96 protein-coding genes and 2 pseudogenes (1 of these 98 only partly in view) are annotated in these 104,736 nt (G+C 60.5%); 48 read left to right on the top strand and 50 right to left on the bottom strand.

The window, feature by feature from the left end:
• The 10 genes in view from JQ624_RS23475 to pseF are tightly spaced (at most 54 nt apart) and all read left to right on the top strand, a layout consistent with a single transcriptional unit that may run on beyond the window.
• Positions 1-35, top strand: partial view of a CBS domain-containing protein gene (locus JQ624_RS23475; protein WP_212421282.1) — the end only. 1,381 nt of this gene lie to the left of the window's left edge; 35 of the gene's 1,416 nt are visible here — the last part of the coding sequence; its start codon lies beyond the left edge, outside the window; its stop codon occupies positions 33-35.
• Positions 32-1,951 (top strand): N-acetylneuraminate synthase family protein, encoded by a 1,920-nt coding sequence (locus JQ624_RS23480; RefSeq protein WP_212421283.1) that lies wholly within the window; start codon positions 32-34, stop codon positions 1,949-1,951. Before JQ624_RS23475 ends, JQ624_RS23480 begins: the two co-directional genes overlap by 4 nt.
• The gene (locus JQ624_RS23485) at positions 1,948-2,649 is read left to right on the top strand and encodes an acylneuraminate cytidylyltransferase family protein (protein ID WP_212421284.1); all 702 of its coding nucleotides are present in this window, start codon (positions 1,948-1,950) and stop codon (positions 2,647-2,649) included. The genes JQ624_RS23480 and JQ624_RS23485 overlap by 4 nt, the downstream gene beginning before the upstream one ends.
• On the top strand, positions 2,642-3,406 hold the full coding sequence (locus JQ624_RS23490) for an SDR family oxidoreductase (RefSeq protein WP_212421285.1): 765 nt from the start codon (positions 2,642-2,644) through the stop codon (positions 3,404-3,406). The genes JQ624_RS23485 and JQ624_RS23490 overlap by 8 nt, the downstream gene beginning before the upstream one ends.
• Positions 3,403-4,248, top strand: a complete 846-nt coding sequence (locus JQ624_RS23495; protein ID WP_312014481.1) for a TIM barrel protein — start codon at positions 3,403-3,405, stop codon at positions 4,246-4,248. Before JQ624_RS23490 ends, JQ624_RS23495 begins: the two co-directional genes overlap by 4 nt.
• Entirely contained in the window at positions 4,245-5,006 is a 762-nt protein-coding gene (locus tag JQ624_RS23500; protein WP_212421286.1) for an SDR family NAD(P)-dependent oxidoreductase, read from the top strand. Before JQ624_RS23495 ends, JQ624_RS23500 begins: the two co-directional genes overlap by 4 nt.
• A gap of 13 nt (positions 5,007-5,019) precedes the next feature.
• Positions 5,020-5,859, top strand: coding sequence for an SDR family oxidoreductase (locus JQ624_RS23505; RefSeq protein ID WP_212421287.1), 840 nt, complete (start codon positions 5,020-5,022; stop codon positions 5,857-5,859).
• A gap of 54 nt (positions 5,860-5,913) precedes the next feature.
• Positions 5,914-6,915 carry a UDP-N-acetylglucosamine 4,6-dehydratase (inverting) gene (gene pseB, locus JQ624_RS23510; RefSeq protein WP_212421288.1) on the top strand — a complete coding sequence of 334 codons (1,002 nt, stop codon included), beginning with the start codon at positions 5,914-5,916 and terminating at the stop codon, positions 6,913-6,915.
• Positions 6,912-8,111: a UDP-4-amino-4,6-dideoxy-N-acetyl-beta-L-altrosamine transaminase gene (gene pseC / locus JQ624_RS23515; protein ID WP_212421289.1), complete on the top strand. Its 1,200-nt coding sequence runs from the start codon at positions 6,912-6,914 to the stop codon at positions 8,109-8,111. The genes pseB and pseC overlap by 4 nt, the downstream gene beginning before the upstream one ends.
• Positions 8,108-8,797, top strand: a complete 690-nt coding sequence (gene pseF / locus JQ624_RS23520; protein WP_212421290.1) for a pseudaminic acid cytidylyltransferase — start codon at positions 8,108-8,110, stop codon at positions 8,795-8,797. Before pseC ends, pseF begins: the two co-directional genes overlap by 4 nt.
• On the opposite strand, the gene JQ624_RS23525 is transcribed toward pseF, so the two are convergent.
• The 11 genes from JQ624_RS23525 to pseG all read right to left on the bottom strand — a co-directional run bounded on the left by JQ624_RS23525 (position 8,784) and on the right by pseG (position 21,204).
• Positions 8,784-10,004: an HAD-IIIA family hydrolase gene (locus JQ624_RS23525; protein WP_212421291.1), complete on the bottom strand. Its 1,221-nt coding sequence runs from the start codon at positions 10,002-10,004 to the stop codon at positions 8,784-8,786. The genes pseF and JQ624_RS23525 overlap by 14 nt on opposite strands.
• Before the next feature lie 19 nt (positions 10,005-10,023).
• Entirely contained in the window at positions 10,024-10,776 is a 753-nt protein-coding gene (locus JQ624_RS23530; RefSeq protein WP_212421292.1) for a class I SAM-dependent methyltransferase, read from the bottom strand.
• A gap of 131 nt (positions 10,777-10,907) precedes the next feature.
• Positions 10,908-11,756 carry a hypothetical protein gene (locus JQ624_RS23535; protein WP_212421293.1) on the bottom strand — a complete coding sequence of 283 codons (849 nt, stop codon included), beginning with the start codon at positions 11,754-11,756 and terminating at the stop codon, positions 10,908-10,910.
• On the bottom strand, positions 11,753-13,174 hold the full coding sequence (locus JQ624_RS39545; protein WP_212421294.1) for a DUF6418 domain-containing protein: 1,422 nt from the start codon (positions 13,172-13,174) through the stop codon (positions 11,753-11,755). The genes JQ624_RS23535 and JQ624_RS39545 overlap by 4 nt, the downstream gene beginning before the upstream one ends.
• 67 nt (positions 13,175-13,241) lie before the next feature.
• The gene (locus JQ624_RS23545) at positions 13,242-14,108 is read right to left on the bottom strand and encodes a class I SAM-dependent methyltransferase (RefSeq protein WP_212421295.1); all 867 of its coding nucleotides are present in this window, start codon (positions 14,106-14,108) and stop codon (positions 13,242-13,244) included.
• Positions 14,109-14,186: 78 nt separating this feature from the next.
• On the bottom strand, positions 14,187-15,062 hold the full coding sequence (locus JQ624_RS23550; RefSeq protein ID WP_249130016.1) for a hypothetical protein: 876 nt from the start codon (positions 15,060-15,062) through the stop codon (positions 14,187-14,189).
• A gap of 177 nt (positions 15,063-15,239) precedes the next feature.
• Positions 15,240-16,751, bottom strand: a complete 1,512-nt coding sequence (locus tag JQ624_RS23555) for a lipopolysaccharide biosynthesis protein (protein ID WP_212421297.1) — start codon at positions 16,749-16,751, stop codon at positions 15,240-15,242.
• Positions 16,752-16,753: 2 nt separating this feature from the next.
• Positions 16,754-18,160, bottom strand: a complete 1,407-nt coding sequence (locus tag JQ624_RS23560) for a surface carbohydrate biosynthesis protein (protein ID WP_212421298.1) — start codon at positions 18,158-18,160, stop codon at positions 16,754-16,756.
• On the bottom strand, positions 18,153-19,262 hold the full coding sequence (pseI, locus tag JQ624_RS23565; RefSeq protein WP_212421299.1) for a pseudaminic acid synthase: 1,110 nt from the start codon (positions 19,260-19,262) through the stop codon (positions 18,153-18,155). Before pseI ends, JQ624_RS23560 begins: the two co-directional genes overlap by 8 nt.
• Positions 19,255-19,905 carry a formyltransferase family protein gene (locus JQ624_RS23570; RefSeq protein WP_212421300.1) on the bottom strand — a complete coding sequence of 217 codons (651 nt, stop codon included), beginning with the start codon at positions 19,903-19,905 and terminating at the stop codon, positions 19,255-19,257. Before JQ624_RS23570 ends, pseI begins: the two co-directional genes overlap by 8 nt.
• Before the next feature lie 186 nt (positions 19,906-20,091).
• Positions 20,092-21,204 carry a UDP-2,4-diacetamido-2,4,6-trideoxy-beta-L-altropyranose hydrolase gene (gene pseG / locus JQ624_RS23575; RefSeq protein WP_212421301.1) on the bottom strand — a complete coding sequence of 371 codons (1,113 nt, stop codon included), beginning with the start codon at positions 21,202-21,204 and terminating at the stop codon, positions 20,092-20,094.
• A gap of 186 nt (positions 21,205-21,390) precedes the next feature.
• Here pseG and JQ624_RS23580 point away from each other — a divergent pair, with 186 nt between their 5' ends.
• From JQ624_RS23580 to JQ624_RS23610, 7 genes are all read left to right on the top strand, one after another.
• Complete coding sequence (locus JQ624_RS23580; RefSeq protein WP_212421302.1) at positions 21,391-22,797, top strand: capsule biosynthesis protein; 1,407 nt, start codon at positions 21,391-21,393, stop codon at positions 22,795-22,797.
• 11 nt (positions 22,798-22,808) lie between these two features.
• A complete protein-coding gene (locus tag JQ624_RS23585) occupies positions 22,809-23,558 on the top strand; it encodes a glycosyltransferase family 2 protein (RefSeq protein WP_212421303.1) in 750 nt (249 codons plus the stop codon).
• Between the two features lie 402 nt (positions 23,559-23,960).
• A complete protein-coding gene (locus tag JQ624_RS23590) occupies positions 23,961-24,926 on the top strand; it encodes a UDP-glucuronic acid decarboxylase family protein (protein ID WP_212421304.1) in 966 nt (321 codons plus the stop codon).
• A 205-nt stretch (positions 24,927-25,131) separates the two neighbouring features.
• The gene (locus JQ624_RS23595; protein ID WP_249130017.1) at positions 25,132-26,307 is read left to right on the top strand and encodes a hypothetical protein; all 1,176 of its coding nucleotides are present in this window, start codon (positions 25,132-25,134) and stop codon (positions 26,305-26,307) included.
• A 13-nt stretch (positions 26,308-26,320) separates the two neighbouring features.
• Positions 26,321-27,433 (top strand): dTDP-glucose 4,6-dehydratase, encoded by a 1,113-nt coding sequence (rfbB, locus tag JQ624_RS23600; protein ID WP_212421306.1) that lies wholly within the window; start codon positions 26,321-26,323, stop codon positions 27,431-27,433.
• Positions 27,434-27,439: 6 nt separating this feature from the next.
• Positions 27,440-28,633, top strand: a complete 1,194-nt coding sequence (locus JQ624_RS23605; protein WP_212421307.1) for a glycosyltransferase — start codon at positions 27,440-27,442, stop codon at positions 28,631-28,633.
• Positions 28,630-29,421, top strand: coding sequence for a class I SAM-dependent methyltransferase (locus JQ624_RS23610; protein ID WP_212421308.1), 792 nt, complete (start codon positions 28,630-28,632; stop codon positions 29,419-29,421). Before JQ624_RS23605 ends, JQ624_RS23610 begins: the two co-directional genes overlap by 4 nt.
• Before the next feature lie 23 nt (positions 29,422-29,444).
• Here the strand turns inward: JQ624_RS23610 and JQ624_RS23615 are convergent, their stop codons facing one another.
• From JQ624_RS23615 to JQ624_RS23630, 4 genes are read right to left on the bottom strand one after another with little or no spacing between them, the layout of a single operon-like run.
• Positions 29,445-30,143 (bottom strand): NDP-hexose 2,3-dehydratase family protein, encoded by a 699-nt coding sequence (locus JQ624_RS23615; RefSeq protein WP_212421309.1) that lies wholly within the window; start codon positions 30,141-30,143, stop codon positions 29,445-29,447.
• Entirely contained in the window at positions 30,143-31,243 is a 1,101-nt protein-coding gene (locus JQ624_RS23620; RefSeq protein WP_212421310.1) for a DegT/DnrJ/EryC1/StrS aminotransferase family protein, read from the bottom strand. Before JQ624_RS23620 ends, JQ624_RS23615 begins: the two co-directional genes overlap by 1 nt.
• Positions 31,244-31,249: 6 nt before the next feature.
• A complete protein-coding gene (locus JQ624_RS23625) occupies positions 31,250-32,221 on the bottom strand; it encodes a Gfo/Idh/MocA family protein (protein ID WP_212421311.1) in 972 nt (323 codons plus the stop codon).
• 32 nt (positions 32,222-32,253) lie between these two features.
• Entirely contained in the window at positions 32,254-33,264 is a 1,011-nt protein-coding gene (locus JQ624_RS23630) for a hypothetical protein (RefSeq protein ID WP_212421312.1), read from the bottom strand.
• Between the two features lie 230 nt (positions 33,265-33,494).
• Between JQ624_RS23630 and rfbA the strand changes: the two genes are divergently transcribed.
• Positions 33,495-34,373, top strand: coding sequence for a glucose-1-phosphate thymidylyltransferase RfbA (rfbA, locus tag JQ624_RS23635; RefSeq protein ID WP_212421313.1), 879 nt, complete (start codon positions 33,495-33,497; stop codon positions 34,371-34,373).
• Here the strand turns inward: rfbA and JQ624_RS23640 are convergent.
• Positions 34,370-35,890: a lipopolysaccharide biosynthesis protein gene (locus JQ624_RS23640; protein WP_212421314.1), complete on the bottom strand. Its 1,521-nt coding sequence runs from the start codon at positions 35,888-35,890 to the stop codon at positions 34,370-34,372. The genes rfbA and JQ624_RS23640 overlap by 4 nt on opposite strands.
• A 56-nt stretch (positions 35,891-35,946) precedes the next feature.
• Positions 35,947-36,654, bottom strand: a complete 708-nt coding sequence (locus JQ624_RS23645) for a class I SAM-dependent methyltransferase (protein WP_212421315.1) — start codon at positions 36,652-36,654, stop codon at positions 35,947-35,949.
• A gap of 273 nt (positions 36,655-36,927) precedes the next feature.
• Here JQ624_RS23645 and rffA point away from each other — a divergent pair, with 273 nt between their 5' ends.
• Positions 36,928-38,097 carry a dTDP-4-amino-4,6-dideoxygalactose transaminase gene (rffA, locus tag JQ624_RS23650; RefSeq protein ID WP_212421316.1) on the top strand — a complete coding sequence of 390 codons (1,170 nt, stop codon included), beginning with the start codon at positions 36,928-36,930 and terminating at the stop codon, positions 38,095-38,097.
• 308 nt (positions 38,098-38,405) lie between these two features.
• On the opposite strand, the gene JQ624_RS23655 is transcribed toward rffA, so the two are convergent.
• Positions 38,406-39,173, bottom strand: coding sequence for a bifunctional 2-polyprenyl-6-hydroxyphenol methylase/3-demethylubiquinol 3-O-methyltransferase UbiG (locus JQ624_RS23655; protein ID WP_249130018.1), 768 nt, complete (start codon positions 39,171-39,173; stop codon positions 38,406-38,408).
• 266 nt (positions 39,174-39,439) lie between these two features.
• On the opposite strand from JQ624_RS23655, the gene JQ624_RS23660 reads away from it, so the two are divergent.
• Entirely contained in the window at positions 39,440-40,492 is a 1,053-nt protein-coding gene (locus tag JQ624_RS23660) for a glycosyltransferase family 2 protein (protein WP_212421318.1), read from the top strand.
• Positions 40,492-41,388 (top strand): methionyl-tRNA formyltransferase, encoded by an 897-nt coding sequence (locus JQ624_RS23665; RefSeq protein WP_212421319.1) that lies wholly within the window; start codon positions 40,492-40,494, stop codon positions 41,386-41,388. The genes JQ624_RS23660 and JQ624_RS23665 overlap by 1 nt, the downstream gene beginning before the upstream one ends.
• A 31-nt stretch (positions 41,389-41,419) precedes the next feature.
• On the opposite strand, the gene JQ624_RS23670 is transcribed toward JQ624_RS23665, so the two are convergent.
• From JQ624_RS23670 to JQ624_RS39355, 3 genes are all read right to left on the bottom strand, one after another.
• A complete protein-coding gene (locus tag JQ624_RS23670; protein ID WP_212421320.1) occupies positions 41,420-43,537 on the bottom strand; it encodes a hypothetical protein in 2,118 nt (705 codons plus the stop codon).
• A gap of 164 nt (positions 43,538-43,701) precedes the next feature.
• The gene (locus JQ624_RS23675; protein ID WP_212421321.1) at positions 43,702-45,810 is read right to left on the bottom strand and encodes a hypothetical protein; all 2,109 of its coding nucleotides are present in this window, start codon (positions 45,808-45,810) and stop codon (positions 43,702-43,704) included.
• 223 nt (positions 45,811-46,033) lie between these two features.
• Entirely contained in the window at positions 46,034-48,862 is a 2,829-nt protein-coding gene (locus JQ624_RS39355) for a M10 family metallopeptidase C-terminal domain-containing protein (RefSeq protein ID WP_212421322.1), read from the bottom strand.
• Positions 48,863-49,210: 348 nt separating this feature from the next.
• On the opposite strand from JQ624_RS39355, the gene JQ624_RS23685 reads away from it, so the two are divergent.
• The 12 genes from JQ624_RS23685 to JQ624_RS23720 all read left to right on the top strand — a co-directional run bounded on the left by JQ624_RS23685 (position 49,211) and on the right by JQ624_RS23720 (position 56,892).
• The gene (locus JQ624_RS23685) at positions 49,211-50,404 is read left to right on the top strand and encodes a CaiB/BaiF CoA-transferase family protein (protein ID WP_212421323.1); all 1,194 of its coding nucleotides are present in this window, start codon (positions 49,211-49,213) and stop codon (positions 50,402-50,404) included.
• A gap of 134 nt (positions 50,405-50,538) precedes the next feature.
• Positions 50,539-50,664, top strand: coding sequence for a hypothetical protein (locus JQ624_RS39360; RefSeq protein ID WP_283816955.1), 126 nt, complete (start codon positions 50,539-50,541; stop codon positions 50,662-50,664).
• Positions 50,665-50,717: 53 nt separating this feature from the next.
• The gene (locus tag JQ624_RS23690; protein WP_212421324.1) at positions 50,718-51,194 is read left to right on the top strand and encodes a type II 3-dehydroquinate dehydratase; all 477 of its coding nucleotides are present in this window, start codon (positions 50,718-50,720) and stop codon (positions 51,192-51,194) included.
• Positions 51,195-51,209: 15 nt separating this feature from the next.
• Complete coding sequence (locus tag JQ624_RS23695) at positions 51,210-51,869, top strand: hypothetical protein (RefSeq protein WP_212421325.1); 660 nt, start codon at positions 51,210-51,212, stop codon at positions 51,867-51,869.
• A gap of 687 nt (positions 51,870-52,556) precedes the next feature.
• Positions 52,557-52,691, top strand: a complete 135-nt coding sequence (locus JQ624_RS39365; protein ID WP_283816950.1) for a hypothetical protein — start codon at positions 52,557-52,559, stop codon at positions 52,689-52,691.
• Complete coding sequence (locus JQ624_RS38705; RefSeq protein ID WP_249130019.1) at positions 52,692-53,117, top strand: hypothetical protein; 426 nt, start codon at positions 52,692-52,694, stop codon at positions 53,115-53,117.
• Positions 53,118-53,127: 10 nt separating this feature from the next.
• Positions 53,128-53,304, top strand: coding sequence for a hypothetical protein (locus tag JQ624_RS38710; protein ID WP_249130020.1), 177 nt, complete (start codon positions 53,128-53,130; stop codon positions 53,302-53,304).
• A 6-nt stretch (positions 53,305-53,310) separates the two neighbouring features.
• Entirely contained in the window at positions 53,311-53,640 is a 330-nt protein-coding gene (locus JQ624_RS38715; RefSeq protein WP_249130021.1) for a hypothetical protein, read from the top strand.
• Between the two features lie 228 nt (positions 53,641-53,868).
• Positions 53,869-54,261 (top strand): response regulator, encoded by a 393-nt coding sequence (locus JQ624_RS23705; RefSeq protein ID WP_212421326.1) that lies wholly within the window; start codon positions 53,869-53,871, stop codon positions 54,259-54,261.
• 717 nt (positions 54,262-54,978) lie between these two features.
• Positions 54,979-55,218 carry a hypothetical protein gene (locus JQ624_RS23710; RefSeq protein ID WP_212421327.1) on the top strand — a complete coding sequence of 80 codons (240 nt, stop codon included), beginning with the start codon at positions 54,979-54,981 and terminating at the stop codon, positions 55,216-55,218.
• A 705-nt stretch (positions 55,219-55,923) separates the two neighbouring features.
• Entirely contained in the window at positions 55,924-56,106 is a 183-nt protein-coding gene (locus tag JQ624_RS23715; RefSeq protein WP_212421328.1) for a hypothetical protein, read from the top strand.
• A gap of 477 nt (positions 56,107-56,583) precedes the next feature.
• Complete coding sequence (locus JQ624_RS23720) at positions 56,584-56,892, top strand: superinfection immunity protein (RefSeq protein ID WP_312014482.1); 309 nt, start codon at positions 56,584-56,586, stop codon at positions 56,890-56,892.
• Between the two features lie 112 nt (positions 56,893-57,004).
• Here JQ624_RS23720 and JQ624_RS23725 read toward each other — a convergent pair whose 3' ends face one another.
• The 5 genes from JQ624_RS23725 to JQ624_RS23745 form a co-directional block, all read right to left on the bottom strand.
• Positions 57,005-57,424 carry a hypothetical protein gene (locus JQ624_RS23725; protein ID WP_212421329.1) on the bottom strand — a complete coding sequence of 140 codons (420 nt, stop codon included), beginning with the start codon at positions 57,422-57,424 and terminating at the stop codon, positions 57,005-57,007.
• A gap of 72 nt (positions 57,425-57,496) precedes the next feature.
• Positions 57,497-59,008 (bottom strand): tripartite tricarboxylate transporter permease, encoded by a 1,512-nt coding sequence (locus JQ624_RS23730; RefSeq protein WP_212421330.1) that lies wholly within the window; start codon positions 59,006-59,008, stop codon positions 57,497-57,499.
• A gap of 137 nt (positions 59,009-59,145) precedes the next feature.
• Positions 59,146-59,688 carry a tripartite tricarboxylate transporter TctB family protein gene (locus tag JQ624_RS23735; protein WP_212421331.1) on the bottom strand — a complete coding sequence of 181 codons (543 nt, stop codon included), beginning with the start codon at positions 59,686-59,688 and terminating at the stop codon, positions 59,146-59,148.
• Between the two features lie 60 nt (positions 59,689-59,748).
• Complete coding sequence (gene mtnA / locus JQ624_RS23740) at positions 59,749-60,852, bottom strand: S-methyl-5-thioribose-1-phosphate isomerase (protein ID WP_212421332.1); 1,104 nt, start codon at positions 60,850-60,852, stop codon at positions 59,749-59,751.
• Positions 60,849-61,724, bottom strand: coding sequence for an S-methyl-5'-thioadenosine phosphorylase (locus JQ624_RS23745; protein ID WP_212421333.1), 876 nt, complete (start codon positions 61,722-61,724; stop codon positions 60,849-60,851). Before JQ624_RS23745 ends, mtnA begins: the two co-directional genes overlap by 4 nt.
• A 91-nt stretch (positions 61,725-61,815) precedes the next feature.
• On the opposite strand from JQ624_RS23745, the gene JQ624_RS23750 reads away from it, so the two are divergent.
• The gene (locus JQ624_RS23750; protein WP_212421334.1) at positions 61,816-62,466 is read left to right on the top strand and encodes a class II aldolase/adducin family protein; all 651 of its coding nucleotides are present in this window, start codon (positions 61,816-61,818) and stop codon (positions 62,464-62,466) included.
• An 8-nt stretch (positions 62,467-62,474) separates the two neighbouring features.
• Here the strand turns inward: JQ624_RS23750 and JQ624_RS23755 are convergent, their stop codons facing one another.
• Positions 62,475-63,452, bottom strand: coding sequence for a tripartite tricarboxylate transporter substrate-binding protein (locus tag JQ624_RS23755; protein ID WP_249130037.1), 978 nt, complete (start codon positions 63,450-63,452; stop codon positions 62,475-62,477).
• A gap of 683 nt (positions 63,453-64,135) precedes the next feature.
• Between JQ624_RS23755 and JQ624_RS23765 the strand changes: the two genes are divergently transcribed.
• Entirely contained in the window at positions 64,136-64,465 is a 330-nt protein-coding gene (locus JQ624_RS23765) for a hypothetical protein (protein ID WP_212421337.1), read from the top strand.
• A gap of 25 nt (positions 64,466-64,490) precedes the next feature.
• Here the strand turns inward: JQ624_RS23765 and JQ624_RS23770 are convergent, their stop codons facing one another.
• Positions 64,491-65,288: an enoyl-CoA hydratase/isomerase family protein gene (locus JQ624_RS23770; RefSeq protein WP_212421338.1), complete on the bottom strand. Its 798-nt coding sequence runs from the start codon at positions 65,286-65,288 to the stop codon at positions 64,491-64,493.
• 36 nt (positions 65,289-65,324) lie between these two features.
• On the bottom strand, positions 65,325-66,524 hold the full coding sequence (locus JQ624_RS23775) for an alanine--glyoxylate aminotransferase family protein (RefSeq protein ID WP_212421339.1): 1,200 nt from the start codon (positions 66,522-66,524) through the stop codon (positions 65,325-65,327).
• A 169-nt stretch (positions 66,525-66,693) separates the two neighbouring features.
• Here JQ624_RS23775 and JQ624_RS23780 point away from each other — a divergent pair, with 169 nt between their 5' ends.
• Genes JQ624_RS23780 through JQ624_RS23790 form a run of 3 tightly spaced genes read left to right on the top strand, consistent with a single transcriptional unit; the run spans position 66,694 to position 71,165 of the window.
• The gene (locus tag JQ624_RS23780) at positions 66,694-69,705 is read left to right on the top strand and encodes an FAD-binding and (Fe-S)-binding domain-containing protein (protein ID WP_212421340.1); all 3,012 of its coding nucleotides are present in this window, start codon (positions 66,694-66,696) and stop codon (positions 69,703-69,705) included.
• Positions 69,698-70,126, top strand: a complete 429-nt coding sequence (locus JQ624_RS23785; RefSeq protein WP_212421341.1) for a heme-binding protein — start codon at positions 69,698-69,700, stop codon at positions 70,124-70,126. Before JQ624_RS23780 ends, JQ624_RS23785 begins: the two co-directional genes overlap by 8 nt.
• A gap of 40 nt (positions 70,127-70,166) precedes the next feature.
• A complete protein-coding gene (locus JQ624_RS23790) occupies positions 70,167-71,165 on the top strand; it encodes a glycosyltransferase family 2 protein (protein WP_212421342.1) in 999 nt (332 codons plus the stop codon).
• On the opposite strand, the gene JQ624_RS23795 is transcribed toward JQ624_RS23790, so the two are convergent.
• On the bottom strand, positions 71,166-71,951 hold the full coding sequence (locus tag JQ624_RS23795; RefSeq protein WP_409334365.1) for an ABC transporter ATP-binding protein: 786 nt from the start codon (positions 71,949-71,951) through the stop codon (positions 71,166-71,168). It lies immediately after the preceding gene.
• 5 nt (positions 71,952-71,956) lie between these two features.
• The gene (locus tag JQ624_RS23800; RefSeq protein ID WP_212421344.1) at positions 71,957-72,766 is read right to left on the bottom strand and encodes an ABC transporter permease; all 810 of its coding nucleotides are present in this window, start codon (positions 72,764-72,766) and stop codon (positions 71,957-71,959) included.
• Between the two features lie 174 nt (positions 72,767-72,940).
• Here JQ624_RS23800 and JQ624_RS23805 point away from each other — a divergent pair, with 174 nt between their 5' ends.
• Complete coding sequence (locus tag JQ624_RS23805; RefSeq protein ID WP_212421345.1) at positions 72,941-74,431, top strand: glycosyltransferase family 2 protein; 1,491 nt, start codon at positions 72,941-72,943, stop codon at positions 74,429-74,431.
• A gap of 10 nt (positions 74,432-74,441) precedes the next feature.
• On the opposite strand, the gene JQ624_RS23810 is transcribed toward JQ624_RS23805, so the two are convergent.
• The 15 genes and pseudogenes from JQ624_RS23810 to JQ624_RS23880 form a co-directional block, all read right to left on the bottom strand.
• A complete protein-coding gene (locus JQ624_RS23810) occupies positions 74,442-74,819 on the bottom strand; it encodes an enoyl-CoA hydratase-related protein (RefSeq protein WP_312014484.1) in 378 nt (125 codons plus the stop codon).
• Between the two features lie 1,027 nt (positions 74,820-75,846).
• Positions 75,847-76,106: pseudogene (locus JQ624_RS23815) on the bottom strand (DUF2274 domain-containing protein).
• 7 nt (positions 76,107-76,113) lie between these two features.
• Positions 76,114-77,310, bottom strand: a complete 1,197-nt coding sequence (locus JQ624_RS23820; RefSeq protein WP_212421346.1) for a TrbI/VirB10 family protein — start codon at positions 77,308-77,310, stop codon at positions 76,114-76,116.
• Entirely contained in the window at positions 77,307-78,254 is a 948-nt protein-coding gene (trbG, locus tag JQ624_RS23825) for a P-type conjugative transfer protein TrbG (RefSeq protein ID WP_212421347.1), read from the bottom strand. Before trbG ends, JQ624_RS23820 begins: the two co-directional genes overlap by 4 nt.
• Before the next feature lie 32 nt (positions 78,255-78,286).
• Complete coding sequence (gene trbF, locus JQ624_RS23830; protein WP_212421348.1) at positions 78,287-78,970, bottom strand: conjugal transfer protein TrbF; 684 nt, start codon at positions 78,968-78,970, stop codon at positions 78,287-78,289.
• Positions 78,970-80,223 (bottom strand): P-type conjugative transfer protein TrbL, encoded by a 1,254-nt coding sequence (trbL, locus tag JQ624_RS23835; RefSeq protein ID WP_212421349.1) that lies wholly within the window; start codon positions 80,221-80,223, stop codon positions 78,970-78,972. The genes trbF and trbL overlap by 1 nt, the downstream gene beginning before the upstream one ends.
• Positions 80,224-80,227: 4 nt before the next feature.
• On the bottom strand, positions 80,228-80,611 hold the full coding sequence (gene trbK-alt, locus JQ624_RS23840; RefSeq protein ID WP_212421350.1) for a putative entry exclusion protein TrbK-alt: 384 nt from the start codon (positions 80,609-80,611) through the stop codon (positions 80,228-80,230).
• Positions 80,608-81,333, bottom strand: a complete 726-nt coding sequence (trbJ, locus tag JQ624_RS23845) for a P-type conjugative transfer protein TrbJ (RefSeq protein WP_212421372.1) — start codon at positions 81,331-81,333, stop codon at positions 80,608-80,610. Before trbJ ends, trbK-alt begins: the two co-directional genes overlap by 4 nt.
• On the bottom strand, positions 81,330-83,771 hold the full coding sequence (gene trbE / locus JQ624_RS23850) for a conjugal transfer protein TrbE (RefSeq protein ID WP_212421351.1): 2,442 nt from the start codon (positions 83,769-83,771) through the stop codon (positions 81,330-81,332). The genes trbJ and trbE overlap by 4 nt, the downstream gene beginning before the upstream one ends.
• A gap of 7 nt (positions 83,772-83,778) precedes the next feature.
• On the bottom strand, positions 83,779-84,042 hold the full coding sequence (locus tag JQ624_RS23855; protein ID WP_212421352.1) for a VirB3 family type IV secretion system protein: 264 nt from the start codon (positions 84,040-84,042) through the stop codon (positions 83,779-83,781).
• Positions 84,042-84,353 (bottom strand): TrbC/VirB2 family protein, encoded by a 312-nt coding sequence (locus tag JQ624_RS23860; RefSeq protein ID WP_212421373.1) that lies wholly within the window; start codon positions 84,351-84,353, stop codon positions 84,042-84,044. The genes JQ624_RS23855 and JQ624_RS23860 overlap by 1 nt, the downstream gene beginning before the upstream one ends.
• Positions 84,354-84,361: 8 nt before the next feature.
• A complete protein-coding gene (gene trbB, locus JQ624_RS23865; RefSeq protein ID WP_212421353.1) occupies positions 84,362-85,333 on the bottom strand; it encodes a P-type conjugative transfer ATPase TrbB in 972 nt (323 codons plus the stop codon).
• A 129-nt stretch (positions 85,334-85,462) separates the two neighbouring features.
• Positions 85,463-85,897 carry a CopG family transcriptional regulator gene (locus tag JQ624_RS23870; RefSeq protein WP_212421354.1) on the bottom strand — a complete coding sequence of 145 codons (435 nt, stop codon included), beginning with the start codon at positions 85,895-85,897 and terminating at the stop codon, positions 85,463-85,465.
• Positions 85,898-85,906: 9 nt separating this feature from the next.
• Positions 85,907-87,910, bottom strand: a complete 2,004-nt coding sequence (locus JQ624_RS23875) for a conjugal transfer protein TraG (RefSeq protein ID WP_212421355.1) — start codon at positions 87,908-87,910, stop codon at positions 85,907-85,909.
• 337 nt (positions 87,911-88,247) lie between these two features.
• Positions 88,248-89,429, bottom strand: a complete 1,182-nt coding sequence (locus JQ624_RS23880; protein WP_212421356.1) for a GNAT family N-acetyltransferase — start codon at positions 89,427-89,429, stop codon at positions 88,248-88,250.
• A 1,067-nt stretch (positions 89,430-90,496) separates the two neighbouring features.
• Between JQ624_RS23880 and JQ624_RS23885 the strand changes: the two genes are divergently transcribed.
• The 3 genes and pseudogenes from JQ624_RS23885 to JQ624_RS23895 all read left to right on the top strand — a co-directional run.
• Positions 90,497-90,685: a hypothetical protein gene (locus JQ624_RS23885; protein WP_249130024.1), complete on the top strand. Its 189-nt coding sequence runs from the start codon at positions 90,497-90,499 to the stop codon at positions 90,683-90,685.
• Positions 90,686-90,737: 52 nt separating this feature from the next.
• Positions 90,738-90,920, top strand: a complete 183-nt coding sequence (locus JQ624_RS23890) for a hypothetical protein (protein WP_212421358.1) — start codon at positions 90,738-90,740, stop codon at positions 90,918-90,920.
• Between the two features lie 69 nt (positions 90,921-90,989).
• Positions 90,990-91,752: pseudogene (locus tag JQ624_RS23895) on the top strand (IS5 family transposase); the annotation flags it as partial.
• A gap of 306 nt (positions 91,753-92,058) precedes the next feature.
• Here JQ624_RS23895 and JQ624_RS23900 read toward each other — a convergent pair.
• On the bottom strand, positions 92,059-93,459 hold the full coding sequence (locus JQ624_RS23900; RefSeq protein WP_212421359.1) for a phospholipase D-like domain-containing protein: 1,401 nt from the start codon (positions 93,457-93,459) through the stop codon (positions 92,059-92,061).
• 315 nt (positions 93,460-93,774) lie between these two features.
• On the opposite strand from JQ624_RS23900, the gene JQ624_RS23905 reads away from it, so the two are divergent.
• Positions 93,775-94,632 carry an endonuclease/exonuclease/phosphatase family protein gene (locus JQ624_RS23905; protein WP_212421360.1) on the top strand — a complete coding sequence of 286 codons (858 nt, stop codon included), beginning with the start codon at positions 93,775-93,777 and terminating at the stop codon, positions 94,630-94,632.
• Between the two features lie 1,241 nt (positions 94,633-95,873).
• On the opposite strand, the gene JQ624_RS23910 is transcribed toward JQ624_RS23905, so the two are convergent.
• A complete protein-coding gene (locus JQ624_RS23910) occupies positions 95,874-97,655 on the bottom strand; it encodes an adenylate/guanylate cyclase domain-containing protein (protein ID WP_212421361.1) in 1,782 nt (593 codons plus the stop codon).
• A gap of 278 nt (positions 97,656-97,933) precedes the next feature.
• Here JQ624_RS23910 and JQ624_RS23915 point away from each other — a divergent pair, with 278 nt between their 5' ends.
• The gene (locus tag JQ624_RS23915) at positions 97,934-98,827 is read left to right on the top strand and encodes an adenylate/guanylate cyclase domain-containing protein (RefSeq protein WP_312014485.1); all 894 of its coding nucleotides are present in this window, start codon (positions 97,934-97,936) and stop codon (positions 98,825-98,827) included.
• Positions 98,718-99,695: a hypothetical protein gene (locus tag JQ624_RS23920; RefSeq protein ID WP_212421363.1), complete on the top strand. Its 978-nt coding sequence runs from the start codon at positions 98,718-98,720 to the stop codon at positions 99,693-99,695. The genes JQ624_RS23915 and JQ624_RS23920 overlap by 110 nt, the downstream gene beginning before the upstream one ends.
• A 335-nt stretch (positions 99,696-100,030) precedes the next feature.
• Here JQ624_RS23920 and JQ624_RS38725 read toward each other — a convergent pair whose 3' ends face one another.
• Complete coding sequence (locus tag JQ624_RS38725; RefSeq protein ID WP_249130025.1) at positions 100,031-100,465, bottom strand: hypothetical protein; 435 nt, start codon at positions 100,463-100,465, stop codon at positions 100,031-100,033.
• On the opposite strand from JQ624_RS38725, the gene JQ624_RS23925 reads away from it, so the two are divergent.
• The 3 genes from JQ624_RS23925 to JQ624_RS23935 all read left to right on the top strand — a co-directional run bounded on the left by JQ624_RS23925 (position 100,389) and on the right by JQ624_RS23935 (position 103,104).
• Positions 100,389-101,000 carry a hypothetical protein gene (locus JQ624_RS23925; protein WP_212421364.1) on the top strand — a complete coding sequence of 204 codons (612 nt, stop codon included), beginning with the start codon at positions 100,389-100,391 and terminating at the stop codon, positions 100,998-101,000. The two genes, JQ624_RS38725 and JQ624_RS23925, sit on opposite strands and share 77 nt — an antisense overlap.
• 24 nt (positions 101,001-101,024) lie before the next feature.
• Positions 101,025-101,294 carry a hypothetical protein gene (locus JQ624_RS23930; protein ID WP_212421365.1) on the top strand — a complete coding sequence of 90 codons (270 nt, stop codon included), beginning with the start codon at positions 101,025-101,027 and terminating at the stop codon, positions 101,292-101,294.
• Between the two features lie 718 nt (positions 101,295-102,012).
• Positions 102,013-103,104, top strand: a complete 1,092-nt coding sequence (locus JQ624_RS23935; protein WP_212421366.1) for a TRAP transporter substrate-binding protein — start codon at positions 102,013-102,015, stop codon at positions 103,102-103,104.
• A 1,446-nt stretch (positions 103,105-104,550) separates the two neighbouring features.
• Here the strand turns inward: JQ624_RS23935 and JQ624_RS23940 are convergent.
• On the bottom strand, positions 104,551-104,736 hold a 186-nt coding region (locus JQ624_RS23940), incomplete at its 5' end, for a hypothetical protein (RefSeq protein ID WP_409334366.1).

Consider the following 104,736-nt stretch of genomic DNA (forward strand, 5'->3'; position numbering starts at 1 on the left):
CGCCGCATAAAACTGGACACCGAGAAGGTTCATGAATTCAACCAACCAGGCGGCCACGATCCGGATCGGCAATCGCGCGATCGGCGACGGCCAGCCGTGCTATGTCATTTCGGAAGTCGGCAACAACCATAATGGCGATTTCGATCGCGCCATCGCACTGGTCGACGCCGCGGTTGCAGCCGGCGCGGATTGCGCGAAATTCCAGATGCGCAAGCTGGACGAGGTCTACCGCGCCTCGAGCCTTTCCGGCAAAGACGACGACCTCGCCGTCGAATACACCCTCGACCTCTTGCGCCGCTTCGAACTGACCACCGAGCAGCAGCGCCGTGTGGCGGACTATTGCGCCTCGAAAAACATCCAGTACCTCTGCACGCCCTGGGATGCGTCGAGCGTCGCAACACTGGAGACGTTCGGGGTTCAGGCCTACAAGGTCGCCTCCGCCGACCTGACCAACCTGCCTTTGCTGGCGAAACTGGCCGCGACCGGCAAGACGTTGATTGTGTCAACCGGCATGAGCACATCGGATGAAATTCGTAGCGCCGCGAAGTTCCTCGACGACCGTTCGGCGCATTACGTGCTGCTGCATTGCCAGAGCACCTACCCCGCCGCACTCCACAACATTCATCTGCGCTTCATGGAGACGCTAAAGGAGATACATCCCTTCGTCGGCTATTCCGGTCACGAGCGCGGGATCGCGGTTTCGATCGGTGCGGTCGCGATGGGCGCGGTGGTGATCGAACGCCACATCACGCTTGATCGCGAAATGGAAGGCCCGGATCACGCGGCAAGCCTCGAGCCGGAAGAATTCAAGGCGCTGGTGTCAGGCATTCGCGAATTGGAGACCGCACGCGGCGAAAAGCTTACGGAGCGCGCGCTGAGCCAGGGCGAGCTGATCAACCGCGAGAATCTCGCCAAGAGCCTGGTAGCGGCCCGCGACATTGCGGCCGGCACTATTGTCGCCGAGAGTGATGTCGCCGTCAAAAGCCCGGGCCAGGGCCTGTCGCCGCTCAAAATGCCGGCCTTGATCGGCCGGCGCCTCCACCGCGCGATGGCCAGAGACGACTATTTCTTTCAGAGCGACCTCGACAATAGCGCTGCCACCGCGCGCCGCTATCGTTTCGACCGTCCCTGGGGCGTGCCGGTCCGCTATCACGACACGCAGCGGTTTCTGGAAATCTGCCAGCCCGACATTATCGAGTTCCATCTCAGCTACAGCGACATGGAGCGCGATCCGGCCGCATACCTGTCCGGCACTCACGATCTCGGCTTCGTGGTGCACGCGCCCGAACTGTTTGCGGGCAGCAAGCTGATGGACCTGGCGACATCGGACGAAGGGCTTCGCCGCTATTCGCTGGAGCAGACCCAGGCCGTCATCGACATCACGCGCGGATTGAAGAAGTTCTTTCCCAAGACCAAGCGTCCGCCGATCGTCGCCAATATCGGTGGCTTCACCATGGACGAGCCGCTGTCTGCGGAACAGAAGGCGGAATGCTATCGCATCTTCGCCGCCAGTCTCGCCGAGCTCGATCTCGACGGCGTCGAACTGATTCCGCAGACCATGGCGCCCTTCCCATGGCATTTCGGCGGGCAGCGCCACCAGAACATCTTCATCTTCCCGGAAGAATCCGCAGCGTTCTGCGCCAAGCATAATTTGCGGATGTGCGTCGACATCTCGCACACCAAGCTTGCCGCCAATCATTTCGGCTTCGATTTCGCGAAGGGCCTCGCGCAGCTCGGTCCGTATACCGCCCATCTGCACTTCGGCGACGCCAAGGGTCTCGACGGTGAAGGCCTGCAGATCGGCGAAGGCGAGATCGACTTCGACCAGATCGGCGCCGTCCTGCGCAAGCACGCGCCTGACGCCTCGTTCATCCCCGAGATATGGCAGGGCCACAAGAACATGGGCGAAGGATTCTGGACAGCGCTCGAGCGCCTCGAGGGCCGGATATGACCAGAGTTACGCCCGGGCGGACGCTGGCCGTGATCGCGGCGCGCGGCGGCTCCAAGGGAATTCCGAACAAGAACCTGATCGATCTGTGCGGCAAGCCGCTGATCGCCTGGACCGTCATGCAGGCGGCTGCCGCGCGCGGCGTCGACGTCGTGGCAGTTTCTTCCGACAGCGACCAGATCCTTGCTGCTGCGGAGGCTGCCGGCGCGGTCGGCGTCCGGCGTCCGGAAGACATCTCCGGCGATCTGGCGTCGTCGGAGTCGGCGTGGCTCCACGCGCTGGAGCAGCTCGATGGCAAGCTTGGCCCGTTCGGACGGGTCGTCGCCCTGCAGGCAACGTCGCCGATCCGGGAATCCAGCGACATCGAACAGGCGCTCGCGACGTTCGAACGGGAGGAACTCGACAGCCTGCTCTCGGTTTGCGAGGTCGAGGATTACTTCAACTGGCGCATCGGCGCCGACGGGCCCGAGCCGATCAACTACGATTTCCGCAATCGGCGGATGCGGCAGCAGATCGAAAAGCGGTATTTGGAGAACGGCTCGTTCTACGTTCTAATTCCCTCGCTGCTGCGCGAGCAGAGTAACCGGCTCGGCGGCAAGATCGGAATGCACCTGATGGAGCGCCACAAGATGTTCCAGATCGATCGCCCGGAAGACATCAAGCTTTGTGCGGCCATCATGCGCAGCTACGGCTATGCATAATCTCGCAGCCTTTTCGCTCGAAGGCAAGACCGCCGTCGTCACCGGGGCGTCGCGCGGCATTGGAGCTGCCATCGCGAGCGGCCTGCAGGCCAGCGGCGCAAAAGTGTTCGGCTTCAGCCGGAGCGGCACGGCGCCTTCGCATGTCACGGCGGTCAAATGCGATCTGGCCGATGACGCCGCCATCGGGTCTGTATTCGATCATCTCGCGAAAACCGGAGAACGGCTCGACGTGCTGGTCAATGCGGCGGGCATCAGCCTTCCCGCCTCCGCGACGATGAGCGAGCTTCAGCGGTTCCGCGACACGCTGGCGGTCGACCTGAGCGGCGTCTACGCGACGATCCTTGCGGCCTATCCGCTGCTGAAGAAGGCGGGTGGCGGCTCCATCATCAACGTCACCAGCATCAACTCGGTGCGTGGCTTTCCGGGAAACCCCGGCTATGTGGCGGCCAAGGCCGGTCTTGCCGGCCTCACCCGCGCGCTTGCCGCCGACTATGCGCGTGACGGTATTCGCGTCAACGCGCTGGCGCCCGGCTATGTCACGACTGAGATGACCGCCACAAGTTTTGCCGATCCTGCCATGCACGAGGATCGCCGCCGCCACACCATGCTCGGCCGCTGGGGCAAGCCGGACGATCTGGCCGGCGCCGCCGTTTTTCTGGCGTCATCGGCTTCGGCTTATGTCACCGGCCAGGAATTGTTCGTCGACGGCGGCTGGACCACAAAGGGCCTCGCGATCAGCGAGGGTGACAAGCCGTGACCACATTGGAACGCATCGGCTTCATGCAGGGACGGCTGTCGGCGATGGTCGACGGCAAGATCCAGGCCTTCCCATGGAACGAATGGCGCGAGGAATTTCCCCGCGCCCATGCACTCGGCCTGACCCGGATCGAATGGACCATCGACCAGGATCGCCTGCGCGAAAACCCGCTCAACACCATAGCCGGGCAGCGAGAAATCATCGACCTGTCGTGCCGTCACGCGGTCCGAACCACAAGCCTGACCGGCGACTGCTTCATGCAGGCACCGTTCTGGAAGGCGGACGGCGAGACGCAGAAATCGCTGGTGGCCGATCTCGATCTCGTGCTCGCCTCCTGCAACACCCTCGGCATAGAATTCGTCGTGATTCCGCTGGTCGACAACGGCAGGATCGAGGGCGCGGCGCAGACCGAAATCCTGCTGCGCGTTCTGCTCGATCGTGCCACCTCGCTGTCGAAGCAAGGCGTCAGAATCGTTTTCGAATCCGACCTGCCACCTGCCCCGCTGGCACAGTTCATCGACAAATTCCCGCGCGAGGTGTTCGGCATCAATTACGACAGCGGCAACAGCGCCGCTCTCGGCCATGATTCCGCCGAGGAGATTTCGGCCTACGCCCCGCGCATTCTCAATGTGCATGTGAAGGACCGGCTGCTTGGCGGCACCACCGTGCCGCTCGGAACGGGAGCTGCGGATCTCGCAAAAACCATTCGGCTGATCGAGCAGTCCGGATATCGCGGACAATATATTCTGCAAACGGCCCGCGCGACCGACGGCGACCACGCCGGCGTGCTGACAAGGTATCGCGACATGACCGTGGGCTGGATCGAGGACGCCAGGCGATGAAACTCGACATCGAGGACCGGATCGCATTGGTGGTCGGCGCGAGCCGCGGCATCGGTTTTGCGATTGCCGACGCGCTTGCCGCCGAAGGCGCTAGGGTCGCGATGGCGGCGCGCGGCCTCGACGGCGTCAAATCGGCTGCGGACAGTATCGGCCGCGGCGCCTCGTGCCATGCCGCGGACGTCACCGATCCAGCCGCCGCGCTGGCGCTGGTGAACGATATCGAAAAGCAATACGGCAAGATCGACATCCTCGTCTGTAACGTCGGCAGTGGAGCTTCCGTGCCGCCGGGCAAGGAAACCGCGGCCGAGTGGTCGCGGGTGATGAATCTCAATCTGTTCGCCGCCACCAATACGATCGAAGCCGCGAGACCGCTGATGAGCCGCAGCAGCGGCGATCGCGCGATCGTCTGCGTGTCCTCGATCTGCGGGCTCGCCGCGCTTGGCGCACCGGTGACCTACTCGGCGGCGAAGGCGGCCTTGAATGCGACCGTGCGCGGCCTTGCCAGGCCGCTGGCGCTTGAAGGCATCCGCATCAACGCCGTGGCCCCCGGCAACATCCTCAGCGCCGATGGCACCTGGGCGCGCAAGATCGCCGAAAACAAATCCGCCGTGGACGAGATGCTCGCCCGCGAAGTACCGCTGGCCCGGCTCGGCAAGCCCGAAGAGGTTGCGGACATTGTCGCCTTTCTCGCCTCCCCCCGCGCGGCGTTCATCACGGGAACCGTGATCGTGGCCGACGGCGGACAATTGCGTGCTTGAACAGGAGCGTTCCATGGCCGCCCCCTCCGCTCGATACGACCTCACGGGACGCACCGCGCTCGTCACCGGCGCCGGAGGCTTGCTGGGACGTCAGCATGTCGCCGCCCTGGTCGACGCCGGCGCGCGCGTGGTGGTCAGCGACATCGGACTGGCGCAGGCTGATGCGACCATTGCTGCCGTGAAGGAACTCGCGCCCGCCGCCGATCTCGTCCCGGTCGTGATTGACGTGACGTCGCAGGCATCGGTCGGCGCGGCCGGCGAGGATCTCGCGGGGCGCGGCATCGCCGTCGACATCCTCGTCAACAACGCCGCGATCGATCCCAAGGTCACCTCGACGCCGGGCGTGATGCATTCGTCACGCTTCGAGGCCTTTCCGATTCCGCAGTGGCAGACGGAAATCGCGGTGGGATTGACCGGCGCGATGCTGTGCTCGCAGGTCTTTGGCGGCGCCATGGCCAGGCGCGGCCGCGGCGTGATCCTCAACATCGCATCCGATCTTGGCGTGATCGCGCCGGATCAGCGGCTCTACCGGCAGCCCAACATCACGCGGGATGAAGAGCAGCCGGTCAAACCCGTGACCTACTCCGTGATCAAGCACGGCCTGATCGGTTTGACGAAATACCTCGCGACCTACTGGGCGGACCAGGGCGTTCGCGTCAACGCGATTTCGCCGGGCGGCGTTTTCAACAACCAGGACCCCGCTTTCGTCGAACGATTGACGCGGCTGATCCCGATGGGGCGGATGGCCCGGGTCGACGAATATTGCGCAGCCGTTCAGTTCCTCTGCTCGGACGCATCGAGTTACATGACCGGCCAGAACATGGTCATGGACGGCGGCCGGAGCGTATGGTAACCACCGCCCGTTCCCCTCATTTTCATGCAATGACGAGCCGGCGCAGCACCAACCATGTTTAACGACAAGTCCATTCTGATTACCGGCGGCACGGGTTCGTTTGGGCGCAAATACGTCGGCAATCTCCTGAAGAACTTCAAGCCTCGCCGTCTCGTGATCTACTCGCGCGACGAGTTGAAGCAATACGAGATGCAGCAGGAGTTCGATCAATCGCCGATGCGCTATTTCATCGGCGACGTGCGCGACGGCGAGCGCCTGCGCACGGCCATGAAGGGCATCGACTTCGTGATTCATGCAGCGGCCCTGAAGCAGGTGCCCGCTGCCGAATACAATCCGATGGAATGTATCAAGACCAATATCCACGGCGCCGAGAACGTCATTCAGGCGGCGCTGGAGGCCAACGTCGAGAAGGTCATCGCGCTGTCAACCGACAAGGCCGCGCAGCCCATCAACCTCTACGGCGCCACCAAACTCGCCTCCGACAAACTGTTCATCGCGGCGAACAACATGGCGGGCGGGCACCGGACGGCCTTCGGCGTCGTGCGCTACGGCAACGTGGTCGGTTCCCGCGGCTCGATCGTGCCGCTGTTCAACAAGCTGCTGGCGCAAGGCTGTGATCACCTGCCGATCACCGACCCCCGCATGACCCGGTTCTGGATAACGCTGCAGCAGGGCGTCGACTTCGTCAACAAGAGCTTCGAGCGCATGTCGGGCGGCGAGATCTTCGTTCCGATGATCCCGTCCGTGCGCATTCCCGATCTCGCAGCAGCCATGGCGCCGAACCTCCCGACCAAGGTGATCGGCATCCGTCCCGGCGAAAAGCTGCATGAGATCATGTGCCCGACCGACGATTCGCATTTGACCCTTCGCTTCCACGATCATTTCGTCATCAAGCCGACCATCAAGTTTTTCCGCAAAGACGTCGACTATGTTACCAACCAGATCGGCGAGCACGGAGAACCGGTATCGGACGGATTCGAGTATAATTCCGGCCGGAACGACCACTTCCTTGATGTGTCCGAGATCAGGGAATTCAATCGAATTGCGGTCCAATGATCCCCTATGGACGTCAGGACATTTCGGCAGAGGACATTGACGCAGTCACCGAGGTGCTGCGCTCGGACTGGCTGACCCAGGGCCAGGCCGGCCCCCGCTTCGAGCAGGCGATGGCCGCCTATTGCGGCAGCCGCAGCGCGATCGCGGTAGCCAATGCGACGGCAGCGCTCCACATCGCTTGCCTCGCGCTCGATCTCGGCCCCGGCGACATGCTCTGGACGACGCCGAACACCTTTGTGGCATCGGCCAATTGCGCCCTGTATTGCGGCGCCAGCGTCGACTTCGTCGACATCGATCCGCGGACCTACAATATGAGCGTCGCGGCGCTCGCCGAGAAACTTGAAGTCGGGGCATCGCGTGGCCGGCTGCCCAAGATCGTGGTGCCCGTGCATTTCGCCGGTCAATCCTGCGAGATGCGTGAAATCCGCGCGCTGGCGGACCGCTACGGCTTTCGAATTATTGAGGACGCCTCGCACGCCGTCGGCGGGGAGTACCTGGGGCGCAAGGTCGGATCCTGCGACTACAGCGATACGGCTATTTTCAGCTTTCACCCGGTCAAGATCATCACGACTGGCGAGGGCGGCATGGCCCTGACCAACGAACCGAAGCTTGCCGAGCGCCTCGGCTATCTGCGCACGCACGGAATCATCCGCCCGGCGCAGCGGCTGGAAGAACCGCAGGGCACGTCACGGATCGGCGAACAGCGGGTCAACGAGGAACGAGATGGCCCGTGGATGTACGAGCAGATCGAGCTTGGCCTGAATTATCGCATGACCGACATCCAGTCGGCGCTCGGCACCAGCCAGCTCGCGCGGCTCGATCCCTTTGTGGCGCGCCGGCGCGAGCTTGCGGCACGCTACGACAGCCTGCTGGCAAAACTGCCGCTGACCTGCCCGTGGCAGCACCCCGACACGAATTCGGCCTGGCATCTCTACGTCATTCGCCTGCACCGCAACGAGATCAGACTCAGCCGGCGCCAGGTGTTCGACGCGCTGCGGGCAGCCGGAATCGGCGTCAATGTGCACTACATTCCCGTGCACACGCAGCCTTATTACCGGAATCTCGGTTTCCAGACCGGCATGTTCCCCGAGGCCGAGAGTTACTACGAGGACGCGATCACATTGCCGCTGTTTTCGCGCATGACGGATGACGAACAGGACACCGTCGTCGCGGCGCTGCGGAAGATCCTCACGTGAAGATCGCTGTCATCCCGGCGCGAGGCGGCAGCAAGCGGATCCCGCGCAAGAACATCCGTACGTTCTGCGGCAAGCCGATCATCGCCTACTCGATCGCCGCAGCGCAGCAGACGGGATTGTTCGATCAGGTCGTCGTCTCGACCGATGACGAGGAGATCGCCGCCGTCGCCCGCGAATTCGGCGCCACGACGCCCTTCATCCGGCCGAAGGAAATTGCCGACGATTTCACCGGAACCAACGCCGTCGTGAAGCATGCGGTGGCCTGGTTCAACGCGCAGTCAAACAACGTCACGCATGCCTGCTGTCTCTACGCCACCGCGCCGCTGGTGCAGGCGAGATTCATCACGGAAGGCTACGAGGCCCTCGTCCGCTCGGACGCGGCCTTCGCATTTTCCGTCACCAGTTACGCGTTCCCGATCCAGCGCGCCGTCCGCATCACGCCCGAGGGGCGGGTAGACGCCATCTATCCCGAGCACCGCATGACGCGCTCGCAGGATCTGGAACACGCCTATCACGATGCTGGACAGTTTTACTGGGGCACCGCGCGCGCCTTTCTGGAGGATATGCCGGTGTTCGCGCCGCATTCGATCGGCGTGATCCTACCGCGGCATCTAGTGCAGGATATCGATACGCTTGACGACTGGAACCAGGCCGAACTGATGTACGGAGCCATCAACCGCGCGTAAGCCGCGACCCGTCATCCGCGCCAAGCAACGGCCGGATGAACGACAGGAGGCTACCGCCCTCGAAAAGATGCCCTGTTATTCCGGCGGCGGCGGCGGCCTGGAGGTCGTGCGGCATGTCGCCGACGAGCAGGCTGGATTCCTTGCGCACCGGCCAACCGTTGAGGCAATCGAGGATCATGCCCGGTGCCGGCTTGCGTCGGTTGCTTGCCTGCCGCCACTCCGCCACAACGCCCTCCTCGTGATAGGGGCAGTACTGGAATTCATCGATATGCGCGCCGATTTCAGCGAGATCCCGGCTGACCCAGTCGTGCAGCGTCTGAATGGCCTCGATCCCGTAATAACCGCGTGCCACGCCGGCCTGATTGGTGACCACGAAGGTCAGATAACCGCGATCATTGCAGAGCTTGATGGCCTCGCGCGCACCGGCCACCCATTCGAAATCCTCGATCTTGTGGACATAGGCCTTGTCGATGTTGAGGACTCCGTCCCGGTCGAAGAAGACGGCGGAACGCCGCACGCACTCGGGAAGTTTGGTCTGCGCGCGTTCAAAGTCGACGGGCACGCCGATGTCGATGAAAAACCCGTCATATAGATTTGCCCGCAACTGCCCTTTTTCGGCAAGGCGCGGGAAGACCGCCTGTTCGAGCGAACATGGCAGTTCGTCGATGAAGGAAAGGATTTCCCGATCGACGCAATAGACGCCTGAATTGATGGGCCCGTTCGGTTGCGCCCCCGCCGGCAGAAACGTCTTGATGAAGTCCTTGTCGAGCAGGACGCGACCGTAGCGGTCGCCGGCATGGTCCTTCTTCAAGGCCACGCGCACAATCGCCGGTGGATGTATTGGCGCGGCGAGATCGAGCATGTTGAAGTCGAAAAAGGAGTCGCCGTTGAGAAGCAGGAACTTGGCGTCCAGCCTGGTCGCTGCGTGCTTCAATGCCCCGCCGGTACCCAACCGCGCGGGCTCGGAAACCACCGAGACCGCGGCGCCACGCCAGTGTCGGCCGTGATAGCGATCGACCACCTGCCCGGCCTGATGGCCGGCCAGCAGCACGATGTCCTGAATGGTCGGATAGCGCGACAGCTCGTCGAGGATGTAGTCGAGGAACGGTTTGCCGGCCACTTCCAGCAACGGCTTCGGGACCAGCCGCGTCATCTCACCCAACCGGGTGCCGAGCCCGCCGACCAGAATGACGGCTTGTTTCAGCACATGGCCTCCAGCGTAGAGGTTACTTGAGATGCGCTATGATCAGACCGGTCATATCATTGACCATTAGTCGACCAATGTTTCTTGCAATGTTAATCTCCGGCGGAATGCGGAAATATTCGACGCGCCCGACGTTAGGCATCGACTCGTATTCGGCGACGTAATCGCGCACCCATCGATCCGACAAAAAGGATGATCGCCAGTTGCGTCCGTTTTGCAGCTCGGCTGGAGTCCACGCATGGTACTCGAGATGCACGATTGCCTTCCGTGCGATTTTCAAAGCCTGTTGCTTGGCGGCGGCGAATATATCGTCATTGACATGCATCGTCGCGCCGCAGCTGAAGACGATATCGACGTCATCCACACCGTTGCGCGCGAGCACATCCTCCGCGTCTGCCATCGAGCCAACCATCAGGCGTGCTTCGCAGCCTTCAGGCATGTTCCGGGAACCCCATGCAGCTGCATTCTCGTTGAGTTCTATGCCGTACAGCTTGAGGTCTCCGTTTACCCTCCAGAACGCCTGGAGATTTGCCCCAACGTTACATCCCAATTCGAACACCGAAGTGCAATCGAGGGCCATGCACTTTCGGGCGAGCCAGTCACGGAGCGGCGATCCCTTCGCATAGTCGCGAAACACAGCTTCGCTGTTTTCGGTCCGCCAGAAGTCTTGCCATGCGGCGGAGTTTCGCGCTCTCACCAAAACCGGTAGCGGACCGATATTTGTGGCAGCGCGCCAGAGCGCAACCTTTGGATGAAAATTGGACAGTCGAAACACAGTTGCTCTCCGCTCACCGGAATTGTCGTCGAAGGCGACCTAAGCACAGCCAGACATGATCCGTAAATACTCCGAACGCTCGCCAATTCAGCAGATAATCATTTAAGCAAAGCATCACAGCTCACGGCCAACTAGATCGGGATCCGAGCGGTTGACCGACGAAATAAGGCGCCGAGGAGGGATACCAGAAATACGACCCCGCCGGCCAAAATCGCTAACGTGACGGGTCGGGCCACCGCATATCCGATCGATATATAGGGCTCGTCGAGAAGAGCCGTTGGATAGGTCCTCCATGCGCCAAGTCTAGCCCACAGTGTATGCCGCTCGGCCTTGGCGACAGCCAGCCTCCGATCGTTGCGCGAGACGAGATCCGACAACCATATCCTAAGCAGTGCCGCAAACGCCGGATCGCCGGACGCTCCCCTCGAATCTTCCTTCGCCAGGGCCAACAGCGACTCTCTAGTCTGCACCAGACTGGCGATAATCGCATCACTCGCCGCAAGCTGCTCCTTAATATCATTCTCGAGCGGACCGAGCGTTCTGCGCTGCTCCTCATTCAGCAGATTGACTGCGGCAGCTATGGCGTCGCGCGCTTGCCGGGCCGTGGCTGCGCGCACGCTCACGGCAACAGTATCAGCAGTCTCCTGCCTTGCAGTCAGGTTGCTCAACTGCGCAGATTGATCGCCGTCGCCGGCGGAGTTCGTCGCCTGGATCGCACGCTGCTTGAATGAGGGGGAGTTTATCCGGGAAACCGCGCTCGTAGGGCTTGCGGCTTCCGCTCCATCCACTCTTCCAATCCGAATGCTTCCCTGCGCTGTATAGACGGTCGGGAGCTGCAGGGCGGCTACATACGTGATGGTCATCGCAACCAGCGGCAGCAGCAACGTCAAAAACATGTGCTCGCGGATCGTCCGGTACAGATACGTGAACAGCCCACCAAGATATTGATCGCCGGGTACATTGCTTGGCGAAACGCTCATGAAAATGCCTCGTCCTCCGAGCCGGCAGACGGACGTGAGAATAACATGTTCGACCTCCACTTGTCTTCTGTCACATATACTACTACAGCGGAAACGACTTTGACCAGGAAAGTCATCTCAATGAACGAATTGACCATTCCCGAAACGATCATGATCGACAGCGCGAACAATATCGGCGTCAGGAAAAAGCACGTCGCAAAACGCTCCTGAACGATGCACCGCGTCATCAGGAACATGAATTCAGAGAACACGATTGCCGATAGCGCAACCAACACAAAGCCACCGACCGGACCACCCAGTTCGAAAAAAACCTCAGGCCACCCGCCGGTGAAAGCTGATCCCTGCGCGATGATGAAATGGGCGCGGACGACAGGTAGCGCCTGCTCCATCAGGAACTGCATGGTCGAGTTGCGGGACGGATCAAACGGGTCGACGAACAATTTGTAGGCCGCGAGCATTCCGTCCCAGTCACCTCGAAGGAACACGCGCTCAAAGGTCATCCACCACATCTCGCCCTGCTGAACCAGGATACGCTGCGAAAGCTTCGCAAGCAGTTCCCCTCCTTCGCCCCGAACGACGACATAGGAATAGACCACGGCGGCGGCGATCAGGACCGACAGCGGCACTGCGGCGACCGCGAGCCACCGCAGTATCCTTCTTGACAGCATCTCACCGAGGGACGGCGACTTTGCTTGACGCCCGATCAGGACCGCGCCGAGCGGCATGATAAAGAAGGAGGTGTACGCATAAAGGGACGAAAATCGATGGCCAGCCAGAAACAGGTACAGGATCACCGTTCCGAACAATACGCCGAACCGCCAATCTGACGGCCTGTTGTGTAACAAGGGCACCGAGAAAAATATTCCGAGCTGGAACGCAAGCATTGGCCCCCATTCCAGCAGGCGATGATGCAGAGGGCCGCCATGCAGCCGCGAGTAGTCAAATCGTTCGATTCCCGCGAACAGCGGGATCGGGCCTCTCATCAATAGCTCCAGCCACAGTGCGACGACAAAAAGTGCGGCAGCCAGGAACGCAATGCCGAAGAGCGAAAATCGTCCGGGGGGCAGCCGGCTTGCTAAGCCCGATTCGTCCGGGCCGACCAGTTGCCGCACCCGCTCCCGTCGAAACGAAAACAGCAGTGCGATGACGACGATCCCTTGCGACATCGCAATCGGCAAGACGGAAACACCGGAGCCGATCTCCAGTGCCAGCTGGTCGGAAAAAAGCGGCCCGAACACATCGATGTAGAGGACCGAGGCGAGTCGCCATGCAAAGGCAAACAGGACAAAGAAGAAGATCATGCCAAGCCCGGGACGCTTGACTGCGATCCACAGAGCCGCGGCCAAGAAAACGACGACAGCAGTCACACTCAGCGCAGCGGCGAGCAGAGAATCAGAAACCACCCCAGAAGCAGTCACGCCGTCATCCCCTGATGCACTCTATGCCCGCTGTTGATGAGAGTGCGGCAAGTGAAAATCGAACCTGTCAGCGGGGCTCCCATGCATACAAAAGCCCGTCATTGTGCAAGGTAGGTGCAAATGCCATGCGCTCCCGAGACAGGACTCGGATTCGACCCTGCGCATCCAGCGTGTCGAGCAGCTTGAAGAGACGGGTCTGATAGTCCATCGACCGAATATAAACGCGGCTGGTGAAGTCGCGCGGCTGGGACAGGTTGAGCATATCGATGCCCGGTTCGATATTCACCACACGGGCCGGCTTTGCCCGAATGATGTTTTCGATCACCGCTTCCACGGCGTAAGGAATCTGCTCGATGCAGAAATACGTGAAAACGGTGCCGCCCGCCAGTTCGCTGAAATGCGGATCGCCGGCATCGGTCAGGTCCATCCGGTCGAAACTCACGCGGTCATCGAGCTTGAAATGGCTCGCGATCTGCCGACCCGCCTCGATGCCATTTGGCGCTATATCGAAGCCACGCAGCTTGCTCCAATGCGAATCAAGGCTCAACGAGAACAAGTTGGCGCCATAACCGGCGCCGAGTTCGAGCAGCGACGTCGCTTCGCCCGCGTGCCTGGCGATCAGTTCCGACAGCGCGCCGATCCGGTATCGGTAGTAGTCCCTGGTGCTGATCCGGACGATCCGGCCATCGACCTTCGCGAGGCGCGGCTCCGTGCGCTGCCCGATCAGGAACTCCTCAAGTGTTCGCCCGCCCAGCCAGGCGCGCTGATTGAGCACCCTGTCCCATTCGCCGGAATTATACTCGGAATCGACGACGTCATTCGTCCGCCGGACGTTCTTGAATGCCAGCCGGCGGAGACTGCGCGCCAGATCGATGGTGTACGCCCGCGACAAATCTAATCGGGACGCCGGCGCCACGTCAGGTTCGAATTTCACGGAACTTCCCCTCGGCCATTGCCGGATGCCCAAGTACTGACCGACCGCTGTCGGCGGCGATCCGGCGTGGATAGCCGATCAAAGGCCCAAGATCAATTTCTGCAACGCAGACGTGTCGGATGTGGAGAAAAACGGCCGGTTCTTTGCACCCGGGTACATGCGCGGAAAAGCAAAGAAGGTGGCCGTGTAAAGCAGCCTGCCGTGCCCCGGGGCCATCCGGCTCCCCATGTGCAGGCACTTCGCGGTATCCACCATGAACGACGCAAGACGGGGCGCCTTCATCACCTTGACGTCGCCGCGTGGAACCTTGCCGAAGACGCGATCATCGGGGAAATGGCTGCCCAGCAGCGGAAAGCCAAACTTGTCGGTCGACTGCCGCGGCAGGAACGTGAACGGCCCATCGCCGTCTTGCTCGACATCAGTGAGGTAGCTGAAGAGCTTGATTACCCTGACGTCATCATGGTCGCGATGCCAGAGTTGCGAAGACGTCAGCTCCTCACCGGTATGACGCGAATAGGACAACAGCACATAGTCGAGCCACGGTATCTCGCCGAGCGCCGTTGCGACGACATTGACCACCGCCGGCTGCAACGCGTACTGAACGAAAACGTTGTCGGCGCTGAGTTTGCCGTCCTTCATCTCGGCATCGAGCAACCGAACCCAAAATTTCTTCCAGTTCGACGTTTGCTTGGCCTCAGCCGTCTCGATGTCGCCAAGTCTCGCCATGCCGGCTTCGGCGAACCGCTGCAGCACGGCAGGGTCCATCAGTTCGGTAACGATCGCATACCCGTTGCGATTCAATTCTTCAGCCTTGTTTCTTTCGGCCGCAGTGACATTCAGCAGTTGCGCCTGGCGCCGTCGTTCACGCTTCTCGCCGACATGCCATGCGCTGACGCCGGATTTGACCGCATAACGGAGCGGCGAACGGTTCACATGCCATAACGCTCTCGACATCAATCCCATCTTGGCGCACCCAGCTATTCCTGAAGAACGAGGCACATCATTCGACCTCGATAGGCCGGGGACATGCGGGCATTTCCATAGCAAAATCAACCAGCACGGGCAAGGAGCCTACTCGGTCGCACCCGGCGGAACCTTTGATTCGATCTAGAGACGCGATGAATTCCAGCATCAGGAACGCGGAGTCATCGCGCGGGCAAACCTGCCAAACATCGCGCGATCGCTTCCTGACAAGACGATCGCGCCGCTCAATAGCCAGGCGATAATGCAGCTCAGACCGCCAACGATCCCCAGCGCTATCAAACTGCCGGGATCAAAGAACATCTTGCTGACGACGACGAGGCCCGCAAGTATCGCCCCAACGAGCACTTGCCTTCCGAGCTGCTCCCAAAACAGGGAGCTTGGAAGTTTCATTTGCGAAAGCATGTGGTGGGCGATCACTGGCGCAAAGACGACGTAGGACACCACCCAACCCAGGATGAAGGCCCGCTCGCGAAGCCAGAGAAGGCTGAGCCCGGTTACCAGATACTGCAATCCGACCTGCAAATAGAGCAGCCGCGTATTGAAGCGAAGAAAGTCGGACCTCACCATCAACGCCGTCTGCCCCGCGCCCAGCATCACCGTGATAGCTGGAATCAACATCGACAGAGCGAGCCAGGGCCATTGATCGGAATGTTGCGGCCCAACCCACACTTTGAGTATCTCTGCCGAAAAAAGCGCTGTTACAACCAGGACCGGAACGAGGATGGCTCCGGGCAGGACGAGCCCGTTGCGGCCAAGCATTTGCAGCCGGCGCGTGTCCGTCGCTTCATCGATGTGGGTAGAAATCGGAAGAATCGCGGAGTGAAGCGGCGCCATCGTCGTTTTCAGGAAGCGAGGCAAGCGAGTGATCAGGTCATAGGTCCCTACCTCGGCAGGACCGTATAGCGCACCGATCGCGAGAGGAACCAGCGGTTGCTGCAAGATGCCTGCGATTCGGTTGTTGAGCATCAGCCAGCAACGATGAAGAACGTCTCGCCGGTGGATGGCGGTCCATGAGCAAAACCGGAGAGAGGTCGCGGACGCGGCGCGGGCAACCACACCCGCCAGCACGATATATTTGGCGGCCATCACCGCGAGATAGGAATAAGCAATCCACTCAAACGGCGCCCCCCGCCACACCAGCGCGTAAACGGCTGTGACGTACAGCACGTTGCCGCCCACTTCGGTCAGGCGCAGCCAGCCATATTGCTCAAATCCCTTGAGTGTTCCTTCTGCGACAAGGCCCAGGAACGCGATTGGAAGCACCAGCGCCGTGACATCGAGGATGGAGATAAAGGCAGCAGCCTGATCGGGAGCGACCTTGAAGATCGCCGCGAGCGACCCGGCGGCACTCCAGAGCGCAACACCTGAAGCGAATCCCACGGCAGCGGCAATCACGGTGAGCAGCGACACCTTTTCGCTTGCAGCGCGCCAATCGCCGACGCGCCCTCGCGCGACGGCCTGGGTCGTGGTTTCCGACACCCCGAAGTCGAACAATGCCAGAAATCCCGTCGGCAGGAACGCACGTACGAGCACTATCAGGCCCAGCACGGCCAGGCCGTAGGACCTTGCAATCAATCCGACCGCAAACAGGCCGAGCACGCCCGCCAACGCGTAGGCAACGGCCGAGATAACTGTGTTTTGCACGAATCGGCGCAGCACGATCAGACCGCCTCCGTTAACTGCAGGCTTGCGCCGCTCAAGGCCCTCGACATCCGGCGCGTGTTACCCGTCACCCGTTGCGCAAAAAAAATCCGGCCGTCTCCCGAAGCCGCGCAGATACGCTGCAGCACCGAATTCACCATCTCCGGCGCAAATGCCTTGCCGAGGCGGCGGCGTTCATTTTCCGGGGGGCTATAGCTGCGGCGGAGCGCCGAACTTGTCTTGTAGCCAAGCGCCCACCGGATCGCCTCCGCCGCGACGCCGCGAAGCGACGGTTGCGGCGGCGTCGAGGCGCCGCCGCGTTTTCCGCCACGCGCGGCCGCGATCGCGTCGAGAACCGCCTCTGTGACACGCGACGAGTTCGCGCCATCGACCGCGGTAAAGAGGTCGCCGATGATCTGTTGCCGAAATTGCTCGGTATCCTTGGCAACCGAAGGCAGCCGGCCATCGAGCCCCTGCTGCACCAGTTCGATGAGGTCGGACTCTGACCCGGCGCCACGACTGACCCGCGTCGCGGCGTCCAGTCGCAGCGATGGCGTGTTGAACCACTCCATGCTTAGGGGTTCCACCTTCAGCATCGTGGCCTCGATCGCGGTGGAACAATTCTGATGAACCAGCAAGCGCGCGCCGCTGATCCACTCCAGCGAGGTGCCGTCCTGACGCACATGAAAATTCGGCAACTTGGTGAGCACATCGTAGGAGGCGATGTTCTCGAACGGATGCGGGCGCAGGACAAACTGGACGTCCTTGAAGTGCTTCGCCAGCCTGGTCGATGTCTCAAGCACCGACCGGTAGGCCTGGCCGGCGTCGATAATGAACTGGCGCGCGAACTCCCGCGAAAAGCCCGCCTGCACCATCGCGTCCTCCTCGTCCGAAGAACTATCGGAGAAGCGTGGATTGGCAACGGGAAAATTGGTGTTGATGAGCACGTAGCCGGGCTCGATCGACGGCTTTGGCAGCGCCGCGCGCCAGGGCTCCGCGCAGAAATCGTAACGGGGACATCCGGTCGTATGAAGCAGCGCCGCCGGCACCGTGCCGCGGCGCAGGAAGGCCGCGTGCTGGGCCCGCCCCCAGACGCAATAGAGGTCCACAAGATCGGTGCAGCCGACGCTCTTGACCATTTCGGCAAACTGATCCGGATTCTTGCCGCCGATTCCCTCGGTATCGAGCACGCCGACCAGAATTCCCGCGCGCTTGTAGGACTTGATCAGATCGGCATTGTTGGGCCTTGTATAGTTCACCAGCACCATATCCGGACGCAGCGCCGGCACGTCGAAACCCTGCTCATACATGGGTACCAAGGTAACGGTCACCGCTTTGGTTGCGAGTTGCCGGCCCAGCAATACCAGTCCCTCGAGATCGCGAAGCGGGTTATCGACGATCAGGCAGACATGCGGCTTGTCAGGCACGGGCGCCTCTCGGCAATTCCTGCGACGGCGCCACATTGTCATCGGGCGACGTCAGGAGCTCCCAGCTCATCGGCGTGCCGCGGCGCACCGCGCGGCCCACGCGCATGCCGATCAGGCTCTCGAAATATTTGGGCGGCAGGCCCAGGCCCGGACGGATGATTCTCAAATTGTTTTCCGTCAGAACGTCACCGGCGGCAAGATCCTCAGCCACGTACAGCGAACGGCGGAAGATTTGCGACTGATGCTCTTTTTCGGTCAATCCGTAATAGACTTGGCCCAGCGCCAACCAGGCGCGTTCGGTCTCGACCACCAACGCCGCCATTTCGTCGGGCTCCATGGAGAACGTCGAATCGACCCCGCCATCGGCGCGCGACAGCGTAAAATGCTTTTCGATGACGCTGGCGCCGAGCGCAACGCTCGCGACGCCCGCCGCGATGCCAAAGGTGTGGTCCGAAAGCCCCACCTCGCACCCGAACAATGCACGCATATGCGGGATCGTCAGGAGATTGGTATCGGAAGCCGCTGCCGGATAGGTGCTCGTACATTTGAGCAGTACCAGGTCCTTACAGCCGGCCTCCCTCGCGCAGCGAACGGCTTCGTCGACGTCGGCGACGGTCGCCATGCCCGTTGAGATAATCATCGGCTTGCCGGTCGCGGCAACCTTGCGAATGAGGGGCAGATCCGTGTTTTCGAACGACGCGATCTTGTAGCAGGACACGCCGAGCTGCTCGAGAAAATCGACGGCGGATGCATCGAACGGCGTCGAAAACGGAATCATGCCAAGCGACCGCGCGCGTTCAAAGATCGGGGCGTGCCACTCCCACGGAGTGTGCGCTTCCTGGTAGAGCTTGTGGAGCGATCTACCCTTCCACAGGCTGTTGGGATCGTCGATGAAGAACTCGTCGCGGCTGAGGTTCAGCGTCATCGTGTCGGCGGTATAGGTCTGCAATTTCAGCGCATGCGCTCCGGACTTGGCGGCGGCATCGACGATTGCCAGCGCACGGTCGAGCGATTGATTATGGTTGCCCGACATTTCCGCGATGATGAACGGCTGGTGCGAGCGACCGATCGCGCGGCCCGCAATCATGATTGTCTCACTCATCGGAAGCTCCAGCTTTTTCAATACGTACGAGATAGCGATGGCCGCGCAGGTGGAAGAATGCCGGAAAGCGCTGCGAGTCCGCTACCCTCAACAGGTCGAATTGCTCGGCGATCGAGCGCGACGGATCGAGCCGGGAGTCTTCCGGCGTGCGACGGCGATAATAGCTCGGCGGCCGGTCATCCTGAGGCACGGGCGTTCCGGACCCAATGATCTCGAGCGCATGGTCCATCAATTCCAGCTCTATGGCGAACAGTCCCTCGTTGATCTCCTCGCTCAGCTCGTGCCCTTCGAGCACCAGGGGCCGCTGCGCCCAGATGGCGCCGGTATCAACCAGGTCCTGTGCCTCGATCAGGGACACGACGATGCGATTCTTTCCCTCGAGTATCTGCCATATATGCGGGGACCAGCCGCGTCCTTCCGGAAGATCGCTCGCATGAATGACAAGCGTCGTTCCATACTTCTGTCGGTCCGCGGCCGAGATGATCTCATGGCACGAGATCAGGAAGAGAACATCCCCGCCGGTCAGCTCGCTTTTTTGCCGAACCAGTTCGACCCTGTGATTGGCCGCTGCGCCCCTCACCCACTGCTCCAGATGTGGATAGACCGGGTGCGTCGTGCTCGAGCAGAGAACTGAAACCTTCATTATCGACCATCACTGGCGATTCCGCGGAATTGTGGAACCCTGCCGAAGCGCAATTAGCATAGAAAATGCGGTCAAACACCAGTTAAGAACGCCTGCGATCACCGATGGAATTGGCCTGGTTTGCCCGCTGCCGGGTCACCCCGAACCACGTTTTCCTGGTCCGTCAGCCTTCGGCTGCGGCCGGTTCTAGACGCTATCCAGCGATCGCATGGCTTTCCGCACCCGGGAGGTGCCCAGCCCGTCGACAAGCGCTCGGGCGGCCTGTCCCATCGCGCGGGTCCGCGCGGGATCGTCCAGCATCGACCGGAGGGTTCCCGCAACCTGATCCACCGTGACCGAACCCGCTGAACCGAGATAGGCGGCCGCGCCGCAACCGGCGAGTGCGGTCAACGCGCCGGTCTGATTATCGGCGATATCAACCGCGATGGTTGGCAGCGCGAGACAGCAGCGCTCCCAGCTCATCACGCCGCCCGCCCCGATCGCGAGGTCGGCGCGCGTCATCAGTTCGGCCATGTTGTCCGCGCCACGGTGCAACTCGGCGAGCGGCATTTCCCGGCAAAGATCCGAAATCGAATCGGCGTGCGGATTGCTCAGTCCGATCGCGACGTCGACGGCAAGCCAGGGCAGCGACAGGCTTTTGATGGCGGATAATGCCTTCGCAGTCTCGTTGCCGGGATCGGAGCCGCCGTAGCACACGAGGATGCGGCCCACCTTGCCGCTCCGCTCCGTCAGCGATTCGCGTTGCCTTGCGAATTCCCGGCGAAGCAATGCATAGGCCGGACCCAGCAGCGGCCGGCAAGTTGGAGGCAAGTGACCGCGATAACGATGCTCCATGTCCAGAACCAAATTCTGGTCAAGCAGGATGTCGCAGTCGTGGTTCCGATCGGCAAGGTCATCGATCGCAAGGATGCGAGGCGCACATTTGCGCTGCATGCGCTCCCATCTCGCATCAAGTGCATAGTGATCGACGATGAGCCAGTCGACCGTCCCGATGCGATCGATCGCGTCCAATGTCTGCCCGGCGTCTTTTTGCCAGGTCGTCGGCAGCCAGGGCGCATAGGCGGTTCCGTCTGCCTCCGGAGCGTCCGGACGGCGGTCGGGATCCGGCAGCAGCCGCACGGAATGCCCCTCGCCTTCGATCAGGCTTGTCAGGCGAGCCGCATGGCTGCGCAACAGGAAGAATACGTTTGCGCCGTCGTCGGCCAAATCGCGGGCCAGGCTGAGGCACCTCATGAGATGCCCCATGCCCATTTCGGTGGAAGCATCGACGCGGACGACGACCCGTTGCACCGCCTTCATCAAGCTGGCCTTGGATATTTCGGATGTCTGCTCATGGAGAAGGTCGACCCGTCACAATGGCCGTGCTATCCGCCGACCCACGAACCAGCCGCCAATGTCCGGTTCAGGTCGCGCCGTAGCGACACTTGAACCATCGCGCCACACTCTATAATCCCGGACACCAGCAAAGCAACAATCCAGCAAGATATGCCCCCGCGCAACGACAATATGATCCTGATCACCACGCTCGCCGAATATCAGACCCGGTTCTGGATTCCCGTGGCGCAGCGCTTGCGCCGCGCGGGGAGCGAAGTGCAACTGCTTGCATTCGACGATCGCAGCGCGGAAATGGCGGAGGCGCAAGGTATCCCGGTCGTCAACATGTACCGGACCGGCCTTCAGGATGGCGCCCCGGTCGATGACCCCCAGGCCTTTGCGGCAAGGATCGCCGATTACGGCCTGGATGGAACCAACTTCCTGTTCAGCCACGAACGCGTCACGTTTGGCATTCGCGATACCGCCGCGCTACGCCGGCGGTTCATGATCTACACCAACGCAATGGAAGTCGCGCTCGACCGCCTGGCGGCCGCGGGGCGGCAGGCGATCGCGGTTCAGGAGCTCGGCGGATTCCTCTCTGTCATCGCCTGCTTCTACGCCGCGAAGAAGCGCGGTGTCCAAAACTGGTTCATCGAGCCGTCGTTCTTTCGCGGCAGGCTTTACTATACGCCGGACAGTCTTGCTGCCCCCGATACGATGCGGACGCCGGCGGACGCGGTCTCCACTGACGTGCGCGCCTACCTTGACGAAACCTTGCGGCAGCAATCCATTGTGATTCCGCAAAAGGACCGGCACCAATATTCGGCGGCGTTCAACAAGATCGCCAACGCGCGGAACGCGCGCCGCCTGGTCGAGAAGCTCTGGGACCAGTTCGCACTCGGCAAGCATCAGGAGTTCGGACATAACCTCCGCCACGCCCGGGCGCATGCCGCCATGGCGGTTGGCGCGACGCGGCTGCGAAAACTCTATCGCCCGATGCCGGACGCGCCGTTCGTCTACTACCCCCTGCACGTACCGGCCGACATGGCGCTGACGCTTCGCTCGCCGGAGTATCTCGACCAGGTCGCGACCATCGACTTCCTGCTACGCACCATTCCGGATACGCACGTCCTCGTCGTGAAGGAGCATCCGGCCCAGATCGGCGCGATTCCCGCCGGCCGCCTGTTCGAACTCGCGCGCCGCTTCGATAATTTCATCCTGCTGCCGCCGCAAACCAACAATTACACCGTGCTTGGCCGCGCCGATGCGATTGTCTCGGTCAACAGCAAATCGGGCGCCGAAGCGGTGCTGCTCGGCAAGCCCGTCGTGGTGATGGGCGATGCATTCTATCGCTCCTGCCCGCTGGTGTTCGCCGTCGATCGTCTTGCGGACGTTCCGCAGCGGCTTCGCGACGCCCTGGCCGCGCCGCCGTTCGACCCTGCCGATACCGCGCCCTATTTCGAAACCGCCTGGCGGCAATCGTTTCCCGGCGAACTTTATATCAGCGATCCCAAGCAGCTCGACACATTTTCGGGTTCGTTGCTGTCTGCGATCAGCGAACCGCGCCGCGCGGATTGAAAGGCTTCTCCATGGCGCTCGTTTCGATCATCACCCCATCGTGGAACGTGGCGCCGCTGATCGGCGAAACCATCGCCTCGGTTCAGGCCCAAACCATGACGGACTGGGAGCTATTGATCGCCGATGACTGTTCGACGGACCAGACCGCCGCGATCGTGGAAAGCCACGCAGCGCAGGATCCGCGGGTCAAGCTGATCCGCCAGCCCCGCAACGGAGGTCCGGCGCTGGCCCGCCAGGCCGCGATCGAGCGGGCACAGGGCCGCTTCATCGCGTTTCTCGACAGTGACGATCTGTGGCTGCCCGCCAAGCTCGAGCGGCAGATCGCCTTCGCGCAAGCGAAGCGTGCGGCGCTGAGCTATACGGCATTCCGCCGCATCAACGAGACGGGATCGGTCACCGGCCGCCTGATCGAGATGCCGGCCTCGTTGAACTATGAGCAACTGCTCAAGAATACCTCGATCGCCACCCTGACGGCGCTCGTCGATCGCGACGTCGCGGGCAACATCGCCATGAAGAACGAGCCGTATGACGATTTCTGCCTCTGGCTGAGCATCCTCAAGCCGGGACATGTCGCCCACGGACTCAACGAGGACCTCGCCCGCTACCGCGTGCGGGGCTCATCGGTCTCCAGCCGCCCACTCCGGTCCGCCGGCTGGGTCTGGCACATCTACCGCAACGTGGAGCAGCTTTCGCCGATCAAATCCGCTTGGTGCTTCGCGCATTGGAGCGCGCGCGCCTGGCTGAAGCGGCGAGAGTTCTGACGAACGAGCCCCTCCAGACCGTTTCGAATTCGAAACCCCGCACGGGTCCGAGACCGGATGTTGGGCGTAGTTGCTGCATCGGTGACCCGCCAGCCCTCCCGTTCCCTTCGGGCGACCGGCCCGGCCGTCCTTACAATCAGCGCGACTGAAACCAGCCAGGAGCACGCGCCGCCGGACAGCTCGCGCGCGAAATCGCCTCCATTGGGGCGCGCCTGGGTTTCGCTCCCGCTGCAAGGCAGGGCGAACTGTTCCATCAGGGACTTACCAGGGGATTTCGGTATTATAGCACCGCATTGCCGGACAATGCTATTGGCGAACTTTGCCGTTGCCGATACCACTCCGCCAGCCCGTCACATGACGTGACGCAAGCCAGCCGCTCGAATCGGCAACCCGGGAATCACGATGGCGTTTGACCGAAACTACAACGACAGCCGCATCCTCGTCACCGGCGGCGCGGGCTTCATCGGATCCCACCTCAGTGAACGGCTGCTCGCCGCGGGCGCGGAAGTGGTGTGTGCGGACAACTACTTCACCGGCAGCCGCAAGAACATTGCCCACCTGCTGTCAAACCCGATGTTCGAGGCGATCCGGCACGACGTGACGTTTCCGCTCTACATCGAGGTCGACGCGATCTTCAACCTCGCCTGCCCTGCCTCCCCGATCCACTACCAGCGCGATCCGGTGCAGACCACCAAGACCAGCGTGCATGGCGCGATCAACATGCTAGGTCTCGCCAAACGTCTGCGGGCGCCGATCTTTCAGGCCTCGACCAGCGAGGTCTATGGCGATCCCCTGATCCATCCGCAGACCGAGGATTACTGGGGCAACGTCAATCCGATCGGGATTCGCTCGTGTTACGACGAGGGCAAGCGCTGCGCCGAGACCCTGTTTTTCGACTATTGGCGGCAACATGCCCTGCCGATCAAGGTTGCGCGCATCTTCAATACCTATGGTCCGCGGATGCAGCCAAACGACGGCCGGGTCGTTTCATCCTTCATCGTCCAGGCGCTGAAGGGCGACCCGATCACCGTGTTCGGCGACGGCGGCCAGACCCGCTCGTTCTGCTATGTCGACGACCTCGTCGAGGCGATTACCCGGCTGATGCTGACCGGCGAAGATTGCACCGGACCGCTCAATCTCGGCAACAATTCGGAATTCACCATTCTGGAACTGGCTGAGAAAGTGATCAGTTATACAAATTCGCGCTCGAAGCTCATTTTCGAACCGCTGCCGCAGGATGATCCGCGGCAACGCCAGCCTGATCTGTCGAAGGCGAAGGCGCTGCTGAATTGGGAACCGAAGGTTGCGCTCGCTGACGGTCTGAAGGAGACCATCGCTTATTTCAGGCGCTCGCTCGAACTGTCGTAGGTCGGACGGAGCCAATTTCGTTTTAGTCACCTCGCACGGCGGCGCGATGTCCATGATGCACTCGTCAGAAAGCAGGCGCGCTCCAGACATTATGGAACGCATTCGGCTGGCGTCCGGCTCGCGCTTCAGCCTGTACGTGCTGGTGTGCCTTCATATCATCATTTACTGTACCTCGCTAGTCCAGGTTGCAAATTGGCAATCGTACATGTTGTACGAAGCCACGCTGGTCAACTACGCGATTGCTGCGGTCGGAGCTTTTTCTACCGTCTCGCTATTTTTCATATTCGCCCGCTTCAGCTTTGGTTACTTCGTCGGCTTCAGCCTGTTCACGATGGTACTCGGCTTCATCTGGCTCAACAACTTCTCCAAACTCAACTACAATCACGGGATGGCGGGCCTTTCGGCCGCCGCTTCGGCGGTGCTATTTCTGTTTCCCGCCCTCCTTGTCAAGGCGCCCGCCAAACAGATGTACGTGCTGTCGCCTCGTGCCCTCGAATACTTTCTGAAGTTCATTCTGGTGCTGGCGCTGGGCACGATCGCGGCGGCCTCATTCTACAATTTCAGACTGGTGTCGATCAGGCAGATCTACGATTTTCGCAACGAACTCAATTTTCCGGCGCCGATACGTTACCTGACCGGAATTGTATCCACCGTGCTGCTGCCGTTCGCCTGCGCCTGTTATCTGGCGCTCAATCGCCGCTGGTGGGCTGCCGTGCCCCTCATTCTGATGCTGCTGTTCTTTCCGATCACGCTCAGCAAATTTGCGCTTTTTTCGACGGCGTGGGTCGTTATCTTGCTGGTGCTTTCGAGGATTTTCGAGCCCAGGGCCGCAACCATCCTCTCGATTCTCCTGCCGATGCTTCTCGGCGTGATCCTGATGGCAGCGTACCTCAACAGCTATACGCTGTATTATTTCGGCCTAGTGAATATCCGAATGATGGCGACCCCATCCAGCGCCATGGATATCTACAACGACTTCTTCTCAAGTCACCCGCTCACCTGGTTCTGCCAAATGTCCTTCCTGAAGCCGTTGATGAGCTGTCCCTATCAAGAGCAGCTATCGATCGTGATGGAGAAGACCTACCGGCTCGGCAACATCAACGCGTCCCTGTTTGCGACAGAGGGGATCGCCTCGGTCGGACTGTATCTCGCGCCGCTGGTGGCGCTCGCATGCGGACTTGTCATCGCGCTCGGCAACCGCGTGTCGGCCGGACTGCCGCCGGAATTCGTGCTGATCTCGGCTGCGCTGCTTCCCCAGACCTTTCTCAATGTGCCCTTTACGACGGCATTATTGACACATGGCGCCGGGTTCCTGTTTCTGCTGTGGTACATCATGCCCCGCACGATGTTCGATCGAAAGATCGAAGCTGCGGCTTCGTGACCGGAGGGGTTCGATGCAAAGCGTTCTGATCACCGGCGGCGCAGGCTTTATCGGCCAGAACCTGGTGCACGCGTGGCGGGCCGCGCGGCCGGCCGACCGCCTGACCGTGGTCGATGCGATGACCTATGCGGCCAATGTCCGCAGCCTGGAGCCGCTGATTGCCGATCGCAGTATCCAGTTCGTGAAGGGCGACATCGGCGACGCGGGGCTGATGCAGCGCCTGTTCGACGAGCGCAAATTTTCCCGCGTGGCGCATCTCGCCGCCGAGTCGCATGTCGACCGTTCGATCAGTGATCCCGAAGCCTTTCTGCAGACCAACGTGCTCGGCACATTCACGCTTCTGAAGGCGGCGCTCGATTGCTGGCGCGCGGCGGCGATGCTCAATGAGGCGCGATTTCTCCACGTTTCGACTGACGAAGTCTATGGCTCGCTCGGCCCGATCGACCCCGCCTTCACGGAAGCCTCGCCCTATCGTCCGAATTCGCCTTACGCGGCGAGCAAGGCGGGAAGCGATCACCTGGTCCGTGCCTTTGTCGCGACCTATGGCATGCCGGCGCTGATCACGAACTGCTCCAACAATTACGGCGCCTATCAGCACCCGGAAAAACTCATTCCGCTGATGATCATCCATGCGCTGGAAGGCAAGCCGCTGCCGATCTATGGCGACGGCTCCAACGTCCGCGACTGGCTGCACGTGTCAGATCATTGCGACGCTCTGATGAACGTGATCGAGCGCGGCCGCACCGGCGAAACTTACAATGTCGGCGGCGGCAACGAGCGCAACAACCGCGACGTGGTGGGAGTGATCTGCGATACGATCGATGCCGCCTTCGCAGCTAACGCTCGCCTCGCCTCGCGCTTTCCGTCCTGTCCCGCAGCTAGCGCCAGCTCTTGCCGCACGCTTGTCACCTATGTAACGGATCGCCCCGGCCACGATCACCGTTATGCAATCGATGCCACTAAGCTAGCGACCGAACTCGGCAACCGATGCAGCGTCGGTTTCGAGAGCGGACTGAACCAGACCGTGCAGTGGTATCTCGACCACGAGCCATGGTGGCGTGACGTCATCAGCGGCTCCTACCAGGCGTGGATCGACAAGAATTACGGCTTCCGGCGCACGGTCTAGCCATTCATGCGCATCCTCGTGCTCAATGCGGACTACCCGCGCTTCCTGAGCTGGCTGTATCGCCGCCAGCCAGGACTCGGAAGCGCCGGTTACGCGGCCCAGATGGCGGCGCGGAACGCCAGCCTGTTCGGCGTCGCCGATTTCTACTCGCGGAATTTTTCCGCCCTCGGCCATTCGGCGGCAGAGATCCACGTCAACAATGCCTGGCTGCAGACGGCATGGGCGCGCGAGCACGGGATGAACGTCGTAACAGCGGGCCCCGCCACCCCGAGCGGCAGCTCCTCGCTTCCAGCCTGGCTGCAACGCGCCGTGACGCCGTTGAAGCCGATGCTGCGGCCATTGGCCCGCAAGGTTGGCCTCAGCCCCAGCCTTGATGCGCAGGCCGAGGCAATCCTGCTGGCCCAGATCGAGGATTTCAAACCTGACGTGGTGCTCAACCAGGACACGTTTCACGTCGACCCGCAGCTGATGCGGCGCATCAAGGCGATCGGCAACCCGATCCTGATCGGGCAGATCGGGATCGCGCCGTCGCGCGGCGTGGACTGGTCCGTCTACGATCTGATGATGTCGCAGCTGTCGGCGACGGTGGATTTCTTTCGTCGTCTCGGCGTGCGCGCGGAAGTCAATCATCTGGCGTTCGAGCCCGCCCTGCTCGAAGCGCTGCCGCCGGCGCCCGCCATGGACATCGGGGTTTCCTTTGTCGGCACGGTCTCGCCGGACCACCAGCAGCGGATCGCGCTGCTCGAGGCCGTTGCCGATCGTTACGATCTCAAGCTGTTCGGCAACACGCCGCGGACGCTGCCAGCCTCCTCCCCGCTGCATCGCTGCTTTCAAGGCGAAGTCTGGGGCGCCGAGATGTATCAGGCGCTGCGGCGATCGAAGATTACGCTCAATTCCCACATCGACATGGCGGGACGGGAAGCCGGAAACATGCGGCTGTTCGAGGCCACCGGCGTCGGCGCTTTCCTGCTGACTGATTTCAAGGACAATCTGCATACCTTGTTCGCGCCGGATCGCGAGGTCGCGGTATGGCGCTCGGTCGACGATTGTCTCTCAGTTATCGACAGTGCGATCGGCGCCGCCGAGAGCCGCGCGACGATCGCCCGCGCGGGCCAGGCCAGAACCATGGCGCAACACACCTACCGCCATCGCGCCGCGGAGATCCTGGGTTTCGTCGAAACGTTGCGGGCGCCGCGATGAAGCTGCCGCGCCTTGTCAGGCAGATCGGCCAGCGCGTCGTCAAGGCGGCGCCGATCCTGCGCCGGCATATCCTGACCTCGACCGACTACAAGGTGCTTGGCGGCGTCGACGAGGTACGTCGCGCCGCCGCATCGTCCGAGGGCTGGCTAGCGGCGCGCACCGTGGCCCGTCAGGAACGCGCCTACCTCGCATTGATCGGCGACATGAAGAATGGTGAACCGCGGCTCGATTTCACCGTCGCCGCCGAGGCCGTCATGGCGACAGGCATTGCCGTCCCCCGCCTGCTCGAGGTCGGTTGCGGCAGCGGCTATTATTCGGAAGTGTTTGCCGATCTCGTCCCCGGCGGCGTCAGCTATACCGGCATCGACTATTCGGAGGCGATGATCGCGCGCGCCCGTGCCCGTTATCCGTCCGTTACTTTCGCGGTGGCGGACGCGACCCGGCTGGCGTACCCGGACGATGCATTCGACATCGTCTTCAACGGCGTGTCGCTGATGCACATCATCGACTATCAGGCGGCGATCCGCGAAGCCGCGCGCGTCGCCGGGCGTTACTGCGTGCTGCACACCGTTCCGGTGTTCGACGACTACCAAACCACCTATTTGAGCAAATTTGCCTATGGCGCGCCGGTCGTCGAGATCGTGTTCGGCAAGAGCGAATTGATGTTGCTTTGCCGGGACGCCGGGCTGCGGCTTGAGCGCGAATGGCCGTGCATCCCCTATGACGTATCCGAGGTGACGGGCCATCACTCGACGACCGAAACCTACCTGTTTTCGAAGGCGCGCTGACCGGGGGGTGAACATCCGCGGAATCATAGCGGCGCGATAATCGTCCTTACGAAGGGGCTGAGCACGTTGTCGATCAAGGCAAGCTCCTTGATCTGGCCAAGACTCGCCCAGCAAAACATCGCCATGTCGGACTCGATCACGTTCTCATCATCGACAAAGACGATGATGTTCTCGTTCGACTTGCGCCAGAACCGGCCACCCTCTTCATTGTGCTCTGCCCGATAGATGATGCGAACGCCGGACTTGGCGGTGAGCACCTCCAGCATCGGCGAAAGCTTTCCACCATGCGCGCGCCTGATGTTGGACCACGTGCTTTGAACGGAGGGAGAGAGCTGAAGCACGCCAATATTTCCCGGTTCCGCCTTGGCGTACAGCAGGAACTGAACACCCTTCTCCGGCGTCTCGCGCGCGATCAGCCCGAGAAGCCCGCCCTCCGGCTGGGTGTAGATTGGCTGGTCCCATGACGCGACCTCGCGCAGGTCGCCGCTCTCGATCCGAACGCCCTCGACCCCGAAAAACTGCCCGGTCTTGTGCCGCACATTGCCTTGCGCGTCACACGACCAGCCGCGAACCTCATCGAGCCCGATCAACTCGGCCTTGAACCGGATCGCCCGGCAGCGCTCTTCCCGCCACGCCAGGATCGGCGCGGGATCCGTCGGCTCGATCGCTTTGGAAGCTGCGAGCCGCCCGCGAAACCAGTCGAGATGCGCGCGCTCGGCCATCAAACCACGTCCCTGAGCACTTCGATCACGGTATCGATTTCCTCGTCCTTCAGGTGCGGATACATCGGCAGCGAGAAAATGCACTGCGCCTTGCGCTCCGCAACCGGAAACTGCCCCTCACGATAGCCGAGATCGGCGCTGCCCCGCATGGTGTGAATCGGCCAACGATAGGACACATTACAGTTGATGTCGCGCTTCGCCAGCCGCTCCAGCACCCCGTCGCGGTCCGTTGGGTGTTCTACCACGTAGACATAATAGGAATGGCGGCTATGGGCGCTCTCGCGCGGCAGCACGAGGCCGCTTCCGGCGAGACCCTGCTTGTAGCGCGCGGCGATCTCCCGCCGCCGCTCGATCCAGCCATCGATGCGCGGCAGTTTCAGCGACAGGATCGCAGCCTGCACCTCATCGAGACGCGAATTGTAACCGTGGCGCTCGGAATAGTACTGCGTTTCCATGCCATAGAAGCGAAGGCTGCGCGCCAGCCGGATCGCCGCCTCGTCGTTGCTCAACACCATGCCGCCGTCGCCATAGGCGCCCAGCACCTTTGTCGGGTAGAACGAGAACGCCGAGGCATGACCGACGCTGCCGGATTGATGATTTTTGTAAAGCGCGCCCTGCGATTGCGCGCAGTCCTCCATCACCTTCAGCCCGTGCCGCTTGGCAATCGCCATCAGCGGATCGAGATCGACGCACTGGCCGTACAGATGCACCGGCACGATCGCCTTCGTGCGCGGCGTAATCGCCGCCTCGACCTGATCGACATCCATCAGGAAATCGTCTTCGCGCACGTCGACGAACACCGGCCTGGCCCCGAGCGTACGGATGGCCGAGACCGTCGGCACGGCCGTATTGGGCACGGTGATGACTTCGTCTCCGGCCTTGACCCCCAGGGATGCCAGCGCGATGTAGATCGCGTCAGTTCCGCTGTTCACGCCGACGCCGCCCGCGACCCCCAGATAGGCGGCCATCTCGCGCTCGAATTTGACGCCTTCCTGTCCGAGCACCAGCCGGCCCGAGCGAAACACCCGATCGACGGCAGCGAGTATCTCGTCGCGCAGTTCGTCGTATTCCCGCAGATAGTCCCACACGTTGATTGGCATTGTCTCTCACACGCGCTGATGCGCCGGATTCTGGGATGCGAGCGCCGTCGCGATCATGTCCCGGCATCGGGCATCGCTCAAGAGATCACGGTGAAAGCTCTCGTGATCGCCGCCGTCGATCGCCGACGCCACCGCTGCAAGGAAGCGAGCAAAGGTATCGGCTGGCTCGAACGTCACGACATCATCGACATTGCGTACGCGCCGGCGCCATTCCATCTGATGATCGGCGGGCGGGGTAAAGACGCGCTCTATTAACACAGACCCCGAATGGCCCACAACGAGCAAGCGATTCTGATACTCGCCCTCGAAGCTGAAATGGCCGGAAAATGCGCCGCCATTGCCGAGCCGGGCCAGCACCGAAAAGCCCATGTCGACACCGGTTTCCGGATGCCGGCCGCCGGCCAGGGCCGTGATCTCCGACGCCGCCCCGCCGCCGAGGATTCGCGTCGTTGCGGCGGCATAGGGCCCCATGTCCAGCAGGCAGCCGCCGCCCAGCTCGCGATGATTGCGAAAATTGCCGATCGGCAACGGCGGAATGATGAATTGCGCGGCTGCCTGCGTCAGCGGACCGTGCTCGGCGACGAAGGCCGCAAGCGACTCGAATTGCGGATGATGGCCGAACACCGTCGCCTCCGCGACGGCGCGATTGACGCGCCGCGCCTCGTCAACGGCGCGCTCGCTGCCCGCCAATGTCATCATCGCCGGCTTGTCGACCACGACGTGCTTGCCGGCGGCCAGCGCCGCCATCACCCAGTGCTCATGCATCGCATTCGGCAGCGAAAGATAGACGAGGTCCGAATCGCTGTCGCGCAACGCCGCGGCATAATCGTTGAAGAAGCGGCCCTGCTTCGGCCAGCCTTCAGGCTGCGGCCGGCTCTTGCTTGCGATCGATATCTGCGCAATGGCTTCGACTTTTGCCGCGGCTGGTATCACCCGCCGCTCGACGATCGAGGAATAGCCAAGGATCAGCAGCCGCATGTGCGAAGAATCTCTCAAAGGAATTGCTCGGACTACCGGGCCGCGATAGCCCGGCCGGTCAGAATATCAAGGCCCCGGTTGGCTATCATTCTCGTCTTCCGGAACGCATTGGATAGGCGATCGCCAGGCGTGGTGACAACCGGCTTTCGGATTGTCTCGATCTGTTGCTCTTTCAGAAGAGGCACCACCACCCGTTCCGCTTCCGCGAGCGCCGCCGTGTAGGGCTCGTATAGTTTGTGCTTCATCAGGCTGGAAAACGGCGCATGATACAGCCGGTGGCTGTTGAAGTAATACCCGCCGCTGCGCTTGACCCCGAAAAAATGAAAGAACAGCAGCTTGTATCGCTGCTCGATCTCGACCTCGCCGTCGTTCCACTGCAGATGATAATCGGCAAAATTCCAGGGCGCGAGATTGGCCCCGAGATGCGATATGACATGGACGCCGCCAAACATTTCCGGCAATCGATCAAGGTAGCGCTGGTCAGCGAAGCGGTCACCCTCCACCCGGTCATAGCACCATTCGATGCAGCGCTCGCGCCACCAGCGCAAGGCCTGGATCCCGTCATCGCGTCTGCGAACGCTGACCCAGCCGACATTGTAGAGTCCGAACCTGCGCTGGCCTTCCAGCCCGCGGGCGAAACGATGCGGAACGATGCCGAACGCCGCGTCCTTCATTTCATCGTAGATCGGATCGGGTGACGCGAAGAAGAAGAGATCGCTGTCGAGATAGGTGACCCACTCCGCATCCGGCTTGCTGTTCAACACGAAAAGCATCCAGGCCGGAGAACACGTGAAATAATACTCGATCAGGCTGCGCGTGGACCGCGTGGCCGCGACGTCGGGGTTGGCGCATTCGAAGTCCGCCAGCCGCACCGGTATCAGATTGGGCAGATCGAGCACAGTCAGAGCCTGGTGACAGGCCTCGCTCAGGCACAGCACCCAGAGCTCCGCACCCGGCGCATGCCGCTGCAACGAACGGTAGAGCGCCAGCCCGCGTGGCAGGTAGTTGTGATCGAAATAGGTACAATAGGCGCGGTTGGCCATGATCCCCGTCGCAGCTCAGGTCGCGAATTGCGCCGGTGCGTCACCGACATTGCGTCGGAAAGCGCCGCAATGGGCCATTCCTATCGCACCCGCTGCGATGGTGCAACGCGCGCTTGTTCGCATAAACCATTGAAATATTTCCGTTATGAGGAACGGAAAGCATTTTGTGCGCCGGTTGGCGCGTGCTAACGAGGCCCCTCCACCCTCGCCAACCATGAAGAGTTCGGCGCATGAATCGCAAAGGCATCATTCTGGCCGGCGGCCGCGGCACGCGGCTTTATCCGCTGACGCTCGCGACCTCGAAGCAGCTATTGCCGGTCTACGACAAGCCGCTGATCTATTATTCGCTCACCACGCTGATGATGGCGGGCTTGCGCGAGCTTCTGATCATCACCACGCCGGAGGAAATCGACCAGTTCAGGCGCCTGCTCGGTGACGGACGGCAATGGGGCATCGAGATTTCCTTTGCCATCCAGGATCATCCCGGCGGCATCGCGGAAGCTTTCCTGATCGGGCGGGATTTTCTCGCCGGCGGATCCTCCGCGCTGATTCTGGGCGACAACATCTTCTATGGCGACAATCTGCGGGCGCTGCTCCGCACCTCCGCGCAGCAGAGCCGCGGCGCGACGGTGTTCGCGTGCTGGGTCGACGATCCCGAGCGCTATGGCGTCATCGAGTTCGATCTTTCTCATCGGCCGTTGCGGATCGTGGAGAAGCCGAAAGCGCCGAAATCCAACTACGCCGTGACCGGTCTCTATTTCTACGACGAACGCGTCGTCGACGTCGTGCGCGAGATGAAGCCGTCGCCGCGCGGGGAACTCGAGATCACCGACGTCAACCAGTGGTACCTGGAACGCGGCGAGCTTCACGCCGAACGTTTCGGCCGCGGCTACGCCTGGCTCGACGCCGGCACGCATGAATCGCTGCTCGAGGCATCGCAGTTCATCCACATCGTGGAAAAGCGCCAGGGACTGAAAATTGCCTGCCCGGAGGAAATCGCGTTCAGCCAGGGCTTCATCGACACCGAGCAGTTGCTGCGCCTCGCCGAGCCGATGAAAAACACCGGCTACGGCCAATACCTCATTCGCCAGGCGACGATTCCGCGCTAGCGCGGTATGGCTGCAGTCAGTCTGGTGCGCACCCTTTCGATCACGAGCGGACTGGCCGCCACCGCAACGATTGCCAGCCATAGCCCGCATTCAACGAAGAACCGCAACGGTTCTGCCAGCGGAATGGCCAGCCGGATCGCCGTTCCCAGTGCCCAACCGGCAAGCGTCACCGTGACCATCACCGCGGCCAGGAACAACAAATGCCGCAGCGGATGCTGCAGCGTTTGCCGAATGATGGTCCGTCCCAACACACCGAACTGGATCAGGAGCTCGCTGGCGACGACAGCAATGGCCGCCCCAAGCAGGCCGATCGAGGGAATCAGGATCGCCGACAGCACGAGGAACAGGACGAGCTGCAGCGCCTTGGCCCGCAGCAACAATTGCCCTCGATCGCTGTAATTCGCGTAGCCCACTGCGAGGATCGAGGGGGCCACCGCAACCGTACCGATCAGCAACACAAAGGTGAGCGGGCGGTCGTAAGGGATGGCCCCGTGCGTCCAAAGCGCGAAGAAATCCTGCCAGAACGGCAAGAGGCCCGAGACCACCACGCTCGCCAGCAGCGCCACCAGCACGGAACCGCACGCGTAGAGGCTCTGCAGCCGCTGCCAATCGCCGACGGCATAATCGTGACCGAGTTCGGCGGCCAGGGGAAGGGTCGTCTGGATGCAAAGCACCCGTATCAGCCCGGCAACGACACGGGTCAGGCCCCATTGCGCTACCGCGACCCGGTCGGACACGAGCGCGCTGACCAGCAGTACCGGCAGATTGAGCAATGCGAGATCGGCGGCGCTTGCGACCGCGAACGGGACCGCTTTGCGGAATTGGCCGGCGATCCAGCCCGCCGAACACGTTGCGCGCAGCCCGCGCAAAAACGGAAACAGCCGCGGGGCATCCGACATCAGGAGATAGGCCGCAACCAGCACTTGCGCCGCGACATAGACGAGGGTGACGTAAAACAGGCTTTGGCTCAGCGCGACGGCCACGAGTTGCCCAAGCAGGGCTCCAAGCATCCCGAGATTGACGAACTTGACCGCCCTTCCGTAAAGACCGCGCGCGCGGTAAAGCGCCGCTGCAATATTGACCGGCAGCGTGAGGAGCGTGCCAACGATCATCGCGCCGAAGGCCAGGTCAAATTGCGCGATCGCGCCAAAGCCCAGCATCGCAGAGGGCGGAAGCACATGAATGAGAATCAGCGTGACGACAGCGAGCGTCCCCGCCAGCCCAAAATAGATCCGCCGCAATTCGGCATAGAACTGCCCGGTACGACGATCGCTGTCGACGCTGGACTTGAACGCAAGAAAACGGTTGATCGCGCGAAATTGCAGCCCGGCATCAACGATCAGAACGAGATTCCCGGCGGCATAGATCGCCAGCCACGCGGCGAGCACGTCGTTCGACCAATAGTGCAGGAAGATGGGGACCAGCGCGACCTGCTGCGTGATTCCCAACGCCATTTGCAGGAGATTCGCCGACCAGCCTTCCGAGAGACGGCGCGCGCGGCTTGGGGAACCGGTCATCGACGCCCTCTCCGGAACGGTGCGCTCCAATGGCATGCGGTCAAGACGGCAATGGCCTAGCCATACATTTCGACCGGGGTCTGGGACGCCACAAAATACAGGTTGTGCCGCGTCGGATAGATGGTGTCCCACACGCGCACGAATTTGAAATGCGGCGTGAAGAAGCGCCGCAGATCTTCCTTGTCCTTGAATTCATACTCGTGAAGAGCATTGCTCTTCTTGCCGGTCTTGTCTTCGGTGAGCGTATAACCGCTGAGGATGCCGTCAGCGCCGAGGCGCTCGACGATCGCGCCCATGATGGTATCGATTTCCTTTTCGGTAAAATGCTCGATCGCCGCATCCCACACGATGTTGTCGAACGGCCCCTCCGGCAATCCGGCGCGGATGTCCTGCTTGATGAACGTGATATTTGGCGCGGAATTGTACCGCCTGGCGTGGGGGATTGCATCCTCGTCGAAATCGAGAGCAATGATCGACCGGGCTCTGGTCGAGTAGAAGTGCCTTGCATTGAAACCGTCGCCGCAGCAGATCTCGAGCATCCTCGAATTCTCTTTGAGGACAAGCCGGGAAAACACGCCGCGCTCGACCCACAGGCTGTTGTTCGTTGCGCCCCATTGCCAGTACTGATCGAGAAAATGATCGAACCACTCGGGCCTCGGCTTGACGCCCCATTGCACGGCAAACTGCGCAAAGTGGGTCCAACCGACCAACAGGCGCATGAACCAGTTGATACCCTTCAGGACGGATACCAGAAGCTGCTTCAACGAACATCTCCATCTTGATCGAAAAGTGCGGGATTCCGGGGCCGCTACGGCAAACGCTTTTCCGGCGTCACTAACGTATGCAACAACAATCAGCAAGCCTGCTGGGCGCGGCAGCTTCGACGCACCACGCGCTTTGGCGTCCGCGGCCGGCCAAGGCATCGGCGTCATTACAGCCAGGCGGAGATCGGCCGTTGATTCCCGGCGCAAAAACCGCCAATTTGCGCACGTTCGAACCAGGGACCCAACGCTCCCGGCAAGCACCAAAGTGAAACAGTGACAGCAGATTACATTCCGTTCAACCTGCCCTATGCCACCGGCAAGGAGATGATCTATGCAGCCGAGGCGCAGGGCAGCTACCACCTTTCCGGCGACGGGGCGTTCACCAAGCGCTGCCATCAATGGATCGAGGAACGAACCGGCTGCGCCAGGGCGCTGCTGACCCATTCCTGCACCTCCGCACTGGATATGGCGGCGCTGCTGCTCGACATCGAAAGCGGCGACGAGGTGATCCTGCCCTCCTACACCTTCGTATCGACCGCCAATGCGTTCGTTCTGCGCGGCGCGGTGCCGGTGTTCGTCGACATCAGGGAGGATACGCTCAATCTGGACGAACGGCTGATTGAGGACGCGATCACGACGCGGACGCGCGCGATCGTTCCGGTGCATTACGCCGGCGTCTCCTGCGAAATGGATTCGATCGCTGGGATCGCCCGACGCCATGACTTGAAAATCGTCGAAGACGCGGCCCAGGGCATCATGGCCGGTTACAAGAACCGGGCGCTTGGCGCGATCGGCGATCTCGGCAGCTTCAGCTTTCACGAGACCAAGAACATCATCTCCGGCGAAGGCGGCAGCCTGATGGTGCGGGATGAGGAGCTGGCGCAGCGCGCCGAGATCATTCGCGAGAAGGGAACCGATCGCGGCCGGTTTTTCCGCGGCGAGGTCGACAAGTACACCTGGCAGGATGTCGGCTCGTCATTTCTGCCGAACGAAATCACTGCCGCCTTCCTCTGGGCGCAGCTCGAAGAGGCGCAGCAGATCACCAATGAACGAGTGGTAATATGGCACCGCTATCACGCCATGTTGGAGCAGTTCGAACAATCGGAGTTGATCCGCCGGCCGATCATTCCCTCGGATTGCCAGCACAACGGCCACATGTATTACGTTCTTCTTGCCCCCGGGATCGATCGTCAGGCCGTTCTGAGCGAGCTGAAGAACGCTGGAATCCATGCGGTGTTTCACTACGTTCCGCTACACTCCTCGCCTGCGGGAATGCGTTTCGGGCGTGCGCATGGTGACCTTTCGCTAACGACCTCACTATCGGAGCGTTTGATTAGACTGCCGTTGTGGCTCGGCTTGAACGACTTGCAGCAGCAGCGAATCTGCGAGGTGCTCGGAGCCATCCTGAAGCGGCTGTCACCATCGCGGACGCCGCCCGAGTAGCCCCTTGCCTCACGTTAATTGAGGGGGCCAGACGAGGCGTGGCGCCGGTCAGCCAACCCGGGACGCCCTGTCTGTGCCTGGCGCCGGAGGCCGCCGATGGCCCCAGAAGCCATTTCGGCAGGCACTGGTGCTGGTCATCGGGATTACCCAGAGTTTCCAGCCGGTACTGCCGAAATGGCTTCTGGGTCACCTCTGCCTCGCTCAGAGTGGTCCGCTAGGCCTCCTACCCCAGGTAGAAATCCAGGGCGATCGACCTCGCAACCCGAGCGTGCTTATGGGAACAAGCACGTTCGGTCAGGTCCAACCCGCTAAATGGCTCGCGCAACCACAACCCGACTTCCGCCAGCCGCCCATCGAACGCCGGCAAGGGTCATTGCAACTTCCGACTGCAATGCCCTAAGGAGAATCTGGTTGACGGTCGAATTCAATCTGAATTCGTATGCATCCTCGTCAGCCTTGTTCCGGCGGAGTCGGCTAGCAGCCATTAGGGGCAACAATAACGCCGTGAACGAGGACGAAAATAACACCTTGAACCCGTTTTGCCGAAGCTTTGCTTCCAGTTCTCCGCGGCGGTAGCGGCGCTGATGACACGCGACCTCGTCAGCCCTGCTCCACAGCCAAGGGTGTTGCGGGACGGTGACGATTATCCCTCCGCCCTCGAGCATCGAGGCCCGCATTCCCCGGAGGACCGCTTCGTCATCCGCGATATGCTCGATCACGTCGAACGCGCCAGTGAGGTCGAAGAGACTTTCGGCCGGAATATGTCGTGCATCCATTTGTATCAATTCCGCCTCGGACGGAAGTCGCCCTTTCGCATATTCCAGGCCCGCGGGATGCAACTCCGAACCAACGACCCGATCCCACTTTCGCGATTGGGCTATTGCACGCAGCACGAATCCCGTGCCGCACCCTACCTCCATGAAGCGCCGGGCCTCTGGAAAGTACTTATTCATGAGACCCACAATGAGTTCATTGCGGGCGATGAACCAGAAATGCTCAGCCTCGAGCTGCGAAAGCTCATCGAACGACTTCGGATCGAATCCGTTGATCGTGTCGGCGAGATCCGGTGCAAACATAGACACGCCCCGCTGATGTGGAACTATGTGGCCGCAGGCATTGCATGGGCGTCCAAGCGGCCAGATCGGCTCGCCAGCAAATACCGGTTGAACCGACGCGCAAGCAGGGCAGCGACGCCCGGATGGGGACAAATCAGGCATTTATTTGTTTGCCGTGAATGGAGCCGAAGATAGAGTTGATATAGTCCGAATAGCACATTCGTGCGCCATTCTGGCAAGCCATTCAAGTTGTGGGTTTTGAGCTGTATGACCACCAGGATGCAAAGATGATCGATGCAAGAACGGCACCTTCCGGCAAGTCCTCCAGTCGCGGGACGCCAGTTGCTGAAGACAATCCAGAGCCGACCTGGTCATTTGTAATTCCGGTCTATGGCTCACCGGAAAGCCTCGAGCCGCTCTGCAGTCGGATCAAGGAATCTTGCGCAGGGATACGTTACGAGTTGATTTTGATCGACGATCGCTGCCCAAAGGGCTCTTGGCAGGAGATAGAACGACTGGCGGCGACCGATCCAGCCATTCTCGGTATCCGGCTTTCGCGCAATTTTGGGCAACACGCCGCTATTCAGGCAGGATTGTCCCGCGCAAAAGGCGAATGGGTGATCGTAATGGATTGCGATCTTCAGGACAGACCTGAAGAAGTGCCACGACTGTGGGCCAAAGCACTTGAAGGGTTCGATGTCGTAAGGGCCAAGCGTGTCACGCGAAACGATCCGGTACATCGCCGCTTCCTTTCGCGCGCGTTCTATGCGCTCCTAAGCTACCTCACTGATACTCATCAGAACCCCGAGTTTTCCAATTTTGGGATCTACAATCGAAGAGTCATCGAAACCATCACCGGCTGGGAAGAGGAATCCAAGTATTTTCCGGCGATCGTATCCTGGGTGGGCTTTTCGCAATCGACCCTGTCGGTTGAACAAGACCCCCGATTTGTAGGCCGGTCCAGCTATACCATGCGGAAACTTCTGGCGCTCGCACTGAACATCATCGTTGGCTTCTCGGACAAGCCGTTGAAGATAGTCATGGCCAGCGGCTTTCTGATGGCCCTGTTCTCCTTCGGGATCTCGTTCTTTGTTCTGGCAGCGCATCTGCTCGGCACACTAACGGTGCAAGGGTGGGCCAGCATGGCGCTTTCTCTTTGGTTTGTCGCCGGCTGCGTTATGTTCTCGGTCGGCCTTACCGGCTTGTATGTCGGTCGAATCCTCGTCGAGACAAAGGGCCGTCCGACATTTATCATCGATCGCGAGATCACAAGCCAACCAACGAGTTCGGCAACGAAAAGCTACGGCCGCTCTATCGTGAGTCACCCCGCTGTTTCATAATGACAAAATCCGGAAAAATCGTCGTATGTGCAGCCGGAATGAAAGGCTTCGCTTTCGTGGAGGGCCTATTTCAAAAGGGCGTCCAGATCGATTCCATCGTGACTTATGCGCAGGCAGATGACCGAGCCAGGAGCTTTGAACGGTTGCGCGAGCTCGCAGCCGATCGTTCCATCCATCTACTGGACGCCCGTCGCCCGGCCATCCGGTCGGAGGACTTGACCTTCCTCGTCGGCTGGCAACACCTGCTATCACAAATCACGTTGTCAACTGTGGTGTTCCACGATTCTCTGTTGCCCCGATATCGCGGATTTGCACCGACGGTGACCGCACTAATGAACGGAGATCGCGAGATCGGCGTAACTGCCTTGCAGCCCAACGATAGCGTCGACGAGGGGCCAATTATTGCGCAGCGCTCCCTGCCGATTTCCTATCCGATCAAGATAGAGGCCGCGCTGACGCTGCAGGCAGCCTTGATGACGGATTTGGCTATCGACATCGTCGATCAGTGGCGGCGAAACCAGCTCTCGGTTACTCCGCAGCAGGAGAACCACGCGACATACAGCATCTGGCGTGACGAAGAAGATTATGAGATCGACTGGTCCGCTGATGCCCAAGCGATCGAACGCTTTGTGAACGCCGTTGGCTATCCCTATACCGGCGCCCGGACTACCGTTGGCGGTATCGAAACCATCAGAATTCTGGAAGTATCGGTGGTTTCGGACATGCGTTTCGAAATTCGAGATGCCGGAAAGATCTGGAAGCTTGATGATGGTAAACCCGTCATCGTCTGCGGCGCCGGGATGATTCGAATCGAGAAATGGCGACGTGAAAACGGAACGGAGTTCGCGTTTCAACGGTTACGGACAAGGCTCGGGCCCGCCAGACCGGCTTTGTAGCGGCGATCAGAGAAACCACTTGGTAAGTGGATCACTTTCCGATCTGAGGAAACGACACCCGCCACAAGCTGAAAGCTTCGGATGATCCGATAAGCCGCAGGCTCTCTGTCGGCTCTACCGACAATGCACGCGGCGCCATGACAAAGACAGGCCCTTTATCAATCAACGTCGCGGCAATGGCGACTACGTCCGCCAAGTCGAGTACGCCCTTCGATGCCGATTCAAAGGCGTGAAATACGTGCTGTCGCTGCGTCTCGATCTTGGCCTGAAGAGCCGGATCTGTGGCGCGTCCAGGTACATGTTGCATCATATACGCGTTGAGTGTCCGGATCGGATGACGCGCTACCCACCATATTGAAGCGCAATGCGTTCCGCGATAGATTGGAATGACAATTGCGGCCGAAGAGCCCTCAGCAGCACGTGCGAACAAGTCAGCGTCCTCCTGCTTCATGCAGGATGACAATTGCGGAAGATTCACTGAAGGTCCTTTGACAAGGCTGATCGCGGCCTCTGACCAGTGCCGGCCTAGCCAGACGATCGTATGAAGGGGCACCTGGGCCAAATGCAAGCAGCCCAAGAGCACGATCGCGACATAGGACGCAACTTTGATATGGCGTTGCCGGACACTCTCTAGAACCTTGCCTTCGATCATCAATTGCAGCCCGCGTCCAGCCAGAAGAACAAAGGAGATGTTGGAGAAATACAGGAATGAGATATGGCTGAACTCCGGTGCCTGAGTCAGGAAAAATCCGGACAACCCGGCTATTCCGCAGCCCAAAAGAAGAATGTCCACACCCCTCAGATGCCCGCGCATCTGAAGAAGGCAAGCGGGAAGTGCCGGGGTCAGGAACGCGGCCTGAAACATGGCTATCACGGCAAAACCGATCATGCCTGCAGGTATGCGGCCGACTCCAATCTTCATCAGCATGTGGGGTAGCGTCAGCAAGTCCTGACTCGCCAGGAAGGTGAACGGCTGCCAGGCGATTTTGACGGTGCCGGCTCCCGAAAATCCGTCTCCAGCCGTGAAGAAGAATTGCATGCCGGCCGCGAACCCAATCATCGTCGCAACCAAATCAACGGCATTCCCGGCGAGCGTTCCTTCCTTTCGCCAGGCCGATACAGTCAGCCGAAGAACCAGCGCACATAGCACGATAGGCGTGCAAACACCTCGAGCGCCGGTGGCCAAAAAGGCAAGCGCAATGAGTACAGCAATCCGAAAGCTTCTGCCGGCAACCGTCCTGCTTTGCTGTTCCAGGACAAACGCCAGGATTAGGAAAAACAATATGATGGCAAGAAAAGGCGAAAGGATAAGATTGGCGCCGTATGGCATGAAGCTGGCGAAGACAGCGCCCGAAACAGGCGCGATCCCGACTACCCAGTACACACAAAGCACCGCGAGGTATGAGATCCACCAGCTCAAGCCAACAACCGATCTGGCGAAAGCGACCATCAATACGGCCGAGGCTGCACCGAGCAGCGCGGGCCCATATGCGATTACCAGGACGTCGATGGACACGCCCGTTGTAACATTGATGCCCAGGAGCCAGAGGTGCGCAGCGTAATTGTAGGACCAGGGCGCATTCGGAAACAAAAAGTTCGGCGGTGGCCACCCGACCTCCAGCCCGCGAATGATCACCGCTTCAAAGGCGGTGTGCATGGAATACGACTCAGGGTCCGCGCTCGTGTAAAGAAATCCAAGCCCAACCAAGGCCGTACTGCAGAAGAATGCAGTGGAACCGATACAATACAGGCCGCTTCCGCTTCCTTTCCATGCGACGGGCATCGCAAAACGCGCTCGGAAAAGATCGGCTATCACGACTCCGCTTGCGGCAAGTGGCAATAAAAAGAGCAGTGACAACTGACCGAGCGGCCAAAGCAGTATGACCGCCAGGACATTCAGGGTAATGCCAAGTCCAAGCGCGAATGCGAAATAGACACCCGCCTCCGCTGTCTTCGGTAAGATGAACCGATAGAAGACCAGGCCGGGAAACAGGTTGAACAGAAATACGTATCCCAGAAACCTGATAGCCGCTGCCGTCGAGGGGTAAAGCGCATTCAGGCTGGTGAGCACGATGATGACACAGAGCGCCAGGGTAGCGACGGCGAGTACTATGAACCGCAATGCGTCTGGTCTTGTCCAGCAGATCATTCCCAACCTGTTCACAAATACGCTCAAACGAGTCAATCGCCCTGCACACTATGTTTCGGGAATGTATCGTTCAAGAGACTGCCAATAGGAAGGGTCGCTCAAGACATGATCCGCATGACACGCCGTGGCTAGACGTCCTATAACCCAGCGCACTGAGCAAAATCTCAGTTGCTCCGAGGGACCGACACCTTCCACAGCCCAAAAACCTCAGACGCCCCGACCAAATGAAGACGTTCCGGCGTCTCGATCGACAAGGAGCGAGGCGCCATCAAAAAAATGGGTCCGCGACCGACTAAGGTCTTGGCCAGCTCTATGATGTCCGACACATCCAGGATGCCTTTCGCCGCAGACTCCCACGCGTGAAACATCCGCTCTTGCTGGATCCGGATTTTGGCTTGGAGGGCCGGATCGGCGGCGCGACCGGGCACGTGCTGCAACAGGTAAACGTTGAGTGTATGGGTGGGATGGTGGACTACCCACCAGAATGCTGCACAATGCGTGGTGTGATAAATTGGAATGACAATTGCTGCCGGCGACACCGCACGAGCCACAGCGAATAGATCGGCATCGTCGTTACGCATACACGGCGCCAGCGCAGGCAGTGGTCTTGAAGACAAGCTGGCAACGCTCACCGCGGATGCGGCCAAATTTCCTCCAATCCACGCGATAGCATTGATGGGGATTTGGGCAAGGTGCAAGCACGCAAGCAACACGACCGCGACAATGGAGACTAATCCGAAGCGCAGTTGAGGTTTTGCAGTGTGGATTGTCAGCTGCAGCCCCAAGGCACCGAGAAGGGCGAATGAAATGTTGGAAAAGTACAGAAACGAGACATGACTCAGTTCTGGTGCTTCGGTAAGGAAAAATCCGGATAGTCCAGCGATCCCGCAGCCTAGCAGAAAAAACTCGACTTCCCGCGCATTCTTGCGCATGCGGATTAATGAAGCTGGAACGGCAGGGGTTAGGAATGCCGCCTGGAAGATAGCGATTACTGCAAACGCCACAATGCCTGCTGGCACTGCGGCGAAGCCCCATTTGGTCAGCGCACCCGCCAAGGTCAGCACATCCTGGCTGGCAAGTAATGTGAACGGCTGCCCGGTGATTTTGACGGTGCCTGCCCCTGAAAATGAGGTTCCAACCGTAAAGAAGAAGCGCAGCCCGAGCCCGAACCCAACGATCACGGCCACCAGATCAAGGGCGCGGCCCGGCGACCGCCCCTCGCGCCTCCAGATTGACACTGTCAGGCGAAGAGCCATCCCGCAAAGCAGAATCGGCGTACAGACGCCTCTGGCGCCGGTGGCTAGAAACGCAAGCACCACGAGGGTGACGAACCGAAAGCACCGCTCCCGAAGGCCGGAGCCTTCTTCCTCAAAAAGGAATGCAATCGTCAGAAAGAACACGATGAAGGCAACGAATGGCGACAAGATCAGGTTGGCGCCGAAAGGCATAAAGCTGGCGAGTATCGAGCCGGATATTGGCGCGATACCAACGATCCAGTAGACGCATATCGCTGGAAGATAAGCGACCCACCACGCCAAGCCAACCACATATCGGCCGAACGCGACCATAACTGCCGCCGAAGCTCCGCCCAGAAATGCCGGGCCGAATCTTGTCACCAATACGTCGATGGATGAGCCCGTTGTAAGCTTGACCCCGAGAAGCCACAGGTGCGCAGCATAGTTGTAGGACCAACCCGCGTTGGGAAACAGCAGATTTGCTGGCGGATAGCCAAATTCTAGTCCTCGAACGATGACGCCTTCGAACGCAGCATGCGACGAATAAGCGTCCGTATAGACGTCGCTGTAGGTGCCGGCATACATAAAACTAACGCCGAGCAAGGCTGTGAAACAGGCGAACGCTAGTCCGAATATCCAGGCAGGCACATTCCGAACTTCGGCGCATTCCAGCAACTCTGAGGATCGGCGAAGGCGCGCTATCCCGAGCGCGCCTGCGAAAACCGGCAGCAAGAACAAGTACTGCAGCATCGCGACCGCCCATAGCAGCGTGACCACAAGAATGTTCGTGACGATCCCAACAGCAAGCGAGAAAGCGAGGTAAACACCTAGCTCTCTCGCACCCGGCAGAAAATAGCGGGAGATGACGGCACCAGGAAGCAGGTTGAATAGCAGGACGTATCCCAAAAACCTGATTGTCGCGTCCGTCGATGGATAGAGCGAGTGCAAGCCAAGAAAGACGATTGCGAGGCACAAAACCGACGTCCCGACGATTCGTGCGAGGGATTGCAAAGAGTTGGCTGCGACGCGGCTCGGCATTTACAACCTATTGACCACGAGCCTAACTTAGTCAAATCGATGGAACGTGTGCTTCACTCTCGCTGATGGCGTCAAAGGCTGTTCGCGGCGCGATTGACACGCAGCGCCATCGCCTCGCAGGTCCGGCTTCCGCTCCCCGAGCCATTTCCGGCGACAGTGATGTCATTTTCCGTCACGAGCGATTAACTCTCGAATCGAGAGTGGCTTGGCGACGGCGACGCCGTTAGCGGATGATGAAATGGTGTAGTTCAGACTCGAGGAGATGAGCCGCGGGAGAGGCGATGGCATCGTGCTTGAGGGAGTCAAGCACCAGTTCGATGGGAGCAATGGCGGATTCAGATAGGGACGAGTAAAATTCATCCGAAGTGATCGATCGATGATCACTCGCGGGCTGGTCGGACAGCGCCCCCCCAGTTTGGCTGAACTCGGCGGCGAACCTGAACGTATCGTTTGTTCCACCCGAATTCAGGAAGGCGCTGCCAATCCCCTCCGGTGCAACAAGAGTTTGTGACGTGACCGCTGCAGCTCCTACCGTGCTATCGCCATTCAGGTCCTGCTGAAAACTGGTCTCCAGCGATTTCAGTGTAGCGCTGCTGCCGGAATAGACGGCATAGGAGATGAAGTTGCCGTTGCTGTCGGTATTCCAGATCGAGAATTGATTTCCGGCGGCGTATTTCAAGGCCACCTGGTAGCCGCCCGCCGTCTGTTCCACGGCAATGGGCACATAAGGATCGAACTGACCAACTGTGACCGCCGCGCCACCATATTTCAGCGTCGGGCCGTTGCCGCTGCTGATGTTGTTCAAATAGTAATTGCTATCGACCTGGACCAGGCTGGTCGATCCCAGTGCCTCGATTACCGTGCTGGGAACACCAATCGTTCCGTCACCGTTCAGGTCTTGGTGAAAACTGGTCTCCAGCGATTTCAGTGTCGTGCTGTTGCCGGCGTAGACGGCATAGGAGATGAAGTTGCCGTTGCTGTCGGTATTCCAGATCGAGAATTGATTTCCGGCGGCGTATTTCAAGGCCACCTGGTAGCCGCCTGCCGTCTGTTCCACGGCAACGGGCACATAAGGATCGAACTGCCCAAGTGTGACCACGACGCCACCATATTTCAGCGTCGGGCCGTTGCCGCTGCTGATGTTGTTCAAATAGTAGTTGTTATTGACCTGGACCAGGCTGGTCGATCCCAGTGCCTCGATTACGGTGGCGGGAGCGCCGATCGTTCCGTCGCCGTTCAGGTCCTGGTGAAAGCTGGTCTCCAGCGATTCCAGTGTCGTGCTGTTGCCGGCGTAGACGGCATAGGAGACGAAGTTGCCGTTGCTGTCGGTATTCCAGATCGAGAACTGATTTCCGGCGGCGTATTTCAAGGCCACCTGGTAGCCGCCGGCTGTCTGCTCCACGGCAACGGGCACATAGGGATCGAACTGTCCCGCTGATACCGCCACGCCGTTATATTTCAGCGTCGGACCCGAGGTGGTGCCATTGGCATAGAGATAATAGGTGCCGCCGATCTGGGTCAGCGTGGTCGCACCGAACGACTCGATCGTGACGGGCAGCGAGTAAGCGCCGATCAGATCGGCCAGGCTAATTGCAACATTGCCGGTGAGATCGATCGCGAAATCGGCGACCCCGTCCCCATTGGTATCGCCCTGCAGCGTGGTGACGCCGGTGGAGCTGTTATAGAAATAGTTGAGTTCGCCGGCCGCACCGCTGAAGGAGGCGGTCGCGAGGAATTTGAACTGATCGTAGCTGCCGGTGCTGCTGATCGCGTCGAACCCGCTGAGGTCGATGTCATCCGTTCCGGAAACGAAATCGGTGATGCGGTCGTGCTGGCCGCTCGTGGCCGAGCTGTTGCCGAGCAGGAACACGAATATGTCGCCGCTGCCGCCGCCGGTCAGATTATCAACGCCGGAGCCGCCGATCAGCGTGTCGTTTCCGGCCCCGCCGATCAGCGTGTCATTGCCGCCGCCACCCGACAGCGTACAGCCCGTGTCGCTTGCGATCAGCGTGTCGTTGCCGCTGCCGCCAATGGCTTTCTCGATGACCGCGTTGAGTGCGATCCCGATATTGTTGACGAGGCCGCCGACCGAGGAAAAGGCGCCCGCGTGCAGGTCGATGGTCTGCGCCGCCGAATAGCCGGAGCAATCGAGCGTGTCGGTGCCGCCGCTGTCATAGATCGTCAGCGCCGGCGCCGAGGTGTAGTTGCCGAAATTGAAGACCGCGCCGGCATTGCTGTTGAAGCCATAGACGGTGTCGCCGGTTCGCGTCGAGGTCGCCGCGCCGTACATCAAAGCCACGGCGTAGATGTCCGCCATCTGCGGCGTGACCACGTAGCGGTACGAACTCCCGGAATAATTCGGCTCCGAGAAATACGACATGATGGAATATTGCCAGGTGTCGTTGGCATAGACCGCGTTGGTCGAATAGGACGCGCTGCCATTATACGGCCCCTGGTGGCCTAGCCCGAGCGCATGTCCGATTTCGTGGATGTAGGTCTGGTAGCCGTAGCTGTCGATGCCGGTCTTGCCGTCGTACGCGCCGCCATCATTGGTGATCCAATCAGAGCTGATGTTGACGTACGCAGATGAGACCACGCCCCCCGACCAGCTGCCGCCGCTATAGGCCTGCATCGTGCCGTTGTGGGTGAACGTGATGTTCGCGGAGCCCGCGGTCTGGACGAAGGTGATGTTGGCAACCTCGGACCATGCCTGCAGCGCCGTTTGCGCCAGGAACTGCTCCGCAGAATTCAGCCCGGTGATATTGTAGCTGATGGTGTGGGACGCCCAGTGATGGGGAGTGTCGTTGGCGTATGACCAAAAGCCGTTGACGAGATAGTCGGCGAGCGTCGCGATCGACGCGACCGGCTTGCCGGCATAGAGCGCGGGGCTTTCCACGCTGGCGGCGGCGGCGTCCGCCAGCGGGTAAGAGTCGCCGTCAACCCGAAACGTCGTGTCGTGCAGGCTGTCAGGCGGAAGCGCGGCCGGGCTCGGCCCAAGCTCGAACGTCTGGAAGGCCCAGATCTCATCGGAAAGCAGACCGTTCTTCTTCATCGATCAGGCCCGTCAGCAGGTCGTTCGGTTGCGGAGAATCGCAACGCACCCGGGAGGCTAGAATCGCCTCGTTAACGCTTGTTTACCAGCCGGATTTGTCGTGCGCTTGCTTTGCGATGCATTACGGCGAAAAGCAGAATCCGCGGGGTACCGGTCCGTAGTCTTGCGGGGGCCGGTCGTCCGCGGTTCCGCGCTGTCGGGGCTTCCGGTCCCAAAATGGCGCCTCGCCCCGCCCCCATGGCCGCCCCTCGCCGGCAGCGAACAAGGAGTTGGAAATCGGCGCCAGATTGTCTAAGCCAGATTGGTCTGCTCGTTCCCCCGCGAAATCCAAAAAAACAAGGTTTCTCAATGCCTTTCCCCCGCGCTTCGCAGGCCCTTTCCCGCTTCACCGTGCTCGATCTCACCCGCGTTCGCTCCGGGCCCACCTGTGTGCGGCAACTGGCGGATTGGGGCGCCAACGTCATCAAGATCGACGCGCTGCTGGAAGACAGCGGCGGCGAGCAGCCCGGCGGCCCGCGCCAGGGCTCGGATTTCCAGAATTTGCACCGCAACAAGCGGGCCATGACGCTGAACCTGAAGGACCCTAAGGGCCTCGAAGTGTTCAAGCGGCTGGCGGAACAGGCCGACGTCGTGGTCGAGAATTTTCGTCCCGACGTGAAGGCAAAACTCGGCATCGACTATGAGAGCCTGCGCAAGGTCAATCCGCGCATCGTCTATGGCAGCATCTCCGGCTTCGGCCAGGACGGCCCCTACCACAAGCGTCCGGGCTTCGATCAGATCGCGCAGGGCATGGGCGGGCTGATGTCGATCACCGGCGCGCCCGGCCAGGGCCCGATGCGGGTCGGCATCCCGGTCGCCGACCTCACCGCCGGGCTGTTCTGCGCCATCGGTATCCTCACCGCACTGCTGGAGCGCGACGTTTCCGGCGAAGGCCAGTGGGTGCAGACCTCGCTGTTGCAGGCGCAGATCTTCATGCTGGATTTCCAGGCCTCGCGCTGGCTGATGGAAAAGGACGTGGCCAAGCAGGCCGGCAACAACCATCCGACCTCGATTCCGACCGGCGTCTTCAAGACTTCCGACGGCTACATCAACATCGCCACGACCGGCGGACGGATCTGGGAGCGCTGCGCGCAGGCGATCGGCGCGCCCGAGCTCGTCACCAATCCCGATTACGCCACCGCACCTGCGCGCTCGAAGAACCGCGACGCGCTGAACGAAGCGATCGGCAGGCTCACCGAGAAGAAACCGACGGAAACCTGGGTCAAGGAATTGAACGAGGCCGGCGTGCCCTGTGGCCCGATCTATTCGATCGACCAGATGTTCGACGACGCCCAGGTCAAGCACCTCGGCATCGCCCAGCACGTGCCAAACGACGAGAACCGCCACATCCAGCTCGTCGGCCAGCCGGTGACGCTGTCACGCACGCCAAGCAAGATGGCCGCGCGCCCGCCGGAATTCGGCGAACAGACCGAGGAAGTACTGGCAGAATTCGGTTTTGCGAAAGATGAGATCGCGGAGCTGCGCCAGCGCAAGGTGGTGTGAGCCACCGGTGCCGTCATTGCGAGCGAAGCGAATCAATCCATCTATCCCCGTGTGGCACGATGGATTGCTTCGTCGCGGAGCCTGTCATCGGGCGCGCATGCGCGCAACCCGTTGGCTCCTCGCAATGACGGCGCTTGATTGATCGCCGCGCGGCACAAATCAGCGCAGATCCCTTCATGATCGCCCAGCTGGTCGTGCTGTTTCTGATGGTGTTGTTTCCGTCCATCGTCACCGTGCCGGCGAAATGGTTCGGTGGCTGACATGCAGCCGCATCGGCTACACTGTCCCGTCATCATCCCGTGAAAGGCATTTTATGCGCATCATGATCCTTAATGGCCCGAACCTGAACATGCTCGGTATCCGCGAGCCGCACATCTACGGCTCGACCACGCTCGACGCCATCAAGGCCTCCTGCGAGGAGTTCGCCGCCTTCACCGGCACGCACCTGGCGTTTCACCAGTCGAACCACGAGGGCGAGTTGGTCGACCTGATCCAGTCCGCCCGCACCTCGGCGGACGCCCTCATCATCAACCCCGCCGCTTACTCCTTCACCTCGATTGCGATGTTCGACGCCATGAAGATTTTTGACGGCCCGATCTACGAGGTGCATATTTCGAACATCCATGCCCGCGACGAGTTGCACCGGCATTCGAAGCTTTCGGCTGCTGTGAAGGGCGTGATCGCGGGCCTAGGACCCTACGGCTACATCGTCGCCATGCAGGCCGCACTGCAGGGCGCCGGCCAATTGCCGGCGTCCCTACCCGCGGCCGTGCGCGTCGGTCCGAAATGACGGATGGAGGCTGACATGCAGGGAGCCGGCTATCTTGCCATCTGGAGCGATATGACGCCACAGGACGAAACCGACTGGGCGCATTGGATCACGCGCGAACACGCCGCCGAGCGCGTCGGCGTCAACGGATTCCTGGCGTGCCGCATCTTCCGCGCGCTGGGTGTGTCGGTGAACCGCTACTTCATCCTCTATGAACTCGAGGACGAGCGAGTCGTCGGCGGTCCGGACTATCTGGCGCGGCTGAACGCGCCGACGCCGTGGTCGCAGCGCATCATGCCCCGGCTCGGCAATTTCGCCCGCGGCGGCGGCCGCATCGCAGCCTCAGCCGGCACCGGCCAGGGCGGCATCGTCGCTCCCTTGCGCCTCGACGCCGCGCCGTCCTGGAACGCCGCCGCGGTTGTTGCCGAGCTGGCGCGGCTCGACCGGATCATCGCCGCACGCGTCCTGCTCACCGATACCGCGCAGACCTCGATCAAGACCCGCGAGAAAGGCATGCGAGCCAACGACGGCTCCTTCGCCGCCCTATTACTGATCGAGGGACTGGACGAAGCCGCGGTCCGTGACGCCCTCCATCATCTGCGCAAGACGCTTCCTGCCGAGGACCACGGCATGATCGATGACCTGCCGCTCTACCGCCTCGCCTTCAGCCTTCCGAAACGACTTCTGCCGCGTTGATCTACGCCGCGCCGCCTGGAGAGCGCCAAAGCCGTTAGCCAAAAATCGAATTTTTCTTGTAAGCGATCTCAATCTGATTTGGGTCGTCCAGCCCTGCCGGTAAAAATATTCCGCTTAACCCGAAGGCCAAATCAGTGCTTTGAATCCGCCCGTCTCACGGCAGATGAGGGGCGTTGGCCATCGTCACGAACGTGCGGTGAGATGCGATGGACGCAAGAGCTGCGACTGACGTGTGTGGCTCAAGCGTACTGCGAAGTCGTGTGGGCTATATTTTGGCATTCGGTGAAACACGGAGAAACTAAGAAAACCCTTTAAAACAAGGCCTTTTTGATTAGGCTTGTTGCGGGCTTCTGGAGGGCCGGGCCCTAAGCCAAACGCAGGAGCCATGACCACCACCAGCGTCACCTGCCGAACCTCCGTCTCCGCGGATACAGACCTTCAACGCGCGAAAGGTCGGGTTGTAGCCGCGGCCACCACCCAAAACTGCAGCACCATTCTCACCAACCGCATCTGCGAGCAGCGCGTCGCCGAACGCACCAAGCGCTACGACCGCAAGTGTCCCGGCCTCTATGTCAACATCATCCCGGGCTGGCGTCGCGACCCTCTACTTCAAATTCACCGATCCTTCGACCGGCAAGCAGTCCACCGTGCGGCTAGGCGTCTACAATCCCGAAACCTTCACCATCGATGACGCCCGCAGCAAGGTATGCGCTCAAGGCCCTCGACCCGGCGACGCTGGTCAAACAACTGCGCCAGACCAAGACCGTCAAGGCAAAGCAAGGCAAGATCGTTGCAAAGATCATCGAACTGCGCATCGACTGAATGCAGCAGGACGAAGTAAAGGACGACGGCGAGGAGCGTTCCCGGATCGAAAGCTGGACCAACGTCGCCAGCCACCTGCGGCGCTTCGTCAAGCCGGGCCTCGGAGCTAAGATTGCGCGCGACGTGACCCGGCAGGACATCGCACAACTGTCTAACGACATCCTTGACGGCAAGTATGGCAAGCCATCGGTTTCCAATGCCCGCCACATGCGCCGCGCGGTGTCGGGCCTGTACAGCTGTGCCGGTGAGGCAGGCCGTGACTACGTTTCCGAAACCTGCCGCCCTTGCTTCAATCTGCCGAAACTTGCCCAAGGAGCACGGGCGCAAGCGGGTGCTGGACGAGAACGAGATCAGGACGCTATGGCATGGCCTCCATCGCGAAGATTTGACGTGGCATCGCAAGACCCGGCTGGCGATCAAGTTTGAACTGGTCACCATGCTACGTTCAGGTGGACTACTGGCCGCACGCCGCGACGAGCTGATAACTTTGGACGGGGATGCACCGCTGTTTCGTGTCCCGGCCAAGCGGGTCAAGAAGCGCCGCGTGATCGAGCAGCCGCTGTCCTCGCTTGCGGTTGAGATCATCAAGGAGGCGCTGGCCGGCGATGCATAGCGGTTTGTGTTCGAAAGCCCCGTCTATCCGGGCCTGCCGATCCACCACACGGCGATGGCGACGGCGCTGCGCGGCACCGAGCACGAGAAATACAAGGGCAAGACCAAGACGCCGGGCCTGTGCGAGCTGTTGAGCCTCAAGGCATTCACGCCGCACGATCTGCGGCGGACTGCTGCGACGGTGGCAGGCGAACTCGGCTACTCGGATGCCGCGATTGCTAAATGCCTCGACCACGCCGTGACGAAGGATGAACCAATCGAAGCGCATGCAACAGAAGCGGGCCGTGCTGGATGGTATCGCAGCGGAGCTGCGGCGGATCATCGGTGTAGTCTGTAGGAGCTGATCTGCGGATGGCCGCCTGATGTCCGGCTGCACATCGCTTGCGGCAAGCGCGGTGCCGATGTCCGGCCGGATTCCCCAAAAGTTGAAACTCACCCGCTGCCGACGGACGCCGCCTTTCCCCGAATGTCCAAAGTTCACTTCTGAACATAGTTTGGAACCAATCTTTCCAGCGTCACTTACCCCGGCGGAGGACTGCAACGCGGCAGGCAAGGGGAGAGTAAAGTGGACGAGGTCGTTAGGATTCTGGTCGTCGAGGACGACCAGCTTATTCAGGCTATGGTCGAAGAGGCTCTTTCAGAAGGCGGTTTTAAATCCCGTATCACAGCATCTGGTGAGGAAGCGATTACCCTTCTGCGAGGCGATGAATTCCAATATCGGGCGCTCGTGACCGACATAAATCTGATCGGAAGATTTGACGGTTGGGAAGTTGCCCGCGCTGCTCGGGAGACTGACCCCACAGCTCCGATTATATATATGACCGGCAGTCATGGCGAGGAATGGGCATCTAAGGGCGTCCCAAACAGTGTTCTACTTGCAAAGCCCTTCGCCCCGGCACAGCTCGTGACTGCCCTTTCCCAGCTCCTTAACGCGAGCCCACCGATCTCGACCGATTAGGGAGTCCGGTTGGCGACGAGCGCCGCCTGCAGCAAACGCGGCACGGATGTCCGGCCGGATTTTCCAAGTCGGCTTCCCGACAGATTGCGTTGAGTCAAAGTAGCCCGTGATCCGGTCGCTAAGCTCAAATCAGACATCAGCCGAGCGGCACGGAGGGGTGTCGTTGAGGTTTTTGCCAGAGGCCCGGATACCCTCGTCCGGGCCTCGCGCGCTGGGTGGAAGCGGGACCCCCGTTTGACGCAGCTCAATGCCGATTCCAGCGAACTCGTCCTAGTTTTTGAATGTCAGCCTAGCTTTTAGGATGAGTTCGATGGGGACGAGGAAAATTCCCCGACGAAAAGAGTCCCGACGACAGGATCCTGGCGGCTCCGGAAGTGTACCCCAATCGAACAAGGCAAAATCGCGCGTGGAAGAGCGCCAACAGGTCATTGAGGAATACATCGCCTCGCTTCGAGACTTCATGAAGTCGATTTTGCGCAAACCTAATTAAGTTCCCTTGAGAGTTTTGGGAGCAGGCCCGGAACCATCCATCCGGGGCTCGCGCGTTGCGCCTTTATCCCGGTCATCTTTCGAACATCGAATAATAATTTGCTTGGCGTGGGCCGACTCAGTGCGCGTATCAGTTGGCCCGGCACGGCACCCGCCTTACCAGCCCCCAGCCCCCGGCGGGGCCGTGCTCTGAGATTCCCGATAGCCTTGGCGGCGCTTGCGCGCTAAATGACAGGCTCAAGGCTTCAGGTTTGTGATGGGGTTGGGGCCATCAAAGATGTGGAAGCGCAGCTTGAGAAGCTGCGAGTGGATGCCGAGAACTGCGCCCTGATTAGCAGGCTCGCGACCGATCCGAATAAGCAAGAATTGTTCGCTCGGCTAGCCAAGCACCTTGAGACCTTAGCGTCAGAAGTCGAACGCGCGATTGCGGCAAGCACCAGCAAAGAACAGGGTAACGACCGCGATTAGGGCCTTTGCCATTTTTTCCCGTAGAAATACGGAGTAGAACAGAATCGGCTTGTGAACCCGGACCGGGCGGATTTTAATCTTAGTGCCCGGGGCATTTCATCACGCGTAATTTCATTAACCCGGTAGGACCCCGCTCGGCGGTACCAGCGGGGTTCTATTTTGGCCACCGATGGCGTGGGATCAAGCTTTCTTCGACCCGATCAACCTGCCTGATGGACGCAAGCTGCTGAACGCTTGCGAGACGCAGCGACATACAGGTCCATCTCCTGCAAGCGCGGCGCGGATGTGCAGCCGGACTTCCGGTCCGTCAAAATGGGTGTTCGATGAGTGCAATGGTCCGCGCCGTTCGATGATCCAGTCGTCTTGCCGGGCGGTTCCCTCTCGCCTTTGCTTGGTTCCTCCGTGGTTCTCAACTTTTCGCAACGTTATTTGCTCTGGCGCAAAGAAGTCCCTTGGCGGGATCGTCGAAAAGGGAATTTGACGCCGATAGGAGGGCAACGCCATGCCAAAGAGGCGCCGCATCAAGCATACTGCGACCCTTGCAGAAAGGTTGGCCGCCGAGGCGGAACGCCTTAGAGAACGGGCCAAGAAAATGCCCCGCGGGGCGCAGCGCGAGGAGCTACTGCGCAAGGCGCGCCAGACGGATATCGCATCCCACATGAACGAGTTGCTATCATCCTCCCGTCTGCAATCACCGAAGCAGCCATGAAAGATTTACGGGCAAGGCTCGACAAGCTCCTCACCGACGCCGAGGATTGCGATCTCATCGCCAAGCTGGCGACTAACCCACAGAAGCGCGCGCTGTTTGAAAAGCTAGCAGCCGATCTTCGATCCTCGGCACGCGACATTGAGATTGTGCTCGCGAGCCAGAAGGAAAGTGGCGACTGACTTTTTTGCTTATCACCAAACCTGCCTGCGCATTTTTCCCGTAAGAATACGGACGAGGCCAGAATCAGCTTGTGAATCCGGATCAAGAGAACTTCAATCTTGATCAGGGGCAAATTTCATCAGCGCGTAATTTCAATAACCCTGTAGAACCCCGCTCGGCAGTACCTAGCGGGGTTCTACCCTTGATCGGACATTATCCGCAGTACTGGGCCGCTTTTTTGGTTTGGCAAGTTCGCGACGCCGGGCATGTTCGTTCACGAAAGGTCATTCGATCTTGAGCCACATCAACGCGGCTCCCTCGAACCCTCACAAAAGTACGGCGAACGTCACATGCCGTGATCTCAAGCGCGCTGCTTTCAAAACGTTGTAGCTAAGACGGACGCCGAACTTCCTGGCGGCGTCTGGCTGCGCATCAACTATGGAAAGTAGGGGCATCAAAATGGAAACCGGAGCATCAGTTATTATAGTCGCTCTTGTGTGGCCGTTTACTTCATCCCCGCGTTGAACGCAGCGGCACGCAAGCACCACAACCAAAATGCAATCTTCCTGCTCAACCTGTTTCTCGGCTGGACATTTCTCGGCTGGGTCGCTGCGCTGATTTGGTCAGCGACAGCGATCCCGCAAGAATATCAGCAGCTAGCGCAACAAACACAGCAGCCATCTAGAACGACAATTCGACGCCGGGGAATTCGCGAGCCCAACGCACTTGATCGTTGGTTCGGTGAAAAGGCCCCTTGGGAGGAAGATGGCGAAAGCAAACAGGAGAACAAACATGCGAAAAGTTAAAGGCATCCTGATCGATCCGTGCACGTGCACCGTGACCGAAGTTGAGCACGACGGCGACGACTACAGCACATCTATAAGCTGATCTCGCACGAGACGATGTCGGTGGACACGTTCACCTTGTAGGCGACAGCTCTTGTCGCAAAAGACGCTCCCAACCCCCACCGCGATAAGCCAAGATCAACGGCATGGTGCCGTCGCTCCAGATTACGTCAAGCACCCTAAAGCTTCTGAAGTTGCCGTGCCGCCAAACATTGAGACCGTTGGGCCGCTCATGCGTCGCAAGGGTCCACTCAATTGAGACTTGCTCGGCATGATGTATCAGCACATCCACGCCATCGCAGCTCTTGCTGGCGATGCCCTTGGCCTCCACCACATCGAGCGCCGCATAGAACCGATAGCCGGCTTCTGCCCTTCGCTTTCGCGTGCAATGCCTTCTGCAGTTTCTGAACAGTTTTCGGAGTTGATAGGTTGCCCAATTTCCAAATCCCTCACCACTTGTTGAAGGGTGGGCAAAGCGCAGCGTGCCCATCATTCAGGATCGCGCTCTCCGAGAAATGGTGGGGCACAGCGCAAACGCCTTTGCCCCCACAACCGACATCCGGGACTATGCCTTCGCCGGTCGCAGGATGCGGGTGACGCTGCCGAAAACCTTGTCGATGACAGGCCAGAACAGCAGCACGATCGCAAGTGTCGTGATCGAACCGACCAGACCGTTCGACCAGAACACCTTCATGTCGCCGCCGGAGCCGATCATCGACAGGCGGAAGGCATCCTCGGCGCGGTTGCCGAGGACGAGCGCCAGTGTGAACGGCGCCAAGGGAATGCCGATCTTCTTGAAGACGTAGCCGACCACGCCAAAGCCCAGCATCAGCCAGATGTCGAACATCGCGTTCTGGATCGCATAGGCGCCGATCGCGCAGGACACCACGATCATGGGTGCTACGGCGGCAAACGGCACCCGCAGGATCGAAGCAAAGATCGGCACCGTCGTCAGCACCAGCACGAGGCCTACGACATTCCCGAGATACATCGATGCAATCAGGCCCCAGACGAAATCCTTGTGCTCGACGAACAGCAACGGACCGGGATTGAGGCCCCACACCATCAACCCGCCAAGCAGGATCGCCGCGGTGCCGGAGCCCGGAATGCCGAGCGCGAGCATCGGCAGCAGCGCCGCGGTGCCGGAAGCGTGCGCCGCGGTTTCCGGCGCGAACACGCCCTCGATGCGGCCCTTGCCAAAGCTGTCAGGGTCCTTGGAAAAGCGCTTGGCGAGGTTGTAGCCCATGAAGGAGGCAGCGATGGCGCCGCCCGGGGTGATGCCGAGCCAGCAGCCGATGAAGGAGGAGCGCAGCAGCGTCACCCAGTATTTCGGCAGATCCTTCCAGACCGACACCACCACGCGCAGCGAGATGCCGGCGGCGTGGCCGCGCAGCGCAAGACGCTCCTCCATGGTGAGCAGGATTTCGCTGATGCCGAACAGGCCGATCACCGCAACCAGGAAGTTGACGCCGCGCAGGAGCTCCGCCGAACCGAAAGTCATGCGCAATTGGCCGGACACGGTGTCCATGCCGATGCCGGCGAGCAACAGGCCAAGCGACATCGAAATCACCGTCTTGTGCTTGGCTTCGCGGCCGAGCCCGACAAAGGAGCAGAAGGTGAGCAGATACACCGCGAAGAATTCGGGCGGCCCGAACCTCAGCGCGAACGACGAGATCATCGGCGCCAGGAACGTGATCAGCATCACCGCGACCAGCGAGCCGATGAACGACGAGGTGAAGGCCGCCGTCAGCGCTTCCGCCGCCCTGCCCTGCTGCGCCATCGGATATCCGTCGAAGGTGGTCGCCACCGACCACGCCTCACCGGGGATGTTGAACAGGATCGAGGTGATGGCGCCGCCGAACAGCGCGCCCCAATAGATGCAGGACAGCATCACGATCGCCGATGTCGGATCCATCGTGAATGTCAGCGGCAGCAGGATCGCCACGCCGTTGGGGCCGCCGAGGCCCGGCAACACGCCGACGAAAATGCCGAGCACCAGCCCGAGCATCATCAAGAGCAGCGTCTTCCAGGTCAGCAGCACGGCGAAGCCGTGCATCAAGAGGCCCAAGGCTTCCATTACAAGGCTTCCATCAGGTGATCCCAAGCAGTTCGTCATTGCGAGGAGCGAAGCGACGAAGCAATCCATTCTTGCCTTGCGGCACCATGGATTGCTTCGCTTCGCTCGCAATGACGGAAGGAGTCATGCTAGGTCCGTTACCGGCCGAGCGCCGCTTCAAGCGGGCCCTTTGGCATGATGACGTCGAAGGCAATGTCGAAGGTCACGAACATCACGGCGGTGAACACGAAGGCAGTGAGCAAGGATTTCCACAGCGCGATCTTGCCGACCATGCGCATGAAACCGGCGATCAACAGGAAACTCGCGACATAGAGCCCGAGGAACTGCATGGCGAGGCAGAACAGCAGCGTCGGCACGAACACCGCCATCACGCGGCGAAGCTGCGCCCGCGTCACGAAGATCTCGGAAGCTTCCCTGCGCGACAGGAATGCGGCGACCAGGCCATAAAGGCTGGCGCCACCGAGGATGACCGAGAGATAGAATGGAAAGTACCCGGACTGCGGGCCGGTCGATTCCCAGCCGGCTCCCGTCCGCCAGTTGTCGTACCCGAGCGTCAGCGCGAGCGCGAGCAGCAGGAGACAGACAACGACGTCGGCCGCGCGAACGCTCGTCACCGCAGGCGAATCGGCCTCGGGCGCAGTCGGATCCTCGACGACGATTTCGATGTCGGTGTTGGACATGGAGACGATGAACCCCGATACGACAGACCTGAACGGGGATACGTGCCGATGCCGCTGGCGTCAATGACCCGCGCTGCGCTCCGGGAATGCGCTCGCAAGTGCAGCACGCTCGGGGCGGAGCAGGCCGCGTTCAGTGATCAATCCTGTCACCAGCCGCGCCGGCGTGACGTCGAAGGCGTAGTTGGCTACAGGCGAGCCTTCTGGAACCACGCGCACGGTCTGGACGCGGCCGTCGGCGGTGCGGCCGGTCATGTTCGCCACTTCGTCGGCGCTGCGCTGCTCGATCGGGATCTGCCTGACGCCGTCATCGATACTAAAGTCGATGGTGGGCGACGGCAGTGCAACATAGAACGGCACGCCATTGTCGTGGGCGGCGAGCGCCTTCAGGTAGGTACCGATCTTGTTGCAGACATCGCCATTGGCCCCTACGCGGTCGGTACCGACGATGGCGAGATCGACCATGCGGTGCTGCATCAGATGGCCGCCGGTGTTGTCCGGGATCACCGTGTGCGGAACGCCGTGGTGGCCGAGTTCCCACGCGGTCAGCGAAGCGCCCTGATTGCGCGGCCGGGTCTCGTCGACCCAAACATGAACCTTCAGGCCGCGATCATGCGCGAGATAGATCGGCGCCGTCGCCGTGCCCCAGTCCACCGTCGCGAGCCAGCCGGCGTTGCAATGGGTCAGGACATTGACCGGCTCGCCGGGCCGCTTCCTCGCCGCGATCTCTTCGATCAACGCCAGACCATGCCGGCCGATCCCCTGGTTGATCGCGACGTCCTCGTCGGCGATTTCGACCGCGCGCCGGTAAGCCGCCACGGCCCGTTCCGATGGCGGCAACGGCCGAAGCAATCGTTGCATCTCATCGAGCGCCCATTTCAGGTTGATCGCGGTCGGCCGGGCCGCCAGCAGCATGGCATAGGCGCGGTCCAGCGCCGCATCGAAAGCCTCAGTTCGCATGGCGAGCGCCATGCCGTAAGCAGCCGTGGCGCCGATCAGCGGCGCGCCGCGCACCAGCATGGAACGGATCGCCTCGGTCGCGTCCTCGGCGCTTGCGATGCGCGCCACCACGAATTCATGCGGCAACCGGCGCTGGTCGATCGCGCCGACTGTCCAGCCGTCGTCCTCGAGCCAGATGCTGCGAAAATGTCGGCCGTCGACCTTCATGAACGCAACACCCTTCCCGCCACCGCATCGAGCTTCTTCAACAACTCCGGATCGCGCGCTTCCGGCGCGGTGATCAAAGCGGTGTCGAGTGCCTTGTCCGAGCCGATCGGACACGGTTCATGCTCGCGCGGGAAATCCCTGGCGAGACGCGATACCAACGCTTTCGCCTTCTCGGCGTTCGAATTCAGAACGCGAATGATGTCCTGCACCGTTACCGCGTCATGATCGGGATGCCAGCAATCGAAGTCGGTCACCATGGCCACGCTGGCGTAGCAGAGTTCCGCCTCGCGGGCGAGTTTTGCCTCGGGCATGTTGGTCATGCCGATCACCGAATAGCCCTGCGCCTTGTAGGTCAGGCTCTCGGCGAGGCTGGAGAATTGCGGACCTTCCATGCACAAATAGGTGCCAGCGCGCGCAAACGCGATACCCTCGGCTACCGCCGCCGCGGCCAGATGAACCCGCAGCCGTGGCGACACCGGATGCGCCATCGAAACGTGAGCCACGCAGCCCGTGCCGAAGAACGAGCTCTCGCGCTTATGGGTACGGTCGACGAACTGGTCGACCAACACAAAGGTGCCGGGCGGCAGTTCCTCCTTGAACGAGCCGCAGGCCGAAAGCGAGATCAGGTCGGTGACCCCCGCCCGCTTCAGCACGTCGATATTGGCGCGGTAGTTGATGTCCGACGGCGACAGCCGGTGTCCCTTGTCGTGGCGAGGAAGGAACACGATCGGCAGTCCAGCGATGCTGCCGCGGCGGACGGGCGCCGATGGCTCACCCCAGGGACTTTCAATCGCCTCGTCGCGGACGTTTTCCAGCCCCGACAGGTCGTAGATGCCGGATCCGCCGATGATGCCAAGCACGGCACGCGTCATGACTTCTCCCAATCAGGATTTCACGCAAGATGTTCGACTATACTGCGGCGCAATAATCAAGCATTGTCGCACGGTTGCAAGGGGTCTCAAAATGCCGACCACGAAGGACCGGGAAAAACGCCAGTCGATCATCGATGCCTGCCGCAGCATGAACGCGCTCGGCATCAACCAGGGAACGTCGGGAAATATCAGCCTGCGCCACGGCGAGGGCCTGCTGATCACGCCGACCAGCACGCCCTACGAGGCGATGCAGCCCGAGCAGATCGTGTTCATGGGCTTGGACGGCTCGCACGATCCCGCCCAGCGGCCGTCGAGCGAATGGCGATTTCATCTCGACATCCTGAGAGCCCGGCCCGAAATCAACGCCGTGGTCCATGCCCACCCGCCCTATTCGACGATTCTCGCCATCATGGGCCTGGAAATTCCGCCGATCCACTACATGATCGCGTGTGCCGGCGGCGACACCATCCGCGTCGCGCCCTATGCGACCTTCGGCACGCAGGAGCTTTCCGAGCACGCCGTGCGCGCGCTGGAAGGTAGGCTGGCGTGCCTGCTCGAACACCATGGTATGATTGCAGTCGGAGCATCGCTTTCGAAAGCGATGTGGCTTGCCGTCGAAGTCGAAACGCTGGCCCGGCAATATCACGGCTGCCTGCAGATCGGGACACCGCGCCTCTTGCCGAAGGCCGAGATCGAAAACGTTCTCGGCAGGATCGCAGGATACGGTCCTGCCGACAAATAACGATCGGCCTATTTCGCGACGAAGCCCGCTTCGTTCATCAGCGAGGCGTTGAGCTTGTCGTCCTCCTCGAGGAACTTCAGCATGTCCTTGCCGGTGAGGAAGATCGGCTTGAGCGCCTGCTTCTCCATATAGTCCTTGTACTCCGACGTCTGCGTCACCTTCTGGAACAGATCGACGTAGAACGCCTGCTGTTCCGGCGTGACCTTGCCGGGCAGGAACATCGCGCGCAGCATCAGATACTGCACGTCGAGCCCCTCCTCCTTGCAGGTCGGGACATCGTTCCAGGATTGCGTCTCGGTGACCTTGGTCTTGTAGGAGATGCGCTCCTTGTCGAACACGCACAGCGCACGCACCTGACCGGCGCGCCAGACCTCGAGATTTTCGGATGGGTTGTTGACGTTGGCTTCGGTGTGCTTGCCGACCAACTGCGTCGCCGCCTCGCCGCCCGACTTGTACGGCAGATAGGAGAATTTCGCGCCGGTCTTCTGCTCCATGAACACGGTGAGCACGTGGTCCTCGCGCTTAGAGCCGGTGCCGCCCATCTTGAACGGGGAGCTTGCGGCCTTGGCAGCGGCGATGAAATCCTTCACCGTCTTCGGTCCGTCGGCATAGTCCCACAGCACGAACTGATCGAGGGCGACCACCGACACCGGCGTCAGGTCGCGCCAGTTGAAGGGGATCTTCGCCGACAGCGGCAGCATGTAGATCAGGGAATAGGCGATCAGGACCTTGTTGGGGTCGCCGTCGCTGGACTTCATGTACATCAGCGCCTCGGCGCCCGACGCCCCGCCCTTGAGCGACACAACCATCGGCTGCTTCATCAGATTGTTCTTCTGAATGGCCGCCTGCATCATCCGCGCCATCTGGTCGGAGGCCCCGCCCGCGCCGGCTGCGACGACGATTTCGACCGGTTTGGTCGGCTCCCAGGCGGCAAGCGCCGAGGTGCTTGCGATCATGGCCGTCAGGGCGGCAGCGGCTTTCAGCATCTGTCCCACGAGTTTCATCCCTATGTAATTGTTGTATTTAGACAAATTAGCAACTCTGGCCACGCCATTGTGCGGGGTAATGCGGGCGAGTTCAAGCTGCACCGCAATGTGCCGTCTATGACTTTCGCATGAAGCGCACCCCTTTCCGCAGCAGGCTCGTATCTGGGAGCAGCCGATTCAAGCCCCTAGCATTTCCGTTGCATGGCTGCGAGTGAGCCCATCTAATGCACGTTACAAGGACAATCAGGAGGAGCGACCGAATGAGAAGGATTTTGATAGCCGTCCTCATGGGCGCGACGGTGACCCTCGCCGGGTGTGGACGGGATCCAGGACCAAAAGGCGATCCTGGGCCCCAAGGACCCGCCGGGCCGCAAGGCGCGCAGGGCTTGCAAGGCGTGCCCGGCCCTCAAGGCCAACAGGGTCCGCAAGGGCCACAGGGACCGCAGGGTGCGCCCGGCGCAAAGGGCGATCCCGGAGCGGCTGCCGCTTCCATCAGGTCGGTCCAGGCCGACGGCGAGGTCAGCTGCGATGCAAGTGAAAATCTGGTGTCGGTGTTCTGTCCGTCTGGCGGCGCACCCGATGGCTCCAAGTGCGCCACCGCTCCTACCATCGGTCTTTGCCTCAAAAAGCCGTAGCCATCCTATTGTGCTGCTGTCCGACGAATGACGCGCTGACGAGGAAGCATGAAGGCGTTCGCGATTGGTTTGGTCCTGGCTTGTCTTTCCACCGTCGCGGACGCCGGTTCCTCAATAATCGGTGCGGGCTCTCAAACCTGCACGGCTTGGACCAACCGCAAAAAGAATGCGGTCGTCGAAGGAAGCTTTGAATCCTGGCTGGTTGGATTTATCGGCGGCCTGAACATCAGCGGCGAGCGGGACATGGTTGGTGGCGGCGACTTCGACGCGATCATCGCGTGGATGGATGGACGTTGCCTCACCACCCCCTCAGACAGAATAGGTATCGCGGCGCTCGACCTGGGTATGGAATTGGCAAAAAAGGCTGCTCAACCATAGTGGGCGGTTCTGAGCGCTTGTTGCCCTACTTGCCCTTCCAGTTCGGCGAGCGCTTGTTGAGGAACGCGTCCATGCCTTCGCGAAAATCCTCGCTCATATAGGCGCGCAGGATCAGGTCTTCGCCTTCGTCGCGCGTCAATGTCCGCCGGATGCGGCGCACCGCTTCCTTGGTGACCTCGAGCGTGATCGGCGCATGGCTGGCAACGAGCTTCGCAGTTTCGTCGGCGCGGCGCTGCAGCGTCGCCAAATCAGGCACCACTTCATTGAGCAGACCGAGCGCCAGCGCTTCCGGCGCCTCGACCAGCCGCGCCTTGAAGATCAAGTCCTTGGTCCGCGCGGGGCCGACCAGCGAAACCAGCCTGGAAATATTGGACATCGACAGGCAATTGCCGAGCGTGCGCGCGATCGGAAAGCCCATCCGCGTCGTTTCGGTGCCGATGCGGATATCGCAGCACGCCGCGATCCCCGCGCCGCCGCCGGTGCAGGCGCCGGCAATCGCCGCGATCGTCGGCACCCGACATGCCTCCAGCGCACCAAGCACGCGATCGATCCGCGCCTCGTAGTCGAGCGCATCCTGTGCGGTCTTGAAGGCCCGGAACTGCGAGATGTCGGTGCCCGACGCGAACGCCTTGTCGCCGGCGCCGGTCAGGATCATCGCCTTGATCGAGCGATCATTGTTGACGGTCTCGCAGATCGCCGCCATTTGCTCGTACATGGCAAAGGTCAGCGCATTGCGCGCCTGCGGACGGTTGAACGTCAGCCGGGCGATGCCGTCCTCGACGGAATAAATCAGGTCTTCGGTCGAAGCTACCGGAGCGTTCATCGCAGCTCTCTCTATTCTTGTTTCGGTCAAATGATCTCAGGCAACGGCGGCCTTCGGCATCGCGACGACGTCGCGTCCCTTGAGCACTTCCATCGCCGCCAGTACGCCGCCGCCACGATGCGGCACCTTGGCGAGATCGAGACCCATCTCGACACCCGACAGCGTGCCCATCATCATCAGGTCGTTGAAGTGCCCGATATGACCGATCCGGAACACCTTGCCCTTGATCTTGTTCAGGCCGGTGCCGAGCGACATGTCGAAATTTTCCAGCACGACTTTTCGGAAATTATCGGCGTCATGGCCTTCCGGCATAACGACGCCGGTCAGCGCGGGCGAGTGTGCGCCCTGCTCCTGGCATTGCGTTTCCAGGCCCCACACCTTGGCGGCTGCGCGCGTCGCGGCGCTGTGGCGCTTGTGCCGCGCGAAGACATTCTCCAGCCCTTCCTCCTCGAGCATCTTGACCGCTTCACGCAAGCCGAACAGCAAATTGGTTGCGGGCGTATAGGGCCAGGTGCCTGCCTTGTTGATCGCGATGACTTCCTGCCAGTCCCAATAGGAGCGCATCGCGGGATTCGCCTTCGCAACCGCCAGCGCCTTTTCCGAGACGGCGTTGAAGCCGAGACCAGGCGGCAGCATCAGGCCCTTCTGCGACCCGGCGACCGAGACGTCGATGCCCCAGGCATCGTGCTCGTATTCCAGCGATCCGAGGCCGGAGATGGTGTCGACCATCAGCAGCGCGGGATGGTTGACGCGGTCGAGAATTTTGCGGACGTCCTGCGGATGGGTGACGCAGCCGGTCGAGGTCTCGTTGTGGACCACACACACGGCCTTGATCTTGTGCGCCTTGTCGGCCGACAGCCGCGCCTCGATCTGCTCGAGGTCGGCGCCGTGACGCCAGTCACCGGGCAGGAAATCAACTTCGAGCTTGAACTTCTCGGCGATACCGCGCCACAGCACGGCGAACTGCCCGGTTTCCGCCATCAGCACCTTATCGCCGGGTTGCAGCGTATTGACGAGGGCTGCCTCCCAGGCGCCGGTGCCGGACGACGGGTAGATGATCACCGGCTGCTTGGTGCGAAATACCCGCTGCATCGCGGCCAGCACAGCGTGGCCGACCTCGGCAAACTCGGGACCCCGGTGGTCCATGGTCGGCATGTCCATCGCGCGCAGCACCCGGTCCGGCACGTTGGTCGGTCCCGGAATCTGCAGAAAATGCCTTCCAGTATGCACGGTCATGGGCGTCCTTCCCGGTATTGCCTTGGTTTCGCGAGACGGTCGAATATCACTATTTGGCGGGCTTGTCCCCCGCCCGGCGAAGGCCATCAATGATAAGAAGCAGGGCTTTGCCTTGCCAAGCCGGACCCCGGCAGGCAAGACACTGCCGGACATCCAAGAGAACAAGGTAATGGCGGCAACAGGGGCCGAAAAACCACAGGAATCCGCTGAAAGCAGCGGCCTTGCCAGGCGTCTCGCCCGCGAGATGACGGGCGACGTTTTCTTCGACGCCTTCAACCGCGGGCGTTATGCGACCGATGCCTCGTTCTACCAGATCCTGCCCCTGGGCGTGGTGGTTCCCAGGACCATGGACGAGGCGCTGCGGGCGCTTTCCATCGCCAGGGACGAGGGCCGAATCGTCACCCCGCGCGGAGGCGGGACGTCGCAGTGCGGCCAGACCGTCAACGAGGGAATTGTCGTCGACTTCTCCAAGCATCTGAACCGCATCCTCTCGCTCGACGTCGAAAACCGCATCTGCGTGGTCGAGCCAGGTATCGTGCTGGACGATCTCAACCGCCAGCTTAAAAAACACGGCCTCTGGTTTCCGGTGGACGTCTCCACCGCCTCGCGGGCCACCATCGGCGGCATGGCCGGCAACAATTCCTGCGGCGGCCGTTCGCTGCGCTATGGCACCATGCGCGACAACACGCTGTCGATGGATGCGGCGCTGGCCGACGGCACGCTCCTGCATTTCGGCGAGGTGCCGCGGGATCTGGCGCGGGTGAACTCGCCCCAGGGCGGGCTTGCGCTATTCCGGGACATGCTCGATCTCGGCGAGCGCGAGGCCGCCGAGATATCGGAGCGGTTTCCAAAGGTGCAGCGCCGCGTCGGCGGCTACAATCTCGATGCGCTGGTGCCGCGCAATGCGCCCAACAACATGGCGCATCTGCTGGTCGGCTCGGAAGGCACGCTGGCCTTTACGACGCAAGTCGAGCTCAAGCTGTGGCCTGTCATCCGCAACAAGGTGCTGGGCGTCTGCCATTTCGGCAGTTTTTACGAGGCGATGGATGCGGCGCAGCATCTGGTGAAACTGCGGCCAATCGCGGTGGAACTGATCGACCGCACCATGATCGCGCTGGGGCGCGATATTGCGATGTTCAGGCCCGTGATCGAAGCGACCGTGCGGGGCGATCCCGACGCGCTGCTGATCGTCGAGTTCGCCGAGGAGGATCAGCCTGACAATCTGCGAAAGCTGAAACAGCTTTCGCAATTGATGTTGGATCTTGGATTCGGCTGGAACCATCCGCAGCGTAAATGGGGCGGCGTGGTTGATGTCGTCGAACCCGCGACGCAGACGGCGATCGCGGATTTTCGTACCTCTGGCCTCAACGTGATGATGTCGATGAAGCAGGAGGGCAAGCCAGTCTCCTTTGTCGAGGATTGCGCCGTACCGCTGCCGCATCTCGCCGACTACACCGAGCGGCTCAACGCCATCTTCGCCAAGCATGGCACGCGCGGCACCATGTATGCCCACGCCTCCGAAGGCTGCCTGCATGTGCGCCCGGTCCTGAATTTGAAGCTCGAAAAGGACGTCAAGGCGATGCGGGCCATCGCCGAAGAGACCTTCGAGATGGTGCGCGAGTACAAGGGCTCGCACTCCGGCGAGCATGGCGACGGGCTGGTTCGCTCCGAATTTCACGAAGCGATGTTCGGCTCCCGCATCGTTGCCGATTTCCGCGAGGTCAAGCAGCGCTTCGATCCGGACAATCTGCTCAATCCCGGCAAGATCGTCGATCCGCCAAAAATGGACGATCGTTCGTTGTTCCGTTATCAGCCGGACTATCGCGTTGGCGAATTCAAGACTGCGCTTGACTGGTCGGCCTATCCTGGCGCCGGCAGCGGCTTTCAGGGCGCGGTCGAGATGTGCAACAACAACGGCGCCTGCCGGAAGCTCGAGGGCGGCGTGATGTGTCCGTCCTACCGCGCAACCCGCAATGAGAAGGACGTGACGCGAGGCCGCGCCAACACGCTGCGGCTGGCGATTTCCGGTCAGTTGGGTCCTGACGCGCTGGCCTCAGATGAAATGATGGACACGCTCAAACTCTGCGTATCCTGCAAGGCCTGCCGCCATGAATGCCCGACCGGCGTCGACATGGCCAAGATGAAGATCGAGGTGCTGGCCGCACGTGCCGAGAAACATGGCCTGTCGCTGCGCGACCGGCTGGTCGGCTACCTGCCGCGCTATGCGGATCTCGCGTCCCGCTTCGCGCCGCTCGCCAACTGGCGCAACAACAGTCCGTTGCTGCGTTCGCTGTTCGAGAAGTTTGCCGGCATCAGCGCGCAGCGCGCCCTGCCCGCCTTCCGCTGCGACTTGTTCAGGCCCGATGCCGAGGTCTTCGGCCCGGCAGATGGCCGCGAGGTCGTGCTGTTCGCAGATACCTTCAACCGCATCTATGAGCGTGAGAATCTCGACGCCGCCTTGCGTGTTCTGGTTGAAGGCGGATATCGCGTGCATATTCCAAGACCCGCAGACCGAGCCCGTCCGCTGTGTTGCGGGCGGACATTCCTCTCAGCCGGTCTGGTCGAACAGGCGCGCAGCGAACTGGACAGGCTGGTCGCGACCTACGGCCCATTCGCCGCACGCGGCGTGCCGATCGTCGGGCTGGAGCCGAGCTGTCTCCTGACGCTTCGCGATGAACTGCTCTCGCTGCGCTCGGACAACGAGGCCAGGAGCATCAGCGCACACGCTTTGCTGTTCGAGGAATTTCTGGTTCGCGAGGCGGAAGCCGGCCGCCTGAAGCTTCCGCTTGGCGCCATGCCGACAAAAGCGCTGGTTCACGGCCACTGCCATCAAAAATCATTCGGCGCATTCAAGCCGGTCGAGAAGGTGCTGCGCCTCGTTCCTGATCTTAGCGTCGAAATCGTCGAGTCCAGCTGCTGCGGAATGGCAGGTGCGTTCGGCTACGGCGCCGATACCTATCAGGCCTCGATGGAAATGGCGGAGCTTTCGCTGCTGCCGGCGGTACGCCGCGCCGACACCACTACGCTGGTCGTCGCGGACGGCACCTCTTGCCGGCACCAAATCAAAGATGGCACGAACCGTGCAGCCCTTCACGTCGCGCGTGTGCTGGCGATGAGCCTCGACCGCGCACGAACCAATTCAAACCCATCCCCTGTTACAAAGGACGCAATCCATGGCTGAACTCACCCTCGACGTTGCCCGCAAGATTCTCGATGCCGCCCTCGCCAAGGGCGTCGAGAAGAAACTGAAGCCCCTCGTCATCACCATTCTGGATGCCCGCGGCTGCGTGAAGGTCACAGCGGCGCAGGATGGCACCAGCCTGATGCGGGCCGAAATCGCGCACGGCAAGGCCTATGGCGCGCTTGCGATGGGCATGGGGTCGCGGGCGTTGTTCCAGCGCGCCCAGGAGCAGGCCTATTTCGTCGGCGCGGTGAATGCGCTGGCGCAGGGACGTTTGGTGCCGGTGCCCGGCGGCGTGCTGATCCAGGGCGATGGAGGCCTGCTCGGCGCCGTCGGCGTCAGCGGCGACACGTCCGACAATGACGAGATTTGCGCCGTCGCGGGCATCGAAGCCGCGGGACTGAAAGCAAACGCCGGATAGTCGCGAAACCGCACCGGCCGGCAGTCGATCGGATTAACGAATGGATGACGAGTTCAAGCAAAAGCTTCTGGAGCGGCTGAAGGCGATCGAGCAACGACTCGATACGCTCGAAGCCGACCAGAGCCAACTCAGGGAGGCCTATGCGAGATCGCGCGCGCATTTGAGAAGATTGTGGCTGCGTCCGCCGATGTGGACATTCGAGCAGCACCCGCCTCGGCCTCTCGATCTGAGCAAGCTGCCCGCCGCGCCAGCCCTGCCGAAACGGCCTCCCCGCATCGCCATCGTCACGCCGAGCCTCAATCATGGCCGCTTCCTGCGGGCCACCATCGACAGCGTGCTCCACCAGGACTATCCACGATTGTTCTACCATGTGCAGGACGGCGCTTCCGCCGACGAAACGGTCGATATCCTCAGGAGCTATGGCGACCGGATTTCCTGGCGCAGCGAGGCAGACGGCGGGCAATCGGACGCGGTCAACAAGGGCTTCCAAGGTGTCGATTGCGACATCATGGCCTACCTGAACAGCGATGACATGTTGGTGCCGGGAACGCTCGCCTGCGTCGCCAACTTCTTCGATCAGCGGCCGGAGGTCGATTTCGTTTATGGGCACCGCATCTTCATCGACTACGCCGGGTCCGAAATCGGCCGCGCCGTGTTTCCGGCGCATGATGGCGAGGCCCTCAAATATGCCGGCTACGTGCCACAGGAAACCATGTTCTGGCGCCGGCGCGTGTGGGACAAGATCGGACCGATAGATAGCCAGCTTCACTACGCGCTGGACTGGGACTTCATGCTCCGCGCCGAGGCCGCGGGTTTCGAACTGGTGCGGTTGCGGCGTTTTCTTGCCTGCTTCCGTGTCCACGACGAGCAGAAAACAACGAAGAGCTATGAGCGCGGGCGGGAGGAGATGCAGAAGCTGCGCCGCAGATCACTTGGGCGCGTCCCGAGCCAGATCGAGATCTACCGCGCGATGATGCCGTACCTGATGCGACAATTTGTATTTCACTGGAGTTACCGGCTGGGCCTCATAAAACAATGATCAGTGGGCGTCGCCTTTCGAAACAAAGGTTTGGTATCGTCTGACGACCTCATTGATCGGACCCATTTCCCTGATCGATCCGCGGTCGAGCCAGATGCCTGTGGTGCACCAGCGGCTGCATAGATCGAGATTATGCGAGGCCAATACCATGACGCTCGCACGCTCGACGAAACTGCGGACACGCGTTTCCGCCCTGGCCATGAAGTGGGCGTCCCCGGCCAATATCCATTCGTCCATCAATAGAATTTCGGGTTCGAAACAGGTCGCGACCGCAAAGCTGAGCCGCAATATCATCCCGGCCGAATAGGTTCGCACCGGCATCTCGAGATAGTCGCCGAGTTCGGTAAATTCCACAATTTCGGGCATCCGCCGCTCGATCTCGGCCGGCGTCAAGCCGAGCAGCAGCGCGCGCAGATGAATATTGTCGAAGCCGCTCAGATCGGTGTCGATCCCGAGATTGATATCGAACATCGGCGAAATCCGCCCGCGCGTGACGACCTTCCCTTGAACGGGCTCGTAGATTCCGGCGATCGCTCGCAGCAAGGTCGTCTTCCCGGCGCCGTTGGCGCCGAGCAGCGCCAGGCGATCTCCGGCGGCAAGCGAAAACGACACCTCGCGCAATGCCTCGATCACCATCTGATCGCCGGCATCAGTGCCGATCCGGCCCGCTGAGCCATGGAACAACATACGCTTCTTCAGGGATCGCGACCCACCCTGGTAGACCGGAAAAGAAATCATCACCCGCTCAAGGCTAACGATTGCGCCTGCATCGGATTGCCTCGTCATATCAATCATATCCAGTAGGCAATTCTGGCGCGGAAGCGCAGAAAGAGACAGCTCGCCACCAGACCATTGATCGCAGTGATGGCGAGCGTCACCCAAAGCGTCAACGCGGACGGGAGCACGCCAAGCAACGGGGCACGTACGATCTCGATCAGGTGAAAGAACGGGTTTGCCTGTGCAAGATACGATTGTGGACCCAGCAAGTCCGGTGTCCAGATAATCGGCGTGACCAGAAACAGAATTTGCGCGAGACTTGCCAAAATGCGGGGGATATCCCGAAACCGCGCGGAAGCCATTCCAATGGTCAAGCTCGCGAACGCGGCGTTGATCACGAGCAGCACAAGACCGGGAATAGCGCACAGCGCGACAGCCCCGGGCCAGATCTGAAAATAAAGAAGCAGGACGACGTAGATCGGAAGATCGTGTGCAACAAGCGCAACCTTGCCGAATACGAAGCGGCAAACGTAGAGCAGATAAGGCAGGCGGATCTGCTTGATGTAACTCTCGGAGCCCGAGAACAGACTGCCGGCATCCAGCATGACAGAGCTGATGAAGCCCCAAGCGATAAGCCCTGCACAGACATAGGGCATCAGCTGTGCGACCGGCAGTTTGAAGATTTGCGAGTAGACCAGTCCGAGCGCAATGACCGTGATTGCGATGTTTACAGTCGACCAGAACGGCCCAAGGGTCGAGCGCCGGTACCGGTAAAGGATGTCATTCCAGCCAAGCCTCGTCCAGAGCGGCCAGAACCCGACCGCAGCAGTGAGATCCGCGGCCGCGAGGGCAAACTGGCGATTTCGCTGATTTCCCGCCGGCAACGTCGAACGTCCTTCAGAATACACCGGAACCTACCATGGCCCAAAAACCCATCCTATCGTAAAATCGGGCCCAATCCGCGGTTTCGACATGATGGCCAATGTGGAAGGATGAGACATGAAGCGAAATCAAACTTGGGGAATGCCTCGATGATTTTCGCAGTATGAGACCATCATATGTCCTTTGATCCCGACGACGCAGCGCTCTACCCTCCGGTCTTTTCAATCATCATCCCGCTCGAATTTCACCGCGGCCAATGGGAGCATTGCTGGAAAGGCTGGAACGACCAGACCATCGCCCGATCGATGTACGAAACGATACTTGTCGTTCCGCCTGGTTTCCAGCAGCGGGACCTGCTGAAGGAATTTTCCGCTGACCGCGTGGAATTTTCCGAACACTCGCACGACATCGGCTTGTGCCACGCGGGTGCGGCAAAGGCGCAGGCAAAATATCTGATCTTTACGGAAGCGCACTGCCGGCCGGAGCCGGATGTACTCGAGAAGTGCCTGCAAGCCATTCACGACAATCCCGATTGGGCGGGGTTTTCCTGTCGCTCCGTGCCCATTACCCATAATCGACTGTCAAGAGCCGAAGCCGCGATGTACATGGCCGACATTGAATACGCCATGCACGATCATCCCTGGCGAAGAATCCTCGACCAGTGTTTCGTAACAAAGCGCGACGCCTACGAGAATTGCGCCGGCTTTCGGCCCGAGCTCGGACATTTCGCAGAATGGGTGCTTGCCGCCAGTTACTTTCGGTGCGGCTACAAGCTCGGTTACTTTCCGGAAGCACGATTCCATCACTATTACACGGGTTCGCTTGCTGAGCTACGCGAGTTCACCCTCGACTTCGTCGCCGGCGAGATTCGCTATTTCAGTGAACTACCCGCTACGCCCGACGGCCTTTTGGAGCCACCGCTCGAATGGATGTGCCAGGGAAACTTCGATCGCGGTACGGCACGATCAATCCTGGAAATCGCCGTGAAATCTCTTTGGCCGCCGCCCCGACGCTTCGCGCGTCATTTTCAACATTCCATCGGCAAGATTGCACGCTGGATCGTTCCGGCGATTTTTGGCGATCAGGTAGCCCGCGGTATCGCCAAGGCCCATGTCGTGTGGGCGCAGACAGGCCTGCTGCTCGCCCGTGCGGTCGGTTCGGAGAGTATGCTAAACACGCGATTCAAGGATTACATCGCAGCCCTCATCGCGGCTCAAAGACTTGCTGTCATCGGCAAACTGCGCCGGGCCGGACGAGAGCGACAAGACATTGAACAAGACATTGAAGACGTTGTTGAGGCGAGCCCTGACGTCTTTGCGCCGGGCCACACGGGTTTCTATCCAATCGAACAATACCAGGGGCATCAGTTTCGGTGGAGCGATACGGCGGCCGCAATGCTGATTTCGGTATCCGCTGGCACGCGCCAAATCCGGATCAACTGCCTTCCAGTCCGCGATCTCACAAGTCCGATCTGCGACCTCCGGTTCTATCTGGATGGCGCGTGCATTCCGCCCCGCCAACTGAGGACGGAAAAGCAGCGCGTCAGCATCGATCTCAACGCTGCCACACCGAGAGTCCTCACGCTGGGCTGGACATGCGTACCACTGCGTGCACCTGCAGATTCCCGCAGGTTGGGGCTGGCCATCAAGGGCCTCGAACTGGCCTGAGGGTCCCGGGCTATTTTCCGGGCCAGGACGGTTTGCGTTTCTCGCCGAAGGCTTTCAGTCCTTCCTTGGCGTCTTCCGTCATCGCCAGCAACGCGATCTGGCTTTCGGTATAGGCGATGCTTTCGTCGAACGACATCGAGGCGATCGCCCGCATGGCATATTTACCGCGCCGGATCGCGGTCGGCGACTTGTCGACGATGCGGCTGACCAGCCAGTCGACCTTGGCGTCCAGTTCGGCCGAAGGCACCACGTAGTTCAAAAGCCCGGCAGCCTGCGCCGTGTGCGCGTCGAACGGCTCGCCGGTCAGCGACCATTCGCGGACCAGCCGCTTAGGTCCGATCGACTGCAACAAGGCGGTGCTGTCCCAATTAGACGGACAGCACCTAATTCACGTTGGGAACGGATTGCGACCGTTGCACGAACTTTCCTCAGCAACCGAGGATGCGCCTATTTCGACTTGATTGTTGCAGCTTCTTCGGCGCGCTTCTTTTGCCACGCGTCGTATTCCGGCGTTCCCGGCCGGGGCGGCACGTCCTTCGGCATCCCCCCTAGCCACGTTGGTACACTGTCCGCAACCGCACCGCTAACAGCCGGTCGTGGATCGGTGGCGCACGCTGACAGCACTACGCAAGCCGTGGCGGCTAACAGGAACCCGGTAACGCTCAATTTCATGGTCGTTACTACCCGCTCCATCTGTCTAGCTAGAGCATGCTGGGTACTGTCCGTCTAGCCCCAGTGTCCTAAGGATGGGGGCCAGTTTGATTATGGCAATAGTTACGGGGTGGAAAACGGGCCGGTCCGGGTGCATATTTGTTAGATGTACAAGCTCTCGGATTCGGCCCCTCTTTACGCGCTCATAATCCTTTTCGGGGGAAGCGCAGCCCTGCTCATCCTGTTGTACGTTGGCGTTCGATTATTGCTCGGGTGATCGGCTCGGTCGAAGATGCGGCTTCATTGATCCGCTCCAGCTTCGGACGCTTCACTAGCAATGACGAGATCGAGTTCGCACTGCAGCCCATTGGGTAGGCACTCGCCGAATCGGAATCGATCAGAACGGCATAGTGTCTCCCCGTTCGACCTTGGTCGTGATGTTCTTTCCAATTCTGTCATCGTGAATTGTGGAGAAGAGATTCGCCGAAGAGCAAAAAGCGCTCTCGGGGGTTAGACAGGCTCGTTCAATTGTCCGGCACATTGCAAAGGCTCGCATCCCAAAGCTAAGGTCGGCCGGATATAGGCCGCCACCCTCACAATGTTATCGCCTCAAGGGCATATGAAGCCAAATACCGGGAAAGGTCTTTAGCTGAGGGCGCGCATTCGTTTCAATGATTGCGAAAGCTCAGTCTAGGCCGGGATATTCGATTTCTTCGGTCATCGAGGCCCGGCGCTGGAGGACCATTGGCTTCAAGATACCGTACTTACCGGTCTCGGGACGAACGCGATCCTTTGCCCTGCGCAGGCTGACCCTTCCGACGCGCTTTCGCAAAGGCCCGATCAGTAGCCATGAACCGAGCCAACACGGCGCAACGAGTTTTGACGGATCCGAAATCGACTGTCCTGTTTCATGGGCAAGCACTTCGGGATAGGCGACGAGATCGCAATGGACGTGTGCCGGTAGCTCCACGGAAGGTTTGACAGCCTCGTCATCAGCGATCGTTCCGAGCTTCAACTTAGCCATGTTTCTTTCACGTCCTGTACGGTTCAAGCACGAGGTCGCGATTGACGATTACCCGCACCGGAAAACCTAGCCGGATTGTCAGGGTCGGCTGAATATTGAGATTGCGCCGAACGACCTGTTGACCGGTTTGGTTCAGGGAATCCCCTATCCCACGTCGAAGTCCCTGGATGATGGCGCTGTTATCGTTGCCGGGGTCGAAACCAGAGCCGAGCTCGGCTCCGATACCAAGTAGTGTCGACAGTAGCACCGCCTTGAACAGTTCACCCCAGTGCTGATCGACCTCATCTTGAAGCCCAGCATACCCCCCGGTATCGGCACCCGGCTGACGCTCCAGGACAATCGATCGGCCGTTCGGCATGATCAACCGTGTCCAGACCAGAAGGATGCGCGACTGTCCATGGCTAACGTGGCTGTCGTAGATTCCAATCAGCCGCGCCCCTTGGGGCACCAGCAGCGAGCGGCCGGTCGGCGTATCGTACACGTTTTCGGTCACCTGCGCGGTGATCTGCCCTGGCAGATCAGAGCGGAGACCCGTGATGAGGGCGGCGGGAATCACGGACCCGGCCTGCACCATGTAACGCGAAGCCGGCTTAGTCACGCGATCGGGACTCGTGGTCCGGCGATCTATCGAGGCATTGACGAAGGCGAGCTTGCGATCCTGTCCGTTCTGAGCGTAGGCCTCATCGGACGATGGCACAGCATTCGGGGTGGTCTCGGCGGGAGTGGCTGCCGCGGATGGTCGAACATTCGTTGATGCAAAGACCTTGCTGATGCGCGCGGCCTCGCTTTCCTGGCTCATGCGCTGTTGTTCAGGATCGATCGCGAGCGGTCCAGACTGAGCTTGAGCCGCAACGATGGGACGACCAAGGTCGCCGGGCAATGGCGGTCCGAGGCGAGGCACGTCGCGCGGAACGCCTGCATAGTCGCGCGGCAGTCCGGCCAGGCCATCAGCTACATTGTGATGATCTGTGCTGTAGAGTTCTTCTAATGCAGGCACTCGTGTTCGATTGTTCTGCAGCGCCCAGAGGGCGGCTGCGGAGACCAGAAGGAGCGCCAATGCTGTTCCGCTCGCCAAAACCTTGCGCGACAGGCGTGTAACAGGCGGACGTTCTGGATTGAGCCGCAAAGAACGAGCAATTTCCTCAGACGTCTTCGGCGTGGTCGAATGAGGGCTACCGGCATTATCCGTTTCGGTGCCGGTCATTGAGACCTCCCGTCGGTTCTAATGATCCGGACCCTTTGCTGGTTGTCGCCACCAAGTCGAAGCTCCGCCGCGGCAAACAGCCGATCGACGATCAGCACGTTACGATAGGTTCGGTAATTGACGATTTCGGGCTTGCCATCCGGGCCGATGACGAACAGCGGCGGCATCTCGCCCTGAACGATTCCAGGAGAGAATTCGACATAGACCTTGCGCCCATCGTCATAGGCACCGACCGGCCGCCAGGGCGGATTATCGCCGTCGATGACATAGCGATAGCGCCGCTGAGACCGCTCGGGAAGAATTGGCGTTGGCGAAACGGTCTGGGCGCGCGCCATCCGATCCTCGGGATAGAACCAGGCGACCGAAGGCATATAGGGTTTCTCACGCGATCGCAGTTCGATCAGATAAGTACGCCGGTCGGTGTTGACTACGAGATTGGTCTCGATTGAGGGCCGCGTCGGCTTGACCATGATATGGACGCGTCGGGTGTCGCCACTTCCGCTTTCGGTATCGCCGACCACCCAGCGCACGGTGTCGCCGGCCGACACCGGACCTGAACCCGTGAGCTGCTCACCGGGCTCGAGCGCGATATCGGTAATCTGTCCGGGGGCAGCGTAAATTTGATAGAGGGCCCCGGGACTAAACGGAAATACCTGCACGGCGTTGAAGTAGCCCTCTTTTCGGGGCTCGACGCGCGCGGCATCATTCGCCGTCTCGATCCGGGCAACGGGCTCTTCAGCTTCCCTTACCCCTTTCTTGCCTCCCCTGGCAGGCGTCCAGGATGGCGGAACGTGCAGTGACCGTGGACGATCATCCGCCAATGATGGTAAACTGGGAAGTGGCGGAATATCGGCGTCGTAGCTGATCTGCGGCGGCTTGAAGGTGGTACAGCCGCTGAGCGTAACCATGCAAGCAAGCAGCACGGGTCGCGCGATCTTGCCCATACGCGGGCTGGCAATTTTGGTAATCGGCCCGTTCACTGCCCGACCTCCTTCGACCAGTTGATGGCATTGACATATATCCCGAGCGGATTCTTGCGCAGACGATCGGCATCGCGCGGGGTTTCGATCACGATGGTGAGGATGGCAGTCCAGCGCTCGGTGGCGGCAAGCTGACCGTTGTCATAGCGGCGCTCGATCCAGGCGACGCGAAAGCTCTCCGGCGAGGCGCGGATGACGCTCGATATTTCGACCGCAATCTGCACCTTGCCGAGCTTGGCAAAGGGATCGTTGACGCGAGCGTGATCATTGAGGGCCGCGGCACCGCGGTCCGTTGTAAAGTCATAGGCACGCAGCCAGTCCTGACGCAGCACGATGGCGTCGGCCGGAAGCCCGCGCACGTCTTCGATAAAGCGTGCCAAATGGAAGGCGATCTGCGGATCGGTCGGCTGATAGAAGGGATTGGCTGGGCTGACGCTCTGCGCCTGGCCGAGACGATCGACCTCAACGACCCAGGGCGTAACGGTGCCATGGGTCGACTGCCAGACAAGACCGGATGCGAGCCCCGCCGACAGGATCAGCGAACCAAAGGCCATCAGCCGCCAGTTCCTCGCCTGCACGCGCGCCGAACCGATGCGGTCGTCCCAAACTTGGGCCGCTTTCTGATAGGGCGTCACGGGCGTAGGCGTCCGGCCATAGTGAACCGATGGTCGTTTGAACATCACTGCTTTCCTTCGGAGAGATCGACAGAGGCGCCTCCTCCATTCTGATCGGCAGAGCGGACGGTGTTGGTGGTGGCGGAGGCCCCATGACGCATGGTCTGCATGCGCTTCATGCGACTGGCCCATCTGGATTGAGTATCCGCGGATGAGGAGCTTGCAGGAGCCTGGGCTGTGCCGGCTTCACCGACCGCAGCGCCTCCGGTTGATGCCGAGCTGCTACCAGCACTTGCCGCGGCGCGACGAAGCGGGCTCGTCATGGCGGATACGCCAGCATCCGTGACGCCGGACAAGCCGCTCGCCCGAAACGCACCGCTCGCACTGCCCGCGAGCGTCGCAGTTCCACGTGCGGCTCCCGCGAGTGCACCGGCGCTGCCTGCAGCAAGACCCGCTCCGGCCACCACAGCTCCGCCGGCAGCGAGCCCCGTGCCAACGGCGGCTCCGGCGCCAAGCTGTGGGCCGCCGGACACGATGCCGTTGGCGATGCCGGGCCCAAAGATTCCCAGACCCAGTAGCGCCAATGCTGCAAGCACCAGCGCCATGGCATCTTCAATGCCGATCTGTGCACCGCTAGAACCGGCGATAAACTGGGAAAACAGCGTCGAGCCGATGCCGACGATCACGGCGAGCACCATGACCTTGACGCCTGACGAGATCACGTTGCCGAGCACGCGTTCGGCGGCGAAGGCCGTCTTGCCGAACAGCCCAAAGGGAATCAGAACGAAGCCAGCGAGCGTTGTCAGCTTGAATTCAATCAGGGTGACAAAGAGCTGGATAGCCAAAATGAAGAAGGCGAGCAGCACGATCACCCAGGCAAACAGCAGCACCACGATCTGGATGAAATTCTCAAAGAAGCTGACATAGCCCATCAGTCCAGAGATCGATTCCAGGATCGGTCGCCCCGCATCGATACCGACCTGGGCGATCCGCCCCGGGCGCAGGAATTCAGCCGAGGACAGGCCCGTGCCGGATGCCTTGAGGCCGAGACCGGCAAAGCTCTCGAAAACGATGCGAGCGAGATTATTCCAGTTGCCGATCAGGTAAGCGAAGACGCCAACGAACAGCGTTTTGTTCACGAGGCGAGCGATGATGTCTTCATCGGTACCCCAGGCCCAGAACAGAGCGGCCAGTGTGACATCGATCGCGGCGAGCGTCGTCGCGAGGAAGGCGACTTCGTTACCAAGCAACCCAAAGCCAGAGTCGATATAGCGGGTAAACGTTTCCAGAAATCGGTCAATGACGCCGGTGCCACCCATGGGATCACTCGCGTTCTGGTGTTGCAACGGGCGGCCAGCCCTGGGGACGACGACCGGGATTCTTCGGCTGCGCCAACACCGGTGTCGGGCTGCCTGGTTGAGCATCGACCGAAGAAACGGCTGGTGTTTTTGATCCCAGGAAGCGCCGGCGGTTCTCCGCCCAAATCAGACGGCACGCCTGCAGTTCTGCCACCTGATCGGAGGTGACCTTCCGACAGCGTTCGAGTTTGGCGCCAAGCGGATTAGTTGCCCGGGATGCCGACGATTGCGCTGGTGGACCGTCACTGTCGCCCCGGAGCTGGATTGTGCAGGCTGCGGCAAACAGCACGGGAACGGCAACTGCCGTGGTCACAAACATCCCCCGCTTGAATCCGCCGCGTCCGCTCATTGGTGAAACATCCGAACTATCGAAGGCTGATAGCCTCGACCGGATGAGAGAAAGCGACGAAGTTGCTCCCTGCCCTGGTCCTGGGCGACGGTACGCTGGGCAATTTCGAGATTTTGCGCCCGTCCCTGCGCGGCAACCGCTGCCGTAAGATCTGCGAGCTGCTGCGCCTGCAAACCAAGAAGCTGATTCCCGGCCTGACTGGCCTGCAGCGCGCCAGTCGCGCCCTGGCTTGAGCTGATCTCTTTGCGGTGGGTGTCGAGGTTGCCGACCACGGTCGCCTGAACGCGCAAGGCATCCTGCAAGCCCGCCACAGAATTCTGCCAGCGCGTTTGCGCATTCGAGATTAGGGCTTGGTCTGACTCGTTCGTCGAGGCCGGCGCATAGGTCGTCGAGAACGCTCGATCGATCTGCTTGATATCGTAGGCAATGCGCTGGGCCTGGGCGAGCAGCTGTTGGGTTCGCTGGATCGATTGCTCGAGCTGCTGCAGCGAGGAATACGGCAGGCTGGCGAGATTTTTGGCCTGGTTGATCAACATCTGCGTCTGATTCTGCAGCGAGGTGATCTGGTTGTTGATCTGCTGCAGCTCACGCGCGGCCGTAAGCACGTTCTGCGCATAGTTGTTGGGATCGAACACGATCAGTTGGGCGGATATCGGCGAAGCGGCACCTGCGATCGCAATGGCGAGCGCACTCACCGCCAAGAGGTGACGGCGACGCATCATGACAAACCTTCCTGTTTGATGAGACCGGGAATGAGATCGGCGGCCCAGCCCAACCCACGCACAGCGAGCCATCCGGTCACAAAACCGTCGCGGCCATGCTCGGCCAGCACACGTTCGATCATTGCCTGATCGGACTTTGATGAAGCCGCAGTGAAGGCGAGCGAAAATTCCTCAAGACCCAGCTCGAACAGGCGATTGCCGCGCCGTGACTGGCAATAGTAGTCGCGTTTGGGGGTAGCGCGCGCCAGGATCTCGATCTGCCGGTCGTTGAGACCGAAGCGCCGATAGATAGCCGTGATCTGTGGCTCGATCGCCCGCTCGTTCGGAAGGAACAGCCGCGTCGGGCAGCTCTCGATGATGGCAGGTGCAATCGCGGAGCCATCGATATCCGAGAGCGACTGGGTGGCGAAGACGACGGAGGCATTCTTCTTGCGCAGTGTCTTCAGCCATTCGCGGATCTGGCCGGCAAACCCTTCGTCATCGAGCGCGAGCCAACCTTCGTCGATGATGAGCAGCGTCGGCCTCCCGTCGAGCTGCCCCTCAATCCGATGAAAGAGATAGGATAGGACCGCCGGCGCGGCGCCGGTGCCGATCAGCCCCTCGGTTTCGAACACCTGGACCGAACTTGTTCCAAGCCGTTCGGTCTCGGCATCGAGCAAGCGCCCAAAGGGGCCGCCGAGGCAGTAGGGTTGCAGCGCCCTTTTGAGGCTCTGGGACTGCAGCAGCACGGACAGGCCAGTCAACGTACGTTCGCCAATAGGCGCCGAAGCCAACGACAACAGCGCCGACCAAAGATGCTCCTTGGCTTCAGGCGTCATATCGATCTTTTCGCGGGCGAGAATGGCTGCGATCCATTCCGCCGCCCAGCCACGCTCAGCCGCATCGTCGATCATGGCAAGCGGCTGCAAGGCTACCGGTTCGGAGGCACTGTCGGACAGGGCACCGCCGAGATCGTGCCAATCGCCATTCATGGCAAGCGCCGCGGCCCGGATCGACCCGCCGAAGTCGAAGGCACAGACCTGGGAGGTAGGATAACGACGGAACTGCAGCGCCATCAACGCAAGCAGCACGGACTTACCCGCACCGGTCGGACCGACCACCAGCGTGTGCCCGACGTCCCCGACGTGAAGGGAGAATCGGAATGGTGTGGATCCTTCTGTCCGCGCGAGGAACAGCGGCGGCGCACTCAAATGCCCGTCCCTTACCGGCCCCGCCCAGACCGCGGACAACGGAATCATATGGGCAATGTTCAGGGTCGAGACCGGCGGCTGGCGGACGTTGGCATAGACGTGGCCGGGCAACGAGCCCAGCCAGGCCTCGACCGCGTTGACGGTCTCTACCATGGAGGTGAAGTCACGCCCCTGAATGACCTTCTCGACCAAGCGCAACCGTTCATCCGCGATGCGTGGATTCTCGTCCCAGACTGTGATCGTGGCGGTGACAAACGCCTCTCCAATAAGATCCGACCCGAGTTCCTGCAACGCGGCGTCAGCGTCGATGGCCTTGTTATTGGCATCGGTGTCGATCAAGGACGACGCTTCGTTGGTCATCACCTCCTTCAGGATTGCAGCAACGGATTTCCGCTTGGCAAACCACTGCCGCCTGATTCTGGTCAAAAGTTTCGTTGCGTCCGCCTTATCGAGCATGATCGCCCGGGTCGACCAGCGATAGGGAAACGCCAATCGATCGAGGTCGTCCAAGATTCCCGGCGTGGTCGCGCTTGGGAATCCGACAATCGTAAGCACGCGCAGATGTTGGTCGCCGAGCATCGGCTCGAGCCCACCGGTCAACGGCTGGTCGGCCAACAACGCGTCGAGGTACATGGGAATCTCGGGGACACGGACGCGGTGGCACTTGGTCGAGACGCAAGCGTGCAAATAGGTCAGGGTCTCGCCGTCATCGAGCCACCGGCACTCCGGCATGAACCCTTCGACCAGTTGCAGGACGCGGTCGGTCCGATCGACAACGCCGCGCAACGCTTCATGGGCGTCGGCAGCCTGCCCGCGCTCCCTTCCCTCATAGAGGAAGCGCTCGGCGCGGGCAGCATCCTCGGCCGGCGGCAGATACAGGAAGGTGAGGAAATAGGCCGATTCGTAGTGAGCGCCCTCCTCCTCGAATTGGGCTCGGCGTTCGGCATCGACCAAGGCCGAAGCGACATCCGGACAACTGCTCGGCGGATAGGCGTTAGACTGGTATCTCTGGGCTTCCACAAACACGGCCCAGCCTGAACCGAGACGACGAAGCGCATTGTTGAGACGGCCAGCAATCGCAACAAGCTCCGCCGGAACGGAGGAATCAAGATCGGGGCCCCGAAAGCGCGCGGTCCGCTGGAAAGATCCGTCCTTGTTGAGGACGATGCCTTCGTCGACGAGTGCGGCCCACGGCAGGAAATCCGCAAGGCGCGTGGTGGAACGGCGATATTCACTGAGATTCATCATTGCCTGCTCACACGTTCAGATGGGTGGGGATTCGCAAATGCCGCCTTGCGACCTCGACGAACAATGGATCGCGCTTCGCGGCCCAGACAGCGGCGGCATGGCCGATCGCCCAGAGCAGAAGACCGGCAATCCACAGCCTTAAGCCCAGGCCGAGCGCCGCTGCCACGGTGCCGTTGAGGATGGCAACCGCCCGCGGCGCGCCGCCGAGCAGGATCGGTTCGGTCAACGCGCGATGCACCGGCGCCGCGAAGCCGTCAACGGGTCCATCCATCAGATCAGGACTCCGCCACCGAACGAGAAAAATGCCAGGAAGAAGCTCGACGCCGCGAACGCGATCGACAATCCGAACACGATCTGGATCAGGCGCCGGAAACCGCCCGAAGTGTCGCCAAAGGCGAGCGTAAGACCGGTGACGATGATGATGATCACGGCCAGGATCTTGGCGACTGGCCCCTCGACCGATTGCAGGATCTGGCTGAGTGGCTGCTCCCACGGCATGTTGGAGCCGGCGGCGCGGGCGTTGGAACCAAATGCTAGAGCTATGACAGCCGCGGCAGCACTCAGTACCGCGCATTGCAACATGGCGCACTTCATGGTCGATCTCCTTCCAGCCGAATGAGGTAGTCGCCGTCGGGCTTCAGGCCCTCGACGCGCGCAAGTTCTGCCAGCCGCCGATCCACCCCGCGGCCAGAGAGAACGGCGATCACGTCGATGGTTTCCGCGATCAGCGCCCGCGGCACGGTGACGACGGCTTCCTGGACGAGCTGCTCGAGCCGGCGCAGTGCGCCAAGCGCCGTGCCGGCGTGAATGGTGCCGACGCCGCCGGGATGGCCGGTAGCCCAGGCCTTAAGGAGATCGAGCGCCTCGGCGCCACGTACCTCACCGATCGGAATCCGGTCGGGACGCAGCCGCAGCGAGGAGCGCACGAGGTCTGAAAGCGAGGCAACGCCGTCCTTGGTACGCAACGCCACGAGGTTCGGCGAACTGCATTGGAGTTCGCGTGTATCTTCGATCAGCACGACACGGTCGGTCGTTTTGGCGACTTCGGCCAGGAGTGCATTGGTCAGCGTGGTCTTGCCGGTCGAGGTACCCCCCGCCACAAGGATGTTGCGACGCTCTCGAACGGCCTGGCGGAGCGTCTCGGCTTGAACTTCCGCCATGATGCCGACGGCGACATAATCCTCGAGGGTAAAGACGGCGATCGCAGGTTTCCGGATCGCAAAGGCCGGCGCGGTCACCACGGGCGGCAGCAGCCCCTCGAACCGCTCCCCGGTTTCCGGCAATTCGGCCGATACAAGCGGACGCGCGGCGTGAACCTCGGCGCCAACGTGATGGGCAACGAGCCGCACGATGCGCTCGCCGTCGGCGGCGGCAAGGCGCTCGCCGGTATCCGCGAGGCCGCCCGAGAGCCGATCGACCCAGAGCCGACCGTCGGGATTGAGCATCACCTCGACGATGATGGGGTCTTCAAGCCAAGCCGCAATCGATGGTCCGAGCGCGGTGCGTAACATGCGCGCCCCACGCGATACCATCTCGGACTGGAAGGAATGAACTGCCACCATCGTCCCCAACACGCCGAGCGCAAACGGGCTCGACGACAGGGATCAGTAGAAAAAGCAGACCATGCGTCCGCGCAACATGATCGGATCGGGCGGCGTGTCGTGGCGTAGCAAAAGAAAGCGGCGGCGCAATCACTTTTGGAGAACGATTGGCGAAGCCTGGCCTGGCTCAATGTCGAGCGATATTTCCTGGGCAAGGGTCTGGCCTCTGGCCAGCCGGCGCCCGAGCGCCTCGACAAAACCTTCATATCGCTCCCGCCCCTTGGTCTGTGCCGCGGGTTGCGCCGTGTCGGGCAGCGGCGGCGTTGCCGTCAACCAGAAACGCACGAACAAGGCCAGCGCTTCATTCGAGATGGTGACGTGACGCTCGAGCCGCTCGACCTGCCGTGTTATCCGGTCAAGACGACGGCCGAGCGCGGCTTCCATCCGCTCGGAACTATCCGGCGACAGGAATGAGGCCAGCGCGGTTTCGACGATCAGCGCCTGGGGCACTCGCTTGCGGCTGGCATGATCGGCGAGCTTTCCCGCCAAGTCTGGAGGCAAGCGAAACGTATGTTTTGTTCGCATTATCTCATCCTAGAGCTCTAGACCGTCGCCCGGGTCCATTACCGCCTGCCGCGCGAGGCGGATTCCGCTCGTGCGCATCACGCGGGCCCGGACGGCAGCACCGTCATCCCCTTCTTCTGGAAAGTCGAACTCGGTTGGAGGCCTCGAAACTTCCGGCACGATATCTTCATGCCGGGGAAGCTCCGGCTCGCGACGAATGCCAGAATTTGCGGGGTCATCGACGGATGGCCGAGCACCCGACACGGATACCGGCCTGGACACACTCCTGTTCGCCGGAGCGGGCAAGCGGCTCCAATCGTCCGTCGGTGCGCGATCCTCGCGGTCGATGAGCCCCGATCTTGGCGGCGGCAGCACGCGTTCGGTCAGGCGTGGATCCTCAAAATACCTCGCCTTTTTGGCACGGATTGGTGGCACGCCGGAAACCAGCACCAACTCATCATCCGGCGGGAGTTGCATGACCTCGCCCGGCGTCAGCAACGGCCGCGCGGTCTCCTGCCGCGAGACCATGAGATGGCCGAGCCAGGGACTTAGCCTGTGGCCAGCGTAATTCTTCATTGCCCTCAGTTCAGTTGCAGTCCCGAGCGCGTCCGACACGCGTTTGGCGGTGCGCTCGTCGTTGGTCGCGAAGGAAACCCGCACATGACAATTGTCGAGAATGGCGTTGTTGGGCCCATAGGCCTTTTCGATCTGATTGAGAGATTGGGCAATGAGAAAGCTCTTGAGGCCATAGCCGGCCATGAAGGCGAGCGCGGACTCGAAGAAATCAAGCCGTCCAAGCGCCGGAAACTCATCGAGCATGAACAGCAGCCGATGCCGACGTCCTCTGGCCTGGAGGTCCTCGGTGAGACGTCGGCCGATCTGGTTGAGGACCAACCGCACCAGCGGTTTGGTGCGACTGATGTCGGACGGAGGCACAACCAGATAGGGCGTCGTTGGCCGTTCGTCCTCAACGAGATCCCGGATGCGCCAGTCGCAGCGGCGCGTTACCCGGGCAACGACGGGGTCGCGATAGAGCCCGAGGAACGACATCGCGGTCGAGAGCACGCCTGATCGCTCGTTCTCGCTCTTGTTCAGTAGCTCCCTTGCCGCGGAGGCGATCACCGGATGTGTCCCGGCTTCGCCAAGATGCTGCGTGGTCATCATTGCGCGAAGCGTGGTCTCGATCGGACGTTTCGGGTCGGACAGAAAGCTCGCGACCCCGGCAAGCGTCTTGTCCTGCTCCGCATAGAGAACGTGAAGAATGGCTCCAACCAGCAACGCGTGGCTGGTCTTCTCCCAGTGGTTCCGCCGTTCGAGCGATCCCTCGGGATCGACGAGCACGTCGGCAACATTTTGGACGTCGCGAACCTCCCATTCCCCGCGCCTTACTTCCAAAAGAGGATTGTAGGCCGCACTCCCTGAATTGGTTGGATCGAACAACAGCACCCGGCCGTGTTGGGCACGAAAGCCTGACGTCAGGGTCCAGTTTTCACCCTTGATGTCATGGACGATGCAGCTTCCCGGCCAGGTTAGAAGCGTCGGGACAACGAGGCCGACGCCTTTGCCGGATCTGGTCGGCGCGAAGCACAGCACATGCTCCGGTCCGTCGTGTCGCAGGTATTGTCCCTCGAACCGCCCGAGGATCACGCCATCTGCCCCTGTGAGGCCGGCACCTCGAATCTCAAGCTGGTTCGCCCAACGTGCAGAACCATATGTGGCCGCCGTCTCCGCCTCTCGGGCCCGCCATACCGACATCGCAAGTGCGGCTATGATAGAGATGATCCCGCCCGAAGCAGCGACGCATGCGCCTTCGACGAACACTCTTGGTGCATAGGCATGGTAGGCATACCACCACCAGAAGAAGGCCGGAGGAAGATAGATCGGAACGCCCGGTACGAGTTCAAACCAGGGGTGACCGAGTTGGGGCTGATAGCCGAGCCGCCACGCCGTCCACTGCGTAGCGGCCCACGTCGTGATCAGCACGAGGGTCAGGACGACAGCGATCTGGCCCCAAAGTATTCTGGTTGCGGACATGGCAGGAGGAATCAAAATGCCTACGTAAACCGCAGACAAGCCATCCTGCCAATCGCGAGTATTTTCGGACATCCCAGCGAGCAAATTGGTGCGTCAACCGCCGAGCGGCATAAAACTCAAACTACATCTCGCCTGTAGAATTTGATAAGAATGCCAGCGTCTGCCCCCTGGCGCCTTGAGACATGCGGACCGTATTGAGCTGTCCGCTCTTAGCGGTTAACCCGGAAGACGTTTGCCCCATCTCGGACAATCGACCTTTTCCAGAAAATGGCTTCGCGATATTCGATGGTGTCCTCTCAAATAGGATCCCAAAATTCAATTGCGAGCAGCAAAATCGTCACCAAAGTTCTTTGTAGTTTGGAAATAGCTTCAGTGTCGCGTCGTAGCGCACCGGCACAATCCAAGGCAGCGCCAGCCTGAATATTGCATTTGCAAGGGTCGACGTATGGCGCACATATAGATCAATGGGATCGAGTCGATGCCTCATGTGCAGCTTCGGATCATAGTTTAGGCCACTACTGCGAAACCATTTGTACCCTCTGCTGATCCCCCAACTGATCATGTCCCGAACCACATAGTGATAGAGATGCAGGTCGAGGGCAACGGTATAATCGAAACCCACGTACTCCGCGAACAGCGAGTCTCCTTGCACCATGCAAAGGCTGAAAGCCACCAGCATGTTTCCGCGACGCCACGCGAAGAACCGCACCTTATCGTTCATTCGTTGGCCGAGCTGGCGGAAAAAGTCCTTCGTTAGCTTCTCGAATCGCATCCTTGAACGCTCGAACACTTGCAGATAGAGCGGATAAATCTCATCGACGAAACTTGCCGCATCGTCGGTGACGCTCATGCGAATATCCGATACGTCGGCCGTCGTTTCGAGATTCTTGCGCAATTTCTTTCGCGTTGAGCTTTTCAGCGCCTTTATCATGTAATCGTCGAAGCTGTCATATCCGATGTCGAGCATCGTCATCGGCATGCTCGGCGCGCGCACGAAGCCGCATTGCAAGAAGCAGTGAAGCACTTTGCGATAGCGAGACGGAAACTCCTTCAGCACGATGAGCTGCGCGTTGAGTGATCTCGCTTGTTTGATGATGCCGTTTGACAACGTTTCTGCAACGATGTGGACAGGCAGAATTTCCGTAGCAGCGAGGTGAGCCTCCCCGGCGGAACAACCAACCATCAAAGTGCGCAGTTTAAGGAAACGCGGGTAGAATCGTCGGATCAGCGAAATCCAATGAATTCGTTCAGCGTCAAGCCCTTCAAGAATATCCTGATCGACAAGGAAGAACGGTTGGATAGCTCGTACATGGCCATTGTTATCAACAATCGCGAAATATCGGTACTCGAAGTCACCCCGGAGAGTATCGTCCAGGATCTCGTAATACCGATAATCTTTTCGTTGGTCGGCGAAAGTAGATGTCCAAGGCGCGCATCCGGACAATTCGGCACGCGACACAACGGAAATCGAGAACGATTCACGGCGCGCGCTGGAGACGCTCGGAGCAATCGCGCTCATCTCTCCACTCCGTCGGGCTCCCGTAGAATTCATAACCCCGGGCGACGCTAATTATTTCCCGCCTCTTCAGTTTCGCGCGGACGTACAAGAGAGAATTTCTATCTTGGACTTTAGAAACTAACGGCTCTAAGGCCGCGCTGTTGAAATATAACTGACCACCAAACGAAAAATCCCGGGGCTGACGTTTGCGGACGGCTAAAGCAATTCGGACCTGACTCCAAAAGGTCAGCAGCTTCGTTCCGGCCGATAAGAGACAGCACTACTCGGCGGCGCAAAATGCTGCGGTGCATTAGTCCGAGCATGGCAGCTTTGAGACATGCCTCCTGCATAAGGCGACGTCGCTTTCAGGGGTAACCTGCAAGAAATTTGCTCAGACTGAGTTCTCTGGGACGAGTTCGCGAAGGTGATTCTTCGTCTGGAATCGCTGCTGTGTGGGTAGTGGGTCGGCTCGATTGTGGCAGAGTTCTGGGCTGGAAAATCGACGGTCCGAAGGTCATATTCCCGGGATGGCGACAATTGTGCAGTGCAACGGCGACCGAGTACAGACGCACTGAAGAGTGCCGTGACACGGTCTGCACGGTCTTCGGAGCTGCTCTAGAATGGTGGCGGGAAAGCACGCACGTTCCCACATACGAACTTATTGAACGTCCAGAGAGAAAGCGGGAGTGACACCAGCCCAGTGCGCCTATACTGGCAGAAAGTTAATATCGAAAGTTCTGGCGCTTCTCAGGATCAGGGCGCACACTTTGTCATCACCGCCCGGTCTCGTGGCAGTTATCGGTGATGAGAACGCCGGTCGCGCTCCCGCCAATCCTCAATTGGATGGAGCAGCGTATGCCAGAGCGTCGCCGTTTCACACAAACTGCCTCCCTTGAAGAAAGCCTTGCCAAGGAAGCCACGCAGTTACGCAAGCAGGCTCAAAGTAGCCCGCCGGGCATTGAGCGCGACCTCCTAGCCCGCCGAGCCGAGATAGCTTGTCATATGACGAAGTGGCCGGCCTTGGGCTACAGGCACCAAGATAAGTTCAATTAGAAATGGCTATCTATCGCCTATTAAGGAATTCTACCTTGGAGCCGGAAGAGATTAGCCGCATCATAGAGGCATACGAGCAAGCGTTGCGTACCCTCTGCGTCAAGGATCGCGACGACCCTCTAACGGAAATGATCGCGAAGCAAATCATCAAGATCGCGCAAGCTGGTGTCCGTGACGTGGCGCAGCTTTCGGCTCTGGCGGTCGCAGAACTGCGCGTCCGGTGAGGCCGCCTCTGCTGGCGGCCTCCCCCAGGGTCCACGCCCGAGGAGCAACAACATGACCCCACATATCCCCAAGGAATTTTCCAGCAAGTTGGTCGACAGGCGTCCGTTCGTGATCATGGGCAACACAATGCCGCCCCGAGATCCTGATGAAGACGAAGAGGATGAGGACGAAGAGGAAGAGGAAGAGGACGGCGCCGACGAACCGCCGGTCGTGCGCGAGCCGGACGAAGACTAGGTGGTGTGGACTCTAGGGATTCCCTTTTAGGAGCAAATCAGATTCAAGACTTCTTTTGAGGAGGCAGTCTTGGGTGTGATCGAGCGGTTGGTTTTGAGCGACGCGGCGTGGGAACGGATGGCGCCGCTGATCATAGGCCGACCCTGACCAGAAGGGCTCCACCGGGCGCGACAACCGGATGTCTGTGGAAGGTGTGCTGTGGATCGTGCGTACAGGCTTTTCCTGGCCTGATCTTCCGGAAGCGTTTGGGGATTGGAACAGCGTGTTCCGGCGGTTCAGCCGATGGAGCATCAAGGGTGTTTGGTGGCGCATCTTCGAGGCGATGTCAGATGATCCGGACTTCGAATATCTGATCATCGATTCCACCATTGTCCGGGCGCATCAGCACGCCGCTGGGGCGAAAAAAGGGGTCTGAAGATCAGGCGATCGGCCGCTCGCGCGGCGGCCTGAGCACTAAGATCCATATGGCCGTTCGCGGCTTGGGCTGTCCTGTGCGGTTCACACTTACCGCGAGTCAGAAAAGGCGATGCACCGCAAGCTGCCGCATTGATCGAGGAGATTGCCTGCCGAGGTCGTCATGGCCGATACGGCCTATGACGCCGATCACCTGCGCCAGGCCATCGCCGCCCAGGGGGCGATCGCCGTCATCCCCAACAACCCGTCACGTGCGCTCAAACATCCGCTCGACAAGCATCTCTATGCCCAGCGCCATCTCGTGGAATGCTGCTTCTCAAAGCTCAAGCAGTTCCGCCGCGTCGCAACCCGCTTCGAAAAGACCGCCCGAAATTACCAGGCCGTCGTCACTCTCGCAGCCATCACCCTATCGATGCGATCGGCATCCACACTATCTATACGTGTTTGGGGCGCAGCGGTGGTTTTGCCCCAGTCAGCTTTCCTTTATTCCACGGCACTCGCTTGGGCGCGGGGGTGTATTCACTTGATCCTGCATGGCCATACTCCTCGGCTGAGCTACAGAGCACGAGAAGCAAGCGTCAGCGGGTTAGGCATTGGATCGGGTCGGTTTTCGGGCCAAAGCGGACTTCGCCTGCGCCTGGGGGCAAACACCCTGTAGCGATTCACCCGAACCGGACATCCCGCTACTTAAAGTGGACAGCAAGACGAATAGCGAGGACATCAGTCAAAGATACGGCAGCAGAAGCCGCGTGGCCGCGTCGCGCAATTGGGTCCATCGGGGCCGGGAGGAGAGTTCGTCCGGGCTGAGCTTGCGGCCTTGTGAAATCTTCTGCTCGATCAGAGCATCGACATTCGCAGTCACCGCGCTGTCGTAGCATTCCAGGTCGAACTCGAAATTGAGCCGTAAGCTCCGCGTGTCCCAGTTTGAGCTTCCGATTAGGCACCATTGCCCGTCCACCGTCATGAGCTTGGCATGGTTGAAGGGCGATGGCGTGAAATAGACCGTGGCGAGCACATCCTTGAAAAAGCGGAGATGCGCCAGCATCGCCCAATCCATGAAGAAGTAGTCGCATCGCTGAGGAATCAGGATCTCGACGGAAACCCCGCGCAGACCTGCCTGTGCGATGGCGAACTGGAGACGCTGGTCGGGAAGAAAATAGGGTGTGACGATACGAACCCTATTTTGTGCCTGGGCAAGGGCCGCGCCGAGGACCGTCTCCAGCTTGTACATATCCGCATCCGGTCCCGAATGGATGCCGCGGACGGCGACCGATCCTGCGGGGTCGATAGGGGGCCACCAGGCATCCTGGTCCAGCACCTCATCCATCGTAAACGACCAGTCTCGCGCAAAGGTGTCCATGAGCTGGCGAGTAACCGGCCCCTCCACCCGGACCTGCACACCGTCGACATAGTCTTTCGGCGCACGTTGGCGTGAGTGGTCCGCGCCGATGTTCAATCCGCCGGTGAATCCTACAGTCCCGTCGACGATCAGGAGCTTCTTATGGTTGCGCATATTGAGGAACGGCATGCGCCAAGGCACCCAAGTATGGAGGAAACGAGCGGTGGGGATCCCGGCGGCTTCCAGATCGCGCAGCGGCGATGACAGAATATAGCCGCTGCCGATTCCGTCGATTAGCACACGCACCTCGACGCCGCGCTTGTGTGCGTCGATCAGTGCACCGATGAAGGAGCGCCCGACCGAGTCATCGCGGAAGATATAAGAGCCGAGTGCGACGCTGTGACGGGCATTGCGGATGGCGGCCAGCATCGACGGATATGCTTCATCGCCGCCCCGTAAGACCGAAACTGCATTGCCGGCGATCAGCGGGCTTCCGGTCACGCGCTGGGCGATGGCGGAAAGGACGGCGATGTTCGGCGGCACCGGCGGCCACGCATCCGGGCCGGTAGCGCTTCCACGCTCGTGCTCGAGCTTCGCAAAGTCCAAGGCCCGTCGCGTCACGCGATTGATGCCAAAGACGAAATAGAGTACCGCGCCGAAAACCGGAGACAACCAGGCGACCGCGATCCAGCCCAACGCAGCGCGGACGTCGCTCTTCGTCAGCAGCACGTGGACCGTGACGGTGCCCGCCAGAAGCACATAGATCACTATCAGCAGAAACTGCATCAATCGGATGCCCGTTCGATGGCCACTCGGCAGTATTCCAGCCGGGTGTGCCGGTTGCCCAAACCCTCGCTAGAAATGGGCAAGATATGATATTCTAGCGCCGACCTTCGCAGGTGTCGCGTATGCGGCTGGATTCTTTCGTCTCTGACGGTGTTGAATCGCTCGCCCGTCTCACTAAATATCGTCCAGATTTCCCCTTTTCGAGCGACTATAGTCTTGGGCGTCAGTGGGGCGCCGCGGCACACCGCGATCTCGAGTGTCATTTGGGAGAGTGGGATACTTGGGAACTGAAGAGCGCCAGCCGGGGATGGAAACTTGAAAGTTATAAGCTGGAACTTGTTGCGTTTGACTGGTGCGCGGGTTGAGGATGTCGCCGCTCTCGTCAAACGACATCATCCCGACCTTCTCTTCTTGCAGGAAGCGATCGAGGAAATGGCGGATCTACCGACCCTGGTCGGCGGATATTTTTTCCGCGAACCGCTGGAAGGCCGCGTTTACGGTCTGGCTGTGTGGAGCCCGCATCCATTGCTGCGGCCCTATGCGCTACGTCTGCCGGTTTCGCAGGTGCCCGGTCGCGTGCCGCCGCGCGTCGCGCAAATCGTTCAGCTAGGTGACGTGACTTTCGCCAACGTACATCTTTCGCACGGCCAGTTCCTGAACCGGCGGCAACTAATGCACATCGCAAATGCCCTCGACGGTCCGGCGGCCATTGTCGGCGACTACAACGCGGTCGGGCCGATCAAGCTGGCTAGCTTCAAGGATGTCGGACCGCGCCAATCCACACACAGTCCGAATGACATCATTTCCTTCCGCCTCGATCGTTGCATGGCGCGAGGTTTGCGCTGTTCCTATGCTCGGGTGCTGGCGCGCGGGTCTTCCGACCATCATCCGATCTTGCTCAAGCTACATACCTTGCCGGTCGTTCAGGTCTCGGACGGACCCGTCACGGCACGCGTTCGGCGCCCCATGCTGCGCGTGAGCGTGGAAAGATGGCTTCGGGTAATGCGAGAAGCACCCGCCCGCGTTCGCGTGAGGCAGACTTTTTTGGAGGCGCTTGATCTGAAATTGCGGAAAGTGAAACGCGGTAAGGCAACTCGGCAGCGCCCCAGCCCTGCGAGCAATGACATCACTGCGCGGCAGCGCATCGAGGATCGCGCTCGATCGGAAATTTGATAATATACGCCTAACGATCTTCTTCACTAAGGTGGAATTGATGTCTGCCGATGAGCTTGCGGTGTGTCGAGCGATCCGTGCGTTAAGCTAATTGATGGGCGAGCGGGCTGCTGCCTCAGGTGTCGCAATGGCGTTGGACCTGCAGTTTTTGCGGCAAGCCGGGCGGTGACAGCGGATCAGGCGTCGACCGCGATGACTGCAAGGCCAAGTTCAGAGTCGCATGGCCGCGACACGCGTCCGCGCTGACGGATGCGGACATCGCGAAGGCGCACGAGATGCGGTGCTGACGGCGATCATCAACATCGCGGGATCAAGCAAACCTCTTTGGCGGCCAATGAAGGTTAGCGCACGGTCACCATCATGGAAATCATCGATAGGACAGCAACGCTGGCTTGATCAGCATCATCGCGCTGGACATATCCAAACTATCGGGATCGTTGGCCCGACACATTGGCAACGCACCGCGCCTCATTTCATTGGGACCGCGCGTTCTAGGCAGGTACGGCTACGTTCGACGCGGCAAGCAAACGCAATGCAACGGCAAGCCGTCGGGGTCATCTCTGGCGGCTTTTGCGTGTGCGCATCATTCGTAGCGAAGGATGGTCGCGTCGACGCCAACCCGTTGAAACTCAACTCTGGAGAGACAACAAATGACCTACTCCTGTGCAAAATGATCCTGCCGCGCTCGGATTTCGCAATGGCGGCCAAACAGGCGAATTTTCGAAGACGCGGCACTCCTGATCGCGCATCGAATTTGCGCAGCGCGGCACAAGTTTGCACTGCCATCAGGTCGACGATTGTGCTCTCTTTGGCTGCGCGACCTCTCGCTGATCATTTCAGCCCCAGCCCCATCGTCGGCTCGAGAGGGAGCGTTGCCCCGGCGTTGATCCCCACGATTCGCGCCGGTCGCCTTGTTCATGCGTTCACCTGGAGTGGCAGCCTTGGTGCAGAACCTAGTAGCCGGATTCGTCGTGGTGGCTTTGATTATCATGGGCGTGCTTGCCTACGCCCAGAAACATGAGGGGTGCTTGCACGGGCGCTCGCTCCAAACCTTCAAGCCCTGCGGATCAGTTAGCGTTGACCTGTAGCGCTGGTCGCGACGCTGCGGCCAACCTCGCGCGATTTGGTGCCCATGATCCCGGGCAAACCCCGGTTCGCCTATCTCCGTCTGCACGGGCCCCTGCTTCTCACCGACTTCCCTGGGGAGGGCGTTTTTACATGGCCAAGACCCATCTCCGACATCACCCCTCGGGCACCCCAGCTAAACGCAAGCCTTTACAGAACCGCTCCCGCCCGGCAAGGTACGCCGGATTGTCGCTTGATTTGGTGTCGCGGAAGCGGCGGATGGTGAAGTTCGGATTGAGCGCCAGCCCCGCCTGTGCGGCGGTCCTTGCCTCGTCCAGCGACCCAAGCAGCGCCAGCGCGCCGGCGAGCTGAAAATGCGCAATCGGGTGATTGCGGTTGGCCTCAATGCTTCGCCGCAGCCAACTGACGGCTTCGGCATCCGCCCCGAGCTGTATCTTGGACCAGCCTACAGTTTGCATCCAGCGGTAGCCAAAGATATCGCGAGGAGAAAGACGGAAAGCCTCGAGTATATGACCTTCGGTTTCGGCAGCGCGACCCATAAAAAATTTGGCTTGACCGATAACGCCATGAGCAAAGGCCGAATTGGGATTGAGCGCTAGCGCCTGCTCGCATTCCGCGATCCCTTGGACCGCGCGGTTTGTAAAAACGTGGACACCACCCAAGACCAAATGGGCCAAAGCATGGTCCGGTGCGAGTGAAAGGGCCTTGATCGCATTTGTTTCGGCTGCCGAATAGCGCGAGGCCCGGTCGTCAGTTAGCGCGGACGCCCCCATTGCTAGATCGACGCGTGCCATGCCGACCAGGGCTTCGACACTTCGGGGATCGATTGCCAAGGCTCGCTGGAAAAAGCCGCAAGCCTGGGTCATGTGTTCGGGGGTTACCCCTTTGTTGAACCAAGCGATGCCCTGAAAATAGAGGTCCATCGCGTCTGGATGCAGCAAACGCTCCGCCCGCCGCGCCTCGGCCTCGATGAGTTGGGTGTTGAGTGTGTTGGCGAGCCGCGACACGATTTCGTCCTGCATATCGAACAAATCGGTGATGGGTTTGTCGAAGCGATCGGCCCACAGGTGATTGGCGGTCACGGCGTCGATCAACTGCACGTTAATCCGAACTCGATTACCCCCACGCTGCACCGAACCTTCCAGCACGTAGCGGATGTTCAACTCGCGCCCGATCTTCTTAAGGTCGACCGCCTTGCCCTTGTAGGTGAACGCGGTGTGTCGACCGATCACGAATGAGCCCGAGATGCGTGACAAGTCCGTGGTCAGGCTCTCGGTCACGCCGTCAACAAAGTACTCTTGCTCGGGATCGCCACTGAGGTTGGCGAAAGGAAGCACAACAATGGAAAGACGAGGCGGTGAAGTTGCGCCTAGGCTTGCGCGCTCAGCTTGTGACGTCGGAATATGTTCATCCCAAACCACCGCATAGATACGCACCGGACGGGCGATGTTTTTGAGGGTTTGCTCGCCCAGATCGGCGAACGCAACCCCAACCTTGCCTTGGACTTGATCGTAGACAGAAGACGAGATGCAGATACCGCCCGGTTCTGAGATGCTCTCAAGACGCGCCGCAATGTTAACGCCGTCTCCAAAGATGTCATGGGGCTCGGCAATGACGTCGCCGATATTGACGCCGACACGCAAAGCAATGCGCCTGTCTTCCGCATCAACGATTGCAAGTTCCTTGGTGCGGGTAATAGCAGCTCGGACCGCTTTGACTGCGCTCGGAAACTCCGCCAAGAACCCGTCACCGGTGTTCTTCACGATGCGACCGCCGTGCTCCGCAATCGCGGGCTCGATAGCGGCCGCTAGGAGCGCCGTCAGCCTGGCATGCGTAGCCTCTTCGTCATTGTGCATAAGCCGCGAGTAGCCCGCGACGTCGGCAGCCAATATCGCCGACAGCCTACGCTCGACCCGGACTGACCGCTCTTGCACCATGGCCCGCAATCCAACCCAGCGCACTGTACGACGGATCAGAGAGGGGTACCAAACGAGTTTTGATGGGATGCCCACCGGCTGACGTCGCCTATTGCACTTTTCGGAAGTGAAGAGTCGCGTCGGCGGCGTCCGTTGACCGGGGCAAAGCGGACTTCACCCGCCATCGCGCTCACGTCCAAAATGACCCAACCCGGACGTAGGCATAGCCGGACATCGGCCCACAATTGTGCTATATGAACAGTCAATTTCCCCGAGCCCGGGGGTGCATCTTGAGCGACGTGCACATAGATCGGCGACTGGCGGCTATTCTGGCGGCGGATGTCGCGGGCTCTTGCCGCTTGATAGGGGCCGATGAAGAAGGCACGCTGGCTCAACTGAAAGCGCTCAGAAAGACGCTTTTCGATCCCAAAATCGCTGAGCATCACGGACGCATCGTCAAGAATACCGGGGACGGCGCTCTCGTTGAGTTCGGCAGCGTCGTGGATGCCATACGCTGCGCCGTCGAGGTTCAGCACGACATGGCTGAACAAAATATCGATGTACCGCAGGACAAGCGGATCGAATTTCGCATCGGCAGTCACGTCGATGATATTATCATCGAAGACGATGACTTCTTTGGTGATGGGGTCAATATTGCAGTGCGTCTCGAAGGGATCGCAGAACCGGGTGGTGTTAGCATTTCCGACGATGCTCACCGGCAAATCCGTGGCAAAGTGGATATCACCTTTGAGGATATGGGTTCGCAATCGTTGAAGAATATTGCCGAACCGATGCGGGTCTGGCGCGTGCGCATGGTTCCAGACTTTTCGCCGGCAATGTTAACAAACTCGCCGACCAGGACTGGGCAGCCGCTCGCTCTCCCCGACAAGCCTTCTATCGCTGTACTGCCGTTCGAGAATATGAGCGACTGCGCCGAGGATATCTATTTTGCCGACGGCATCGCCGAGGATATCATCACCGAGCTGTCGCGCTACCCGGACCTGTTCGTCACGGCGCGCAATTCCTCGTTCACCTTTCGGGGAAGGGCCGTGCTGATCGCGGACGTGGCGAGGGAAACTCGGCGTGCGGTACGTCGTGGAAGGAAGTGTGCGGCGCGGCGGCAGCCGCGTTCGAATTACAGCGCAGCTGATCGACGCTCTCAGCGGCAAGCACCTTTGGGCGCAGCGCTATGACCGCGAACTGCAAGGCGTCTTTGCAATCCAGGACGACGTGACAAGCAGTATCGTGGCAGTGCTGCCAGCGCGGATCGAAGCTGCGGCTACTGAGGCTGCGGCCCGGAAGAAGGTCGATTCGCTAGAGGCCTACGATTACTTGTTGCGCGGGAAGTACTACCATCACCTGTATGACGCAAAGGCGAACCAGGAAGCCGAAGCCAGCTTCGACCGGGCGATCGAACTCGATCCGCGCTTCGCTGCCGCCTACGCCTGGAAAGCCTGCACGCTCGGCCAGGCGCGAATCCTGGGATATCGCAATCCTGCGCCCAGGCTTTCGGAAATCGCGCGGTTGGCTGAGGCCGCAGCGCGGCTCGACGAGAACAATACCGAATGTCACCGCCTCATGTGCCGCCTAGCCCTGCTTGATGGTCTGTTCGCAAAGAGCGAATACCATTTGGAACGCGCCATGGCGCAAAATCCGAATGATCCGCGCCTCGTCGTGCAGCGCGGCATCAACCTGACCTACCTGGGTGATCCGGTGGCGGCAATACCGTGGATCGAACGCGCGATGCGTCTCGATCCGTTCTCGGCCCATCACTACTATCTCGACCTTGTGCGAGCTTTGTTCATGGCGGGACGCGCGACCGAGGCGATAGGCGTTTTGGAGCCGATTGAACCAAACCGCTTCGAACACTACGCGTTGCTGGCGGCCTGCTGGTCAACAGTCGGTGACACACTGGCGGCGCAAGAGGCGGGGCGACGCGCCCTTGCGATGCGCCCAGCCTTTGCAATCGGTTCCTACTTGGAAAGTTCGTTTGCTTGGAAGCGGCCTGAGGACAAGGCGCGCTTGCGCGATGCGTTGCAAAAGTCGGGGCTACCCGAATAGCCCGCCGTTTTGACGGACTGTTGTCAAAAGTCATCCACGCCATCCATCAACTCGACGCGCCTCCTGCCCGCCTGCCCGCGCTGACGAGGTGATCGAACAGGACTGGCCATGACCGCTTGGCACAGATGCGAAGTGAGCGATGTCCGCTATTTGGTCGCTATCGGCGGAAAAGCGGACGTCGCGGACATCGCGTTTTTGTAGATGTGGAGGTCATACGAGGCGGGCCGCTGCTAGAGGTGGCGTGGCGGCAGCGGGAGAGAAGCTTGGCGAGCCGCCCAGGTTCCGCGCGGTTGCTGTGAGCGCATTTCTTCACCGCACACGATCCGCGGGCGGTTCTACTGCGTCAGATATCTATATGCGACAATCAGAGCCACCATACTCGCGAAAATCAGCAGTGCCGAGAGTGATTTTCGGATCATTGGCCTCGTCGAATGGCGCGCAGCCGATGGAGCGAGCTGAGGTTTAGGTCGTCTCTGGGAGCGCACGACTTTGCCCTCTGTCGTTGGTGTGCGGGCCTTTGGCTCCGGCGCCGCGCCCACGCCTCCCATCTCGCTGTAATAAGCGCTGTAGACCTCGCGAACGGCCAGGGCCGTGGACTCGGCCTCGCTCATCGTCTCGAGTCGGGTTCGATAGTTAGTCAGAAAGCCCTGTGCGTTTGACGGAAGGTCATCGAAACCACCGAGCTTGGCCATCATGAGCCAAGTGGCAAAATCCGCCTCGGCCTTCGTGCGAGCTTTCTTGGCGATACTGGCGTTGGAGCTAGAGGACATGGTGGTCCGATTGGTTCGCCCGCCCAAACTCGCCGGCGTTCATGGCTATCGTTGGACAGTTCGCTTAGTTATCGCGGTTGACGTCAAGTGTCCCGCCTCGCGCCTGGCTTGGCGCGCCAGGATTTGCCCTGGCGCCGAAGCCGCCAAGGGCGCTGGACCAAATCAAGGGGCCTGCCGGCCGGCATCGTTGATCCGACCAATCTACTCCTTTGCCGAAGTCGCGTATCTTGAACGAGTCGAAAAGCTCGCTCATAAAACCGTCATTGAAAGGTTGGTGGCCGCGGTCCGAAGCAAAGATGCCTCGCCAGCTTGGAACGATGTTAGGACCGTACTCTTGAACTTCGATCGCGCAGACCTTCGGGGGCTGGTGCAAGACCTCTACACTGCGAGCAAAGACAACCGAGCATTCTTGCACGCCCGCCTGGGCTTGGGTTATGATCAGCTCCAGATCTTCAAAGCAAGTATTTCTACCTGGATATGCCCAGACTTAATGAACAACCAGTCCGTGTCGGTTTCAAAAGCCAAGAAGGCGTAGAAAGCGATTGGTCGCCCGGAGGGGATGGCGGAGCTGTCGATATTTTATTGCGAAGAGGCATTCGGCTTTCTAGAATCCTGCAGCATGGAAGATGAAAGCTACTTTGCTGCTCTGATCCGCATGTATGGACGGTCCCTCGAATTTGTATCGAGCCTACCTGCTGCCGAGCGCGGCACCTATCACGAGCGTCTCGACAAGCTTAGATCACGCAGGAGCCACGTCGGCTGGGGGGTTCAGGATGAGCTCAATAGCCTTTGGTACGCTGCCGCTCTGGACGAGCAACAGAGTGAATGACGGCTCCTTCTGCTGGATGAGGTGATCGACGAAGCGGCGCGAACATTGAAGCAGCGGGTGGGTTGCCCATGGTGGAGCGTGCGCCGCAGCCACGCTGGATCTAGGAGCAACGCGATTTAAACTTCGCGTCCAACTGCGAACAGCTTTCGGAATAATGCTTCGGATATCCATGATCGATGATCTCTGGGCACAATGATGATCGGCGGAACTTGATGATAGCGCGGCGCTGAAATGCAGATAATACAAGGACCGCCGACCTGATGAACGAATAATGTACTGTCTTCTGCAGCGCAAATATCGCTAACGGTACGAACTCGGACTCGCCCACGCATTTTTCGCCAAGGTCTGTTGTTGAGGGCAGACCGGAAGCAACTGGACGACGGCAAAAACGTCTCGAATGACCACTGCGGAAGTGACCTTTCGTTCGTCGGGTCGCTTCGCACCTCAGCGGCCGTTCACGCAATGGCGTTCTGCTGGATCGCCGCCAATTGCCGCAACGCAGGGTGGCAGCTTGGCTGCTGGTCGAGGTCCACTTACCTCGTACGCGGTATCTTCCTGCGGCTACTGCGCATCCCTAATGCCTGATATAATCAGGATCTTCCGGGTTCATCTGAGGAACGCCGGCTAACATGAAAAATTGATCCCCGGAGGAGCGCAGCCGCCCGAAATGGCCGCGGGTTGGCGATTCCAAATGAGCAAAATCCGAAGGGGAGAAGCCATGAAACGTCGTCAATTTCTGAAAACAGCGGGCGCTGGTCTTGCCATGTCCGCCGCCATTGCTGCGCCAGCCATCGCGCAGTCGATGCCTGAACTGAAGTGGCGCTGCACAACAAGTTGGCCGAAGTCGCTGGATGTGCCCTTCAGCGCATCAGAGACGATTTCGAAATATGTCGCGGAAGCCACCGACAACAAGTTTCAGATTCAGCCCTTCGCAGGCGGTGAGATCGTTCCAGCACTGCAGGCGGTCGATGCAGTGGCCAATGCAACGGTCGAGATGTGTCACACCGCCGCCTATTACTTCATCGGCAAGGATCCGACCTTCGCACTCTATTGCTCCATTCCGTTCGGGCTGAATTCGCGCCAGCAGAATGCTTGGTTCCAAGATCACGGTGGCCAGGAAATGCTCAACGAATTCGGCAAGAAGTACAACTTATACGGCATTGCGGGCGGCAACACGGGCACTCAGATGGGCGGCTGGTTCCGAAAGGAGATCAACAGCGTAGCAGACCTCAGCGGACTCAAAATGCGTATCGGCGGTTGGGCAGGCAAAACGCTTTCCAAGCTTGGTACCATCCCGCAGCAGATCGCGGGTGGCGACATCTATCCGGCATTGGAAAAGGGTACTATCGATGCGACCGAATGGGTCGGCCCCTACGATGATGAGAAGCTCGGCTTCTATAAGGTCGCCAAGTATTACTATTTCCCCGGCTGGTGGGAGGGTGGCACGGCGCTGCACTTCTTCATCAATTCGGACAAGTGGGACGCCCTGCCGAAGGCTTACAAGTCGCTACTCACTGTGGCCTGCGGCTATGCCAACATGGACGTTCAGGCGCGGTATGATGCGCGCAACCCGCTGGCGCTCAAGCGCCTCGTGGCAAACGGGGCACTTCTGCGTCCGTTCAGCCAGGTGGTGATGGAAGCGTGCTTAAAGGCCTCCAACGAGGTCAATGCCGAAGCTTCTGAATCTAACCTCGACTTTAAGAAGATTTACGATTCACAGATGGACTTCCGAAATGACGAGAACCTCTGGTGGCAGGTTGCGGAGTACTCCTATGAAAGCTTCATGATCCGCACGCGCCCTAAGGGCTGAATGACACTGCGACCTTATGCATAGTTCGCGGCCGCGCCGCTTCGTGTTTCCCCGGCCGGTGCTGCAACCCGATCGCCGCACGGCCCCGATACAAAGCGTGTCGTCTCAAACTGACGGTGGTCCAGTCGATCCGCACATTTTCGCGCAGGCTTTATCAAAGAGCCTCGCTTGATCCGTCCAGGCTTGGGACACTCACTCAGTCGAACCAGCGCGTCTCTTCGAGGTGTCAGCGAAGAGTGAACCAGCGCCGGATTGTGGAGTTGGGGCTGAAGAAGAAGTGAGGCCGCCTACGACCGAAAAGCGTCGAGGGTGTGGGTAACAAGGATGCCGACGCTAAGAGCGACAAGAAATGCTGTAATAGCTTCAAACATAGGGTTTCCAACCAATGGCCCAAGCATGATACTAGCTCGTTACACAGCCAAAATGATTCGAGAGCAGCGCAGCGGTTCTGTTGTGACTGGTGATTCTCGGCAACGGTTCTGCTGACAGAAGGACGCCATCGCAGAAATCCCGCCCGGAGCAGTAGAGCTGGGCAGAAGGCCAAGAAATGATCAATTTGCGCCTTGCTGTTCCTGCGGTTATGGCCGCTGCCGCCGTGGCAGGGTCCTTTACCTATTTGGTTAGCCCGCCGATCGCTCAGGTCGAAGTCGATCAGCGATTGCCACCGACCGGGCTCAACTTAAGAGGCCCTGACACGACGGCTTCAACAAGCGTTTACGAGTATCCAAGTGCGGATGAGAAAGCAGCCGCGGCCTACTTGGAGGCCGACAAGGCGATCCTAAGGCGAGCACCGACTGCGCAAGCGTCCGCCGATGAGCCGCCAATCACGAGACCTATCCCCTTACCCAAGCGGCGGCCGATCGCGCGCCCCTAATTTTCGGAAGCCACTATTGCGTTTGGCCCGGTTCCTGGTGAATCGCGTTGACGCGGCCCGATCGGGATCCCCGCCCCCGCTGCTGGCGCTCCTCTGCGGTTCCGCTGGATAGAGTTGGATGGGTCGGTTCGCGTCGGAATTATACCGAAGTAATAGAATATCGAAGAGGTGTTAGTTTAGTTAGTTGCGTAACGAACCAGGTCCAGTCGAATTAGCAATGCACGAGGCTCAGCGGCGTGGTCCTAAGGAGGATCTGCTACGGACTAGTGAGAGAGGATTGGACCATCGTATTGGGAAATGGGGTTGCCGCCGCGCTGTCGGGCACAATTCTGTTCTGCAAACTTCGCGACGTCAGATCAACAGCAAAAATTAGCCAAGTTAAGCCTGCCGCCTCACAGCGCTCGCGCAAGATACTCGGCTAGTTGACGCAACCCGCTCCGCCGGCCCGGCGGCCACTATCCGTCCGCCTTCGTCGGCCGCTCCCGGCCCGACATCGATGATCCAGTCGCTGGTTGCCGCGATTCCTATGCCGTGCTCGACAACGCCGCTTAATTCTTCGTTAACGCGGTCATCTAGCCTCCGAGGGCCCTCAGCCAAGAGCGTCCCGGCGGAAAAAGGTAGCTGTTTACGATCTTGAGACCGGCAGCCGTCAAATCGCCAAGCGAAGTCTGTCCCTTGGTGGCCACCGCCAAAATCTCTTCCGCGATATATTTCCGGATGGCTGGGTTGTCTCGATCCGTAGGTAGTTTTCGGCAAAC

It is taken from the genome of Bradyrhizobium sp. AUGA SZCCT0283 (assembly GCF_018130385.1).
In the GTDB taxonomy this organism is placed as follows: Bacteria; Pseudomonadota; Alphaproteobacteria; order Rhizobiales; family Xanthobacteraceae; genus Bradyrhizobium.

Bases quoted from the DNA above. Each gene is read 5' to 3' on its own strand.
- trbE (WP_212421351.1), bottom strand. From the start codon at position 83,771: ATGATGAATCTCAGTGAATATCGCCGTTCCACCACGCGCCTTGCGGAT.
- JQ624_RS23890 (WP_212421358.1), top strand. From the start codon at position 90,738: ATGACCCCACATATCCCCAAGGAATTTTCCAGCAAGTTGGTCGACAGG.
- JQ624_RS23670 (WP_212421320.1), bottom strand. From the start codon at position 43,537: ATGATCTGCTGGACAAGACCAGACGCATTGCGGTTCATAGTACTCGCC.
- JQ624_RS39355 (WP_212421322.1), bottom strand. From the start codon at position 48,862: ATGAAGAAGAACGGTCTGCTTTCCGATGAGATCTGGGCCTTCCAGACG.
- JQ624_RS23595 (WP_249130017.1), top strand. From the start codon at position 25,132: ATGTTGTACGAAGCCACGCTGGTCAACTACGCGATTGCTGCGGTCGGA.
- JQ624_RS23795 (WP_409334365.1), bottom strand. From the start codon at position 71,951: ATGACGAGGCAATCCGATGCAGGCGCAATCGTTAGCCTTGAGCGGGTG.
- JQ624_RS23875 (WP_212421355.1), bottom strand. From the start codon at position 87,910: ATGTCCGCAACCAGAATACTTTGGGGCCAGATCGCTGTCGTCCTGACC.
- JQ624_RS23765 (WP_212421337.1), top strand. From the start codon at position 64,136: ATGAAGGCGTTCGCGATTGGTTTGGTCCTGGCTTGTCTTTCCACCGTC.
- JQ624_RS23910 (WP_212421361.1), bottom strand. From the start codon at position 97,655: ATGGTGCAAGAGCGGTCAGTCCGGGTCGAGCGTAGGCTGTCGGCGATA.
- JQ624_RS23710 (WP_212421327.1), top strand. From the start codon at position 54,979: ATGACAGGCTCAAGGCTTCAGGTTTGTGATGGGGTTGGGGCCATCAAA.
- JQ624_RS23725 (WP_212421329.1), bottom strand. From the start codon at position 57,424: ATGATGGGCACGCTGCGCTTTGCCCACCCTTCAACAAGTGGTGAGGGA.
- JQ624_RS23490 (WP_212421285.1), top strand. From the start codon at position 2,642: ATGCATAATCTCGCAGCCTTTTCGCTCGAAGGCAAGACCGCCGTCGTC.
- JQ624_RS23755 (WP_249130037.1), bottom strand. From the start codon at position 63,452: ATGCTGAAAGCCGCTGCCGCCCTGACGGCCATGATCGCAAGCACCTCG.
- JQ624_RS23550 (WP_249130016.1), bottom strand. From the start codon at position 15,062: ATGTCGAGAGCGTTATGGCATGTGAACCGTTCGCCGCTCCGTTATGCG.
- trbB (WP_212421353.1), bottom strand. From the start codon at position 85,333: ATGGTGGCAGTTCATTCCTTCCAGTCCGAGATGGTATCGCGTGGGGCG.
- JQ624_RS23870 (WP_212421354.1), bottom strand. From the start codon at position 85,897: ATGCGAACAAAACATACGTTTCGCTTGCCTCCAGACTTGGCGGGAAAG.
- rfbA (WP_212421313.1), top strand. From the start codon at position 33,495: ATGAATCGCAAAGGCATCATTCTGGCCGGCGGCCGCGGCACGCGGCTT.
- JQ624_RS38710 (WP_249130020.1), top strand. From the start codon at position 53,128: ATGCTACGTTCAGGTGGACTACTGGCCGCACGCCGCGACGAGCTGATA.
- JQ624_RS23770 (WP_212421338.1), bottom strand. From the start codon at position 65,288: ATGAACGCTCCGGTAGCTTCGACCGAAGACCTGATTTATTCCGTCGAG.
- JQ624_RS23675 (WP_212421321.1), bottom strand. From the start codon at position 45,810: ATGCCGAGCCGCGTCGCAGCCAACTCTTTGCAATCCCTCGCACGAATC.
- trbK-alt (WP_212421350.1), bottom strand. From the start codon at position 80,611: ATGAGCGGACGCGGCGGATTCAAGCGGGGGATGTTTGTGACCACGGCA.
- JQ624_RS23580 (WP_212421302.1), top strand. From the start codon at position 21,391: ATGCCCCCGCGCAACGACAATATGATCCTGATCACCACGCTCGCCGAA.
- JQ624_RS23880 (WP_212421356.1), bottom strand. From the start codon at position 89,429: ATGAGCGCGATTGCTCCGAGCGTCTCCAGCGCGCGCCGTGAATCGTTC.
- JQ624_RS23690 (WP_212421324.1), top strand. From the start codon at position 50,718: ATGCGCATCATGATCCTTAATGGCCCGAACCTGAACATGCTCGGTATC.
- JQ624_RS23585 (WP_212421303.1), top strand. From the start codon at position 22,809: ATGGCGCTCGTTTCGATCATCACCCCATCGTGGAACGTGGCGCCGCTG.
- JQ624_RS23745 (WP_212421333.1), bottom strand. From the start codon at position 61,724: ATGACGCGTGCCGTGCTTGGCATCATCGGCGGATCCGGCATCTACGAC.
- JQ624_RS23935 (WP_212421366.1), top strand. From the start codon at position 102,013: ATGAAACGTCGTCAATTTCTGAAAACAGCGGGCGCTGGTCTTGCCATG.
- trbJ (WP_212421372.1), bottom strand. From the start codon at position 81,333: ATGATGCGTCGCCGTCACCTCTTGGCGGTGAGTGCGCTCGCCATTGCG.
- trbF (WP_212421348.1), bottom strand. From the start codon at position 78,970: ATGTTCAAACGACCATCGGTTCACTATGGCCGGACGCCTACGCCCGTG.
- JQ624_RS23855 (WP_212421352.1), bottom strand. From the start codon at position 84,042: ATGGATGGACCCGTTGACGGCTTCGCGGCGCCGGTGCATCGCGCGTTG.
- rfbB (WP_212421306.1), top strand. From the start codon at position 26,321: ATGCAAAGCGTTCTGATCACCGGCGGCGCAGGCTTTATCGGCCAGAAC.
- mtnA (WP_212421332.1), bottom strand. From the start codon at position 60,852: ATGAAGGTCGACGGCCGACATTTTCGCAGCATCTGGCTCGAGGACGAC.
- JQ624_RS23605 (WP_212421307.1), top strand. From the start codon at position 27,440: ATGCGCATCCTCGTGCTCAATGCGGACTACCCGCGCTTCCTGAGCTGG.
- JQ624_RS23930 (WP_212421365.1), top strand. From the start codon at position 101,025: ATGGCGGAGCTGTCGATATTTTATTGCGAAGAGGCATTCGGCTTTCTA.
- JQ624_RS23860 (WP_212421373.1), bottom strand. From the start codon at position 84,353: ATGTTGCAATGCGCGGTACTGAGTGCTGCCGCGGCTGTCATAGCTCTA.
- JQ624_RS23805 (WP_212421345.1), top strand. From the start codon at position 72,941: ATGTCCTTTGATCCCGACGACGCAGCGCTCTACCCTCCGGTCTTTTCA.
- JQ624_RS23610 (WP_212421308.1), top strand. From the start codon at position 28,630: ATGAAGCTGCCGCGCCTTGTCAGGCAGATCGGCCAGCGCGTCGTCAAG.
- pseI (WP_212421299.1), bottom strand. From the start codon at position 19,262: ATGAGTGAGACAATCATGATTGCGGGCCGCGCGATCGGTCGCTCGCAC.
- JQ624_RS38705 (WP_249130019.1), top strand. From the start codon at position 52,692: ATGCAGCAGGACGAAGTAAAGGACGACGGCGAGGAGCGTTCCCGGATC.
- JQ624_RS23925 (WP_212421364.1), top strand. From the start codon at position 100,389: ATGAGCCAAGTGGCAAAATCCGCCTCGGCCTTCGTGCGAGCTTTCTTG.
- JQ624_RS23665 (WP_212421319.1), top strand. From the start codon at position 40,492: ATGACAAAATCCGGAAAAATCGTCGTATGTGCAGCCGGAATGAAAGGC.
- JQ624_RS23480 (WP_212421283.1), top strand. From the start codon at position 32: ATGAATTCAACCAACCAGGCGGCCACGATCCGGATCGGCAATCGCGCG.
- JQ624_RS23775 (WP_212421339.1), bottom strand. From the start codon at position 66,524: ATGACCGTGCATACTGGAAGGCATTTTCTGCAGATTCCGGGACCGACC.
- JQ624_RS39365 (WP_283816950.1), top strand. From the start codon at position 52,557: ATGACGCCCGCAGCAAGGTATGCGCTCAAGGCCCTCGACCCGGCGACG.
- JQ624_RS23790 (WP_212421342.1), top strand. From the start codon at position 70,167: ATGGATGACGAGTTCAAGCAAAAGCTTCTGGAGCGGCTGAAGGCGATC.
- trbL (WP_212421349.1), bottom strand. From the start codon at position 80,223: ATGGGTGGCACCGGCGTCATTGACCGATTTCTGGAAACGTTTACCCGC.
- JQ624_RS23590 (WP_212421304.1), top strand. From the start codon at position 23,961: ATGGCGTTTGACCGAAACTACAACGACAGCCGCATCCTCGTCACCGGC.
- JQ624_RS23620 (WP_212421310.1), bottom strand. From the start codon at position 31,243: ATGCCAATCAACGTGTGGGACTATCTGCGGGAATACGACGAACTGCGC.
- JQ624_RS23640 (WP_212421314.1), bottom strand. From the start codon at position 35,890: ATGACCGGTTCCCCAAGCCGCGCGCGCCGTCTCTCGGAAGGCTGGTCG.
- JQ624_RS23730 (WP_212421330.1), bottom strand. From the start codon at position 59,008: ATGGAAGCCTTGGGCCTCTTGATGCACGGCTTCGCCGTGCTGCTGACC.
- JQ624_RS23500 (WP_212421286.1), top strand. From the start codon at position 4,245: ATGAAACTCGACATCGAGGACCGGATCGCATTGGTGGTCGGCGCGAGC.
- JQ624_RS23630 (WP_212421312.1), bottom strand. From the start codon at position 33,264: ATGGCCAACCGCGCCTATTGTACCTATTTCGATCACAACTACCTGCCA.
- JQ624_RS23655 (WP_249130018.1), bottom strand. From the start codon at position 39,173: ATGTTTGCACCGGATCTCGCCGACACGATCAACGGATTCGATCCGAAG.
- JQ624_RS23820 (WP_212421346.1), bottom strand. From the start codon at position 77,310: ATGACCGGCACCGAAACGGATAATGCCGGTAGCCCTCATTCGACCACG.
- JQ624_RS23780 (WP_212421340.1), top strand. From the start codon at position 66,694: ATGGCGGCAACAGGGGCCGAAAAACCACAGGAATCCGCTGAAAGCAGC.
- JQ624_RS38725 (WP_249130025.1), bottom strand. From the start codon at position 100,465: ATGTCCTCTAGCTCCAACGCCAGTATCGCCAAGAAAGCTCGCACGAAG.
- JQ624_RS23685 (WP_212421323.1), top strand. From the start codon at position 49,211: ATGCCTTTCCCCCGCGCTTCGCAGGCCCTTTCCCGCTTCACCGTGCTC.
- pseG (WP_212421301.1), bottom strand. From the start codon at position 21,204: ATGAAGGCGGTGCAACGGGTCGTCGTCCGCGTCGATGCTTCCACCGAA.
- JQ624_RS23535 (WP_212421293.1), bottom strand. From the start codon at position 11,756: ATGAGCGTTTCGCCAAGCAATGTACCCGGCGATCAATATCTTGGTGGG.
- pseC (WP_212421289.1), top strand. From the start codon at position 6,912: ATGATCCCCTATGGACGTCAGGACATTTCGGCAGAGGACATTGACGCA.
- JQ624_RS23505 (WP_212421287.1), top strand. From the start codon at position 5,020: ATGGCCGCCCCCTCCGCTCGATACGACCTCACGGGACGCACCGCGCTC.
- JQ624_RS23660 (WP_212421318.1), top strand. From the start codon at position 39,440: ATGATCGATGCAAGAACGGCACCTTCCGGCAAGTCCTCCAGTCGCGGG.
- pseB (WP_212421288.1), top strand. From the start codon at position 5,914: ATGTTTAACGACAAGTCCATTCTGATTACCGGCGGCACGGGTTCGTTT.
- JQ624_RS23625 (WP_212421311.1), bottom strand. From the start codon at position 32,221: ATGCGGCTGCTGATCCTTGGCTATTCCTCGATCGTCGAGCGGCGGGTG.
- JQ624_RS23785 (WP_212421341.1), top strand. From the start codon at position 69,698: ATGGCTGAACTCACCCTCGACGTTGCCCGCAAGATTCTCGATGCCGCC.
- trbG (WP_212421347.1), bottom strand. From the start codon at position 78,254: ATGGGCAAGATCGCGCGACCCGTGCTGCTTGCTTGCATGGTTACGCTC.
- JQ624_RS23695 (WP_212421325.1), top strand. From the start codon at position 51,210: ATGCAGGGAGCCGGCTATCTTGCCATCTGGAGCGATATGACGCCACAG.
- JQ624_RS23615 (WP_212421309.1), bottom strand. From the start codon at position 30,143: ATGGCCGAGCGCGCGCATCTCGACTGGTTTCGCGGGCGGCTCGCAGCT.
- JQ624_RS23735 (WP_212421331.1), bottom strand. From the start codon at position 59,688: ATGTCCAACACCGACATCGAAATCGTCGTCGAGGATCCGACTGCGCCC.
- JQ624_RS23570 (WP_212421300.1), bottom strand. From the start codon at position 19,905: ATGAAGGTTTCAGTTCTCTGCTCGAGCACGACGCACCCGGTCTATCCA.
- JQ624_RS23750 (WP_212421334.1), top strand. From the start codon at position 61,816: ATGCCGACCACGAAGGACCGGGAAAAACGCCAGTCGATCATCGATGCC.
- JQ624_RS23485 (WP_212421284.1), top strand. From the start codon at position 1,948: ATGACCAGAGTTACGCCCGGGCGGACGCTGGCCGTGATCGCGGCGCGC.
- JQ624_RS23900 (WP_212421359.1), bottom strand. From the start codon at position 93,459: ATGCAGTTTCTGCTGATAGTGATCTATGTGCTTCTGGCGGGCACCGTC.
- JQ624_RS23715 (WP_212421328.1), top strand. From the start codon at position 55,924: ATGAAAGATTTACGGGCAAGGCTCGACAAGCTCCTCACCGACGCCGAG.